The organism is Kribbella sp. NPDC051587 (assembly GCF_044453945.1).
Classification (GTDB): domain Bacteria; phylum Actinomycetota; class Actinomycetes; order Propionibacteriales; family Kribbellaceae; genus Kribbella.
This window is the reverse complement of sequence record NZ_JBITDE010000002.1, coordinates 1007672-1104413: the sequence shown is the minus strand read 5'-3', so window position 1 is coordinate 1104413 and position 96742 is coordinate 1007672. Positions and strand designations below refer to the sequence as shown.

Here is a 96742-nt window from a genome sequence, read left to right as displayed (position 1 = left end):
TCGCTTGTCATGAGGTGGGGCTGCGACGTTCCGGCCAGGAACGAGCTTGGGGGCTCGTCCACGTTCCTGGCGCCAGACGGAACTGGGAGGATTTCTGTGAAAGCCCGTACCTGGCTCGCCGGCCTTGCCGCCGGTGCAGTCGCCTTGACGTTGGCAGCGCCCAACGCCATCGGCGCCCCGACCGCGACCCCGGCCCCGAAGCCGTCGGTCCGCCAGCTCGACACCCCTGCGGGTGGCGGCGCCGGCATCGTCACCAAGCGCGACGCCATCGGCCGCGCCCACTCGCTGCGCCCGACCACGCCGCTCAAGGCACCCAAGTCGGTGAGCGCCAGGGCAGCCAAGGCTGCCACCAGCCGGCCCGACTCGGCCGCTGTCGCCAAGGCCCAGGTCGACGCGGTCGCGCCGTACTTCGGCGCCCGCCCCGCCGACCTGGTCGCGACCGGTACTTCGATGTCGGAGTACGGATCGCAGACCCGCTTCCAGCAGACCATCGACGGCGTTCAGGTGTACGGCGGCGAGATCGTCACCAACCTGGACAAGGCCGGCTCGCTGGAGTCCGCCAACGGTGAGGTCGCCCTCGCCACCTACGGCACCTTCCCGGCCGCCGACAAGGCCGACGCCGCGAAGGCCACCGCACTGCAGTCGGCCCTGGCCGCTGTCGCCAAGCAGGGCAAGCTCGACGCCTCGAAGTTGAAGGCGGAGCTGACCGGCCCGCGCTGGTTCGACATGGGCCTGGTGACCCGCCAGCCCGGCTCGGTCGCCATCCCGGTCTACCTGTACGAGGTGACCGGACCCAACGACGTCCGCTGGCAGGCCATGGTGCACGCCTCCGGCCAGGCGCTGCTCGCCTGGGACCTGAGCGAGAAGATCAACCGCGTCGTCTGCGACGCCAACCACGCGATCATCCAGACCGGCGGTGAGGACGTCCGCTGCGGCGACGGCCAGGCGTTCGCGCCGTCCCGCGTCGAGGGCGGCCCGGCCTCCGACGTCCAGGACGTCAACCAGGTCTTCGACTTCTTCGGAGACACCTCCGACACCTACAAGTCGCTCGGTACCGACCTGACCAGCCTGATCGGCGTCGACTACGGCGACGGCAAGGGCAAGGCGATCCGCGGCACCGTCCGGATCTGCGTCGACGGCGGCTGCCCCTACGCCAACGCGTTCTGGAACGGCGAGCAGATGGCCTTCGGTGAAGGCGTCAGCACCGACGACGTGACCGGCCACGAGCTGACCCACGGCGTCACCCAGCACACCTCGGGCCTGGCCTACCTGTGGGAGGCCGGCGCGATCAACGAGTCGCTGTCCGACATCATGGGCGAGTTCGTCGACCTGACGAACGGCTCGGCCGACGACACCGCCGAGAACCGCTGGCAGATCGGTGAGGGCTCGAGCCTCGGCGTGATCCGCAGCATGTCCGACCCGACCAAGTTCGGTGACCCGGACAAGCTGAGCAGCCCGAACTGGTTCGACGACGCGTTCTTCCAGGACAACGGTGGCGTGCACTTCAACTCCGGTGTCGGCAACAAGACGGCGTACCTGATCGCCGACGGCGGTGCCTTCAACGGCCAGAAGATGCTCGGCATCGGCCTGGCCCGCTCCGAGGTGCTGTGGCACGAGACCCAGAAGGTGCTCACCACCGGCGCCGACTACGGCGACCTCGCCGAGGGCCTGCGCGCGACCTGCGACAAGCTGGCCAAGAAGAAGAAGTCCGGCATGACCAAGAAGGACTGCGCCCAGGTCGAGCTGGCCATCAAGGCGACCGAGCTGGACGCCGAGCCGGCCGGCGGCCTGCCCGCCCAGGCTCCGGTCTGCGACACCGCCGGCGCGAAGGTCAAGAACCTGCTGAAGACCTCCTTCACGGAGTACCCGGACGGCAAGGTCGTCCGCGACCAGGGCTGGGTGCTCGGCAAGGCCGAGGGCGTCGACGGCTCACTCGTCGACACGTCGTACAGCAAGGACGGTGACGACTCCATGTTCGGCATGGTGACGGCCCCGGACCAGGCGATCGGCATCCAGACCGCCAACGGCACCAAGATCAAGAACCAGAAGACGTACCTGCGCTTCCAGCACGCGTACAACTTCTACAACGTGTTCATCATCTTCGGTGTCCGCAGCGGGACCGGAACGCTCGAGTACTCCGACAACGGCGGAGCGACCTGGCAGGACAGCTCCACGCTGACCGGCTGGACCAACGGCCCGACCGTCGACCCGAACTTCGAGGACGAGCCGGGCGCCTGGCACGGCAACTCGGGCGGCTGGGAGACCAGCCGGTTGGACGTGACCTCGTTCCAGGGCAAGCAGCTGAAGTTCCGCTGGACCCTGCACGGTAAGGATGCGGACCTGGTTCCGGCCAACTGGTGGCTGGACAACGCGAGCATCTACACCTGCTCCAAGTAACACCTGAGCGGTACCCGAGGGCCCGGTGGATCCGTCCACCGGGCCCTCGGCCGTTCCGATCCTTTTCACCACGGGGAAATCGATTGCCGAGAGATCGTTCCGGGGTTAGTGTGCTGACCAGGAGTTCCCACCGCCCCGGGAGACGACCATGGCCGATCAGCCCGAACTGTCCGCCTGTGACAACCCTGCGTGCGGAGGCTCGTGTCCTCGCGCCGGTGTCGCACGACGTACCTTCCTCTCGATCAGTGCGGCCGGTCTCGGCGCACTCGCGGCGCCCGGCGCCCTGCGCGCGGCCGCCGCTCCCCTGGTGCCGCGGGCTCCGGTGAGTGCGGCAGAAGCCGCGGCGCTGGCCGACCGCGGGGTGCCGACCGTGTACTCCGGTGCGGCGCTGGCCAAGATCGGCATGCCGGTCGGTGGTGGGTGTGCGGGGCAGGTGTACCTGTCCGGCGACGGCCGCATGTGGGGATGGGACGTCGCCAACGCGATGACCTATCCACTGGGCGGCGCTGACTTCGCCGGCACGCACTACACCGCGCCGCTGTCCGCGGATGCACCCGGAGCGACTCGCTTCCGGCAAGGGTTCGCGCTGCGGACCGGCACGATCGCCCGGTACGTCGATGCTCGCGGCTTCAGCGATGTGCGGTTCACCGGGCAGTATCCGATCGGCCGGGTCTCCTACAAGACCATCGCGAGTCCGGTCCAGGTCACGCTGGACGCGTTCTCGCCGTTCATCCCGCTGGAGACGCTCGATTCGACCTTGCCGGCCACGGTGTTCGCGTTCACGCTGCGCAACTCGTCGGCCGAGGCGGTCGATGCGACCTTGCTCGGGTACTCCGAGAACCCGGTCTGCCTGGACAGTCGAAAGAACCAGCCGACCACGCAGCGCGCGACCGCCTACGCGTCCGGGATCGAGTGGACCGCGGCCGACCCGACGACCTCGACGCGGGCGGACATCCTCTTCGAGGACTGGGAGCGCGAGACGTACGACGGCTGGACGGTGACCGGCACTGCCTTCGGCTCCGGGCCGGTCGTGGCGACCGCCGTACCGGAGTACATGAAGCGGTTCGGTGATCTGCACGTGCACGGAACGCGGTTCGTCACCTCGCACAACTACCGCGCCAATCCGAACGACATCGACGGCGCGGACGCCCACCTCGGCATCCTCACCAGCGCGCCGTTCGTAGTGAATCGTCGTTACGTAACAGCGTCTATCAGCGGTGGCTCCGGCCCTGGCACCTGCCTGCAGGTGGTTGTCGACGGGAATGTCGTGGCCACGGCCGTCGGCGGGGACACCGAGCCGATGAGCACCCGGGTCCTCGACGTCTCCAAGTACCAAGGCCGGACGGCCCAGGTCCGGCTGGTCGACAACGCGTCCGGCGCCTGGGCCCACCTCAACGTGGACCGGATTGTCTTCAGCGACCGGCCCGACGTGGTCTTCGAGACCTGGGGCAACGACTCGTACGGCGGCTGGACGACGACGGGCGACGCGTTCGGCAGTGGGCCGGTCAAGCCGGAGCAGACACCCGCACTCATGCAGCGGTACGGCGATCTGAACATCCACGGATCACGGTTCGTCACGTCGTACAACTTCCGGCTCACCGGCGATCCGGACAACCGGACCGGCACGCTGACCAGCCCGCCGTTCGAGATCTCCCGCCGGTACGTCGCGATCGCGGTCGGCGGCGGCAACCGGGGCGCCGTGAATGTGGTTGTCGATGGCAACGTTGTGGCCACCGCGACCGGCTCCAACAGCGAACCACTCGTCGGAAAACTGCTTGACGTCGGCAACTATGAGGGCCGCACCGCACGGATCCAGGTGGTCGACACCGTGACCGGCGCCTGGGCACACCTCAACATCGGGAGCGTCACGTTCACCGACCGGGCCGACATCGTCTTCGAAGACTGGGAACGCGCCAACTACTCAGGCTGGACAGTCACCGGTACGGCGTTCGGCGCCGGGCCGGTCACCGCCGCCGAGACCCCGACCAACTTCCGGCGGGCCTTCGGCAACCGCACCGAGCTGAACGTCTCGGGGAGTCGGTTCGTGACGTCGTACAACTTCCGCGACGGGTCGTTCGACGGCTCGCAAGGCACCTTGACGAGCCGGGCGTTCACCATCGACCGGCGCTACATCACCGTCTGGACCGGCGGCGGCAGCAATCCGGCGACGACCGCGGTCAACCTGATCGTCGACGGCGCCGTGGTCGCGACCGCCACCGGCGCGGACATCGAACCACTGGACGCGATCTGCTGGTCGGTCGGCCGCTGGGCCGGGAAGTCCGCGCAGCTCCAGATCGTCGACCGCTCGAGCGGCGGCTGGGGGCACGTCAACGTCGACCGGATCATCTTCAGCGACCGGCCGATCCGCCAGCAACCCGTTGCCGACCGCACCGATGCGGGCAGTTTCGCGTTGGCCTCGCTCGAGCCGGTCGCCGTCGTACGGCGGTCGATCGCGGCCTGGTCGACGCCGGCCGAACTGTTCGACGCAGCCGACGGCCCGGCCGAGGTGGACGGCTCGGACACCCAGGTCGGCACGGTCGCGGTCAGCGTCCGGCTGGCACCTGGTGAATCGAAGACGGTGCGCTTCGTCCAGAGCTGGTTCTACCCGACGCCCGAACGTCGCCAGTTCGGGCATCTCACCAACGGCTCGACGTTCCGCCGGCACTACGCGACCCGCTTCGGCTCGGCCCGCGCAGTGACCGAGCACGTCGGCGCCAACCTCCAGCGGCTGGAGTCCGGAACGCGCACCTGGGCGCAGACCTGGTACGACGATTCCACCTTGCCGCACTGGTTTCTCGAGCGGACCTTCGCCACGGCGTCGACCATCGCGACCGCGACGTGTTACCGCTGGAGCGACGGCCGCTTCTACGCTTTCGAAGGCGTCTACTGCTGCCACGGCACCTGCGAGCACGTGTGGAGTTACGCCCAGGCGATCGGCCGGCTGTTCCCCGACCTCGAACGCGACACCCGGGAGCGCGTCGACCTCGGCATCGCGTACCGAGCCAGCGGCGAGATCGCGAACCGGGGCGAGTCCGGCGACGCCGCCTCGTCGTTCGCCGACGGCCACTGCGGCACCATCCTGCGGATCTACCGCGAACACCAGATGGCTCCGGACGCCTCGTTCCTGACCCGGGTCTGGGCCCGGGTGAGGACCTCGGTGGAGTACGTGATCTCGGCCCGCGACGGCGCCGATCAGGACGGCATCTTCCGCGGTGGGCAGTGGAACACCTTGGACACCGAGTGGTTCGGCGAGATCCCGTGGCTGAGCGGCCTGTACGTCGCCGCGCTGCGGGCCGCCGCCGCGATGGCGACCGAGATGGGCGACACCGCGGCGGCCGCCCGGTACCGCACGATCGCCGATCGCGGATCGTCGTACCTGAACGGGTCCTTGTTCAACCCGATCTACGGCTACTACGTGCAGGAGGTCGACGCGGCGCATCCGGCGGCGAACACGAACCGCGGGGTGTTCGTCGACCAGATGTACGGGCAGACCTACGCCGCCCAGCTCGGGCTGCCCCGGGTCTTCGCGGCGGACAAGGCACGGACCGCGTTGACGAAGCTGTACCAGAACAACTTCCAGCCCAACCCCGCGGCGTACCGGCCGCCAGGCATTCCCGCCGGCCGCGTGTACACGGGCGCCAACGAACCCGGAACGATCATGGTGACCTGGCCGAACGGCGGCTCGACCGAGTCCGGCGGGCACCCGTACTTCAACGAGGTGTGGACCGGGCAGGAGTGGCAGTTCGCCGCGCACCTGTTCGCGGAGGGGATGACGGCCGAGGGACTCGCGGTGTCGCGGGCGATCTACGACCGGCATCGGGGCGAGAAACGCAATCCCTACAACGAGATCGAGGCCAGCGACCACTACGCGCGGGCGATGATGAGCTTCGGCGCCTACATCGCGGCGTGCGGGTACGAGTACCACGGACCGCGCGGCCATCTCGGGTTCGCACCACGACTCACGCCGGAGGAGTTCGCCTGCGCGTTCACGGCCGCCGAAGGCTGGGGCCGCTACCACCAGACCCGTACGGCGACCTCACAGGTGGCGACGGTCTCACTCCGGCACGGCCGAGCGCGGCTGTCCACACTCGCCTTCGAAACCGCCCGCCCGGCGACAGCGGTCTCCGTGACCCACGCCGGTACGACGGTGCCGGCCACGCTCGCGGTGACCGGGACCCGGGTCGTGGTCACGCTCGGCACGCCGGTCGTCGTGACCGACCAGGACCTGGTGATCACCCTTACGGCATAGGGACGCCTTCGCGCTCGTCGTCCCAGGCGGCGGCGCTGATCCGCCAGCCGGCCGCGGTCCGGACGAACTGAATCGTCTTCATTCCGCGGCCGGTGAAGGCCTTGCCCTCCTGACTGCCTTCCTTGGCGTAGGCGCCGTACCAGTGCGCGATGTCACCGAAGACGTCGAGGCGGCCGTCGAGCGCCCACTCGTGGAAGTCGCTGAGCGTGCCTCCGGTGAGGAGCGCGCGGCGGGGCGCGATGAACTCGTCGACCGTGTACGCCAGCGGCTCGCTGCCGCAGGTCCGGACGATCACGGCCTGTGGGATGAACAGCTCCGGCAGGGCGTCCAGGCGCTCCTCGCAGTCGGGGCCGGAGACGAACGCGTCGAAGAACCGGCGGATGAGCTCGTTCAGGGCGGTCTGATCCATGTTCACAACCTAATCGGATGGGTACCGGGCGTGACATCCGATCACGGGAGGCCGAGAGATGAGCACGCGTCCAGGCGTCGTACGGGAAGAGCCTGTTGGGGCGCTGGTGAGTGACCTGACCAGCGACATGAGCCGACTGGTTCGGGACGAGTTACAGCTGGCCAAGGCCGAACTGAAGGACAAGGGCAAGGAAGCCGGGGTCGGGATCGGACTGTTCGGTGGGGCCGGGACGTTCGCGCTGTACGGACTCGGTGCCTTGATCGCGGCGGCCATCTGTGGGCTCGCCGTCATAGTACCCGCGTGGCTGGCGGCACTGATCGTCGCCGTGGTGCTGTTCGCAGTGGCCGCGGTCGCCGCGCTGCTCGGTAAGCGTCATGTCAGTCATGCGACTCCGCCCATTCCGCAACGCGCCGTTGAGGGGGTCCACGAGGACCTCGAAGCGCTCAAGGGCCACCATCCGGAAGGGACTCTCACGTCATGAAACACCGCGAAGACCTCACCGAGACCGAGGCGCTGCGCCTCGAACTCGAGCAGACCCGCGCTCACCTCGCGGAGACCGTCCAGGCGCTCTCCGAGCGGGTGAACGTCCTGCGCCGCCTCAAGGAGTCGGCAGCGGAGGCAGGCGGCCGGATGAAAATGAACGCGGGCCTGGCCGGCAGCCGCATGAAGGCCAACGCGGGACTGGCCGGCAGCCGGATGAAGGACCCGGCGGGGATGGCCGGCCTGCGGGTCAAGGACACCGCCGGCCAGGTGCCCGCGATGACCAGGGAACACCCGAAGGCGACCGCCGCGGTCGGTGGCGCCCTCGTGCTCGGTGCCGGCGCGGCAGCCTGGCTGGTCAGCCGCCACAAGTAGCTCCGGCCACTTCAGGGGCTATCCCCTCGACTTGCCCCTTCTCCCCTCGAATATCGACGGGAGAAGGGGCACTTTCACGGGTTATCCCCTCAAGTTATCCCCTTGCGCAGGGGCCTGCGGGAAACGGGTTTTCCGCGGGGTGGCGGCATAAGGTGAGGGTTATCCCCTGCGTTGGGAGCGAGGGGATGCAGACAGCGAACAGGTTTGGCATTCTCCGTTCAGGTAGCGACAAGTAGTCCCCCGGTCGCTATTCGTATCCGCCGCCCATCGGAGTGAGGCCCGCCCATGTCATACCGTCATGCCCTGACAACCCTCGCCGTGCTCGCCACCGCGATCGCCGCCCCGGTCGCGTCCGCGTCCGCCGCACCGGCCCCGCAGGCCGCGCCGACCACCGTGTCGTCGTACGCCGGATCGCCGCAGGACCAGGCCGCCACCCAGGCGTTCTACGACGCGGTGATGAAGTCCGCGCTGGCCCAGCAGGCCAAGGCCGCCAAGTCCGGCCAGAAGCTCGCCGCGGTCACCGTCCGGTACCGGGTCAGCGCCCCGAGCTTCCGCTCGCAGATCAGCCGCAGCACGCAGATCTGGAACTCGTCGGTCAGCAACGTCCAGCTCGTCGAGTCCACCGGCAGCTACGACTTCTACTACACCGAGGGCAACGACTCCCGCGGTTCGTACGCGTCGACCAACGGCCACGGCCGCGGTTACATCTTCCTGGACTACCGCCAGGCGCAGCAGTACGACCCGACCCGGATCACCGCGCACGAGACGGGCCACGTCCTTGGCCTTCCGGACCACTACTCTGGCCCGTGTTCGGAGCTGATGTCCGGTGGTGGCCCCGGCCCGTCCTGCACCAACCCGAACCCGAACTCCACCGAGCGCAGCCGCGTGAACCAGCTGTGGGCCAACGGCAAGACCGGCCCGACCGCGATGTTCATCGCCAAGTAGTAGACGCCAGACCCCTCCCAGCCCGGGAGCCTCCGCTGCAAGGGGCTCCCGGGCTGGTTTTTACTTGAAGGTGCTCCAGAACGCGCAGTGATGGTCGGCCGGCTGGACCGCGACCGGAGCCAGTTGCTGGATGTTCGGCCAGTGGGCCCAACCAGGGTTGCCGGTCCGCGCGAAGTCGGTCCACGCCTTCCGCATCCGCACCGCCAGCTTCTGCTGCGCCGGAGTCAGCTGGTACGCCGGTCCGCCGGCCGCATCGAAGAGGTAGTTCAGCTCGGACCCATGGGATGCCCCGGTCGGGAATCCCGGCGGGAACGGCACATACCCGGGTGCTGCCGGATCGGCGAACTCATAGGCATAGGCGTCTCCCGTCCGCGCGAACGCCTTCGTGGTGGCCCGCTGCGTGCACGACCAGACCCGGTCGGTGTCCATCGCCGACCACGCGAGCGCCGCCGTACCGTAGGTCTTCGCTGGATAGACGGCCTCGACTTCGCGTGCTCGTGCACCGAACGCCTCCTGCAGGCGAGTCGGGTAGTTCGCGGCCGTCACCGGGTTGCTGAGCAGTTCGGCGATCGCGGCGATGGCCCGGGCCTCGTCCTTGGTGTGACCGGACAGGATCGGGATCCGCGGCACGAGCCCTGCTCGCAGGGCCTTGCCAGGTTCGAGCGGCAGCGTCGGGTTGCCATAGGCAACGGATCCGAAGAGCGCGGACTCGGCGAACACCTTCGAGGTGTCGAGCTTTCGCAGGCAGGACAACGTCTTGCACCCCAGCCGCGTGGCCGCCGCACGACCGTTCTGCTGGATCGTCGCCGTCGGCTGCCAGAAGGATCCGGCCGGTATGCCCATCCCCAGGCCGTTGGCCGGCCAGTCCAGCAGGCACGAGCCGCTCTGCATGATGGCGCGGTCGACCAGGCCGCGCGTACCGGGCGAGGTGAGCAGGCCGCAGGTTCCGATCCCGCCGCCGGACTCACCGAACAGCGTCACGCTGTGCGCATCCCCGCCGAACGCGCCGATGTTGTCGCGCACCCAGCGCAGCGCGGCCTGCTGGTCCTGCAGCCCGAACGTCCCCGACCCCGGCAGACCGGCGAGCCCGAAGTTGCCGAAGATCCCGATCCGGAAGTCGACGGTCACCACGATCACGTCGCCCTCGGTCACGAGGCTGGTCGGCACATGCTGGCTACCCGAGCCCGAGCTGAACCCGCCACCGTGCGACCAAACCATCACCGGCCGCGGCCCCTTGGGCTTCGCTTTGGGCACGGTGACATGCAGGTAGAGACAGTCTTCCGACGTGTTCGGCATCGGTTGACCGTCCCCGCCGGGTTGCGGACAGTACGGCGTGGGCTTGCCGGCATCACGAATCCCGGACCACGGCACGGGTCGACGCGGTGGCGTCCACCGCAGGTTGCCGACCGGCGGAGCGGCGTACGGGATGCCTTGGAACGTGATCGTCGACGTACCGGTCACGCCACGCAGTACGCCGTCCTGGAGCCGGACGACCGCAGGGTCGGCATCGGCCTGGCTTGCGGGCAACGGCAGCGTGGCGAGGACGATGCCGACCGCCGCCGGGAGGAACCTCAGTCTTCTGATCATGGCTCCACCCTCGGCGCGGGCGGTGGCTCGGCGGCAGTAGCCAGGTGGCCAGAACTCCGGCCGATGGTCGAGGATCCGGCCCGTTCCGCCCCCGATGCTCTTAGGCTCGCAGCATGGACGAACCTCCCTGGCCGCTGCGGCAGCGACTGGCCGATGTCGCGCTGATGCTCCTGGCGTACGTCGTCGCCGGCTTCACGCTCGCCGGTGAACTCACCGCGGACCAGCAACCCGGCCAAGCCTGGATCGTGCTGGACGTGGTCGCGCTCGTGACTGCCCCGCCACTGCTGCTGTTCCGGCGCCGGTGGCCGATCCAGGTGGCCGTCGTCCTGCTGATCATGACCGCCGGCACGACCACTGCCGGTGCGGCGGCGGCCATCTCTTCGGTGCTGGTACGACGGCGCTACCAGGAGGCGCTCGCGGTGGCCGGGTTCGCGCTGGCGATGGTCACGGTCAACCTGTACCTGCGGCAGGGCTTCGCGACGTACTGGCCGATCTTCGGAGTCTTGGTCCTGATCGGCGCGATCGAACTCGGGCTGTTCCTGCGGCTGCGACTGCGGCTGGCGCAGGAGGCGGAGCAACGGGCGCTACGATCGCGCGCCGAGGAGCGGACACGGATCGAGCACGCGCGCCGGTCCGAGCGATTGCGGATCGCACGGGACATGCACGACGTACTGGCTGACCGAATCTCCTTGCTCAGCGTGCATGCGGGAGCGCTGGCGTTCCGCCCGGATGCTCCTGCCGAGCAGGTCGCGGCGACAGCGGAGGTGATCCGGGGCGCATCCCACGACATCCTGACCGATCTGCAGCGGGTGATCGGGGTACTGCGGGACGACGAGCAGTTACCTGAGCCGGACCTGCGGACCCCTGGGCTGCGGCAGATCCGTGAGCTGGTGGACGACGCGATCCGATCAGGTCAACCGGTACGGGTCTCCGCGTTGCCGGAGGTTCCCGACGCGATCGGGCGAACGGCGTACCGGGTGGTGCAGGAAGGGCTGACGAACGCGCGCAAGCATGCGCCGGGTCGATCCGTGGAGGTTTCTCTCGAGATTGACGACGCCCTGGTCGTTGCGGTGAGCAACGAGATGAGCGCTGGTACGGCAGTCGTGCCGGGGACCGGGTTGGGGTTGCTGGGGTTACGTGAACGGCTTGATCTGCTGGGTGGGCGGCTCGAGTACGGTCCATCGGACGGGGTGTTCCGGCTCACCGCGTGGTTACCCTTGGCACCATGAGGGTGCTGCTGGTCGACGACGATCCGCTGGTCCGGATGGGTCTGCGGACGATGCTGGGCGGCGTTCCCGACCTGGAGGTCGTAGGCGAGGCGGACGACGGGTCCGCGGTCTGTGACCTGGTGACGTCGACGCGGCCGGACGTCGTACTGATGGATCTGAAGATGCCGGGCACCGACGGGATCACGGCCACCACCGCGGTGCGGGCACTGCCGGATCCACCAGTGGTGATCGTGCTGACGACGTACGACGCCGATGAACAGGTGCTGCGTGCACTCCGCGCGGGGGCCGCTGGGTTCGTGCTGAAACACACCCCACCCGCGGACATCGTCGAGGCGATCCGTCGCGCGGCCGCCGGTGAGCCCGTGCTGTCGCCCACCGTGCTCGCCGGCCTGATCGAGCGCGTGACCGCACCGGAGCAAGCCCGCGACCTGCTCGACGGACTCACCGACCGCGAGCGAGCCATTGCCCATGCCGTCGCGCGCGGGCTCACCAACCCGGAGATCGCCGCCGAGCTCTACCTGAGCCTCGCCACCGTCAAGGCGCACCTCACCCGCCTGATGGTCAAGCTGAACGTCACCAACCGGACCCAGGTCGCCGTCCTCTTGCACGAGGCCGACTAGCAGGCGGCGGCGCGCTCCAGGAGGAGGGTGCGTTCGCGTTCGTTGCGGGTGAGGCCGGCGGCGCGCTCGAACTCCTTGCGGGCTTCGTCGAGGCGGCCGAGTTTGAAGAGCAGGTCGCCGCGAACGCTGGGGAGCAGGTGATAGTCCTTCAGGGACGGCTCGTCGGCGAGGGCATCGACTGCTTCCAGACCCTGGTCAGGACCGAACGCCATGGAGATCGCGACGGCCCGGTTGAGCTCGATGACCGGTGATGGCACGAGCTGCGCCAGTACGGCGTACAGGCTGGCGATCTGGGTCCAGTCGGTGTCGTCGGGGTCGGCGGCGCGGGCATGGCAGGCGGCGATCGCGGCCTGGATGAGGTACGGCCCGGGCGGTTTGTCGAGGGCCCAGGCGCGCTCGAGGCCGGCCAGGCCACGGTTGATCAGCAGGCGGTCCCAGCGACGACGGTCCTGTTCGAGCAGGAGCACCGGCTCGCCATCGGGACCGACGCGTGCGTTCGCGCGCGACGACTGCAGCTCCATCAGAGCGAGCAGGCCGTGCACCTCGGGTTCGTCCGGCATCAGTCCGGCCAGCAACCGGCCGAGCCGCATCGCCTCGTTGCACAGCGCCGGGCGCATCCAGTCGTCGCCGGCCGTCGCGGAGTACCCCTCGTTGTAGATCAGGTACACAACCTCGAGCACGCTCCCCAGCCGGTCCAGTAACTCCGGCCCGGCCGGCACCTCGAAGCCGACCTCGGCCTTCGCGAGGTTGCGCTTGGCTCGCACGATGCGCTGCGCGATCGTCGCCTCCGGCGCCAGGAACGCGCGCGCGATCTCGTCGGTCTTCAACCCGCCGAGCAGCTTCAGCGTGAGCGTCACCCGCGCGTCCATCGTGATCACCGGGTGGCACGCCGTGAACACCAGCCGCAACAGGTCGTCTTCGATGGTGTCCTCGAGAATCGCCTCCACGTCGTCCTCGACGCTGTCCCCGTCGATCTCGAGCTCGTGCCCCATCTCGGCCAGCTTGCGCTGATACGTCTCCTTGCGCCGGATCAGGTCGATCGCCCGCCGCTTCGCGATCGCCATCAACCAGGCGCCCGGATTCTTCGGTACGCCGGACTCCGGCCACTGCTCGAGAGCCGCCACCAATGCGTCCCCCGCCAGCTCCTCGGCCAGCCCCACATCCCGCACGATCCGCGCCACACCGGCCACGATCCGCGCCGACTCGATCCGCCACACCGCATCGACAGCCTCAGCCGCCGCCCCGTCAACCGTCACTCCGCGATAAAACCCCACCCCACCCCAAACAGCAACCACCCATTTGCCTGGCTAGCCAGGCAACTTGGGGGTTCCGTACCGTGGTTAAGAGTGCCGAACCCCCCATTTCCCTGGCCAGCCAGGGAAATCGGCCCGGAGCGGTCGGTCAGGCGGGGTGGTACTCGCCGCCGGGGGCGAAGTCGGCTTCCTCGACGACGCGGCGGAGCTCGACCTCGTTGCCGAGGGCTTCGGCGAGGCGGGCGGCCCATTCGAGGGCCTCGTCGCGGGAGCGGACGTCGACGACGATGACGCCGCCGATCAGCTCCTTGGTCTCGGCGAAGGGACCGTCGGTGACGGTACGGCGGCCTGCCTCGACCTTTACGCGGGCACCGAGCGCGCTGCGGTGGACGCCCTCGGCGAACAGCAGCACGCCGGCCTTGGAGAGGTCGTCGACGAGTTGGCCAACGCCCTCGACCACCGACGGGGCCGGGAACTGACCGGCTTCACTGTCCGCGTCGGCTTTGTTGATGATCATGTAGCGCACGACTCACCCCTATCCATGAGTGTCGGTCTCTTACTCTCACGTCGTACGGCGGGAGAGCGGATCGACACTCGGTGCGGAAAGAATTCAGCTCGGCTGATCACCGTCGGGGTGGTAGGCGCAGGCGTCGGCCAGGTTCTGGGTCGGCGGCGGGGTGGTCTTGGTACCGCCGGACGGCGTCTTGGGGGTCTTCGGCGGGGTCTTGCTCGGCGGGGTGGCCGGTGGCGCCGGCTGCTCGAGCGCCTTCTCGATCGCCTCGCGCATCCCGTCGTAGTCCGGGTGCAGGTACTTCATCTTCAGCTTCGAGACATCCAGGTTGATGTTCGAGACCGTGCCCGCCTTGACCTTCACCGCGAGCTGCACGAGGGCCGGCAGGAGCTCCTGCGGGATGTCGGTGCGCAGCAGGTGCTGTCCGGCCTTGGCGATCGCCTTGTACTTGGTGATCAGGGTGGCCGGGTCGCCGGCCGCGACCATCGCGTTGATCGTGCAGCGCTGGCGGATCTGCCGCTGGTCGTCGTCGGCGCTGTACCGGCCGCGGGCGAACCAGAGCGCGTGCCGTCCGTCGAGGTGCTGCTTCGGACCGGGCTCGATCCACTCCTTCGGCGGGATGTGCGCGCTGCTGACCCCGCCCATCGCCACCCGCTCGTTGACGTTGACGGTGATCCCGCCGAGCGCGTTCACCAGCTCGGGGAATCCGGTCAGGCTCACCTGCAGGTAGTAGTCGAGCTTCAGCCCGGTCGCCTCACCCACGGACTGCTTGAGGACGTCGGCGCCCTCGTTGTCGGACGGACCGAGAATGCCGGGGTACTTGTCCGGGATGTTCTGGTACATCGCGGTCAGCATCCACTCCAGCCGGCCTTCGAGGCTGAGCCCTTCCTGACCGAACCCGTTCGGGTACTTCTTGTACAGCGGCGAGTCCTTCGGGAACGGCATGAACGTGAGCTGCCGCGGCATCGAGATCAGCGACGTGTTCCCGGTCTTCGTGTCGATACTCGCCACGATCACGGTGTCGGTCCGGATGCCCGGCCGGCCCGGGGCGTCGTCACCGCCGAGCAGCAGCAGGTTCAGCCGCGGCTTGTTCTCCCACGGGTCCTTGACGTTGACCGTCTTCGGCCGGGTCGCGCTCTTGCTCTCGCCCTGGGCGACGAACACGTCCTGCACCAGCGTCCGCTGCGCCAGCACAGTCTGTACGGCGAACGCCGTGGGCGCCGCGATCGCGAAGCAGAGGATGCCGACGAAGGTCGCGCCGATCGCCCGCCCACCGGCCCGACCTGTTGCCGGACGCAACGAACGGTGCGAGGCGACGATCACGATGATCCAGAGCAGCGCGAGGGCCGCGATCGTGACCGAGGTGACCAGCAGCCGGCTCGGGTCCACGGCCGCGGCCAGGACCTCGTCGCGCCGGGTCAGACCGACGTACAGGCCGAGACCGACCAGCCCGAGGGTGATGGTGAGGACGAACGCACCGACCTTGCGGCGCCCGCCGACGATCAGTCCGATTCCGGGCAGCAACGCACCCAGCAGGGTCAGGCCCAGTACCTTCGGTACCGAGCGTGGCCGAGTAACTGCCGTGTGCGAGTGTCTCCCCATCGACTCCCCTGTCGCCGTCCCCAGTCAGTGTGCATCGCTGCGGCACACTCCACATCTCCAGACGTGTTACAGAGGCATTCGGTTGTCAAACGGGGTAATGACCGCCGGAAAACCCATCGGTTTCGACCAGTGCCCGGACGACCCCGGCGATCTGTTCGGGTGCGGTCCAGCCGCTGGTGTCGGCGTTCGGCATCGCGGCGCGATTGGCGGCGGTGTCGATGGTCCCGGGCAGGATCGTGTTCACCCGGATGCCGTCCTTCGCGTACTCGGTGTGCAACGCGTCGGCGAAGGCGAGGATTGCGGCCTTGGCCGAGATGTACCCGGCGGCTCCCGAGAACGGTCGCTGCGCCGCGCGGCTCGACGTACAAACGATTGCTCCACCGCCGCCGGCGATCAGGTGCGGCAGCAGCCCCTGGGTGATCAGGTACGTCGGTCGCAGGTTGACCCGGAACTGCTCCTCGAACTCTTCGATCGGCGTCTCGTGCACCCGCGCCCCGGACGCGAACCCGCCCACCAGGTTCACCAGCGCGCGCACCGGCGCACCGACCTCCGACGTCGCCAGCGCCACCACATCAGCCACCCCGGCCGGATCGAACGGATCAGCCACGATCGGCGTCAACGCCGGGTCCGCCCCGAGCCGCTCCAGCGACTCCTCCGACCGCCCCGGCACCACCACGCGCCACCCGCTCGCCAGGAACCCCGCGACAACCGCACGGCCCAACCCACCGGTGCCCCCGGCAACAACCACAGTCCGCTCCATCATGCCCCCGAGCCTAGTGCTCACAGCTGACTAATCGGTCGCGGTGATCCGGCGACGGGACTAACGTCGCGGGGTGCGGATTCTGACTTTGGGTGGCAATGGGTTTGTGGGACGCGCGATCGTGGTGGACGCGCTGGCGCACGGGGCGGAGGTGACGTCGTTCAGTCGTGGGGTGAGTGGGCCCGAACTGCCGCCCGAGGTGGTGCAGGTGGTGGGCGATCGGGACGCCGGCGACTACGCCGGGCTCGCGACTGGTGAGTGGGACGCGGTGGTCGACCTGAGCGGGTACCAGAGCAAGCAGGTTGACGAAGCGATGGACGCGTTGGGCGACCGGGTCGGGCGCTACGTGTTCGTCTCGAGCCACGCGGTCTATGTGCGGACCCTGCCCGCCGGCGCGACCGAGGACGCACCCCGTCAGACACCGCTGCGCGCCGCCGACGTCCTCACGAACGAGACCTACGGCCGGTGCAAGGTCGCCTGCGAGGACGACGTCTGGGAACGGTACGGCGATCGCGCAACGATCGTCCGTCCGGGCCGGGTGACCGGTCCGGGTGACTCGTCCGTGACAGCCCTCTACTGGGTACGGCGGGGTGCGCGGGGCGGGCGGGTTGCGCTACCGACCACGCCTGAGCAGCCACTGCAGTTCATCGACAGCCGGGATCTCGCCCGTCTCACCGTGCAACTGATCACGGATGGGCGGTCTGGCGCCTTCAACGCCATCGGACCGGAGACCACGATCGGCGAGTTGATCACCACGGCGGCCGAGGTCAAGGGCAGCTCGGTGGAACTCGTCCAGGTCCCGGAGGACGCCGTACCGGCTCACTTCCCCCTGCTGGAGCCCGAGGAGGTATGGCCCGCCCGCCGCCGGGACCCGTCGAAGGCACGTGCAGCCGGTATGCCGGTCACACCCTTCCGCCAGACCGTCGCCGACCTACTCGCCTGGGATCGCGACCGCGGTGAACCCGCGCTCGACATCGGCCTGACCGACCAGGCCGAGGCGGAACTCCTTGCCCGGCCCGGCGGTTAGCTCTCCGGAAGGGCGAGGGTGCGGCCGGCGTCGCGGGCGGCGTTGATGGAGCGGGTGAAGGTGTCGCGGAGGGCGCTGGCCTCGTCGGCGAAGCCTTGGACCAGGGTGGTGTCGCCGACTGGTTCGGTGCGGGCGAGGAGTTCGATGTAGCGGTCGCCGTCGGCGAGGGCGGCCTCGGCACGGAGGGCTGCGTCGGCGGAACGGACGCGCTGGGCGTAGTTCTCGAGCAGGTCGACCTTGCGCTCGATCGCCGTCACCGACAACGCGAGCGCGCGCCGCTGCGGGCCGAGGACGGTATCGAGTTCAGCCGTCGCCATCCCCCGCGCGACGTCGCGCTGGCGAGCCCGGAGGACGGTCTGCTCGCGAAGCACTTGCGCGATGTCCCACAACTGCTCCGGAAGGACCAGTTCGTTCTGTACGTCGTCGAGCAGCCCGCGCTGGGTAACCGTTGCCTCTAGCACCGTTTTCACCGACCGCTGAGCCCGCTCCAGCAACCGCGTCGCCGGGTCGTCGAAGTCCACCGGCAGCAGGTACGACCCGTGCTGCAGCCGGACCGCCTTGTGCCCGCGATCCTCGACCATCGACTTCACCAGCACACCGCCGGTCGCCAGTACGGCGAGCCCTGCCAGCACCACCGAACTCCAGGTCGCGACGTCGGTCGGCAACGTCGCCGCCATGATGATCAGCGCGAGGATCCACCCACCGACACACACCGTCAGCCAGACCAGCAACTGCCCCAACGTGTTCGCCGGCGACACCGACCACCACGTCTGCCGCTTCGGCCGCGGCGCGTCCGCAGGAACGAACAGCTCCGACCGGTGCTTGACCAACCGCCGTACCGCTTCCGGCACACCAGGTGCGAACACCGGCTCCATCGCCACCTCCGCTGAGCTCGTCACCACTCAGCGTAGCGGCCCGACCTCCTTCGCCGACATTTCTCCGGGCACCGTCGGGACGCGTTGGTAGGTGTGGAGGGCTACGCCGGTGGTGTAGGTGGTGGATTCGGTGAGGTGGAGGCTCAGGCGTGGGGTGGAGTCGAAGAGGCGTTTGCCGGGGCCGAGCAGGATCGGGTAGACGAGGAGGACGAACTCGTCGACGAGGTCGGCGTGCAGGAGCTGGGAGATGACGGTTGTGCTTCCCCAGAGGCTGATCTCGCGATGGCGGGTCTTGAGGTCGCTGACGATCTCGGCGAGGTTGCCCTCGATGCGGGTGGAGTTGTTCCAGCGCAGATCGGTCAAGGTGGACGAGGCGACGTACTTGGGTTGCTCGTTCAGCCGGACGGTCCGCGGGTCGGCGGGGTCCGCGGTGGGCCAGAAGCTGGCGAAGATCTCATAGGTACGGCGGCCGAGCAGCAGCGCGTCGGCGGCGAGCACCGAGCGGGTGATCAGCCGGGTCACCGCGGGATCGGCGTACGCCTGCGTCCAGCCGCCGAACGTGAACCCGTTGTCCGGATCCTCCTCGGCCAGCCCCGGCGCCTGAACCACGCCGTCGATACTCATGAACGCGGTCACCACCAACCGGCCCATTCCCGCACCTCCCCCGTCGAAGCACCCCGTGTGTACGGCGGCACACCGGGTAACGACATCATCCGTGGCGTGGCGCCGACAACTGGATAAGTCCGTATCCGGTGTCTTGACGCTATCTCCAGGCGTGAACCCCGCCGCGACGCCGTCCGATTCCTGCCACCGGGTTCCAGACCGTGTCAGGATGACCTCATGCTGCGCGAACTGCACCTGACCGGGGATCCGGCCGCGGACAAGCTGCTCAACGACGACCCGTTCGCCTTGCTGGTCGGGATGCTGCTGGACCAGCAGTACCCGATGGAGCACGCGTTCGCGGGACCGCGGAAGATCGCGGACCGGATGGGCGGGTTCGATCTGCACAAGATCGCCGCCACGGAGGTGGAGACCTTCGTCGAGCTGTGTGTGACGCCGCCGGCCATCCATCGGTACGGCGGATCGATGGGGCGTCGCGTGCACGCGCTGGCGCAGCACATCATCGAGAACTACGACGGCAAGACCGAGAACCTGTGGACCGCTGGGCGCCCGAAGCCGGACGGTGCCGAGGTGCTGAAGCGGCTGAAGGCGTTGCCGGGGTTCGGTGAGCAGAAGGCGAAGATCTTCCTCGCCATGCTCGGCAAGCAGCGTGGGGTCGAGCCGAAGGGCTGGCGCGACGCGGCCGGCTCGTACGGCGACCGTGGCTCGCGCCGGTCGATCGCTGACGTCGTGGACGCCAAGTCGCTCGGTGAGGTGCGCGCCTTCAAGAAGGAAGCGAAGGCTGCGGCGAAGGCCGCGACAGCCTGACGGCCAGTCCGTCCAGCATCAGCTCGAGGCCGAACGCGAACAGCTGGTCAAGGTCGTAGTCGAGGTCGAAGCCGCCGGCGAACAGGTCGCGGAACGCGGTCAGATTCTGGGCCGCGATGATCGCGGCCAACTGCTCGCTGCCCTGCTGCGCGACCCAGTCGTCTCCGGTCAGGCCGGTGTCCTGCTCGGCCTGCACCTCGACCTCCATGGCCTGTCCGAGCCCCCGGACGTAGCCGAACAGGGTGATGACGGCGTACATGGACGGGGCTTTGCCGAGCGGCTTGAAGGCGGCCAGCAACGCGTCGGTGTGCGGCAGCATGCTCGGCAGCATCTGCGGCCGCCCCACCGTCACGGCACCGGCCAGCCACAGGTGCTGCTTGTACGCCGCCCACTGGGTCCGCGCGATCGCGGTCACCCGAGCGCGCCAATCGCCGGACAGGGCTGGGAGCGGGAACTCAGCGAAGGCGGCGTCGATCATCTGGTGAACGAGCGTGTCCTTGCCGCCGACATGGCGGTAGAGGGCCATCGTGGAGACGCCGAGCTCGGCTGCGATCCGCCGCATCGAGACGGCAGCCAGCCCCTCCGCGTCGGCGATCGCGAGCGCCATCCGCACCACCTGACCGCGGTCGAGAGCCAGCGGTTCACCCTCGACCGGCCCGTGCTCCACGCTTCCGCGGGCGCGCGGCGGACGTCGTACCGGGCGGGCCTTCGGCTGTGGGCCGACGACCGTGCCGACGCCAGGGCTCGCATGGACGAGCTGCTCCTGCTGGAGCGCGCGCAGCGCCTTGGTGGCGGTCGCCATCGCGACACCGAAGTCCCGCACCAGCGACCGGGTCGACGGCACCCGGTCACCAGGCTGCAACTCCCCGGTCTCGATCCGTCGCCGCAGCTCGGCGGCGATCACCAGGTACGGCGGCTCGTCCATCAGCTCCCCTAGTCGATCACCAGTGTGCCTGATGCGGGTTGTCCCTTGTGGTCTGGCCAAGTCGATGCCTAAACGGCGTACTGCGGCCTATGCTCGGCCAGGGCGGGCTTTGCTGAGGGAGGGAACGCGGATGGACGTCCGGGATCTGGATCGGCGGGCCGGCGCGGTACTGGGTGAAGTGGTCATGCAGGTCCGGCCGGAGCATCTGAGCCTGCCGACGCCCTGCCCCGACTGGACTGTGCGGGGTCTGCTCCGGCACATCGTCAGCGAGAACGAGGGTTTCGCGGCCGCGGCCCTCAACGGTTCGGCCCCGGTACAGACCTGGACCGGCGGCCGCCTCGGCGACAACCCCGCCGGCGCGTACCGACGGTCGAACGTTGCAGTGGCCGACGCCTTCGCCGACGGCGGCGCACTGGACCGGCTGATGGAGGTCCGCGAGTACGGGTCGTTCCCGCGCCGGATCGCGCTGACCTTCCATCACCTGGACTGCGTGGTGCACGCCTGGGACCTGTCCCGCGCCATCGGCCTGCCGTACTCCCCACCCTGCGACCTGGTCGAGGCCGCCCTCGACCTCGCCCGCCGGATCCCCGACACCGACTCGGCCCGCGGCCCCGGCGCCGCCTTCGAGCGCAGCCTCAAAGTCTCGGGTACGGCGTCGGAGTTCGAGCAGCTACTCGGCCTGCTCGGCCGCAACCCGGAGTGGTCGGCCCGCTGAGTAGTCGGGCAGCTCCAGCACGTCCGGCTTCGCCTTCAAGAGTCCGAGGAAGGGCTTCGACGTGATCACCCGCATCATCAAGTCGCGGTACCGGATGCCGGCCGTGGTCATCGGCATCGCCATCTTGATCCCACCGGGCGCCAGTTCCATCCGCTGATCGACGTACGCTTGCAGCCGACGCTGATACGCCGCGAAGGCGCGCGCGTGATCGCCGTCCGTCGCGAGTTCACCGGCCAGGACATACGCGCCGACGAGGGCGAGCGCCGTACCGTGGCCGGCCATCGGTGAGCCGCAGTATCCGGCGTCACCGACCAACGCGACCCGGCCCTGCGACCACTCCGGTACGGCGACGCGGCTGAGGCTGTCGAAGTAGAAGTCGTCCGCGGTGGTCAGCCCGGCGAGGAGGGGCTGCGTGTGCCAGCCGAGACCGCTGAACCGCTCCCGCAGCAGCGCCTTCTGCGCTTGGACGTCGCGGTAGTCGTAGGTGATGACCGGCGACCGAAAGCTCAGCAGGGCCTTGGCGAACCGCGGGTCGTGATCGGGACGCAGCGCGACCCACCGACCACCGGGGGCGGTGTAGATCTTCATCCAGTGCTTGAGGTCCTCGGGCGCCTCGACCGTGAAGTACGACGTGTAGCCGCCGAGGTGCTGCACGAAACGATCATGCGGTCCGAACGCCAGCCGCCGTACCCGGGAGTGCACGCCGTCCGCACCGACGACGAGGTCGAACCGCCGGCGGGTACCACTCGCGAAGGTGACATCCACGCCGGTCGCGTCCTGGTCGAGCTGAGCGATCGAGTCGCCGTACAGGTATTCGACCTCGCTGGTCGCGTCGGCGAGGATCCCGGCGAGATCACCGCGGAGGATCTCGATCTCGGCCACCGGCCCGGTGCCGTCGAGCATCTCGACCGGCATCGCGGCGGCCCGGCTCCCGTCGGCCCGGACGTACTCCATCCCGAGCTCGTGCAACTGCCGCTCCTTGATCGCAGCCAGCAGCCCCATCCGCTCGGCGACTGTGCGCGACACCCCCCGCAGATCCACCGTCTGCCCACCCGGCCGCGGTCCTGTCGCAAGCTCGACCACGGTCGGCTCGAACCCGGCCCGCCGCAACCAGAACGCCAGCGCCGGCCCGGCGATCCCGCCACCACTGATCAACACCGTCTTACCCATCACAACCACCCCTCGTAGCCCAGTGCGTGTACGCCGTACACACTGCACTACCCCACTGCACGCCCGCCATCGCGCACTAGCGCACCCCACCCAGGTGCACTAGGTGCACCACCCGCCCCTCTAGAGGGTGAGGGCCAGGCGGGTGGCTTGGTCGATGGCGCGTTTGGCGTCGAGTTCGACGGCTACGTCGGCGCCACCGATGACGTGGACGGGACGACCGGAGTCAGCCAGTACGGCGGCCAGGTCGCGGACCGACTCTTGACCGGCGCAGATGACGATGGTGTCGACGGCGAGGACGCGGGGCTTCTCGCGCTTCGGGCCGAACGTGAGGTGGAGGCCTTCGTCGTCGATGCGTTCGTAGTTGACGCCGCGGAGCTGCTCGACCTTCTTGTTCTTCAGGGCGGCGCGGTGCACCCAGCCGGTGGTTTTGCCGAGGCCTGCGCCGATGCGGCCGGGCTTGCGCTGCAGGAGGTAGACCTGTCGCGGCGAGGCTTCGGGATGCGGTACGCCGAGCGCTCCGGCCGTGACCGTCGGATCGGCGACACCCCATTCGGCCTTCCAGGCTTCGAGATCGAGGGTGGGCGACTCGGTGGTGGTGAGGAACTCGCTGACGTCCACGCCGATCCCGCCCGCGCCAATCACCGCGACGGAGCCACCGACCGGCTTCCCCTCGCGGACTACCTCGACGTACGAGAGGACCTTGGGGTGGTCGATGCCGGGGATCGCCGGGACGCGCGGGACGACGCCGGTCGCGAGGATGACCTCGTCGAAGCCGGCCAGGTCCTCAGCGCTCGCGCGGCGACCGAGGTGCACCTTGACACCGGTGATCTCGAGGCGCCGCTGGTAGTACCGGATCGTCTCGGCGAACTCCTCCTTGCCCGGGATCCGGCGGGCGATCCCGAACTGGCCGCCGAGCTCCTGGTCCGCCTCGAACAGCTCGACGCGATGACCGCGCTCGGCCGCGGTGACCGCGGCGGCCAGGCCGGCCGGACCGGCACCGACAACGGCAAGGTGCTTGACCTTGCGGGTCGGCAGCAACTGAAGCTCGGTCTCACGGGCCGCGCGCGGATTGACCATGCAGCTCGCCTTCTTCTTGGCGAAGACGTGATCCAGGCAGGCCTGGTTGCAGGCGATGCAGACGTTGATCTCGTCGGCCCGATCAGCCGTTGCCTTGCGCACCCAATCCGGATCGGCCAGGAACGGGCGGGCCATGCTGATCAGGTCGGCGTCACCGCGAGCCAGCACCTCTTCGGCGACCTGCGGCAGGTTGATCCGGTTCGACGTGACGACGGGGATGTTCACATGCGGCTTGAAAGCGGCCGTCACGCTGGTGAACGCGGCCCGCGGTACCGAGGTGACGATGGTCGGCACCCGCGCTTCGTGCCAGCCGATCCCGGTGTTGATGATCGAGGCGCCGGCGGCTTCGATCTCCTTGCCGAGAGCAACGACCTCGTCCCAGGTCTGACCGCCCTCGACCAGGTCGGCCATCGAGAGCCGGTAGATGATGATGAAGTTCGGCCCGACCCGTTCGCGGGTCCGGCGGACGATCTCGACGGCGATCCGGCGGCGGTTCTCCGGGCTGCCGCCCCACCGGTCGGTGCGCTTGTTGGTGCGCTCGGCGAGGAACTGGTTGATGAAGTACCCCTCCGAGCCCATGATCTCGACCCCGTCGTACCCGGCCTCCTGCGCCAGCGCGGCACAGTCGACGTACGCCGTGATCTGCTTGCGGACACCGCGATCGGTCAGCGCGCGCGGCTTGAACGGGTTGATCGGCGCCTTGAGCGCAGAGGCGGAGACGCTGAACGGCTGGTACGAATAGCGGCCGGCGTGCAGGATCTGCAGCGCAATCTTGCCGCCCTCGTTGTGCACGGCGTCGGTGAGCACGCGATGCTTGCGCGCCTGGCGTCGCGAGTTGAGGATCGAGCCGAACGGCGTCAGCCAGCCGGCCCGGTTCGGCGCGTAGCCGCCGGTCACCATCAGGCCGACGCCGCCGCGCGCCCGCTCGGCGAAGTACGCCGCGAGCTTGGGCAGATCGCTCAACCGGTCCTCGAGGCCGGTGTGCATCGAGCCCATGATCACCCGGTTCGGCAGCACCACATGACCGAGATCGAGCGGCTCCAGCAGGTTCGGGTACGACGTACTCATGGCCGGTCCTCCTGGAGGGCTTCGGTGACTTCGTCACACCAGGCCACGAAGGACTCCTCGGCGCGGATGCCGCCGCGGAGGACGAGGTACTGGTGCAGTTCGCGGCCGTGCAGCTTGGCCGGCTTGGGAAAGTCCTTCGTCTCGATCCCGCGGTAGACCTCGAGACGGGTGGCGTGCTCGGCCCGGTGCCGCGCGACCTCCCGCAGGACGGCGTCGACCCCGCCGATCGAGGCCGCCCGGAGCTTGACCCCGAGGGCGTCCCGCAGGATCGCGACATCACCGGGCTCGGCGATCCAGCGGCTCAGCTCGGCGCGGCCACCCTCGGAGATCCGGTAGACCTTCTTGTCCGGGCGGACTTCCTGGGCGACGTCGGTATGTGTGACCCAGCCGGCCTCGTCCATCCGGCGCAGCACCCGGTAGATCTGCTGGTGGGTGGCCGGCCAGAAATAGCCGATGGACCGGTCGAACCGCCGGGCCAGCTCGTACCCCGAGCCGGTCCGCTCGGTCAGCGACACGAGGATCGCATGCTCCAGCGCCATGAACCGACCATACCTATGCAACGAGGTGCAGTGCACCTGGTTGCAGCACAGGTCACAGTCGGCAGCGCCCCCAGGCTTGTCAGGACCTGCGATAATAGTTGCAGACGCCATCTATTTGGATAGGGAAGATCATGGACCAGCAGGCCCACCCGACCAAGACGACGTTGCCCGGGATCGGCATCCGGTACGACCTGGTCACCAGCGGCGGTAAACACGTGTCGATCGTGGTGCGCAACGACGGCCGCCGATTCCTCGGGTTCCACGATCCCGAGGACGACGACGCCTGCACGAACACCGTGCCGCTCGATCCCGGCGAGGCGATAGCGCTGGCGAACCTGCTGATCCCCGACCAGCTCGACCCGGTCCGGAACGAGATCGAGATCGACCTGGTCACCGAACACATCCCGGTCACGGCCAAGTCGCCGTACTCGGGCCGCACTCTCGGCGACACCCAGGCGCGCAGCCGGACCGGCGCGTCGATCGTCGCGGTCCTGCGCCGTACCGGTGCGACTCCGTCGCCGACACCGGACTTCCGGTTCGCGACCGGCGACAAGCTCGTTGTCGTGGGCACTCGTGAAGGCGTGGACGCTGTGGCCGATCTGATCGCGGGAGGGTGAGATAGATGCACGAAGACATCACCATGCTGTTGATCGAGCTCGGTGCGGTCATTCTTGCCCTGGGCATCCTTGGCCGGATCGCGAGCCGGTTCGGGTTCTCACCGATTCCGCTGTATCTGTTGGCTGGATTGGCCTTCGGGCACGGCGGATTGTTGCCGTTGGCAGCCAGTGAAGAGTTCGTTGCCACCGGCGCCGAGATCGGTGTCATCCTGCTGCTGCTCTTGCTCGGGCTGGAGTACACGGCCTCGGACCTGGTCACCACGTTGAAGACGCAGTACCTGTCGGGCGTGGTCGACTTCCTGCTGAACGCATTGCCCGGTGCGGCGGTCGCGCTGCTGCTGGGTTGGGGCCCGGTCGCCGCGGTCGCGCTGGCCGGTGTCACGTGGATCTCGTCGTCCGGCGTGATCGCGAAGGTGGTCGGCGATCTCGGCCGGCTGGGTAACCGCGAAACGCCTGTGGTGCTGGGGATTCTCGTCCTCGAAGACCTCTCGATGGCCGTCTATCTGCCGATCCTCACCGCCCTGCTCGCCGGCGTCGGACTGGCCGGCGGCAGCATCACGCTGCTCATCTCGCTGGGCACGGTCAGCATCGTGCTCTTCCTCGCGCTGCGGTACGGGCGGGTGATCAGTCGCGCGGTCTCCTCGGACAACCCCGAGATGCTGCTGCTCGTCGTACTCGGCCTGACGCTGTTGGTCGCGGGCATCGCGGCGCAACTGCAGGTCTCGGCGGCGGTCGGCGCGTTCCTGGTCGGCATCGCCCTGTCAGGTGAGGTCGCGCACGGCGCCCGCAACCTGCTCAGCCCGCTCCGCGATCTGTTCGCTGCCGTGTTCTTCGTCTTCTTCGGCCTGAGCACCGACCCGGCCGCGATCCCACCAGTCTTCGCCATCGCGTTGGGCCTCGCCGTCCTGACCGCTCTGACCAAGATCGCAACCGGCTGGTACGCCGCTCGCCGAGCGGGTGTGAAGCCGGCCGGTCGCTGGCGTGCCGGCGGAACCCTGGTCGCCCGCGGCGAGTTCTCCATCGTCATCGCCGGACTGGCCGTCGGCGTCGAACCCCGCCTGGGCCCGCTGGCAACGGCGTACGTGCTCATCCTGGTCATCCTCGGCCCGCTGGCCGCCCGCTACACCGAGCCCATCGCCAAGCGCCTCACCAAACGCAAGCCCCCACCCGCCGAAGCCCCAGCCCTAGAACACCTCGAAGACACCGCCAACACCACCACCTAACGTCCGAAAACACGCCGACCACACCCTCCGCCTCTTCGGACGCAACCGGGGTTAGATCGCTTGCGTCCGAAAAAACGCCGACGGCGCCCTGCGGCCCTTCGGACGCAACGGGGCTAGAACAGGGCGTCGCCGCGTTCGTGGTCCAGCAGGGCTTGTTTGCGGTGCAGGCCGCCGCCGTAACCGGTGAGGCTGCCGGTGGAACCGACGACGCGGTGGCAGGGGACGATGATGCTGACCGGGTTCTTCCCGTTCGCGAGACCGACGGCGCGGGAGGCACCCGGGACAAGACCGAGTTCGCGGGCGATTTCGCCGTACGTCGTGATCTCGCCGTACGGGATGGCTTTGAGTGCTGTCCAGACGCGTTGCTGGAAAGGGGTTCCGGCGAGGTGCAGCGGTACGTCGAAGGTGGTGCGGCCGTGCTCGAAGTACTCGGTCAGCTGCTCGACGACCGCCGGGAGCGCGTTGTCATCGCGGTTGCCGAAGGTTTCGACGGGTGGTTGATGACGGCGCTGCTCCATGTAGAGGCCGGCCAATTCACCGGCTTCGGTCGAGACCAGAGTGAGTGGGCCGACCGGGCTGTCCATCATGGCGTAGGTCATCGGCTGATCCGGTAGAGGACGTGCGGCCGCAGCGGGTGACCGTCGGGCAGCCGCGGGTGCTCGAAGTCGGCGGAGTGCACCATCCCGATGCGCTGCATCACGCGCTGGGACGGGACGTTGGTCGCAGTGGTGAACGAGATGATCTCGCTCAGGCCGGCCGGGCCGAAGCCGACATCGAGTACGGCGCGGGCCGCCTCGGTCGCATAACCATTGCCCCAGGCACCTTTTGCCAAGCGCCAGCCGATCTCGACGCCGGGCAGGAACTCCGCCTCGAAGGTCGGCACCGCCAGGCCGGTGAAGCCGATGAACTCACCCGTCTCCCGTACCTCGACCGCCCACAGGCCCCAGCCGCGGTCTGCGATCAACGCGGTCTCGCGGTCGATCAACGCGTCGCTCTCGTCGCGAGGCCGGACACTCGGGAAGTACCTCATCACCTCCGGGTCTGCGTTCAGCGCGGCGAACGGCTCCCGGTCGGAGTCGCGCCACTGCCGCAGCAGCAGACGGTCGGTGGTCAGGTCGGACATGCTCACTCCTGTTCCTGCGGAATCTTGTTGATGGCGTGGTCACCGGTCGCCCACAGATACTGGACGGCGTACGCCCGCCAGGGCCGCCACGCGCGAGCGTGTTCAGTCAGCGGTTTAGGGGCCTCAGGCAACTCTAGGTCGCGAGCGGCGTACCGGATGCCGAGGTCGCTGGCCACGAACGCATCCGGATCACCCAACGCCCGCATCGCGATCGACTCCACCGTCCACGGGCCGATCCCCGGCAGCGCGGCCAGCTGTTCGCGCGCGTGATCCCAGTCGGCGCCGGCGCCGAGGTCGATCTCGCCCGCGGCGAGCGTCGCGATCAGCGTCGTGAGCGTCGTACGGCGGGACTTCGGAAAGGCCAGCGTCTCCGGATCCAGCCCGGCCAACGCCTCCATCGTCGGGAACAGATGCGTGAGTCCGCCAGCCGGATCCTCGATCGGCTCACCATGTTGAAGAACCAGGCGATGCGCATGCGTCCGAGCAGCCGCCGTCGACACCTGCTGTCCAAGCACCGCCCGTACGGCGAACTCCTCGCCGTCGACCGTATGAGGGACCCGGCGACCCGGCGCCTTGGCCACCAACGGAGCGAGGACGGGGTCGGTGCTGAGCAACTCGTCGACCGCCTCCGGATCGGCATCCAGATCGAGCATCCGGCGGCACCGGCTGATCGCGATCGCGAGATCCCGCTGGTCGGTCAACGCCAGTTGGCACGCGATGTGATCCGGCATCGGCTTGAGCGCCACCACCCCATGACCGTGCGGCAGCCGCAGCGTGCGGCGGTAGTACCCGTCGCGCCACTCCTCCACCCCCGGTACGCCGGTCGCGATCAGATGACCGAAGAGGTTGTCGGGGTTGAGGGGTGCGCGGAACGGGAGTCGGAGCGAGATCGTGCCGGGCGCGACGGCCGCCGTACCGCGTCTTCCTCGAAGCTCTGTTGGAGACAGCGCGAAGACCTCTTGCACGGTCTCGTTGAAGGTCCGCACACTCGAGAAGCCCGCGGCGAAGGCCACGTCAGCCATCTGCAGGTCGCTGGTCTCGATGAGCAACCGCGCGGTCTGAGCACGCTGCGCCCGCGCGAGCGCGAGCGGTCCAGCACCCAACTCGGCCAGCAACTGCCGCTGCACCTGCCGCACGCTGTAGCCGAGCTGCGTCGCCAACCCCGGTACGCCGTCGCGGTCGACAACCCCATCGGCGATCAGCCGCATCGCCCTGGCGACAAGGTCGGCCCGGACGTTCCACTCCGGTGACCCTGGACTCGCGTCCGGCCGGCATCGCTTGCAGGCACGAAATCCAGCCTGCTGGGCGGCCGCGGCACTCGGATAGAACTCCATGTTCTTGACCTTGGGCGGCACCACCGGACAACTCGGCCGGCAGTAGATCCGCGTCGTCAGCACCGCCGTGAAGAACCACCCGTCGAACCGTGCGTCCTTCGACTGCACCGCCCGCACGCACCGCTCCCTGCATTCATACACAGGTCCAGCATCCCCGCTGCCACCGACAGTCTCTAGCGGTTTTACGACATCGAGGTGTGGCGAGAATGCGACGTGGGTTCCTGGCGTCGTATTCCCGCCGGAACGCAAGCGGCCGATCGCCTGAAGTAGAACCCATGAACGCATTGCTGAACAAGTTCGCTCTCGTCACCGGCGGCAGCCGCGGGATCGGTGCGGCGACCGTGATCGCCCTCGCCGAGGCCGGCGCCGATGTCGCCTTCACCTACAACAGTTCCCCGGACGCGGCGACCGCCGTACTGAAGGAGGTCGAGCGGCTCGGCCGGCGCGGCTTCGCCATCAAGGCCGAGGCAGCCGCCGTCGCGAACGCCGTACGGGAGGCTCATGGATCTCTTGGCGGACTCGACATCCTCGTCAACAACGCAGGGGTCGGCGCGATCGGCCCGATCGGTGGGTTCACGCTCGCCGATGTCGACCGGGCGCTTGCCGTCAACGTCCGCGCCGTGTACGCCGCCAGCCAGGCGGCAGCACCTCTGCTCTCCGACGGCGGTCGCCTGATCCACCTCGGCAGCTGCGCGGCCGCTCGGGTGACCGGGCCCGGCATGACGCTGTACGCCATGACCAAGGCCGCCCTCGTCGGCCTCAGCAAGGGCCTCGCGCGCGAGCTCGGCGACCGGCACATCACCTCGAACGTCGTCCAGCCCGGCCCGATCGACACCGACATGAACCCCGCCGACGGCCCCTACGCCGACCCGCAGATCGACCACCTGGCCCTCGACCGCTTCGGCACTCCCGCCGAGGTAGCGGCCGCCATCACCTACCTGGCCGGCCCGAACGCCGCGTACATCACCGGCACCGAACTAACCATCGACGGCGGCCACGCCGCCTAAAGCGGACGCCAGCCACTCACTAACCGCCCGGCGAGGTCGATTCCAGAGGACGGCTGAGCCTGGCCGCGCCTCGGCGTCGAAGGTTAGTGAGTGCTGGCGGTCCGCCCACTGTCGGTAGGGCCCGCTAGCGTCGGGTTCATGCGCTACTCGGTGACGGTGGGAGCGGTGGGGGCTGGGCGGGATCCGCGGGGGTTGGCGGAGTTGGCTCGGGTGGTGGAGGAGTCCGGGTGGGACGGGATGTTTCTTGAGGACTATCTCGTCTATCAGGGCGATGCTTCGGAGCCGACGTGGGATCCGTGGGTTTGTTTGGCGGCGATGGCGGTGGCTACGTCGCGGATCCGGATCGGTATGACGGTGACGCCGCTCCCCCGGCGGAGTCCGTGGACGGTGGCGGCGGAGGCGGTGGCGCTGGATCACTTGTCGGAGGGGCGGTTCGTGCTGGGGGTGGGGATTGGGGATCCCGGAGATCCGTTCATGCCGCGGCAGCCGCCGCGGGTGCTGGCGGAGATGCTGGATGAGGGGCTCGAGCTGATCGACCGGTTTTGGACCGGGGAGCCGGTGACGCATCGCGGGAAGCACTACCAGGTGGAGAACGTGCAGTTGACGGCTCGGCCGGTGCAGGAGCCGCGGATTCCGGTGTGGGTCGGCGGGGATTTGTTGGTGCCTGCGGTACGGCGGCGGATCCTGCGGTGGGACGGGAGTTGTGCGTACACCAGCGGGCGCGGCATCACACCTGACGACGTACGGCGGTTGTTGGCGGAGCGTGGCAGTGCCGACGGGTTCGAGGTCAAGGTGAGCGGCGGGGACCCAGTCGCATTCGCGGAAGCGGGGGCGACCTGGTGGGGTCGGTGGATTCCGCCGTTGCCGGTCGCGGAGACGGTGGCGATCGTGCGGGACGGGCCGCCGAGACGTTGACACCTGGGTGCGGTCAGAGGCAGACTGCTGCTGATTTTAACGTTCAAAACGTCCGCGGGAGGTTGCTGTGGCCACGCTGAAGCAGGTCGCCGCGCACGCGGAGGTCTCGGTCCAGACGGTGTCGAACGCGTTGAACGCTCCCCATCGGCTGCGGCCGGACACCCTCGCACGGGTCAGTCGGTCGATCGAGCTGCTCAACTACCGGCCCAATCGTAACGCCCGCAGCCTGCGCACCAGCGCGGTCGAGCTGATCGGGTACTGCGTTCCCAGCTGGCCGAGCCGGACGCATCTCGTGATGGACCAGTTCCTGCACGCCTTGTGCGCGGCCGCGGAGAGCACCGGCCGGCACATCCTGCTCTTCACCGCACCACCCGGCGTCGACGGCATGCCGACGTACGACGATCTGCACGCGCGGCGACTCGTGGACGGGTTCGTGCTGTCGCAGACCGAGACGCGGGACCCGCGGCACGGATGGCTGAAGGAGAAGAAGATCCCGTTCGTCTCGTTCGGCCGGGTCTGGAAGGAGACCACGCAGCCGGGGCCGTGGGTCGATGTCGACGGCGCGGCCGGTTCAGGGTTGGCGGTGCTGCACTTGCACGAGACCGGGCGGCGCCGGATCGCGTTCATCGGCTGGCCGAGGACTTCCGGTCTCGCCGAGGATCGCCTCGACGGCTGGCGAACCGCCTGCGCAGCCTTGGGACTGCCGACCACCGGGCTGGCCGTGCACTGCACCGAAGACACGCTCGACGAGGGCGCCCGCGCCGCGGCCGAGCTGTTGGACGGTCCCGAGCCGCCGGACGGAATCGTTGCCCTGAGCGACATTCTCGCGCTCGGTGTTCTCCGCGAGCTGACCCGCCGCGGCCTCACTCCGGGCGTCGACCTCGGCGTCACCGGCTTCGACGACTCCCCCTTGGCCGACGTGGTCTCCCCCGGCCTGACCAGCCTGCGCCAGCCGATGGACGACATCGCCGCCGAACTGATCACCATCCTCACCGACCCGCCCGCAGGCCCTACCGAACGCCTGCTGCTCCCCGAACTAGTGGTCAGAGGCAGCACAGCCCCTGGCTGATCCGGTGCCCGATGCGCCGGAGAAGGAGGAACCCGCCATGACTCCCCGACTACCTGGCCTGACGATGCTTGTGGTCACCGCGCTGCTGGCAGGCACAGCAACGGCCACCGCAGGCAAACCACCCCCACAGTCGAATCCCCACGAACTGTCCGAAAGCACCCGCCTTCCCGATCGGCGCTCGCTGGTCGTCGGTGATCGCGCTTACGCGATGGGCGACGAGTCCGGGCTCTACCCGGCAACGGGCTGGCACATTCGTGGCGAGATGGGTGGGTTCTGGACGCAACCCATCAAGCTGCTGGACGGGTTGTGGTTCGGGCTCGACGGGCAGTGGCTGGGCAAGGACACGGCCGCGGCCAAGTACACGAGCGGCCACGGATACAGCCGGATCGATTACAACGGTGCGGTGCAAGTACGCCGTACCGACTTCGTGCCGGACGGTTTGCGCGCAACGCTGGTCGGCCTGACGCTCACCTCGGCCACGGCGAAGACGGTCAGCCTCGACGTGGACGCGCACTCGGAGTTGATGTCGTCGTACCCGTGGGGCTGGACGACGCCGAGCGCGGCCGACGCCAACCTGCCCGACACCGGCAGCTACGGCAACGGCTCACTGCAGTTCCGTGAACAGAACACCAAGCACGACTACGCGGCGTACGTCGGATCGTCCCTGCGTCCGACGAACCACGCGCTCGGCGCGAACCACCGCGGTCCCCAAGACCCGGCCGTCATCTGCCCGGCCGACGGTACGACGCCCGCGCGGTGCGACGACTCGTTGGTGGGCAAGGGAACCGGTGGGCGGCTCACGTACGACGTCGCCCTGAAACCCGGTCGTGAACAGACCATCTGGTTCGCGGTCGCCGGATCCGATGCCGGCCCTTCCGCGGCACAGCGCGAGTATCAGCGTGCACTCAGCAATCCCGACAAGTTGCTGAAGGCAAAGACTTCTCAGCGACAGCAGATCGATCAGATGTCAGCAGTGGACCTGCCTGGTGACCGGCTACTGCAGCAGAGCGTCGAGTGGAGCAAGCAGAATCTGGCCGACTCCGTGCAGGAGGCGCGCAACCTGCAGGTCCGTGACGTGAACGAAGGCAAGAACTACCCGGCCCCGGTCGGTACCGTCGACACCGCGCGCTGGTTCGGCGCGGGATTCCCGGACTATCCGTGGCTCTTCGCGACCGACGGCGAGTACACGTCGTACGCCGCCGTCGCGGCCGGCCAGTTCGACACAGTCAAGGCGCACCTCAAGGCGCTACGGGACATCAGCGATCTGCTGAACGCACGCAGCGGCAAGGTCGCCCACGAGATCATCCCGACCGGCGACGTGTACTTCGGCTCCAACCAGAGCGCGGGCAACACCGACGAGACGGTCAAGTTCCCGAGTATTGTCGCGCTGCTGTGGCGATGGACGGGCGACGACCGGTTCCGCGACGACTTCTACGACTTCAGTGTGCGCAACCTGCAGTACGTCTATCGCGAACTCGACAAGGACAAGGACGGCTGGCCCGAAGGTCTCGCGAACGTCGAACGCTCCGGCATGGGCGCAGAGAAGCTCGATAGCACTGTCTACCTCGCGCGTGGCCTGCGCGATCTCGCCGACCTGGCCGCCTCACGCCACGACAGCAAGGTCGAGCAGTGGGCCACCGCTCGGGCCAAGGACATCGAGGCGCGGTTCGAGGCGCAGTGGTGGGTCCCGCAGGCCCTCGGGTACGCCGATTCGATCGACGACCCCGCGAACCCGGCCAACGACAACACGCCGATCTTCCAACGGCACTGGACAGGCGTCACGCCGATGGAGGCCGAACTGGTCCGCCCCGGCCAGCCGAAGTCGCCGCTCGCGTCGGCTGAGAATGCCGCCACGGCACTCACCCAACGCGAGAAGCCTTGCTACACAGGCGAGTTCGGCCTGTACCACACCGGCACCGGTCCAACCTCGGACCCAGCCGGCAACCCGGGTGCGTCGTGCGACCCGGTCGTCTCGCAGGTGAAGAGCGAGCGCAGCATCTTCTCGCTCAACACCTCCATCATGGCGGTTGCTGAAGGCAACTACGGTCGCCTCGGCCCGAACCAGCAGCAGGTCTACACGACCGGCAACGCACGCATCCAGCTCGACCCGAAGGTCTGGGAGACGCCAGGCGCGATGCCGGAGATCGCGCCGTCGCCGGACTCCGCGGCGAACATCGGCCGCCCGTTCTACGACCGGTCGATGACACTGCAGGCGTGGGGAACGTACGGCATCGTCTGGCCGGTGATCCACCAGCAGCTCGGCGTCGATCCGGACCTCGGTCACGGCCGGGTGTCCGTCGTACCGCAGATCCCGGCCGGTCAGCCGAAGGTGGCCGGAAGCAACATCCGGCTCGGCCGTGGGTCGATCGATGTCTCAGCACGCCTTACAGGTAAGGAGTTGCGGACCGATCTGATCGTTCACAAGGTCAAGGCGGCCTTCACGGTCGGCGCGGTGATCCCGGCCGGCGCGAAGGTTCACCAGGTCACGCTCAACGGCCGCGCAACGCCGTACCAGGTGGTCCGGACCGCTCGGGGCACCGAGGTGCACGTGACAGCTCGCGATTCCGCGGCCCTGCGCATCACGCTCGGCTGACATATCGAGACGGAGGGGTCTCACTGACAAAGTGGGGCCCCTCCGAGTATGAGTCGGAGGGGCCCAACAAGCTGAAGGAAGGTGACGTCTCCAGCCTCCCGAGCCAGATCCGTGGGACCAGCAGACCCCGTCACCGGTCTACCTCGGTGGGGATCCCCACCGCTTGGGTCCTCGGTTTCCGTTCGACCCGCCGCTCCTCGAGAGAACAGCGTGTCGACATTTCTACCGCCGCCGACGGCGGTCGCACAACCCTTTCCAGACAACAGTTCTCGTGATCTGGCGACTCTCTGCGTGTCGTCCACAGTGAGCACGCAACCATCCACAGAACGCAGCTGAGTTATGCACATGCCCTGTGCATAACTCAGCCCTTGGCGGGCTTGAGGGGCATCGGTTGCAGAACGCGATACCCGACGTACAGACCGAGTGCGGTGACCAGAGCGACGACCGGTACGGCGACCGCGAGCGACGGTCGTTGATAGCCCAGCTCGGACAACGGGCTGCCGAGCCACTGCGAGACCAGCAGGAACTCGGTCGCCGCAGCTGGGACCAACGACACCGGGGCCATCGCCAGCCCGCGCCAGAAACCGAACCGATAGAAGGTGACCCCGAGCAACCAGCCCGTTGCCTCGTGCGAGACGACGAGTAGCCCGAACTCCGCGAGGATCAGCCAGACCTGCGACGTACTGGTGAACAGGTGCCGGTTCTCCATCGTCTGCGCCCAGCCCTGCGAGTCGTAGACCACTCGCTCGATCTGGTAGCCGATCACCCAGATCACCGCGGTCATCAGCGCGGCCGTGGTCAGGAAGATGCTCGAGGCAACTGAGAACATCCGCCGGGTGACCCCTTGGGCGACCATCGCGTTCACGTACGTCGGGACCACGCTGATGCCGACCGCCAGGGAGAAGTACTTCGGTGACTGGGTTCCGTAGTCCCAGACACTGTGGCCGGTGCCGTCGGTGATGAACTGGACGATCAGACCGCCGGCCATGAAGGCGATCAGCATCACCGCCCAGTACACGAGCAGCATCGGCCGCGATCCGACCGTCATGGCGGCCAGCACCATGCGGAGACGTTGGCCGTTGGTGACCCCGCGCGGCAGGGTTGCAGTCGCTGTGCTCACGAGCGGGTTCCCTTCGATGCCGGGGCGGTGAGATGGACGAAGAGGTCCTGGAGGCCGACCGGTCCGACCTCGAGTCCGGCCGAGGCTGCTTGCGCGAGCAGCGCCGGGTCGAGGTCGCCGAGAACCGTGGTGGACTTGGTACCGCCGAGCTTCTCCTCGGACAGTACCGTCAACCCGCTGGTGAACTCATCGACAGTCCTGGCTGGGCCTACGACCGCAGCGCCGCGGCCGCGCAGCGCATCGACCGGCGACTGGGTGACGAGCCGGCCGTTGTCGAGGATGACGACATCCTCCAGCAGCGTGCTCACCTCGTTGACCAGGTGCGTGGACAGCACGATCGTCCGCGGCACCTCGGCGTAATCGGCGAGCAGGGCGTCGTAGAACGCCGTACGGGAGGGAACGTCCATGCCGAGGTAGGTCTCGTCGAAGATCGTCAGCGGTGCTCGGCTGGCCAGGCCGAGCACGGCGGCCAGCGCGGACTTCTTCCCTCGGGATAGCTTCTGCATCCGCTGGTTGGTCGGCACCTCGAAGCGGTCGAGGAGTTCGCCGGCCAGGTCGGCGTCCCAGTACGGGCGCAGGCTCGCGGCCAGCGCGAGCGCATGCCGGACCTGGAGGCTGCCGGCCACGTCACCGGATTCGCGGATCAGGCAGATCCGGCTGGTGACGACCGCGTTCTCGTACGGAGCGAGCGGCGTACCGATGCCGGCGCCTTCCATCACAACCTGGCCGTCGTCGGGCTGCCGGAAACCGGCCAGGACGGCGGCGAGGGTGCTCTTGCCGGAACCGTTGCGGCCCAGCAGGCCGTGGATCTTGCCGGGCGCCAGCCGCAGGTCCAGCCGGTCGAGTGCGGGCGTGCCGGAGAACCGGACCGACAGGTTCTCGGTGCGGACCGACAGGGCGGTGTCTGCCATCACGAGTCTCCGAACTGACGGATGTAGTGGATAACGTCCCGCAGCGGGACGCCGAGCGCCTTGGCCTCGCGGATCACCGGCTCCACTACGTCGCTGAAGAACACTTCCTTGCGGTCGGAGCGCAGCACCTCCCGCGCGTTCGGGCTGACGAACATCCCGATCCCGCGCTTCTTGTAGAGCACGCCCTCGTCGACGAGCTGCGCGAACCCCTTCGCCGCGGTGGCCGGGTTGATCCGGTAGAACGCGGCGTACTGGTTCGTGGACATCACCTGCTCGTCCTCGGCGAGGGCGCCGCTGACGATGTCGTTCTTGATCTGCTCCGCGATCTGCAGATAGATCGGGCTGCGTTCGTCGAACATCACGGCCTCCTCCCTGTGTTTTCTGGGGGGCGCAGGTTCTTAGGTTAATTACTTGACCAACGAACCATAGCACCATAACACCCCAGACCCCAGCACCCCAGCACCCCAGCCACGATCGGCGCTCAGGTCAATTGCGAGTGCGGTACGAGGGGCGGTCGGCGGCCCGCGCGGCCACTAGCGTCACTCCCATGAACGCTCACGAGAACGACCTGCAGGCGGCCAAGCTCTTCGCGGAGCAGGCGGCGACCACGGCAGCCAAGCTGAAGCCCGGAACCTATGACTCGGTCGCGGCCCTGGCGCTCACCTCGATCGCGCACAGCCTCAGCGTGCTGGCCGCCCGCTCGGCCACCCCGCAGGACTAGCCGGAACTGCTCGACTGGAACGACTTCTTCAGGGCCGGGACCACCGGGCCGACGCGAACCGTCAACTGGGCAAGGCGATCCTTGTGCCGCGTGCGCAGCTCCTTCGGGATCACCACGCGCAGGTCAGCTGTCGACGCCAGTACGGCGAGCGCCGCGTCCCGGAGGTCGATCCGGGTCACGAGGCGCGACGGCCGCAGTACGTCGGTCGTCCGTTGCAGCAGCTGACGTCGCACCAGCGGCTGGCGGATCGTGATGCGGTCGGCCGGGATCAGACCGAGGATCCGATGCGGTTCGACCCGGATCAGCTGGGCCCGGGCGAGGTCGTCGCGCACGTCCCGCACGATCGCGCGTTGCCGGCGGTCGATCCAGGTCCGCCATTTGCGCGATCCCGTCGTACCGATCTCGGTGAGGATGCCGGCCAGGATCTCGTCGGTGGGCGGTTTTGCTTTGGTGACCTGGGCCCGGCCGTTGTCATCGGCAAGGTTTCCGCGGAGCTGCAGGTCGATCAGCGCGGCGGCCCGCAAGGTCTTCCCCAGCTTCGAGCGGCCGGTCAGCCGACCCTTCGCGGGATCGTAAGCCAGTAAGAAGATCCGCGCCGCCAGGGCCTCCGGCGCCGCGGCGGGTCCGACCCGCGCGGGCCGCTTCGGTAACGCCCTACTCACCATCACTGTCGCCCTCCTTGGCCGGTCGGCCGGGCCGCCGGAGCTTGCCGACACCGGACGGGAGCCGACCGGCCTCGGCCAGCGCCCGCCGGAGCAGAAACTCGATCTGAGCGTTGGTACTGCGCAGGTCGTCGGCCGCCCAGCGGGCGAGCGCGTCGTGCACTGCGGGATCCAGCCGGAGCAGGATCTTCTTACGTTCGGCAGCCATGTCGGTCGCTCACTGGTAGAGCGAACCGGTGTTGACCACAGGCTGCGCGTCGCGGTCACCACACAGCACCACGAGCAGGTTGCTGACCATGGTCGCCTTCCGCTCCTCGTCGAGCTCGACCACATTGTGCTCGGACAGCTGATCCAGCGCGAGCTCGACCATGCCGACCGCACCCTCCACGATCCGCTGCCGGGCCGCGACGATCGCACCGGCCTGCTGACGACGCAGCATCGCCTGGGCGATCTCCGGCGCGTAGGCCAGGTGCGTGATCCGCGACTCGATGACATGCACGCCGGCTGCCTGGACCCGCGCCCCGATCTCGGTCGACAGGGTTTCGGTGATCTCGTCGGTGCTGTCCCGCAACGACAGTCCACCGTCATCGGTGTGCACGTCGTACGGGTAGCTGTTGGCGATGTGCCGGACCGCGGTCTCGGTCTGGATCGCCACGAACTCCACGAAGTCGTCCACCTCGAACATCGCCTGCGCGGTGTCCTGCACCTGCCACACCACCACGGCCGCGATCTCGATCGGGTTGCCGTCGGCATCGTTGACCTTGGCAACGGCCGTCTCGTGGTTCCGGATCCGGGTGGAGACCTCACGCCGGGTAGCGATCGGGTTCACCCACCGCAGTCCGTCGGTGCGGAGCGTCCCGGCGTACCGGCCAAGGATCTGCAACACCCGCGCCCGCCCCGGCTGCACCGGCGTCAACCCCGCGGCGAGGATCGCCCCGACCACGAACGCAGCCGCCCCGAGCACGACAACCGGAGTCGTCCCATTCCCGAGCCCCACCGAGAACAACACCAGCCCGCCGACCACCAGCACGAACGAGGCACCCGCGATCGGCCACCCGTTCAGCTCGGCCGCCACCCGCTCGCTCACCTTCGGCTTCGGCATCTCCACAACGCCCTCGACCTCAACCATCACCCACTCCTCTCGTCTATCTAGACAGTAGCAAAGTGATATCACATTTACAACCCATCACCTTGGCACGGCCCAACCACCTACCCGCCCCAAAAGTGGTTGGCGGGTGCCCCAAGTCCGCCCGTACGGACGTTGTGCACCGCCCAACCTCTACCCGCCCCAGCCGCCCCTTCGACCTTGAGCACGGTTCAACCCTTTCGGCGGGCGTCACGTGGTTGAGGAGTGCTCAAGGTGCCTCGCCCAGGACGGTCGATCGCGCTATGGGTGAGTTTTTCGTCGCCTGGACCCGAAAAACTCACCGCTAGCGCAAGCTCCGCGCATCACCCACCCCAGCCACAGCCCATCAGCCCCAGGCAACGTGTACCTCGGTCACCGACCTCGCCCTCCCCCTCAGCCATCTGCTTGGCGCGCGCGAAGCTTTCAGTCGACCGCCGGAGGCGGTCGGGTCGCGCGGCGGGCCAGGCGAGCGACTCGGCCGGCACGTCGCGCTGTGGCTGAGGTTGGTTGCGGCCGATCAAAAGAGGGGGCCGGGCAATGCGGTGGCTAAGGGGGATGGGTTCGTTCGGCGACCGAGGTACACGTTGCCTGGGGCTGACGGGCTTTGGTTGCTGTGCGGGAACGCCCGATGGGCACCCGACACCTCGAAAGCGACTGCCGAGTGCCCGAAGTGCACCCAGTACGACGTTGAGCGCCGCCCAACCATCTTCCCGCCCTCAACGTGGTCGAGCGGTACTCAAGGTGCGCCGGCCTTTCGACCTTGAGCACCGCTCAACCACATCCGCGGCCGTCACGTGGTTGACGGATGCCCAACGTGCGCCGGGTCGCTTTGCGGATGATCACGGCCGCTCTGTGGCAGTGGGACTCCGCTGATCCTCATCCGCAGCAGGCCGGGCGGCGTCTCGGCCGATCCCGCAGCATTTGGTGGGTGCACCCACGGGATTGTGGGTGGGCCAGTCGCCGCGGTGGGTAGACCACACCCACCAAATGGGGTCCGACGGTCAGAGAGGGCGCGCGAGGGCGGTGAGGTGGGACTGCCAGTCGTCGGCCGGTGTGTTGGGGAGGGGGTCTATCGGGGAGTCGTTCCAGGCGTGGATGGGGCGGATGCCGTGGAGGGCGTTCAGGAGCCAGGTCTCCGTCGACTCGAGGTCGGCGGGGGTGCGCGCGTGTTCGGCGACCGGGACGCCTTGGGTGGCGGCGATTTGGCGGAGGAGAGCGGCCGTGACCGAGGGGAGGAGGGGGCGGTCAGTGGGTGGGAAGCAGAGGGTTTCGCCTTCCCACCAAGCGATTGCGGAGTACGCCGCTTCGAGGACGGTACCGTCGGAGTCGAGGAGGATGATCTCGTCGGCTCGGTGTGGGGCTGCCTCTTTGAGCTTGCCCAGGAGTTCGAGATCAGGGCCTTTGACGCGTGGCGCGGTTCGGGGGTCGGGGCCTTCGTGGACGGCGACGCGGACTCGGCCTCCGGTGGTGGGGGCGGGGCGGCGTTGGACGGCGAGTTCACCGTCGTCGTGGAGTTCGAAGCGCGGGAACCAGCGGCCGAAGCCGGGCAGGCGTCGTACCTGCTGGTCCCAGAAGGGCGCCGCGTCGACGCCGGCCGCCGCGCACGAGCCGACGAAACGCGCGCGGTGCAGGTCGATCCCCCGCACTGCACCGTCGGTTACCAGGAACGAATCCGCCACCTGCAATCCCATGTCCACCCCTTAGTTGGCCCCGATCGTGGCCGTTGCCTTGAGCACCATTTCGTCGTACTCCGCGACCGGGTCGGAGTCGAGCACGATCGCTCCCCCGGCACCGATCACCGTCCCGTCCGGCGTCAGCACCGCGGTCCGGATGACCACACTGAGGTCCGCGCGACCGTCCACCGTGAGGTAGCCGAGGGCTCCGGCGTAGACACCGCGAGCACTCGGCTCGAGTTCGTCGAGCAGTTCCATCGTGCGGATCTTCGGCGCCCCGGTCATCGACCCGGGCGGGAAACAGGCCCGTACGGCGTCAACCGCACTCACGTCGGACCGGAGTTTGCCGCGGACCGTGGTGACCAACTGGTGCACGGTGCGGTAGCTCTCGACCTGCATCAACTGCGGTACCTGCACGGATCCAGGTTCACTCACCCGGCCGAGGTCGTTGCGGATCAGGTCGACGATCATCAGGTTCTCGGCGCGCGTCTTCTCGTCCTCGGCCAAGGACTTCGCCGCCACCTGGTCCTGGAACGGGTCCAGGTCGCGTGGGGCCGTCCCCTTGATCGGGCGGCACTCGGCCCAGCCGTCCGCGTCGACGGTCAGGAAGCGCTCCGGAGACGAGCTGGCGACGGCCAGTTCGCCGTACCGGAGGAAGGCGGCGTACGGCGCCGGGTTGGTGGCGCGTTGCCAGCAGAAGAAGGCGAACGGATCGGGTACGGCGGGGAGCCGGACGCGGTTGGTCAGGCAGACCTCGTAGGTTTCGCCGGCTTCGAGGGCGGTCATGCAGCGGGTGATCGCGGCCAGGTACGCCGGTCGGTCGAGCTCCAGGTGGGCTTCGAGATCCAGGTCGGCGATCGCGGGGCGCGTCACCCCGGTCATCGACCAGTCGGCGATGACGCGCTCGGCGCGGTCGAGCCAGTCCTCTCCGGGGCCGACGGCAACCAACAGGGTGAGATCGCGGTCGTGGTCGATGACGATGAAGCGGTCGGCCCAGATCCACAACGCATCCGGAGTCGTCGCTCGGTGGTTCGCCGTACCGCCAGTGAGGGATTTGAGTTCGTAGCCGAAGTAGCCGACGTACCCGCCGTTGAAGTAGCCGTCGAGAACCGCCGGCGGTTCGCCGGTGCGGGCGGCGAGCAGAGTCTGCAGTTCGGCGAACACATCGCCGTCGGCCGCGTCCCGGACCAGGACGTCGGAGCCCGTTCCGAGGACCGAGATCCGGCGTACGGCGCGATCGGTCAGGCTGCCGTCGAGCCAGAACGCGACCGGCTCACCGGCCAGCAGCTCGCGGTAGACCGTCTCACCGTCGAGCGCCCGGTCCACGGTCCGCACGGACCAGCTCAGCGCAGCACCCACAGGCACACGCTACTTCCCCGCGGCGCCTGATTCATCAGGCGGTCAACCGGTGAGAGCGACCTTCCCCCGCATCGCCGTGATCCGGCGGATCGGGATCGCGACCTCGAGCCCGTCCTTGGACTCGGCCCGGTCCGCGAGCCAGTCGCTGGCGGTGTCGCGGCGGGCGTCCGGCGTACCGGGCAGGTAGAGCGCGTTCACCAGCCGGCGGGCGTCGTCGGCGCTGTGGATCGTGTACACGTACCGCTCGCGCTGGCTCTCCATCACGTCGAAGCCGGCATGCCGCAGCTTGTCCTTCAGCTCGGTGATCTCCCCACCGGCCGGGAACTGCGGGGTCGACCGCAGCCGCGTGGTCAGCCCGCTCAGCGTCCGGATGTCGCCACGCCTGAGCGGGCGCACGGCCGGGACGATCGCTGCCAGCACGCCGCCGCGGCGCAGTACACGCGCAGCCTCAGCCAGTACGTCGGGCAGCGGCTGCAGGACCATCAGGCCCATCGAGCACGTGACGACGTCGAAGACCTCGTTCGCGAACGGCAGATGCAGGGCGTCGGCCTGCACCTTCGGACCGGGTGCGCCGGCGAGCTGCGCGGCATTGTTGTCGACCCCGACCACCCACCGCCCGTACAACTCACGGGCGACCGGGCCGTTGCCACAAGCCAGATCGAGGATGCGCCGGGACTCACCGGAGACGGCACGGACCAGCCATCGGTACGGCGTATGGTCGCCGGCGGTGGCGCGGGACAACAGGGCTTCGGTGCTGCCCGGGGCCGCGGTGTGGAACTCCCGCAGGTACTCCGGCCAGTCGATGACGTTTTCGGACATTTCAGCGAGACGGTACCCGCTGAGCACTCGTCGTACCGCATCGAGTGCTCAGCGTTAACATTCCCTTGACCCTGCTGAGCCCTCAGACCAGGCTGACGAAGATGTGGCCGGCGGTCTCGTCGCTGATCACGCCACCCGCCTCACGACTCCCGACCAGCACACCCTCGGCATCCAGCGCGGAGTCGACCTCGCGGCCGGGCAGCGCACCCGCCTTACGAAGCACCGCCATCGCACTGTCATCGGTCTGCACCGGCTCGGCGATCCGCCGGACCAGCACGCGGACCGATTGACCGGTCGCCTGGTCGAGCACCTTGTCCAGCGGCTCGACACCGATCCGGAAGTCCTCGATCCCACTGGCCTGACCGTCGCTGAGCAGCTCCTCCAGGCCCGGAATCGGGTTCCCGTACGGCGACTCGGTCGGGTTGTCGAGGATCTTCAGCAGCCGCAGCTCCACCGCGTCACTCATCACGTGCTCCCACCGGCAAGCCTCGGCGTGCACGTCCTCCCACTCCAGCCCGATCACATCGACCAGCAACCGCTCGGCCAACCGGTGCTTCCGCATCACCCGAACAGCCTGCTTGCGGCCGACCTCGGTGAGCTCGAGATGCCGGTCCCCCTCCACCGTCACCAGCCCGTCGCGCTCCATCCGCGCCACCGTCTGACTGACCGTCGGCCCGGATTGGTGCAACCGTTCGGCGATCCGCGCGCGCAGCGGCAGGATGCCCTCTTCTTCCAGCTCGTAGACGGTCCGCAGGTACATCTCCGTGGTATCGATCAGCTCGCTCACGACAACCATTCTCACCTATGGAGGCAACCCTTACCCAATCCCGACACCACCACCGCTGGCGGGGTTGAGTTCGATCCTGTACAAGCCCCCGACGAGCCCCCTCGCTCCGGGCACGCGCGCTCCTTCGTCGCGTGCTCCACCCGCGCCTTTTGCGCGGCTGCCGCCGCTTCCTGTCGAGGGCAGTTCCGACGGACCGTTCGTCCGTAGTCAGCCGCCGCTTAGCCCGCTCCTGCGTCGCGTGCACGCCGCTAGCTGAAGTGGGGTTGAGGGGTGGGTGCGCGCGGGAGCCCGAGGCCTGCGTCCGCATCGGGGTGGTCGATTGGAGCGGGGAGCCCGACATGTGCCGACCCGACCGCATCGATCACGTGGTCGCCCGGGGTGCGTCCCGGTCAGACGGTGACGCTTGGTGATCAACTGCACCGGGTGGGCGTGCTCAGGCGTGGTGATCGCCTGGCGAGGGCGGTGATCAGTGCTTGCGGTGCGTCTGCACACTGGCGATTCCGCCGACACCTGCCCTGGGCTGCGGTTCGCCGACACATTCCCGGGCTGGCGGCCCGGCGACACATTCGTCGGGCCAACGATCCGTCGGCAACATCCCCCGGGTAGGGCCGCCTCGCCCGAGGGCCGGGCCCGTCGGCACGCTCGTCGAGCTGACGATTCGCCGGCACATCCACCGCGCAGGCCGCCCCACCCTCGAGCTGGACGCGTCGGCGGCCAGGCCCACCTTTGCGGATGATTGCTGCCGCTATAGGGCAGCAGCACTCCGCTAAGCGGCACAACCAGCATCACGCCACCACATCACCACGCTCAAACCAACCACCCGCGCGGGCCACCCCACCCAATACGAGTCCAGCTAGCCGCGTGCACGCGACGCAGGAGCGGGCTAAGCGGCGGCGATATCGGATGACCAGCTCGCCGGGATCGCCCTCGAAAGGAAGCGGCGGCAGCCGCGCAAAGGGCGCGGGTGGGGCGCACGGGCGAAGCACGCGACGAAGGAGCGCGCGTGCCCGCAGCGGGGGGCATACCCACCAGCTCCTCCACCACCCGCGCGATCCACCCACCCAACACGAGTCCAGCAAGCGGCGTGCACGCGACGAAGGAGCGGGCTAAGCGGCGGCGACACCCGATGAACAGCCCGCCGGGACTGCTGTTTGAAGGAAGCGCGGCAGCCGCGCAAAAAGGGGCGGGTGGGGCGCACGGGCGAAGCACGCGACGAAGGAGCGCGCGTGCCCGCAGCGGGGGCATACCCACCAGCTCCTCCACCACCCGCGCGATCCACACCACCCGACACGAGTCCAGCTAGCCGCGTGCACGCGACACAGGAGCGGGCTAAGCGGCGGCGATCCCGGATGAACAGCCCGCCGGGATCGCCCTCGAAAGGAAGCGGCGGTAGCCGCGCAAAGGGGGCGAACGGGCGAAGCACGCGACGAAGGAGCGCGCGTGCCCGCAGCCGGGGGAAGAACTAGTTGGTGCCGTACCAGAAGTACCAGCCGGTGCCGGCGCTGTAGGTGGCCCAGTGACACGACTGAACGCCGTACCCCTTACGCACCATGTCGTTGCGCATCATGTTGCATTGGGACTGGTACCGGTGGGGCCCTTTCAGGCAGACGTGTTTCCAGGGGTTGCCGCTGGGTTCGTAGTGGCAGTTGTCGGCGGCTGAGGCGGTTTCGGGGCCGGTGGCGGCCAGGACGGCGGTCAGTCCGCCGGCGGCCAGCGTTGCGGCGGCGAGGGCGCCCAGCAGTTTCTTGGTCATGGCAACTATCAAACGACTGACTTCTTTCACTTTGCTTTCAGCAGCGAGCCAGTTTGCTTTCGGCCGGGCGGGCAACAGGATGGGACGATGAGCACAGCGGTGATGTGGTTCCGGCGGGACCTGCGACTGAGTGACAACCCGGCGCTTCTGGATGCGGTGAGCGCCGGCGACGGGAAGGTGCTCGGCGTTTTCGTCGTGGATCCCCTGTTGTGGAAGCGATCCGGCGACCCGCGCCGCGAGCACCTCGCCACCTCACTGCGCGCGCTCTCGAAAAGCATGGGTGGTCGGCTCGTGATCCGCTCCGGCGATCCGGCGACCGTGATCCCCAAGCTCGCCGACGACATCGGCGCCGCCAGCGTCCACATCAGCGCGGACTACGCGCCGTACGGGCAGACCCGCGACGACGCAGTTGAAGCCGCGTTGAAGTGCCCGCTGATCAAGACCGGTTCGCCCTATGCGATCGCTCCGGGACGCATCTTCACTCAGCAGGATCGGCCGTACCAGGTGTTCACCCCCTACTTCCGCGCCTGGCTCGAGCACGGCTGGCGGCAGCCTGTCGATGCCCCGAGCAACGTCCAGTGGGCCAAGGCCGACAGCGAAGACCTCCCCAGCGGCACCACGGAAGGCGCTGGCGAAGATGCCGCGCGCAAGCACTGGCAGACCTACCTCGACGATGTCGCCGAGTACGACGACGTCCGCGACCGGCCTGATCTCGACAGCACCTCACGGATGTCGATCCCGTTGAAGTACGGCGAGATCCACCCGCGCACCATGCTCGCCGACCTCGCCCGCAAGCGCAGCCAAGGCGCGGACTCCTACCGGCGCGAGCTGGCTTGGCGTGAGTTCTGCGCCGATCTCCTCGCGCGCTATCCGCAGGCTGCTTGGAAGCCGCTCCGACCGGAGTTCGACAAGATGCAGTACGACGAACCTGGCGACCAATTGACCGCTTGGCAGCAAGGCCGGACCGGCTACCCGATCGTCGACGCCGGCATGCGGCAACTCGCGGCCGAGGGGTTCATGCACAACCGCGTCCGGATGGTCGTCGCGTCGTTCCTGGTGAAGGACCTTCATGTGCACTGGAAGTACGGCGCGCGCTGGTTCATGCAATCCCTGTACGACGGCGACCTCGCCTCGAACTCACTCAACTGGCAATGGGTGGCCGGCTGCGGGGCGGACGCGTCGCCGTACTTCCGGATCTTCAATCCGACCACCCAAGGCCTGAAGTTCGACCCGCAGGGTGAGTACGTCCGCCGGTGGATCCCCGAGCTCCGCCACCTCGACGGCAAGAAGGCACACGACGGTGGCGCCGACGGCTATCCCGAGCCGATCGTCGACCACGCCGAGGCCCGCCGCGAGGCGCTCAGACGGTACGACGCGATCAAGGCTTGACGCTGATCAGATCCACACCCCTATAGTACTAGGTAACTAGATGAATGGGGTTGGAGATGATCGAGTTCCATCTGGACGGCCGGTCGGGGGTGTCGCCGTACCAGCAGATCGTGCAGCAGGTGCGGAACGCGCTCCGGCTCGGCCTCCTGCGGGAGGGTGACCAACTGCCGACCGTGAAGGACGTGGTCGCCGCACTGGCGATCAACCCGAACACGGTCCTCAAGGCGTACCGCGAGCTGGAGCATGAGGGCCTGGTGCAGGCTCGGCCCGGCCGCGGAACGTTTGTGACCAAGACACTCACCGACAACACACTCGCCGCCCACGGGCCGCTCCGGATGGACCTGCAGCGCTGGCTCGCCAAAGCGCGTAAGGCCGGTCTGGACGACGAGAGCATCGAGGCGTTGTTCCTCACCACCTTTCGGGCCGCCGCTCACGAGGACATCGCGTGACCGCGGCGCTGAAGGCTCACGGGTTGGGCAAGAAGTACGGCCGCCGGTGGGCACTGACTGACTGTGAACTCGAGGTCCCGTCCGGACATGTCGTCGGACTGGTCGGGCCGAACGGCGCGGGCAAGAGCACGTTCCTCAACCTGTCGGTGGGGATGCTCACGCCGACGACCGGATCGGTCGAGGTTCTCGGCGCACCGGCGGGCACGCAGCAGGCGAAGGTGGGGTATGTCGCTCAGGACACACCGACCTACAGCCGGCTCAGCGTCGCCGACCACCTCAAGCTCGGCGCCCGCCTCAACCCCGGTTGGGACGAAAGCCTTGCCCAGCAACGGATCCAGCGGCTCAGGCTGGATCCGAAGCAGCGGGCCGGCAAACTGTCCGGTGGGCAGCGCGCCCAGCTGGCGCTCACGCTCGGGCTGGCCAAGCGACCTGACCTACTCATCCTGGACGAGCCGGTAGCAGCGCTGGATCCCTTGGCACGCAGGGAGTTCCTGCAAGACCTGATGGAGGCCGTGGCCGAACAGGAGCTCAGCGTCGTGCTCTCCTCGCACCTCGTCTCCGATGTCGAGCGATCCTGCGACTACCTGGTCGTGCTGGTCGATTCGCGCGTCCAGGTCAGTGGTGAGATCGACAGCCTGCTGGCGACTCATCACCGGCTCACCGGACCCCGCCGTACGGCGAAGGAACTCCCCAGCGATCAGTACGTCGTGACCGAGAGCCACACCGATCGCCAGTCGACCTTCCTGGTCCGCACCGATCGGCCGATCCTCGATCCCGCCTGGTCCGTCACCCAGCTCACGCTCGAGGATCTGGTGCTGGCCTACATGGGCCGTGAGGTCCAGTCCGAGCGTCCCGTTCTGGAGGTGCAGCGATGATCTGGCTGACCTGGCGGCAGTTCCGCATCCAGTTCCTCGTCATCGCCGCGGTCGTGTTCGCGGCAGCCGTCGTACTGGCTGCGACCGGGCCCAGCCTGGCCGACGACTACCGGACCCTCGCGGACAACTTCATCAGGAACCTAGCGTTCGCCCGGCTCAACCCGGTGCTCTATCAAGTCGGCCTGGCCCTCCTGTACGCCGTACCTCCGGTGATCGGTGCTTTCTGGGGCGCACCGTTGATCGCGCGGGAGCTTGAGACCGGCACCCATCGGCTGGTGTGGAGCCAGAGCATCTCGCGGTCGCGCTGGCTGGCCACGAAGATCGGCGTCGGCGCGCTGGGCACGATCGCTGTCACCGGAGTGCTCAGCCTGGCCGTCACCTGGTGGTCGAGTCCGATCGACAAGGCGATCAATGCGGGCCAGGAGTCGAACCGCTTCCTGCCGCGGATGTTCCCGGTGACGTTCTCCGGCCGCGGCCTGGTCCCGATCGGGTACGCCGTCTTCGCCTTCGCGCTCGGGGTCGCCATCGGTCTCGTCATCCGGCGGACCCTGGTCGCGCTGGCGATCACACTGGCCGTGGTGATCCTGATCGAGGTACTCGCACCGAGCCTGATCCGGCCGCACCTGATGGCACCGACCGATCAGACCGTCCTGGCGACCGCGGAGAACGTGCGCGGCTTCGAGCTCAGCGGCGACAACGGACCGGATCCACAGCTCAAACGGATCGAGGTCGCGATGAACGCGGTCGGTGGGTGGAAGCTGACCGACCAGACCGTCGACAAGGCAGGCAAGGCCGTCAGCATGATGCCGGCCTGGGCGGTGAAGTGTGCACCGGTGCCGCCCATGACCGCAGCAGCCGGCGCCGCCCCCAACCCGGCCGCCGATCGGGCCGCGTGCTTCCAGCGCCTGACCAACGAGGGCTACCGCCAGCACCTCCGCTATTTCACCGCCGACAAGTTCTGGCCTCTGCAGTGGCGTGAGTTCGGACTGTTCTTGCTGCTGGCGTTCGCCCTTGTCGGCTTCAGCTTCTGGCGGATTCGCCGCGACCTTTCCTGAGCTTTCGGACCAGGAGAGCCAAGCCCAGCAGTACGGCGGCCGCAGCGGCTGAGCGCCAGGGCAAGGTGACCGCGAGCACGACACAACCCAGCAGGCCGACCACGTTGAGGGCCCGAGGCCAGCGACGCTGGTCGGCCGGTTGGGTGAACGCCGAGATGTTGGCGATCGCGTAGTACAGCAGGACACCGAACGACGAGAAGCCGATCGCGCCGCGGAGATCGGTGCTGAGAACCAGGATGCCGACCACCGCGGCGAGCACGACCTCGGCGCGATGCGGGACCTGGTACCGCGGATGCACGGCCGCCAGCCACCCCGGCAGATCGTGGTTGCGCGCCATCGCCAACGACGTCCGTCCGATGCCCGCGATCAGCGCCAGGAGCGCACCCAGGCTGGCGAGCACCGCACCGGCGCGGACCACCGGGACCGCCCAGGCCGATCCGGCCGCAGCAACCGCTGCGGCCAAGGGCGCCGTACTGCCGGCTGGATCGATGACACGCAGCAGGGCCACGCCGACGAGCAGGTAGACGACGACGGCGATGGCCAACGCGATGATGATCGCGCGCGGGATCGTGCGCGCCGGGTCGCGAACCTCCTCGCCCATGGTCGCGATCCGCGCATACCCGGCGAACGCGAAGAACAACAGTCCCGCAGCCTGCAGCACCCCGTGCACCGAGACGTCAGCAAGGACCGGTACGGCGCGGGCCGGGCCGCTGGTGCCGAGCAGAACCACGACGAGCGCCAGCACGGCCAACGTGCACGTGACGAGGATCTTGGTCAGCTTGGCGGTCCTGGTCACGCCGCGGTAGTTGACCGCCGCGAGACCAGCGACTGCGAGCAACGCGACCAACCGCCGGGCCCACCCGCCCGCTGGAACCGCATACGTGGCGAACGTCAGCGCCATCGCCGCGCATGACGCTGTCTTGCCGATGACGAAGCACCAGCCGGCGGCGAACCCCCACCACTCCCCCAGGCGTTCCCTGCCGTAGACATACGTGCCGCCCGCGACCGGATAGACCGCCGCGAGCTGCGCCGAGGACGCGGCATTGCAGTAAGCGACGACCGCAGCAATCGCCAGCCCGATCAGCAGGCCGGACCCAGCCGCCTCCGCGGCCGGCTGCCACACCGCGAACACCCCGGCTCCGACCATCGAGCCGACCCCGATCGCGACGGCATCGCTCAGCCCAAGGCGGCGCGCGAGACCCGGCTGCGCCTGGCTGGTGGACATCTCAGTCGCCCGCCGCCATCGCCGCGGCGATCTTCCGCTCGGCATCGGCCACGACCTCCTCAGGTGCCGCGGGCAAGAGATCCGCCCACAACGGCAGCATCTCCCGCCGGGCCTCCAGCATGCCGAGTGGACGGGGATAGAACCACACGTGGAAGTGTGCCGATCCATCTCCCCAGCGGTAGACGTGCACCCGGGCGATGTCGCCGAGCGCGAGGATCGCACGCTCGACCCGGGCGACCACTGGACCGTAGCTCATGGCGAGCCGATCCGGCAGGTCGGCGAACGAGTCGTGGTGCGCACGACTGGTCAGCCAGACGATGCCAGGGATGGTGATGCCGGTGGCGCGAATCAGCGCCCAGTCGTCGTTCACCCACAGCGGGGGCCGGTGGTCCGACTGCTCGTAGTTCGCCAGCCAGTCGCACAGGCCGCAGGGATCACCACCGGGCTCGCCGACGCGCGGCGGCTCCGGGATGACGCGCGGCTGGGGCTCCAGGCGGACCAGCGGTTCGGCGTACGGAAGGGTCATGGCGGTACCTCCAGGACAGGGGTTTCCGCCAGTGAAACACGGCCGTTGCAGGAAATGCAACGGTCATGTTGCATCAGACCTGGACCAGTCCGCGCAGCACCAGGTCGAGGGTGAGCCGGCGGACCCGGGCCCGGGACCAGTGATGCCGGCCCCGCATGTGCACGTAGGTGAAGGCCGCCGAGACCATCAACACCTCCGCGACGTCGCTGATCCGGCCGTGCGGGTGCAGGGTCCCGTCGGCCTCACCCTCGCGGAGGAACCGCTCGAAGGGATCGAGGAACGACACCGGGCCGTTGCGGGCCTGCTCCTGATGGAAGACCAGGTCCGACGAGAGCATCAGCGGCAGATGGCGGTCGATCACGTCGAACAAGGCTTCCAGCGTCCGGATCAGCCCTTCCCGGCCGGTGCCGAACCCGGCCAGCACCGGCCACATGGTGTCCCGGTAGTCCTCGGCCAGGGCGTCCAGCAACGAGTCCAGCAACAGCTCGACGGTGAGGCCCTGGCGCCAGAGCGTGACCCGCGACCGGCCAACCTTCTCGGCGACCCGTTCCAGCGTCACACCGGCCCATCCATGCTCGGCCAGTACGTCGATGGTCGCGGCTCGCAGCGTCTCGTCCACCGTCACGGACATCCGACCCGGCTCCTCGCCTGCGACTGTTGTGCAACACGGTCGTTGCACGGCACCATGACTGTACCAAGCCGACGAGGAGTTGCCGTGACCAGCAGAACCGACCTCACCCTGCGGCTGACCGAGCAGGAGCGGACCGGCCTGACCGCCCTCGCGGCCGGCCTACGGTCCGTGGCCGAGACCGACCTGTCCGAGGAGGACGCGATGATCGCCGCGCTCGAGCTCGCCCTCACCCGGCTGATCGAGGACTTCGAGGTTCCCGACACCAAGGCCCGCGACGAGGTCCAACGCGCCCGCGACAACCTGCGCGCGCACTGGGTGCGCGGCAGCGCGACGCTCTAGCTAAGCCTTCAGGAGGCCGAGGAGGCGGGTGACCTCGGTGGCGACCGCGTCTCGGGCAGGGCCCAGGTATTTGCGGGTGTCGACCAGCGTCGGGTTGTCGGTGAGGGTTTGGCGGACCGACGCGGTGAAGACATTGTTGAGGTGGGTCGCGATGTTGACCTTGGTCATGCCCGCCTCAACCGCGCGGGTCAGGTCAGGGTCAGCGACACCGGACGAACCATGCAGGACGAGCGGTACGGCGACCGCCGCGTGCAGCTCGGCGATCAGGGCGAAGTCGAGGGAGGCGGTGCGCTCGGTCATCGCGTGGGACGAGCCTACGGCGACGGCGAGGGCGTCGACGCCGGTGGCCTCGGCGAAGGCGACTGCCTCGTCGGGGCGGGTCCGGGCGCCGGGGGCGTGGACGCCGTCCTTGCCGCCGACCTCACCGATCTCGGCCTCGACGAAGACGCCGTGGTCGTGGCAGAACTTGGTCACCTCGGTGGTCGAGGCGACATTCTCGGCGTACTCGAGTTTCGAGGCGTCGTACATCACCGAGGTGAAGCCCAGCTGGACCGCCTCGGTGACGAGGTCGCGGTCCATCGCGTGGTCGAGGTGGACCACCACCGGGACCGACGCAGCAGCGGCTGCGGCCAGTGTGGCAACGCCGATCGGCTTGAGCGCGCCGTGGTACTTCACCGCGTTCTCGCTGATCTGCAGGACGACCGGCGTACCGGCTTGTTCCGCACCCGCGATCAGCGCGGTCGCGTGCTCCAGCTGGATGACGTTGAACGCGCCAACCCCGCGACCGGCCTTGGCGGCGGCCAGCACAACCTCAGCTCCGGAAACCAACGGCATGAAGTTCTCCTATTCAACAGAAACTAGAGGTTGCCAACGGCGGTACGCATCGAGATCGATGTCTCCGGCAACGGGTGTGAGCACCGCTGCGGCCGACGCCGCGACAGCAGATTTCAGTACGACGGACCAGTCGGGCTCGGGTGATTCCGCGACGGCGGCCGCGACGACCGCCGTACAGGCATCGCCCGCTCCCGTTGGGTTTCCGCTCACGCGTTCGACCGGGAGCGCACGCCAGACACCCTTGTTGCTGGCAGCAACCATTCCGCGGGCCCCATCGGTGATCACGGCTGCGGTCGCACCCAGGGCGACCAACTGGGACGCACCGTCCTCGACCGTGGCGTCACCAACGGCTTCACGCAGCTCGGCCGCATTCGAGCGAACCACCGCACCGGCCTTCGCTGCCGCGAGCAACGCCTCACCGCCGGCGTCAATGACAGTCAGTACGTCGTGATGCCGCGCCCGGACCGCGATTTCGGCGTACGCGTCGGCCGGCAGGCCGGGCGGGATGCTGCCCGAACAAGCCAGCACACCAAGGCGTCCCCATGGCATCCGCTCACCGAACGCGCGCCACTCATCGGCGGAGATCGACGGGCCGGCCTCGTTGAAGATCGTCGCGTCGCCGTCGATACCGTTGACGATGGCAACGGTTCGCCGGGTATCCCCCGCGATCGGCGTCAGCAGGGCGGTCAGGCCGGCGTCGAACAGTTCGGCGGCGACTGCTTCACCGGTGACACCGCCGACGAAGCCGAGCACGAGCACCTGGTGCCCGAGCGTCGCTGCGACCCGCGCGACATTCACACCCTTGCCACCGGCCCGTTCTCGAATCGCGGCGACCCGATGGCTGCCGCCGACAACCAACTCGTCGACGTTGTACGTAACGTCTAAAGCCAGGTTGAGAGTGACCGTGCCGATCAATCCAGCCATGCGCCGGCCCGCATCACCTTCTGGACGGTGTATTCGTCGTCCAGCAAGAGCAGGTCGGCCCGGCGACCGGTCTCGATCGCACCGACGTCGTACCAGCCGAAGGCTTGCGCGGGAGTGGTCGAGGCCATCCGGGCCGCGTCGACCAACGACGTACCGGCCTTGACGGCGTTGCGGAAGGCAACGTCCATCGTGAGCGTGCTGCCGGCGATCGAGTGCGGCGGTTTGGACAGGGTCGCGAGACCGTCCTTGACGTCGACCTCGAGGTTGCCGATCTTGTAGCTCCCGTTGCCCATCCCGGTCGCCTCCATGGCGTCGGTGATGAGCGCGATCCGGTGGACGCCGGCCGCGGCCAGCGCGACCCGGACAACCTGCGGGTCCAGGTGCATACCGTCGTTGATCACCTCGAGCAGCAGTCGCTCGTCGTTGATCGCGGCACCCACCGGGCCGGGGTCGCGGTGATGGAACGGCCGCATCCCGTTGAACAGGTGCGTCGCGACCGTGGCGCCCGCGTCGGCACCGGCGATCATCTGCTCGTACGTCGCATCCGTGTGGCCGAGCGCGGCCACCGCACCGGCGTCGACCACCTGACGGATCGCGTCCAGACCGTGTTCCAGCTCCGGTGCGATCGTCACCATCCGTACGACGTCGCTGAGCACCTTGGCCACGTCATCCGCGACCGGGTCCCGCAGCAGGGCCGGGTCGTGCGCACCACAGCGAGCCGCGGACAGGAACGGCCCCTCAAGATGCACACCGGCGATCACACCGTCGGTGACCAGGTCAGCCAGGCAGGCGGTCTGCGACGCCAGCAGGTCGAGCGGCCCGGTCACCAGGCTGGCCATGGTGGTCGTCGTACCGTGCTTGGCGTGGAAGGCCGCGACCTTGCGCGCCTCCTCGGGGTCAGTCGTCGAGTACGACGATCCGCCGCCGCCGTGGGTGTGGATGTCGACGAACCCCGGGACCACCGTCACGTCGCCGAGATCCTCGGGGCGCTTGCCGTCGGCCGGCATCCCCTCGGACCGGCGGCCGTAGGCCAGGATGTCGGAGTCGACGACCTGGATCCAGGCGCCCTCCAGCACATCATCCGGCGTGACAAGGCGTCCCACCTTGTAGGTCGTCATCTACGACTGCTCCCCACTCTCGTCAGCTTTGACCCGGTCCCAGGCGTACAGCGCGGCGCCGAGGCAGCCGGCTTCCTCCCCCAGCACGGCGGCCACGATCTCCGGCTCGCGCTGGAACGTCAGGCGTGCGTGCACCCCGTCGCGCAGCGGCTGCAGCAGCGTCTCGCCGGCGCCGACCAGGCCGCCGCCGATCGCGATCCGGGTCGGCGCGACCAGGGTGGTGTAGAGGACGAGCGCGTCGACCAGCACGGTCAGTGCGTCGTGCCAGACCGTCGCAGCGACCTCGTCACCGGCGGCGAGCAGCTCCAGCACCTCACGAGACCCGTCCACGACCCGACCGGCACGAGCGGCGTACCGGCGGGCCAGCGCGGCGGCGGAGGCGACCGTCTCGAGGCAGCCCCACTGACCGCAGGCGCAGAGCTCAGCCGCGTCGCCGTGGATGAAGCGGGTGTGGCCGAGCTCACCGGCGTACCCGTCACCGCTGACGAGCCGACCGTCGATCACCATCGCGGCGGCGATCCCGGTCCCGAGCGGCAGGAAGAGCGAGTTGGTGGTCCCGGCCAGCGCGCCTTGGCGGAGCTCCGCGTACCCGCCCGCACGGACGTCATGCGCGAGCACTACCGGTACGTCGTCGCCGACAGCGGCGATCAGCTCCGCGCGGACCGGCATCCCGGCCCAGGCGAGATTCTCGGCCACGACCGTACCGGTGACGGCGTCGATGATGCCGGGCACCACCACACCGATCGCACGCACGCGGTGACCGTCGGCAGTGGCCTTCTGCCCAAGCTCAACGACGGTCTCCAGCAGTGCGTCGAGCACAGCGCGACCCCCGGCGGCCCGGGGAGTCGGCCTGGTCTCGCGGTGCAGCACGGCACCGTCGGCGGCGACCAGGCCGCACTTCATCCGGGTTCCACCGAGATCGACGGCAACCACGACTTCACTGGGGTCCACGGAGCGCCATTATGCAGCGTTACCCGGTAGTCCGAACATCCATGAACATTCTCCGGACAAAGATCACTCCCCGTGGCGACCAGATTTCACAACGTCCGAAGACTCGCTGACCACGCACTGCGACTCTTCGGACGCTACGAGTCAGGCGCGCAGGCCGCGGTCGAACGCCGCCACCAGGAACGCGATGAGGTTCTCCGCGAGCTTGCCTGGGTCCTCCAGTTCGGCTCCCCCGGGTGCCGGCGTGAGGGCTTGCGACTGGTGCAGGGCCAGTAGACCGAGCATGTTCACGTACCCGAAGGCGACCGCTTCGGGCGCCGAGTGCGGCAGCGCAATCCGCAGCGCCGCCAGGTACCGCGCCTCGATCGGTTCCGACTCCGCGACATACAACTCGCGGATGCGCTGGCTCGGATCGAACGCGATCCGTCCGATGAATCGCGCCACCACCGCTCCCCGCTCACCACGGCGCAGAACCAGGTCCAGACCGGGCTCGACGAACGCCCGGATCAGCTGCTCGGCCGACGGCGTACCAGCAGCCTCCAACTGGTCCAGCCGACGCCGGCGCTCGGTGTTGACCGGCGCCATCGCCCGCCCCACCGCGGCACGCAGCAACGCTTCCTTGGAGCCGAAGTGATAGTTGACCGCCGCGATGTTCGCCGCGGCCGCGACCGTGATCGCGCGCAGCGAGGTTCCTTCGTATCCCCCTTCGCCGAACCGCTGCTCGGCGACGTTGAGCAATCGTTCCCTGGTCGATTCGACCGGTGTCTCCACAGAGTTCTCCTTCCCCCCGACTACCGCTCGCGCAGGCACCCCACCTGCTCACGGGCCGTAGCCTGCAGTCAGCATAGTTCAAACGGTCGTTTGAATCAGAGGCCTCAGCTCATCATTTTCCGAGAAATGCTCAGATTTCCCTGAAATCCGTTTCCTTCCCACGGTTCCCATGCCTCACACCTGCTTCCCCCCACGGACTACGGAGTCTCGAGAACCCGCTTCAAATACCTGTTGGACCCAACTCGTTCCCCCACCTTGAGCACGATTCGGTCACCAGAGCCCACGGGTTGTGGCCGAGGGGTGCTCGAAGTGGGGTGGGGTTAGGGTCGGTGGCCATGACTTCGGTGCGGATTGGGCGACGGTTCCAGGGACCGGCTAGGTCGGGGAACGGCGGGTACGTCGCGGGATTGGTCGGTACGGCGTTGGCCGCGGAACTGGGGGACGGGGTAGTACCGCAGGTGACGTTGCGGGTGCCACCGCCGATGGAGGTCGACCTCGAACTCGTGGCGACGGCCGACGGCGGTCAGCTGCTGGACGGCACGTCTCCGATCGCCACTGCGGTTCCGGTCGAGACCAGCTTCCTGGTCGACGCGACGGTCGAGCCGGTGGCGGCTGACGACGCGCGGGCGGCGGAGGCGTCGTACAAGGGTCTGAGCGGGCACCCGTTCCCGTCGTGCTTCGTGTGCGGACCGGAGAACGCCGAGGGACTGCAGCTGAGGCCAGGTCCGATCGGCGACGGGCGGGTGGCGTGTACGTGGGCGCCGGGCGCCGGGCTGACGGACGCGGTCTTCCTGTGGGCGGCGTTGGACTGCCCGGGTGGTTGGGCGATCGACCTGGAGGGGCGGCCGTCAGTGCTGGGGCAGCTCACGGCGTGCGTGGACGCGCAGCCTCAGGTGGGCGAGGAGTGCGTGGCGGTCGGGCGGGTGCTGGGCGAGGAGGGGCGAAAGACGTTCACCGCGAGCACGCTCTACGACTCTGACGGACGCGTACTGGCGCGCGCCCGGCACACCTGGATCATGGCCGACCCAGCAGCCTTCAACTAGCGAGTGCGGGCGGCGTGAGCCCGGACCTTGGCGCGGTTGCCGCAGGTAGCCATTGAGCACCAGCGGCGGCGGCCTCTGGCGTCGAGGAAGAGCCAGCCGCAGCCGGGGCACGTGCGGACGTGAGCTCGCTCTGTGCCTGTGAGCAGGTCAGCAGCGAGCAGAGCCAGCTGGTCGAGCGGCCGCGCCAAGTCCTCCGGCAGCTCCCAGGTGGCGCTCTCATCCTCGGCGCGGACGAACTGCCGTCGCCCGGACGCCCGCTCGATCACCCGGGCGACCGCCTCGAACGGTCCGTCGGTCTCATCCGGGCGGCTGGTGAGTACGTCGTACAGGTCGATCCGGAAGTCGAGCGTCGCGGTCAGCCGGCGGGCCGCCTCAGTGGGGCGACCGCCGGCCTGTTCGATCAGGCGGAAGACCGCCGCCGGCGACAGCAGGCCGACGGCGGAGTTCCAGATCAGGAAGGCCTCGTACGACGTCAGCCACTCGGTCCGGGCCGGGCCACGGGTGGTCCAGTCGGACCGGGTGTTGACGAAGTCGAGAACCGGGTGCGCGCCGACCGGCTTGGGCAGCACAACGCCCTGCACGAGCTCCAGGTGCGACGGCAGCGCGCTCATACGTCAGTTGCCGGCCGGAGCCTGCGGAAGGGTCGCCGCACCCGGCGGGATGGCGACGTTGGTGCCCTGCGGAATGACCATGAACTGGATCTTGCCCGATTCGATCGCGGTCTTCAGCAGGTAGCCCTGCGGGCCGAGCAGCTTGACTTGCTCACGCACCGACTGCAGTTCGACGTTCACGCGCTGGTTGGTCTGCTCCTGGGTCGCCTTGGCCAGCTCGGCGCGCTGCTTGGCCTCGAGGCCGTCGATGATGCCCTTGTCCAGCGGGGTCGGCTTCTGCACCGTGAACGACAGCTCGCCACAGTTGTTGGTGCCGTTGTAGGCCGGGCCACAGAAGTAGTCGCCACCGACCGCGGCCGGCAGCAGCCGGGTGAACTCCTTGGACGCGGCGGTCTGGAACTCGGCCTTCTTCGCCTCGTTGTTGTACAGCTCGGCCCAGTTGTAGTTGGTCGCGACCGCGGACAGCGCCCGGTCGATCTGCGGCCGGAAGTAGGACTGCAGCATGTCGTTCCAGCCACGCTCGGTGTAGGCGTCGGTCTTCAGGCCGATCCGCTCGTGGAAGGACGCGATCACGTTCTTGTCGCGGTTCAGCGTGAAGTACACCTGGACCCGGACGCCGAGCCGGACGTTGTCCTTGCTGACCACGGTGACCTCGTCGGCGCTGTCGGTGTCCGCGCCGGCGCCGCCGATGATGTACGAGCGCTGGTCGATCGGGTAGTCGTAGACCGTGTCGCCAGGGCCGATCAGCTTGTTGGTCGAGCCGGGCGGGATGATCGACTTGAACTTCTTGTCCTCGATCACGCCGCCGCCGTAGTGCAGGCCGATCCGGTTCGCGTCGGTGCTCGCGAAGTTGAAGATGTTGAACAGCACGATCAGCAGCAGGACGACGACGATGCCGCCGCCGATCACCTTCGCCTTCGCACTACCTCCGGACTTGACCGCGGTGGTCCCCAGCTTTGCCATCAGTCTTCGAGCTCCTTGTTGCGTTCCACCAGTCGCCGGACGTCGGCGAGGGTCAGGTCGGCGGTGACCGCGACGTCGCGCGGTACCGACGGATGCGAGCTGAGCGTACGCAAACCCTGCTCGGCAGCCGCGACCGCCCGCTCGAGCGACCTGACCTCGTGCAGCAACGCCCGATGTTCGGCGTTCACCTCGGCCAGGGCCTGCTCTGCCTGGGCAGCCCGGCGGTACGACGCCCAGGCGAACCAGCCGGTTCCGACCAGCAACACGATGACGGGCAGACCCAGTCTGAAGACCATGCCGGAGATTCTCGTTCATCTGTGGGCGAAAAGCAGTTGAACCGGGTCGGCGGGCGACGTAGATTTTCGGTACACGCGAAGGGAGGTGGTCCTAAGAATGAATTCTTACCGGACTCGTGAGGTGGCGGCGGGCTGACCGCCAACCACTAGCTTTTGGGCAAGTGGTCGGCCAATCCAACGCCGCCACCGGACCCGTGGGCAGCCAGGTAGTCCGCCTGGCCCTGGACTGTTGCCATCCGGCATCAGCCTGGAAGCGCCCACGGGTTTCTTTATGCCGTCATTCGGGTGCAGGGCAGTCGAGCCCCATCGCCAAGCCGATCTCGTAGAGCTGGGCCTCGAAGTAGGCGCCGGCCTCGGGCAGCACCCAGTGCAGCTGACCGAAGACCTCCATGCAGATCAGGCCGTAGAGCCGCGTCCAGTAGGTCAGCCCCAGGTAGATCGCGCCCGGCGGCATGCCGTGGAAGTGTTCCGACTCGGCCGTGAGCTGCTCGATCAGCTTGCTGCCGAGGACCTCGTCCGACGGGTACGGGAACGGCTTCTCATGCCAGATCGCCGCGACCAGGTCCTTGAAAAGCCCGCCGAATCGCATCGCGGCTTGGTGGCCAGGGGTGTCGTTGTGATCATCGGCGTCGGGGCTCGGCACCGTCGTACCGAAGAGCAGGCCGAACTCGGCCGGGTGTGCGCGCGCCCAGTCCCGCAGTCCGTTGGCCAGCAGGTAGAGCTGCGCGCCGAGATCGCCCTCGCCCTCGCAGCCCAGTTCCATCAGCGCGGTCGTGAGTTCGTCGTACAGGTCGGTGACCAGCGCGCTGAGCAGGGCCTCGTGGCTCGGGAAGTAGCGGTAGAGCGCGGGGGCGGTCAGGTTCACCTCGCGGGCGACGGCGCGCAGGCCGATCGCCGCGACGCCACCGCTGACGAGCAGGCGGCGCGCGGCCGCCTTGATCTCGGCCAGCGTCGCGGCCCGCTGCTCGTCACGCCGGTTCATCACCACACTCCTTGACACGGTCGAGTCTTGAGTGAACACTGTTAACAGTTAACGCTGTTCACTCAATCTTTCCGCCTGACTTTACGCCCTTCGGGAGTGCTTCGTGTTCGAGACGCTCGGCCACTTCAGCTATCGGCGGCGCCGCCTGGCGCTTGCCCTGACCGCCGTCTTCGTCGCCCTCGGGGTGGCCTGGGGCACCGGCGTCTTCGGCTCGCTGTCCAACGGCGGTTTCGACGCGCCGGACACCGAGGCCGCGCATGCCGTCGCGACCATCGAGCAGAACGTCGGCCGGACCGGGACCGACGTGATCGTGCTCTACCGCAGCGCCGATCAGACAGTCGCCGATCCGGGCTTCCGGTCGGCCGTCGAGCAGGATCTCGCCACGTTGCCCGGGACCGACGTGCTGCAGAAGACGACGTACTGGAGCAGCAAGTCGCCCGTGTTCGTGTCGAAGGACCAGCACAGCACGTACGCCGTACTGACGCTGGCCGGCGCTACCCCGGAAGAGCGACTGGAGACGTTCCACCGGATCGCCGATCAGGTGCGGAGCGGGCCGGCCGGGCTGGACACCAAGGTGGGTGGCGAGGTCGCGGTCTTCGACGAGGTGAACACGCAGACCGAGCATGACATCGTGAAGGCCGAGTCGATCTCGACGCCGATCGTGCTGGTGCTGCTCGTGCTGGTCTTCGGTGGTCTGGTCGCGGCGGCACTGCCGTTGTTCGTTGGTGCGCTGGCGATTCTCGGTGCCTTCGTGTTGCTGCGTGGGTTGTCCGCGGTGACTGATGTGTCGATCTTCTCGATCAACATCGTCACGATGATCGGGCTCGGACTGGCGATCGACTACGCGTTGTTCATCGTGACGCGGTTCCGGGAAGAGCTTGCTAAGGGCAATGATGTTGAGACGGCCCTGACCGCGACGATGGCGACGGCCGGGCGGACGGTCGCGTTCTCCGGAGTGACCGTCGGGGTGGCGATCAGCAGCTTGGCGTTGTTCCCGGTGATGTTCCTACGTTCGATGGCGTACGGCGGAGTCGCGGCGGTCGTGGTCGCGATGGTGGCGGCGCTGACCGCGCTGCCCGCGTTGCTGGCGGTATTGGGGCATCGGGTGAACAACCTGCAGGTGCCGTTCCTGCGGCGTCGGTCCACGGCGGCGGATCACCATGGCGCGTGGTACCGGTTGGCGCAGAGCGTGATGCGGCGGCCGGTGCGATATGTGCTGGTGCTCGTGCCGCTGTTGCTCGTGCTCGGAATCCCTTTCCTGCAAGCACAATTGGGTGGAGTTGACCATCGGGCACTCCCGGCCGGGGCGACCTCGCGGACGGTGACGGAGACGCTCCAGCGCGACTTCGCTGGGGCCGGTGGGTCAGACGTGTTCGTCGCGGTCCGGTTCGATCAGGCGCCGACGGATCCGGCAACAGCGCTCGCGCCGTACGTGGGGCGGTTGAAGCAGATCGCGGACGTCGATGACGTTCGGATCGGTGGGTTCAAGAACGGTGTCGCCGAGGTGGTTGTCCACACGCACTTCACGGGACAGGAGTTGCCGGCGCGGGATGTCGTTCATGCGGTCCGGGCTGTTGCTCCGCCAACTGGGATGACGACGCAGGTTGGTGGCGAGACAGCCGGGGTGGTCGACCTTCTCCACGTGCTGGCGGAGCGAGCGCCGTACATGGCCGGCTTTATCGTCCTGGTGACGTTCCTGCTGCTGTTCCTTGCCTTCGGCTCCTTTGTGCTGCCGCTCAAGGCGCTGGTGATGAACGTACTGTCGCTATCGGCGGCGTTCGGGGCGATGGTGTGGATCTTCCAGGACGGGCATCTGTCCGGACTGCTCGACTTCACGCCGGCCGGGTTCCTGGATGCGACCAACCCGGTGCTGTTGTTCGCGGTGCTGTTCGGGTTGTCGATGGACTACGAGGTGTTCCTGCTCAGCCGGATCCGGGAGGAGTACGACCGGACCGGCGACAACACGCAGGCGGTCGCGCTCGGGCTGCAGCGCACCGGCGGGATCATCACCAGCGCCGCGTTGCTGCTGGTGATCGTGGTCGCGGCGTTCTCGACCTCGGGGATCGTGTTCGTGAAGATGATCGGCGTCGGGCTGGTGATCGCGATCGCCCTGGACGCCACGATCGTCCGGGCGCTGCTGGTACCGGCCACGATGCGGCTGCTCGGCCGGGCGAACTGGTGGGCTCCGGCGCCGCTGGTCCGGTGGTGGGACAAGTACGGGATCCGGGAATCGCCGTCGGATCAGGGCTGGAGCCGGACGAGCTCCCAGGACCCCGAGCTGGTACGGCGGTAGGCCAGGCGGTCGTGGAGACGGCCGACCCGGCCCTGCCAGAACTCGAACACCTGCGGCTCGATCCGGTAGCCACCCCAGAAGTACGGCGTCGCGATCTCGGTCCCCTCGGGCCACTGCCGCTCATAGGACGCGTACTGCAGATCCAGCTCGTCGCGTGAGTCGACGGGCTGGCTCTGCTGCGACGCCCACGCGCCCAGCTGGGACTCACGCGGGCGAGCGGCGAAGTACGCGTCCACCTCGTCGGTGGGCAGCTTGCTGACCGTGCCCTCGACCCGCACCTGCCGCTGCATCGCATGCCACGGGAACACGAGCGCGCAGTGTGGGTTGGCTGCAAGGTCGTCTGCCTTGCGGGACTGCTGGTTGGTGTAGAAGACGAACCCACGCTCGTCCAGCCCCTTCAGCAGGACCGTCCGTGCCGACGGACGACCATCGGCGTCCGCGGTCGCCAACACCATCGCGTTCGGCTCGACAATCCCAGCCTCGGTCGCCTGCGCCAGCCAAGTGCCGAACTGCTTGACCGGGTCCGCATCCAGCTGGTCCTCGAGCAACTCACCAAGCCCGTACGTCTGCCGCATCCCACTGAGATCCACGCCCCCGAGATTACTGCGCCCAGTCGTTCACCCGGACGACGCGCGGGCCAAGGGATCGACGCGGCCCCCTCCCCCCGATCCATTTGAACGGATATCCCCTCAAGGTGACCCTTCTCCCCTGAAATTTCGAGTGGAGAACGGACTATTTCAGGGGATGTCCCCTGAAATGGTCGGTGTCGGACAGGGCGAGGGGGCGGATGCGGGTCGGGGATGTAGGGAGACGAGGGGTGTTGGCCTTGGGAGTGGTTGTTCGGGGAGTGGCGGACGTGCGCCACTCACTAACCTCGTGGGCGGGACCGGGTCCACGCTCAGGTGACGCCGGGACTGGTCGTGGTGGAGAGGTTAGTCAGTGGGGGCGGTCCGCTTTGCGGCGGTATGGCGGCGGGCGAAGGCTTTTGTCAGGCGGTTGCGGTGGGGGCGCGGGGTGGGTTGTGGGCCGTTGGTTGGGCGGGGTGGGGGTGCTAGGGGGCGGATCTGCTCTGGGAGGTGGTTGTTGACCTCGGTGAGGTGGAGGTCGAAGGTTGCGCGCCAGAGTGCCTGGCGCAGGGTTGCCTCGGCGGCGGACGAGCTTGCGCCGGCGACGGAGGCGGCCCAGAGGGTGCTGAGGGCGCGCTCGTCGAAGCCTTCGACCGCGAGGAGCAGTGACTCGATCCGGTCGCGGTCGGGGGCGTCGGCTACGCGGCGGGGGCGGGGCAGGCGCTTGAGCGGCTGGGTGTGTTGTTCGGCCGGTACGGCGTTCGCGAAGGCGGCGCGGACGTAGTGGGGCAGCAACTGCAGCGACACGGCACCCGCCATCGAGCCGCGGCGGATGCGCTCCACCAGGTAGAAGTAGTCGAGCATCTTCGCGTCCTCGATCCCCCCGCGGACCGCGTCCCGAAGTACTTGCTCGATCTGGATCGCCACGGCCGCGCGGGCCGCCTCGGACGGGCCGGTCGCCGGGACGAGCGCAGTCTCCAGATGCCGGCCGAAGACCTCCAGTTTCGCGTGCAGGGGCAGGGCTTCGACGGTGAGCAGGTCAGCCGGGTAGTAGGTGCCATAGGCAACGGTGACCTCGCGACCCTCGGTGGGGACCGGTGCGTACAGGTCGTGAGCCAGGCCTTCGGACTGCCGATGCCAGGCCAGCGCGTGGTCGATCAGGTCCGGGAGCGGTGGTGTGGCCGGCTCCGGAGGTGTAGGCCCCGCCGGTGACAGACGGCGTACTGAGTCAGTCAGGTCCGGCAGGGGTTCGTCGAGAGTGTCGGTGAGCCAGAGGGTGCTGGGCTCGATGCGAGTGGTGGTCTGGCGGCGGAGCTTGCCATCGGCCACGACGTGGGTCGCTCCGGGAACCGCCAGCACCCCTTCGTACGGCGTACTGTCGCCCATGAACCAGCCGCACGCCGCAGCGAACGCCCAGCCCCGCGGTGAGGCTGCGGCCGGGACTCCGGCGAAGAGGAGTGCTGCGACCGGGCGGTTGCTCCACACCCAGCCGTCCGGCAGGCGCACCTGGAACAGCCGGCCCACACCGGCAGAGTCGGTGAACAACTCCAGGCGGTCGTCGTCCAGCACCGCCATGGTGAACGGCGGAGCCAGCTCAAGGAAGGCCTCCGGGGTACGACGTACCGCCTCCGCCAGCGGCCCAGGGGCGTCGGCCGGGGCGATGTCGCCGACCACGCGCTCATAGCCGACCGGTGTGTGCACGCTGGCGACCCGGACGTTGCCGGTCTGCTGCCAGGCCGGCCACAGCGTGTCAGCACTCCCCCACAAGTGCAGGCCATGGGTGCTGCCGTCGTGACCCCCGAGCTTGGGGATGCCTGCGTAATAGGCCTCGACCCGGGCCGCACCCTCGGCCGCGCGGACCGCGGAGTCGGGCCGGTGAAAGGCGTAGGCAACCAGTGTTTCCACGTTCTCCACGATGCGATTCCGGCCACGAAAGTTGTCCACCGGAGTCTCGGGAGAACTATGCTGCCTGGGCGCCGCCGACCAGGACGAGGGAGTGGTATGTCAGATCCGAAGACCGAGGTACAGCACGGGCTGGAAGGCGTGATCGCGTTCGACACGCAGATCGCCGAGCCGGACAAGGAGGGGTCGGCGCTGCGGTACCGCGGCGTGGACATCGAGGACCTGGTCGGCCGGGTGCCGTTCGAGAACGTCTGGGGCCTGCTGGTCGACGGAGCGTTCACCCCGGGCCTGCCGCCTGCGGAACCGTTCCCGCTGCCGGTGCACACCGGTGACGTGCGGGTCGACGTCCAGTCGGCGCTGGCCATGCTCGCCCCCGCCTGGGGACTGCGCCCGCTGTACGACATCGACGACGTACAGGCTCGTGAGGACCTGTCCCGCGCCGCGGTGATGGCGCTGTCCTACGTGGCGCAGGCCGCACGGGGTACCGGGCAGCCGATGGTGCCGCAGCGTGAGGTGGACAAGGCGCAGACCATCACCGAGCGGTTCATGATCCGCTGGCGTGGTGAGCCCGACCCCAAGCATGTGAAGGCGGTCGACGCCTACTGGACGTCCGCGGCCGAGCACGGCATGAACGCCTCCACGTTCACCGCCCGGGTGATCGCTTCTACCGGCGCCGACGTCGCGGCTGCCCTGTCCGGTGCTGTGGGTGCGATGTCCGGCCCACTCCATGGTGGTGCACCGGCCCGGGTACTGACGATGATCGAAGGGGTCGAGCGGTCTGGTGACGCGCGCTCCTACGTGAAGGGTCTGCTGGACGCCGGTGAGCGGCTGATGGGCTTCGGTCACCGCGTGTACCGGGCCGAGGACCCGCGGGCGCGCGTGCTGCGTCGTACGGCGCGTGAGCTGGACGCACCGCGCTACGAGGTGGCCGAGGCGCTGGAGCAGGCCGCACTGGCCGAGCTGCGCGAGCGGCGGCCGGACCGGGTGCTGGAGACCAACGTGGAGTTCTGGGCAGCCATCGTGCTGGACTTCGCCGAGGTACCGCCGCCCATGTTCACGTCGATGTTCACCTGTGCACGGACTGCCGGCTGGAGCGCCCACGTGCTGGAGCAGAAGCGCACCGGACGGCTGATCCGTCCGTCGGCGATCTACTCCGGCCCGGGCACGCGTCCGGCCGACTCCATCGAGGGCTGGGACCCCAACTGGGCCTAGTGCTCCTGACTGGGATTGCGGCCAGTGCGTTGCTTGTACTGGCGGCTGAAGTAGGGGACGTCGGTGTAGCCGAGAGCGGTGGCGGTCTGAGTGACCGTCATACCGCTCTCGGTCAGGAGCTGGTGGGCGCGGTCGATGCGCGCCTGGATCAGGTACTGCGCCGGTGACATCCCGAACTGCTTGACGAACCGCCTGCTGAACTGCGCCCGGGACAGTGCGGCGTGGTCGGCCATCTCGGCCACGCTCCAGTCCCGGCCAGGGTCCTGACGGAGCTGCCTCGCCACCTCGTCGATCACCGTGTCCGTCGCAGCCCGAGTGGGGTGCTGCACGGCGTCCCAGATCAGTCCGATCATTTGCTCCAGGCACAGCTCGGCTTGCCTGCGCCCCAGTGCGTCACCACGCCGGTACGACGAATCGCTCGTCCGCGCGAGCGCGTTGAGCAGCTCACGATCCATGACGTCGCCCCAGCGCGGTTGCGGGACCACGCCGTACCGGCTGGTCTCGAAGTGCATGCCGAACACGAGGAGCCGTCTGCGTGGGTCGTGGGTCGCTCGTGGCGCGTCACCTGGCTGGAAGACCGCGCACACCCCCGGCCTGAGGTCCTGCTGGCTGCCGCCCAACTCCAGCTGGCCACGGCCGTCCAGCACGCACCAGAGCAGGTGGTCCGACAGTTTGGGCGACACCCAGGACCAGTTCGGCTCGCAGCGCCAGAAGGTCGGCGGCGACAGCCGGGTCAGCGGTAGTGGATGCAACAAAAGTCCAACTCCTCGCATGGATCTTCCGTGGCTCACCCCCATTCTGGCCTGAAGAATTGAGTCATGATGAGTGATTCGTTCAAGCAGGAGTTCGAGCGGGACGGCTACACGCTGGTGCGCGGGCTGTTCGGGGCCGATGAGGCGGAGCGGCTGCGCGAGCACTACATGGTGCTGCGGCACCGCGGGTCGTACGAGGGTGACGACGCCGGTGTGCAGACCGGCGGCCGTGATCCACTGCGGCGGTACCCGCGGATGGGTCAGATGCACCGGTGGGACGACGCCTCGTTGCAGTGGCTAACCGACCCGCGCATCGACCAGGTGATGACCGGGCTGCTGGACAGGTCGCCGTACGCGGTGCAGACGATGATCTACTTCAAGCCACCGGGCTCACGCGGGCAGGCGCTGCACCAGGACAACTTCTATCTCAAGGCCGAGCCGGGGACCTGTGTGGCGGCCTGGATGGCGCTGGACCGGGTCGACGAGGCGAACGGCTGTCTGCAGGTCGTACCGGGTAGCCACCGCTGGCCGATCCTGTGCACGGAGAAGGCGGACACCAAGGTCAGCTTCACTGACGTGACGGTGCCTCTGCCAGCGCCGGATGCCGCCGTACCGGTCGTGATGGAGCCGGGCGACGTGCTGTTCTTCCACGGCGCGCTGGTGCACGGGAGTGCACCGAACGTGACCGCTGACCGGTTCCGGCGGGCGCTGATCGGCCACTACATCCAGGGTGAGGCTGAGAAGGTCGCCTCCTACTACCACCCGGCGCTGCGGATGGACGGGACTCCGCTGACGCTGGACGTGGCCGAAGGCGGCGGGGCGTGCGGTGTGTGGGAAGACGGCCCGGACGGTCCGGTCGCCGTACTGACCGGGACTCAGACGATCAACCGCAAGCACGAGTGAGACCCGGGGTGGACCCGGTCGGGTGATGTGGGAAGATGTGGATGCTGACAGCGTCGTCGGCCTAGGTACTGCCAGACGACGAAGGGAACCGCTGGTGACCAGCGACATCGTTCTTCCTGCTGAGCTCAAGCCCGTCGACGGCCGCTTCGGCGCCGGACCGTCCAAGGTCCGCCCGGAGGCTGTCGCCGCTCTCGCGACCGAGGGCGCCAAGCTGCTCGGCACCTCGCACCGCCAGGCCCCGGTGAAGAACCTGGTGGCCCGCGTGCAGCAGGGTGTGTCGGACCTGTTCCAGCTGCCGGACGGGTACCAGGTGGTGCTCGGCAACGGCGGCTCGACCGCGTTCTGGGACATCGCCACGTTCGCGCTGATCCGGGAGAAGAGCCAGCACCTGAGCTTCGGTGAGTTCTCCTCGAAGTTCGCCAAGGCCGCGCAGCTCGCCCCGCACCTGGGCGACCCGACCGTCGTCAAGGCCGACCCGGGCACCCGCCCGGTCGCGGTGGCCGAGGCCGGCGTCGACCTGTACGCCTGGCCGCACAATGAGACCTCCACCGGCGTGATGGCCCCGATCAAGCGGGTCGCGGGGGCCGACGAGGGCGCACTGGTCGCCATCGACGCCACGTCGGGCGCCGGCGGCCTGCCGGTCGACATCGCCGAGACGGACGCCTACTACTTCGCCCCGCAGAAGTGCTTCGCCTCGGACGGCGGTCTGTGGATCGCGATCCTGTCCCCCGCGGCGCTCGCCCGGGTCGAGGAGATCACCGCCTCCGGCCGCTGGATCCCGGCGTTCCTGGACCTCGCCACGGCGATCGACAACTCCAGCAAGAACCAGACCTACAACACGCCGTCGCTGGCCACGCTGTTCCTGATGGCCGAGCAGACCGACTGGATCAACAGCCAGGGCGGCCTGGAGTGGAGCGTCGCCCGCACCACCGACTCCAGCAACCGGCTCTACACCTGGGCCGAGAAGTCGGACTACGCGACGCCGTACGTCACCGACGCCGACGCCCGCTCGCTGGTCATCGGCACCATCGACCTCGACGACTCCATCGACGCCGCCGCGGTCGCCAAGACGCTGCGCGCCAACGGCATCGTCGACACCGAGCCCTACCGCAAGCTCGGCCGCAACCAGCTCCGCGTCGCCATGTTCCCGGCGGTCGACCCGGACGACGTCGAGAAGCTCACCCAGTCGATCGACTACATCGTCGACAAACTGCGCTGATCGTTGCTTTCGACAACCGCCGGCAGTTTTTATCGGCGGTTGTCCTAGTGGTCCGTGCCTGGGCGCCGCATACGTCAAGGAACTTTGGACACGGACCACTAGCATGGCCGCATGCACTGGGGCGAGGAGATCGCGGTTCGCGGGGCTCGGGTTCACAACCTGAAGGACGTCTCCGTCGACATACCGCTGCGACAGCTGGTCGGGTTGACGGGGGTCTCCGGTTCCGGCAAGTCGTCGCTCGCGCTGGGTGTTCTGTACGCCGAGGGCTCCCGCCGGTACCTGGAGGCCTTGTCGACGTACACGCGTCGTCGGCTGTCGCAGGCCGCTCGCGCTGACGTCGACGCCGTGGATGGGGTGCCGGCGGCGATCGCCCTGCACCAACGGCCGGCGGTGCCGGGCGTGCGCAGTACTTTCGGTACGGCGACTGAGCTGCTGAACTCGCTGCGGTTGATGTACTCGCGGCTGGGTTCTCACCTGTGTCCACAGGGGCACCGCGTCGCGGCGACGATCGAGATCGCGTCCACGGGACAGCTGACGTGCGCGGTCGACGGCCAGCGGTTCGCCGTACAGGGGGCTGAGGATCTTGCCTTCAACGGCGATGGCGCCTGCGAGACCTGCGGTGGGACGGGCGAGAGTCGGCAGATCGATCAGCGCACACTGGTGCCGGACGAGTCGCTGTCGATCGCGGATGGGGCGGTGGCCGCGTGGGGTTCGTTCGGTGCGGGGCTGTTGCCGCAGGTGGTTGCGCAGTTGGGGGTGCGGACCGACGTAGCGTTCCAGGAGCTGACCGCGGCTGAGCGGGAGACGATCCTTCACGGCGACGAGACGAAGCGCACAGTGATCGTCACGAGCAAGAAGGGCAACGCCTTCGAGCTCAACGCGACGTACCGGAACGCCAATCGGGTGGTTCAGGACGCACTCGACAACGCGCAGAGCGAGAAGACGGTCGCGCGACTCGACCGGTTCGTGCGGGTGGCGTCGTGCCCGACGTGCGGTGGTTCGCGGCTGAGTGCTCGGGCGCGGTCGGTGCTGCTGAACGACGTACCGCTTGATGTTCTGTCGTCGTGGAGTCTTGTTCGGGTGGCGGACTTTGTGCGTTCGCTCGAGGTGCCGACCGAACTCGCGTCGATGGCTCGGCAGATCGCCGGCGCGTTCCTGCCGACCGCTGAACATCTGTTGGGGCTTGGGCTCGGGTATCTGTCGCTCGATCGCGCGTCGCGCACTTTGTCGACTGGTGAACTGCAGCGGGTGCAGCTCGCGCGGACTCTGCGCAGTAGTGCGACGGGATTGCTCTATGTGCTGGATGAGCCATCCGTCGGGCTGCATCCGAGCAACATCGACGCGCTGATCGACGTCGTACGGCGGTTGGTCGCGACCGGGAACTCCGTGGTGCTCGTGGATCACGACGTCCGGGTACTGCGGCATGCGGACTGGCTGGTGGAGATCGGTCCGGGCGCTGGTTCGCACGGTGGCGAGGTCGTTGCTGCAGGCACCGTTTCTGCGTTGGAGGCTGCTGATACTTCGCTGATCGGGGGGTTTCTGAGTGGGGCCGAGCCGGTGGTGGTTCGGCCACGAGTGCCTGCTGCGGAGACGTTTGCGCATGGGCGTGTTCGGCTGGAGACTTCGCCGTACTTCACGTTGCAGGAGCTGGTGGCCGAGTTTCCACTGCGTCGCCTGACGGCGGTGACGGGCGTATCCGGCTCTGGCAAGACCACGCTGGTCCTCGACAGTCTCGCTCCTGCCTTGCTTGGCTCAGAGCCCGCGCATGTACGGCGGTTGGACAGCGGGGGCATCGAACGCACGGTCGTGGTCGACGCAGCACCGATCGGACGTAACGTGCGCTCGACAGTAGCGACGTACAGCGGAATCCTTGATGACCTGCGGCGCGCCTACGCGGCAGCATCACCCGATCTCACGGCAGCGGATTTCTCCTACAACACCGGCAGTCTGCGGTGCCCGCAGTGTGAGGGGACGGGGCAGATCTCGCTCGACGTCCAGTTCCTGCCCGATGTCGACATCCCGTGTCCGCTGTGCGGCGGCACTCGCTACAGCCCTGCCGCCGATGCGGTGGAGATCGACGGTCTCACCCTCCCCCAGGCTCTCGCGCTCACTATCGTCGAGGCCCGCGCTGTCTTCCCACGCCTCCGGAAACTCCAGGCCCGGCTGCGCACGCTCGACGAGATCGGCCTCGGCTATCTGATCCTCGGCGAAGCCACCCCGGCCCTGTCCGGCGGCGAGGCCCAACGCCTCAAGCTCGTCGCCGACCTCGAGAAGCCCCAGTCCAACACCCTCTTCATCTTCGACGAGCCCAGCGTCGGCCTCCACCCGGCCGACATCCGAGTCCTGCTTGGCGTTCTGGACCGCCTCATCGACTCCGGCGCCACCGTCATCGTCATCGAACACGACCTCGACCTGATCGCCAACGCCGACCACGTCATCGACCTGGGCCCCGGCGCCGGCACTGATGGCGGCCGCATCGTCGCCGCCACCACCCCCGACAACCCGCCATCGCACCCCGACAGCATCACCGGCCGCTACCTGACGCCCTAGCTCCCGAGCCCTGACGTCCGAAGACACGCGGACGGTGGTCTGCGTGTCTTCGGACGTTGGCGATCGCCGTGCACAAGGTCGCCCGGCCGGTGCACTTGAGCCCGTCGAACAGCGTCTGGTCGGGTGGGTGGCTGACCGGGTGTTGGGGGGTGCACCCTCTGCGGTGGGCTTGAACAAGTTACGACCTGTGCACGCCCCCGGTTTCTTGTTCACGGCCCCAACTGGTGGGGGGTGAGGGTCGGGTCAGGCGGAGTGGCGGCGGCGGGTGGGGGTGGCGGATTGGCCGGTGAGGCGGGCGTTTTCGGCCATGCGGTCGAGGCGTTCGCGGCGGCCTGGGGGGAAGGTGAGGACGGTGATGACGAGGGCGAAGAGGGCGGCGCCGATGATGATCCAGCGGAGGTTGTGGTTCTTGTCGGCGGCGCCGGCTCCGGCGTCGGCGGTGGTGGAGCCCTTGGGGGGTGCTGAGGAGGCGGGTGGGGAGGCCGCGGCCTTCTTCGCGGGGACCTGGACCTGGTAGACGGCCGAACTGGAGTTGCCGCCACCGACGAGGACGGCGTTGTCGGCGGAGGCTTCGGCGACGGATTCGCCGTCGGCGGCGGGGAGCGGGGCGCGGGCTGCGAGGGTGGGGGTGTCGCCCCACGCGACGGTGGCGACCTCGGTGGAGGTACGGAGGACCGCGCGCTGGCCGTCGGGGAGGAAGGTGCCGTCGGTGAAGATGCCGGTGGGGGCGGGGGCGAGTTTGGTGAGTTTGTTGGTGCCTTCGCGCGACGGGGTGGCCGGGGTGGCGTAGATGGCTGCGCCCTTGGCGGCCTTGGTGACGATGAAGAGCTGGTTGGTCTCGGGCTGGACCAACAGCGTCTCGGCGTCGTGCGCACCGTCGGGGTAGGTGAAGTCGTACCGGTGGTAGCGGACGTTCTCGGCGTCCTCTAGGGCGCCTGGTTCGGGGATCGTGTAGATCTCGATCATGTCCCGGGACTTGGTGTTGTCGCCGATGTCGGCGATGTAGATCGTGCCCTCGCGGTCGACCGCGACCGCCTCGACGTCGCGGACGTCGGCTTTGAAGCGAAGGGTGACCTTGATGTCGCCTTCGGTGTCGACGCCGTAGACCCGAGCGGTCTCACCGGCGTCGCTCACCGTCCAGTAAAGGCGTTCGTACTTCTGGCTCTTCGCGAGCCCGGACGAACCCTTCAGCCGGCTGTCGCTCATCGTGAAGAGCTTCTTCGGCGCGGCCGGCGTCGGGTCCGCGGCGACGGCGGGCAGCGCGGCGGCGGCCAGCGTGAAGCAGGACGCGGCGACCAGGGCGAGCGCCGTACGGAGGAGCTTCACGCACCCACCTCCGGCGCCGACTGCCCAGCGACGGCAGGTGGCGGCAGGAGCAGCTCGGCCAGTCGCGGTGTGACCTGCCACTCGGCGATCAGCGACGCGTAGTCGGACTCGAGGTGGGGGGTGACCGCGGCGTTCGTCCGGGCGGCTCGGAGCAGCAGGTTGCGGGGCGTGTGCTGGCTGTCCACGAACTGCACGACCTCCACTCGGTACCCCACCTGTCGAAGGACCGCCGCCCGGAGTGAATCTGTCAGGACGTCGGCGAACCGCTCACGAACGATGCCATACCTCGTCATCAGAGAATAAGGCGCCGGTGGTGTGACGCTCTTCAGCTGCTTTTGGATGTCGTGATGACAGCACGGAGCTGCGAGCACCAGCGGAGCCTCCCACTGGACCGCCCGCGCGAGCGCGTCGTCGGTGGCGGTGTCGCAGGCGTGCAGGGCCAGTACGACGTCGGGCCGGATGTCGAGCTCCGCCGCCTGGATGGTGGCATCCACGAACCGCAGGTGGTCCTGCCAGCCCAGCGCCGTCACCACCCGCGTGTTCCGCTTCCGCGCCGACGGGTTGTGGTCCACACCGGTCGTCCGAACATCGTGCCCGGCCGCGGTCAGGAGGTGATGGGCCGCCAGCGTGAGGTAGGCGTTGCCGCAGCCGAGGTCGACCACCTGGAGTGGTCGGCCGGTCGCGATCCGGCCGGCCGAGATCGCCTCGTCGAGGGCCGGCGCGAGCAGCTTGCAGAACTCTTCGATCTGCTTGTACTTCGCCTGCCGGGACGGCTTCACCCGGCCCTGGTGGTCGCTGATCCCGAGCTCGATCAGGAACGGCGCCGCCGGGTCGAGCACCCGTTGCTTCACCCGGTCGTGGCCGGTCGTCTGCTCCCGGCTCTCCGCCTGCCGGTGCAGCAGCTCCTTGCCCTTCTTGGTGTAGCGCAGCCGCAGCGTCTCGGTCGTCGTCTCGACATGCCACGTGCCGTAGGGCAGGGCCAGCAGCTTGTCGACCGCCTCCAGCACCTCCGGACCGACGAAGTTCCGGGTGTGCGCCTGACGCTCGTCGAACTCGGTCAGCTGGAGGTGACGCTGCCCCTTGAGGTCGACGTAGCGCAGCTCCAGCCGCTGGTACGGCGGTTGGTCCAGCCCACGGCGCCGGCCGGACGCGACCGCGCGCACCAGGCCGGTCCGGTCCAGGACGGCAGCGCGGATCGCCTCCCACGCCCCCATCTCGCCGACCGCATCCACGGTCGACGCATCGGGGGTTCCGGCCGAATCCACCTCTGCCTGCATCGCGCCATTGTGTCCGACGCCTCCGGCTGATCACAAAAGGGTCTCGTCGGCAGCGGGTGACGACCGCTCTGCTCACAGCAGCTTCTGGTCTTCCAACAGCAGTCCGAGACCCCGCAGCCGGGTCGCGATCCCGCCTTCCTTCCGGCCCAACGCGTCGATCAGCTCACGCTTGCCGGCACCGTCTCGGAACATCTCGGTCAGCAACTGCTCGTCCTCGGCGGTCCACGGCCGGAACGCGTTCGGATGGTTGCGGCGGGCCTCCTTGATCTTGCGGGTCATCGAGCGGCTGTCCAGCAACTCCAGGGATCGGATCCGCGACTGGCGGTGCCGGCCGACCTCCTCGCCGTCGCGCCAGAACACGACGGCTCCGTCGTCGAAGGTCATCAGGTCGGCCGGGACGTCGCAGTAGTCGGCGTCCTCGAGCATCACTCGCAGCATGGTTGGTCTCTCCGTGTCGTGGGCGGCGGTCTGCCGCCGTCGGCTGTGTCACCAGAGAAGATGCAGCGATTCCGACCCCGCCCGGCCACCGAATCCGAACCTGTGGACAACCGTTCGCAGAATCAGTTTGCAAAAACTCTTTGCAAACTGTCTTTGCAGTCCTAAGCTCGTCTCCATGAGCGACGAGAGCAACACCCCCGACGACCAGGTCGTGCGGCTGGACCGGAGCCTGGTGCGGGCGCTCGCGCACCCGATGCGGAGCCGCGCGCTCGGCCTCCTGCGCGTCTACGGACCGCAGACGGCCACCACGCTGGCCAATCGGCTCGGGGTGAACACGGGCGCCACCAGCTACCACCTTCGCCAGCTGGCCGAGGCGGGTCTGGTGCTCGAGGACGACAGTCGCGGCAATGCCCGGGACCGCTGGTGGAAGGCCGCACACCAGTCAACGTCGGTCGACGTACCGCAACTGCTGGAGGAGGAGCCCGAGCTGACCATGGGCTTCCTGCACGGCGTCGGCCAGGCCTACGCGGAGAACATGTTCGCGTTCATCGACTCCCTGCAGACGATGCCGCCGGAGTGGAAGGAAGCCAGCCTGCTGTCCGACTACACCTGCCATCTGCGCGCCGACCAGCTCGAGGACCTGAAGGGCGAGCTGCTCGCTGTGCTGCGCAAGTACACCGTCACCGACCTCACCGCGCCCCTCGCGGACGGCGAGGAGCAGGTCACCGTCCAGATCCAGGCCTACCCGCGGGAGACACGATGAGTACCACGACGAGTACGCCGTACCGGGCGCCGCTGGTCGCCTATCTGATCGCCAACGTGGTGTCGATCTGCGGGACCCGAGTGAGTGCGATCGCGATCCCCTGGTTCGTGCTGATCAGCACCGGATCGCCCGTCAAGACCGGTGTGGTCGCGCTGGCCGAGGCAGCCCCGCTGGTGATCTCCAAGGTCGTCGGGGGTCCGTGGATCGACAGGCTCGGCGCTCGCCAGGTCAGCATCCTGGCTGATGTGGCGAGCACCGGTGTGGTGGCACTCATCCCGCTGCTGCACACCCTGCACCTGTTGTCGTTCCCGGTCCTGCTGGCGCTGGTCGCGGTCGCCGGAGCGCTGCGCGGCCCAGGCGATTCGGCGAAGGGGACCATGGTCCCCGAGATCGCCAGCGCGGCGAAGGTGCCGCTGGAGCGGGTCACCGGCCTGTCCAGTACGACGGAACGCCTCGCCACGTTCATCGCCGTCGCGGTCGCGGGTGCTCTGATCACGCTGGTCGGTGAGGTCAACGCGCTCTGGGTCGATGCCGCGTCGTTCGGTGTCTGCGCAGCACTCGTCTACCGGTGGCTCCCCCGCCGGCGGATCCAGACCGAGAAGGCGACGACGGACGAGCCGAGCTACGGCCAGCGTCTGCTGGACGGCTGGCGGTTCCTGCGCGGCGACAGGCTGATGATGCCGCTGGTGCTGATGATCGGCGTGACGAATCTGCTGGACGCTGCCGTCGGTGCGGTCTTCCTGCCGGTCTGGATCAAGAACCATGGTCTCGGCCCTGGACACACGAGCCTGGTGCTCACCGCGTTCGGTGTGACCGCCACTGTGTGCGCCTTGCTCGCGTCGGCGATCGGACACCGGATGCCGCGGAAGGCCGTATTCATCTGGGCGTTCCTGATCTGCGGTGCACCGCGCTTCATCGTGATGGCACTCGACGGGCCGCTGTGGACCCTGGTGGCCATCTACGCCGTCTGCGGTATCGGGGCCGGCTTCATCAACCCTGTCCTGAGCGCACTGTTCATCGAGCGCATCCCGCCGCACCTGTTCGGCCGCGTCAACTCGTTGTCCTCCGCAGTCGCCTGGGCCGGCGTGCCGCTCGGCGGCCTGTTCGCCGGAGCAGCGATCGCTGTGATCGGTATGGCGCCCGCACTGCTACTGGCTGGAGCCCTGTTCTTCACCGCGACCATGTCACCGGTGCTGTTCGGCCGTAACGAGAAGTGGCGGATCACGCCGGATCTGCCGGGTCCTCAGGAAACCGCGGTGCCGACGGATCGGGTGGCAGTCCCAGCGGCGTAGTCGCTGTCGGCACGATCCCGGTCGGGTTCTGCTTCGCCAGCTCCTCCTCACGCTGCATGCGGTCGCGCTCGGCACGCAGGAGCCCCAGCATCACCAGGTCCAGCAACATCCCACCGGCCGCCGCGAACTGCGTCAGAGCGAACTGGAAGACCTGAGTCATCAGCAGCGACACCAGCACCGCCAGCTCGAACAGCCGGACCGCCCGGGCCCGGTTGCCCTTCCGCAACTGCCGACCGCCCCGCACCGTGAACGTTGCCGACAGCAAGCTGCCGGCGGTCACCCCGAGCACCGACAGCTGACCGAGTCCGCGACCGGCCACGATGGCGATCGTGATCGCACCGACCGCCTGGATAGCCAGTACGACGACGGCAACCGTGGCAGCCTTCGGATGTGTGGCCAGCCGCTCGAAGCCGCGCTGCAACGCCCGCCACCCCGCATCGACCGGTGCCGCCAGCTCGACCTCGTCAGCCGGGCAGGCGTCGAGCAGGGCCTCGGTCTCCCGGCGGCCCTGTACGTCGGACCCGACCTCGTGGAGCAGCTCCGAGGCCTGCGCCCGCCGCTGCCGCGACAGTCCGCCCGCGACTCCCTCGACCGCGTGGTCGATGACGTTGGCCAGCTCCTCGCGCGGGTCGATCGGCCGCCGCGTCGAGAGGAAGCGGCTCCCCAGCACGATCAGCACGAAGGCGACGTACACGATGGCCGCGGTCGGCTTGTAGAAGTAGTTGTTGTCCGAGGTGACGAACTTCCCGACCTCGTCGATGAACAGCCCGAACCCGACCCCGCCGACCAGCGCGGCGGCCGGCCGGACGACCGGACCGACGTACCCGAGCAGGAGCGAGATCGCGATCAGCATCAGCACCCCGCCCGGCAGCACGTGCGCGATGTGCAGCCCCTTGCCGCCGATCTGCGGGTAGCCGCTCAGGCTGAGGAACAGCCGCGTGATGAGCACCGTGGCCACACCGGAGACCACGAAGGTGGTCAGATGCTCACCCGACCGGACATTGCGGACCAGGCCCGCCCGCATCAGGTACGACGACCGCGTGGTGGTGGGGGTCATGCGTCGGAAGGTTAGTTCACTTCACGAGGGCTGCGACGATCACCATGGCGACGAGTGCCACCAGAACGAGCGTTACCACCATGCGGCGTGTGCGGGGATCCACCGGCCCAGGCTAATGGACCCCCACTCGGTGCCTAGCAGGGCAGGGGGTAGTTGCCGGTCAGAGTGCCCACCGGATCGACCCGCTGCTTGATCTCGCGCAGCCGCGCCAGGTCCGGCTCGGTGAAGCAGTCCTGTAGCGATCCCTGCGTGGACAGACCGGACGGCGGCAGGTCACCCGCGTGCCACGCAGACACTGCTTCTTTCAGCGCACCCAGTGCCTGCTCGGCTGAGCCCACCAGCTCTGGCACCGGCAGGATCGAGGCAGCCAGCAGCATGTACTGCGCCGCCGGGTCGGCCGCTGCGATGCCGGGGTGGATGACGTCGTCGCTCGCCCGCAGATGCCGCAGCTGCACCTGAAAGATGAGCGACGGCTGACCGGCGTACTCGAGCAAGGTGTCGATCAGCTCCGGTGTGACCTCATCGAACGTGCTGGTCATCAGAGCGATCGCCGCCGGAGTGACCGGTTCCTGTGTGATCCGCACAACCCCGCTGGCCTCCAGCGGACCCATCGTGTCGACCAGCACTGTCCCGGCAGCCCGGATCGGCTCCAGCGCTGTCGCGAGCGCCTCTGGGTCGTACGGCGCTGCTCCGTCGATCATGCAGAACGACTTGCCCCGGACGGTCTCCGGCAGATGCATCGCCGGCGGGTAGTGAGTCAGATAGGCCCACAGCGTCACGTGCTCCGGCGCCTCCAGCGTGGCCTTCCCGTACGCCGCCAGTACGGCGGGCGCCTGGTCGACCGGGAACATCAACCGCCCACCCACGATCGCCGGTGCCGGATGCAGCTCCACCTCGACCGACGTGACCACGGCGAAGTTGCCGCCCCCACCACGCAGTGCCCACATCAGGTCCGGGTCAGTGGAGTCGTCGATCCATCGGCGGGCCCCAGCCCCGTCGACGATCTCAGCAGCCCGCAGACTGCCCGCTCCGGACCCGTACGGGCGGGCGAACCAGGACAACCCGCCGCCGGTGCAGTACCCGACGACGGAGATGTCCCCGTTCGACCCCGGCAGACCGGTCAGCCCCGTCCCGTCCAGAGCGGTCTGCAGCGTCCCCCACCGAACTCCGGCCCCCACCCGAGCGATCCGGGCATGCGAATCCACCCACACGTCGTCGAGCGCGTTGGTGCGGACGACGATCGTGTTGTCGAGCGCACGGGTTGCGCCGTGTCCCCCTGCCTGCGCAGCGACCTTCAGGCCGTGCGCCGCGGCGAATGCCACAGTGTGCTCGACATCGCCCGGCCCGGCGGCCTCAACGACGGCCAGCGGCTGCTGGTCGACGGTCAGGTTCCAGGCCGGCCGCACCGTCCCCCAGTCCGGGTCGGCCGGTGTCACCAGCCGCCCGGTCAGTACCTCTCGGAGTTCCTCGATCATGGGTAGAAGCCTCGGACAGCGGCTCTCTGGGCGGTATCCCAGTTTTCTGGGTTGTTCACAGCGTTCGGTACGCACCGGCGGTCACGGCGGCCGGGCAGCTCGGATTCCTCATGGCTCCACGGTGGCCCGATCGGGCAGACTCCGGTATCCCACAAGCCTGGGATGTTTCGGTCCCAGCTTTCTGGGATGCCAAGGGGTCCCTGCGGGAGTCACACTCGATTTTGTGCAGACCTACCACGCGGAGTCGGCCAGAGCCGGGCTGCAAGCGGCTGCTGGGGCTGGGTTGTGTTGGGAGGACTTCTGTCTGACTGCGGCGGAGCTGCTGGAGCGGGCCGTTCCCAACGACGGCATCTGTCTGGGGCCGGCGGATCCGGCGACGAGTCTGTTGGTGGGGCGGGTGAAGACCCGGATGTCGGATGTCGACGAGCTCGGGTTCCTGGCGCACGAGTACGGCGTCGATGACATCAACCGCTTCTCGGACCTGGCGCGCCGGGAGGTCGGAGTGAGCGTCCTGTACGAGGCGACGCAGGGCCGGCCGGAGCTCAGTACGCGGCACCGGCTGATGCTGGCCGGGTCGGGCCTGGAGCATGAGATGCGGGGGACGCTGCGGTCCGACGCCCGGATGTGGGGCTTCTACACGATCTACCGGCATTCCGGCCGCACCGGTTTCTCTCCGGCGGAGGCCGAGTTCATGCATCGCCTCGAGCCGGTCATGGCGACAGGCCTGCGGCGTGGGCTGATCAGCGCGGACGTCGACCGGCAGCAGCGCTCGCAGGGCGCGGCCGTGGTGATCGTCAACGCGGCGGACCAGGTCGTCTTCGCGACCGACGCCGCTGAGGAGCGGGTTGCCGAACTGGGTGGCGCGATCTGGTCGCGGCTACCGGTGTCGGTCAAGGTTGTGGTCACTGCCGCCCGCGGGATTCCCGGTCAGGCGCCGCAACTGCCGCAGGTCCGGCTGCGCACCCGGTCCGGTCAGTGGGTGTCGGTGCATGCTGCCCCCGTCCGCGGGCCGGACGGTGTGACCTCCGACATCGCAGTGACGATCGAGAACGCCGGTGCGGCGGCGATCATCCCGCTGGTCGTGGCGGCGTACGGTCTGACCGAGCGGGAGCGCAGTGTCGTCCAGCAGGTGCTCGCCGGCGCCAGTACGACGGAGATCGCGCGGCGGCTGGTGATGTCGCCGTACACGGTGCAGGACCACCTCAAAGCGGTCTTCGACAAGACCGGTGTCTCCAGTCGGCGTGAGCTGCAGTCCCGGATCTTCTTCGAGCACTATGCCGGCCGCATGGAGAACGAGATCGACGTCAACGGCTGGCTGGCCGAATGAAGACGTACCGGGCTGAGGCGGCGTACGCGGGGCTTGAGTCGGCGGCTGATGCCGGGCTGCGGTGGGACGACTTCTGCCGGGCCGCTACCGAGCTGTTGGCGCAGGCGATTCCGTTCGACTCGATGTGCATGGGTACGTCGGACCCGGCGACCAATCTGTTGTGTGGGGCGGTGATGCACGATCTGGACGAGCTGACGACGGATGAGTTCGTCGGGGCCGAGTACGGCGACCCTGACTACAACCACTTCGTGGACCTGGCGCGGCGGCCGGTCGGGGTGAGCATTCTGGCCGAGGCTACTGAGGGACAGCCGCAGCTGAGCCGCAGGTATCGGGAGTTCCTCACCAGGGTCGACATCCCGCATGAGATGCGCAGTCCGCTGCGGTCCAGCGGTCGCATGTGGGGTGTGGTGACGCTGTACCGCAACACTGGGCGCAGTGGGTTCTCGCCAGGTGAGGCGGCGTTCATGCATCGGGTGGAGCCGTTGCTGGCGCGTGGATTGCGGCGTGGGCTGATCGTCGGGGACCTGCAGCGCGCGGAGCGGTCGGCGACTGCTGCGGTGGTGATTCTGAATGCCGCGGATCAGGTGGTCTCAGCGACCGATGCTGCCGAGCAGCGGTTCCGGGAGCTCGCTGGTGATCTGTGGTCGCAGCTCCCGGTTGCGGTGCGGAGTGTGGTGGCTGCGGCTCGAGGTGTTGCTGGGCAGTGGGTTCCTGAGATGCAGGTCCGTAGTCAGGTGGGCGAATGGCTGACTGTGCATGCTGCCGGGGTTCGTGGTCCGGAGGGGTTGACCACGGACATCGCGGTGACGATCTCACCAGCGGGGCCGGCTGAGATCATCCCGCTGGTGGTGGCGGCGTACGGGCTGACCGAGCGGGAGCAGGACGTCGTACAGCAGGTGCTCGCTGGAGCCAGTACGGCGGAGATCGCGCGGCGGCTGCATCTGTCGCGTACACGGTCCAGGATCATCTGAAGGTGGTGTTCGAGAAGGTCGGGGTCTCCAGCCGGCGCGAGCTGACGTCGCGGGTGTTCTTCGACCACTACGTCGGGCGGTTCGGTCAGGCGCCTACTGCCACGGGCTGGTTCGGGGAGGGATGAGCGGCTCCGGGCGGTGGACACCGCGGGGGCGGTAGCCGAGGGCGTCGGCGTGGCCTAGGTAGTCAGCGAGGAGCCAGACGACCGACAGCCACATCTCGGTGCCTTGCAGGCCTGGGATCGCGCGGTCGTCGGTGCCGTTCGGGGCGAAGGCGAAACCCTCGTTGTCGACCCAGCGGTCGAGGATGCGGGTCAGTTGCTGCTCGGCCCACTGGCGCGCGTCCTGTTCGCCGTACGACGTTTGCTTGCGCGCCAGCCAGAGTGGGTGGATCACGTCGAGGACGTTGCAGGCATTGTCGTTGTCGCCGGTGAACATGCGTCGGTCGTTGCTGTGGGCAAGGAGTGTTGTGACGGCTTGTTCGGGATATGGGAGCGGGAGGCCGAACTGGGCGTAGGTGCCGCGGGTGAGGCGGTAGAAACCGTTCACCACTTGGAGCCAGCCGTCGTCGGGGTGCGGACTCCCCCACATGCCGCTGGTGGGGTCGGCGTTGATGGTGAGCCAGCCGATGAGCTTCTCGAGGTTGGTATCCGCAGCGTGGTCGTGGACGTTGCGGGCGATCGCGGTGCCGAGGGCATCGATCGCGGCACCGGACGACCAGGCATTTCTTGCCCAGGGCAAGTTGTCGAGCTCGGCGGTGGTGAAGGTGGTGTCGATGGGGCACTCGAAGGAGCTGCCGAGGACCTGGAGGGCATAGCCGACGCACAGCACGTGGTACGGCGCTTCGCCTTGCAGGACTGAGAGTTTGGCATCTGACGGCACTTCGAGGCCGGCGTCGGAGAGGTCTCCTGGTGCGACCAGTCCGGTCTTTGGGTCCTGGCGTGCGCGGAGTCGGTGCACCAGGTCATCACGTGAGTGGCCGGCCGGAGTACGTCGTACCAGGAGGTCGGCGATCTCGACTGCGTCGCACCAGGGACGGACGGCGGGCGCGTGGTCGACGCCGGGGCGGTCGACGAACCGCTCGCCGTCCCACGACCGAGCCAGTACGGCGTCCACCTGGTCGCGGGCGCGCGCCGCGAAAGACGTGAGACGAGAAGGCAGTCCGCCAGCAGAGGTCGCGACGGGAGTGGGGGCCGCAGAGGTGGGGGCGGCGGGAGTGGACGCGGAGGTGGAGGTGGCTTCGCCGGGAGTAGGGGTGAGGGCGGCATCGGCGGGGAGGCGGGAGCGGAGGACTCGGGCGGGGTTGCCGGCGGCGATCGAGTTGGCCGGGACATCCTTGGTGACGATGGCGCCGGCGCCGATGATGGTGTGGGCGCCGATAGTGACACCGTCCAGGATGGTGACGCCGGAGCCGATCCAGACGTCGTCGGCGATGGTGATGCCGAGGCTGGTGTGCGGCTGGCGGAAGATCGGTTCGCCGGGGACGGTGCCGTGGTTGAAGGCCAGGATCGAGGTGTGGGCGCCGATCCGGACGCCGTCGCCGATCGTGACGTTGCCGCGAACCGTGGTGAAGGGGTTGATCGTGGTGTCGGAGCCCAACGAGATGTGGCCGGTGACGTAGGCGTGGGCGGCGATGTAGGACCGCTCGCCCATCCGGAGCTCGTCACAGTAGACGGCGGCCGACTCGGCGACGTACACATCCGGGGCCAACACCACCTCACCAGTCAGCCCGGCCTGGCGTGAGGTCTGGCGGGATCGCTCGGCGGGCGAGGCGGTCCGGGCGTACTCCCACGGCAGGAAATCCAGTCGCAACGGCTCGGCAGAGGTCATGGGATAACGCTATCCAACACTCAGGATTCCCGCGTGGCCGATTCCGGCGCTGCTACTCTCCCGTCCATGCGGGGTGGGAATGCATGACGACCGGATCCTTGGCTGACGGCGACGCCGACGGTCCGGCCGACGCTGCGCGGCGTGGGCATCGCGTCACCATCAGCGACCTCGCGCGCCAGTTGCAGATCTCGAAGGCCTCGGTCTCCTACGCGCTGAACGGCCGCGCCGGGGTCAGCGAGGAGACGCGGCAGCGGGTGCTCGATCTGGCCGAGCAGCTCGGCTTCCACCCGAACTCGGCCGCCGTCGCGCTGTCGGCCAGCCGGACCCGCACGATCGGCATCGTGATCGCCCGCGATCCCACGCTGATCTCGACCGAGGCGTTCTACATGCGCACCCTGGTCGGCATCGAGCAGTACCTGAACGAGGTCGACTCGTCGCTCCTGCTGCGCCTCACCGGCGAGAACGGCGAGGACCTCGACGTACTGCGGCGCTGGTCGCGGCAGGGCCGGGTCGACGGGTTCGTACTGTTCGACGAACACGAGAACGACCCGCGGATCCCGTTGCTGCGGGAGCTCGGCGTGCCGTGCGTGGTGGTCAGTTCGAACGCTCCGGACGACGGCGTCGGCCGGCTGATCAGCCGCCCGGACGAGACGGTGACCCTGCTGCTCGACCACCTCGCCGAGCTCGGGCACCGCGACATCGCCCACGTCAGCGGCCCGTTCCACTTCGTCCACGAACAGCTCCGCGTCCAGCTCCTGCGCCAGTACGCCGAACGCCGGGGTATCGCGGTTCGTCATGTCGAGGGCAATTACCGCTACGAGGACGGCGCCGAGCACACCCGGCGACTGCTCACCGGGCCGGACCGTCCGACCGCCGTCGTACTGGGCAACGACCTGATGGCGGTGGCCGCTCTCCGGGTGACGGCGGAGCTCGGCATCGACGTACCGGGTGAGGTTTCGATTCTCGCGTGGGACGACTCGCCGCTGTGCGAGCTGGCCGGCCCCGGCATCACCGCCGTCGACCAGCAGACGATGGAGCGCGGCCGAGCGGCCGCCGACCTGCTCCTGCGCCTGGCGGCCGGTCAGCAGCAGCTTCACCTCGAGGCGCCACCCGGCCTGCTCCGGGTGCGTACTTCCTCGGGTCCTGCGCTCAGCTGATTACTCTGGGCAAGTGCACTCTTGCCGTCAGTGGCGGTCACGTCACGAGGCAGTAACGAAGATCACCCAACTGAACCGGTTAGGGTTCCGGAACTTAACCGGTTAGGCCACTATGGGCCCACATCATCACCGCACGAGGACGAGGAGTCCGACGTGAGACTGCGTTCGCTTGTAGCCGCGGTAGCGGCGACCACTCTGGGAGTCAGCCTGGCCGCCTGCGGAGGCGGCGATTCCGGCTCCGACGGAGGTTCGGGTGGAGACCAGACGCTGACCTACTGGGCCAGCAACCAGGGCACCAGCCTGGACAACGACAAGCAGGTCCTGACCCCTGTCCTGGAGCAGTTCACCAAGGACACCGGGATCAAGGTCAACCTCGAGGTGATCGGCTGGAACGACCTGCAGACGCGGATCCAGACCGCGATCACCTCCGGCCAGGCGCCGGACGTCGTCAACATCGGCAACACCTGGGCGGCGTCGCTGCAGGCGACCAAGGCGTTCCTGCCGTTCGACAACGACGCGATGACCGCGATCGGGGGCAAGGACAAGTTCGTGCCGACGGCTCTGGCGACCGGCGGCAAGGCAGGCGAGGACGTCACCTCGGTCCCGCTCTACGGTCTGGCCTACGGCCTGTACTACAACAAGGCGATGTTCGCGGCCGCCAAGATCCAGCCGCCGAAGACCTGGGAAGAGATGGTCACCGCCGCGCAGAAGCTGACCAACCCCGCGAAGAACCAGTGGGGCATGGCGCTCGCGGCCGGCAGCTACACCGAGAACGTGCACTTCGCGTTCATCAACGCCGCGCAGAACAAGGCCGACTGGTTCGACGCCGACGGCAAGCCGACCTTCACCGGTGACGGCAACGTCCAGGGCGTGCTCCGGTACCTCGACCTGATGCAGAAGGACAAGGTCGCGAACCCGTCCAACGCGCAGTACGACAACGGCACCAAGTCGGTGAACGACTTCGCGAACAAGAAGGTCGCGATGGTCATCAACCAGAACAACGCCGACTCCTCGATCGTTGCCAACGGCATGAAGGCCGGCGAGTACGGCGTCGTACCGTTCCCCGCGCCGGCCAGCGGCGAGCAGGTGGCCAGCCACGTGGCCGGGATCAACCTGTCGGTGTTCAAGAACACCAAGCACAAGGACGCGGCGCTGAAGTTCGTCAAGTACATGACGGACGCGCAGACCCAGACCACGCTGGGCAAGCCGTTCTCGTCGCTGCCCGTGCTGAAGGACGCCAAGCCCGTGTTCACCACCGACACGACCGAGGCCGCGACGTTCTCCGACATCTACAACACCAAGTCCAAGCCGCTGCCGCTGGTACCGGCCGAGGACCAGTTCGAGAGCACGGTCGGTAAGGCGATGAACAGCCTGTTCGCCAAGATCGCCACCGGCGGGACGGTCAGCGCCGACGAGGTGAAGGCCGCGCTCAAGACCGCCGAGGACCAAGTGGCCGCAGGCAACTGATGTCGGTCGCCACCCACGAAGCGAAGCCGGCGGCGGTCACGCCGCCGGCTCGCAAGTCCGCGCCCGAACACCGTCCCGGCCTGAAGCGCTGGCTGCCCTACGCGCTGGTGGCGCCGGCGGTCGTGATGGAGCTGATCATCCACATCCTGCCGATGGTGGTCGGGATCTGGATGAGCTTCGTCAAGCTGACCAAGTTCTTCATCGCGAACTGGTCGGCCGCGCCGAGTGCCGGGCTGAACAACTACAAGGTCGCGCTCGACTTCGACAACGCGGTCGGTGAAGGCCTGCTGAAGTCGTTCGGCGTCACGCTGGTCTTCTCGCTCGTCACGCTCGGGCTGTCCTGGGCGCTCGGGATGGCGGCCGCGGTCGCGCTGCAGCCGACGTTCCGCGGCCGGGCGCTGATCCGCACGCTGTTCCTGGTCCCCTACGCGCTTCCGGCGTACGCCGGGATCCTCACCTGGAACTTCATGCTCCAGCGCGACACCGGCGCCGTGAACCACGTGCTGACGCAGTTGCACCTGACCGACGGCAAGCCGTTCTGGCTGATCGGCGGCAACGCCCTGATCTCACTGATCACGGTGGCCACCTGGAAGCTGTGGACGTTCGCCTTCCTGACCTTGATGGCCGGGCTGCAGAGCATTCCGCGCGATCAGTACGAAGCGGCCGCGGTGGACGGTGCGGGCAACCTCCGGCAGTGGCGCAACATCACGCTGCCCGCGTTGCGCCCGGTCAACCTGGTGCTGGTGCTCGTGTTGTTCCTGTGGACGTTCAGCGACTTCAACACGCCGTACGTGCTGTTCGGTACGGCGCAGCCGCCGGCCGGTGACCTGATCACCTTCCACATCTACAACGCGTCGTTCCTGACCTGGAACTTCGGCTCCGGTGCTGCGATGTCCGTGCTGCTGCTGATCTTCCTGATGATTGTCACCGGCATCTATCTCCTCGTCACGGGAAGGAAGACGCGCCGTGCTTGAGACCAAAGGCTTCAAGGCGTACCGGGCCGTCGTACTGGTGGTGCTCGGGCTGTTCGTGACGGTGCCGCTCTACGTGATGGTCACGTCGTCGCTGAAACCGCTGAAGGACGTCCAGGGCGCCTTCACCTGGTGGCCGTCGAACCTCACCATCGCGCCGTTCATCGACATGTGGAAAACGGTGCCGCTGGCAAGGTACTTCGTGAACTCCACGATCGTCTCGGTGGTCGCGACGGCGCTCTCGGTGGCGCTCGCGATCCTGGCCGCGTTCGCGGTGTCGCGGTTCAAGTTCCGCGGCCGGACGGTCTTCACCACCACGGTGCTGTCGACGCAGATGTTCCCCGGCGTGCTGTTCCTGCTGCCGTTGTTCCTGATCTTCGTGAACATCAACAACCAGTTCGGCCTGCAGCTGGTCGGGACCCGGCTCGGTCTGATCATCACCTACCTGACCTTCAGCCTGCCGTTCTCGATCTGGATGCTGGCCGGGTACTTCGACAGCATCCCGCGCGAGCTCGACGAGGCGGCCCTCGTGGACGGCTGCGGCCCGATGGGAGCGCTGTGGCGGGTCGTCCTGCCGGCGGCGCGTCCGGGCGTGATCGCGGTCGCGATCTACTCGTTCATGACCGCGTGGGGTGAGGTCCTGTTCGCCTCGGTGATGACGACGGAGGCGAACCGAACGCTCTCGGTCGGTCTGCGTCAGTACTCGACCCAGACCAACATCTACTGGAACCAGATCATGGCGGCGGCCCTCGTCGTGAGCATCCCGGTCGTGATCGGCTTTTTGCTTGCCCAGCGCCACTTTGTCGCAGGTGTGACGGCAGGCGCAGTCAAATAGTTGTTTGATCAGTATCTTGGAGGTATGTACTTCGAGGACTACGTGGCGGGGACCCGGACCGAGCACCCGGGCCGGGTCGTGGTCGGCCAGGGGGAGATCGTCGAGTTCGCTCGGCGATTCGACCCCCAGTTCTTCCACGTGGACCCGGCCGCCGCGGCGGACGGGCCGTACCACGGCCTGATCGCCAGCGGCTGGCACACCGCCGGGCTGATGATGCGCCTGTACGCCGATCAGTACCTGTCCAAGGTGGCCAGCCTCGGCGGCCCGGGTGTCGACGAACTGCGCTGGCACCTACCGGTCCGCCCCGGTGACATCCTGCGCCTCACCACCGAGGTCCTCGAGGCCAACCGCTCCCGCTCCAAGCCTGACCGCGGCCTGGTCCGGACCCGCACCGAGCTCTACAACCAGGACAACACCCTGGTCTTCTCCTGCATCATCCTCAACCTGATCGGCGCCCGCACCCAGCCGGCCCGGCCCTAGGCGAAGAGCTTCTCGCCCCAGTACGAGCCAGGTGTGACACCACCGGGACACGCGAAGATGCCGGAGCCGACGTGGTGGATGTACTCGTTCATGGTGTCCGAGCGCGCGAGTTGCTTCTGGATCGGGATGAACTGCTTGCGCGGATCGCGCTGGTAGGCAAGGAAGAACAGTCCGGCGTCCAGCCGGCCCAGCCCGTCCGAGCCGTCGACGAAGTTGTACCCGCGCCGCAGCAGCTCGGCGCCGTTGTTGAACTGCGGGTGTGCGAGCCGCACATGCGAGTCCACCGGCACCTTCGGCTCACCGTCGGAACCCTTGGCGGCGAAGTCGATCGCGTCGAACTCCTCGGCCTTGCCGAGCGGCGCGCCGGTGCCCTTGCCGCGGCCGATGATCGTCTCCTGCTCACCGAGTGACGTCCGGTCCCAGATCTCGATGTTCATCCGGATCCGCCGCGACACCAGGTAGGAGCCGCCGTTCATCCAGTCCGCGCCGTCGCCGGGCTGGACCCAGACGTGCTGCTCGAGCTTGGCCGGGTCCTCGGACTTCAGGTTGTTCGTGCCGTCCTTGAACCCGAACAGGTTCCGCGGGGTCGTCTGCGCGCGCGACGTCGACGACGTCCGGCCGAAGCCCAGCTGGGAGTAGCGGATGGCGACCCGGCCGAACCCGATCCGGGCCAGGTTGCGGATCGCGTGCACCGCCACCTGCGGATCGTCCGAACAAGCCTGTACGGCGATGTCGCCGCCCGACCGCTCAAGTTCGAGATCGTCACCGATGAAGTGCGGCAGGTCGACCAACGCCGCAGGACGCTTGCCGGCCAGGCCGAACCGCTTGTCGAACAGCGACGGCCCGAACCCGATCGTCAACGTCAACCGGGCCGGCGGCAGACCGACCGCCTCGCCAGTGTCCTCAGGCGGAGCCTCACCCGGTCCGTTCACTGCGCCGTACTGGCCGATGTCACGACCGGCTGTCAGCAGCGCGGCCGCGGCCGTCCACTCCTTCAGCAACGCGATCAGGTCCTCGCGCTTGGTCGTGGTCACATCGAACGCAGCGAAGTGCAACCGATCCTGTACGGCGGTCGTGATGCCCGCCTGGTGCGGTCCGTGGAACTGGACCGGGCCGTTGGTGTCGGCCGCCTGCGACTCCTCACCGGACAGCACCGAATGAGCGGCGTACCCGGCGACTCCGGTCGCGACGGCGGCTCCCGCCGCGCCGAACAGGCCACGGCGCGAGATGCCCTTGCGCTGCGTCTCGTCTGTCATTTCTTCGCAATCACTCCGGCGACCTTGGAGACCGGCTCGGCGAGGCCGTCGACGACCCGGCCGAGCTCCTTCTTCTCCGCCTCGGTCACGTTGTAGGACTTGAAGCCGTCACCCTCGCGGTACTTGTCGACCGCCGCGAAGACAGCCTTGAAGTTGGTGTCCAGCGCGGTGACGAGGGCCGCATCCCTTGCCTGCAAGGCCGGGCGGAGCGCCTGGATCGCGGCCTGTGAACCCTCTACGTTGGCCTGGAAGTCCCACAGGTCGGTGTGCGAGTAGCGGTCCTCCTCACCGGTGATCTTGCCGGTGGCAACTTCGTCGAGCAGCTCCTTGGCGCCGTTCGCGAGCTGCAGCGGGTTCAGCTTGACGGTTTTCGCCTTGGCGACAACGGTCTTCACGTCGACGAGCAGCTGGTCGGCGTACTTGGCCATCCCGGCCGTGGTGTTCTTCTCCCACAGCGCCTGCTCGATCCGGTGGTACCCGGTCCACTCGGTACCCGGCTCGACATCGTTGACCCGGGCATCGATCTTCGGGTCGAGGTCGCCGAACGACTCCGCGACCGGCTCGATCCGCTCCCAGTAGGTACGGGAGACCGGGAACAGCTCCTTGGCCTTCGCCACGTCGCCGGCCTTGACCGTGGCCACGAACTCGGTGGTCTTCTGCTCGAGGGCAACGGCTTGTGAGTTCACGTAGCGCTGATAGCTCTCGCCGGCCTGCTTGAGCAGGGTGTCCTCGTCCACCTGCGCAGGCGCGTCGCCGGCCACGTTCAGGTCGCCACGGATGCCGTCGCCGACCATGCCCGGCTTGCACACCGCCTGGTACTTGCCGGTCGGGAGCTCGACGATCAGGTCGCGCTTCAGGCCCGGCCCGATGTTCTCGACCTCACCCATCACGCGGTCGCCATCGGCGTACACGTAGAACTCGGTGACCTTGCTGCCACCGTTGGAGACGGAGAAGGTGCTGGTCCCGGACTTCACGTCCCGGCGGCTCAGGTCACAGCCCGAGTCGGTCGCCTTGACGGTGACCGGGCCGGTGCCGTCGTCGGACGCGGCCGGCGTTTCCTTAGCGCATCCGGTGAGCGCGGCGAGCCCCAGTACTGCGCCGGTGGCGACGGCCTTACGAGCCTTGGACGGGAACATGCTTCTCCTGAACAGGTGATGAGGAAACCGGACGGAAGTAGAGCACCAGCACGGGTACCAGGTAGGCCAGCCAGGCGATCGCCTCGAGCACGGTCGGCGCCGGGTTGAAGTTGAAGATGCCCTTGAGGAGTACGCCGTACCAGCTGTCCGGCGGGATGACGTGCGAGATGTCGAACGCCAGGTGGTGCAGGCCGGGCAGCAGGTTCGCCTCCTGCAGGTCGTGGAACCCGTAGGCGAAGATCCCGGCCGCGACCAGGACCAGGACCGCGCCGGTCCACTTGAAGAAGACCGCCAGGTTGATCTTCACCGCACCGCGGTAGATCAGCACGCCCAGCACGACGGCCGTCGCCAGCCCGAGCAGGACGCCGACGAACGGTACGGCGGTGGTCGCGGTGGCGGCCGACGCGTACACGATGAAGGCGGTCTCGATGCTTTCGCGGAAGACCGCGAGGAAGGCTAGGATGACGACCGCCCGGGAACCGATCGCGAGCGCGGTGTCCATCCGCTCGCGAAGCTCCCGGGCGATACTGCGCGACGCCTTGCGCATCCAGAAGATCATCCAGGTGACGAAACCGACCGCGAGGATCGACATCACCCCGCCGACGGTCTCCTGGGTGGTGAAGGACCGGGCGGTCAGCGCGGTCACGAACTGCAGCAACCCCCACGCGGCGGCGGCCACGGCCAGCGCCGCACCGACTCCGATCCAGACCAGTTTCAGCCGGTCGCGACGTCCTGACTTGACCAGGAAGGTGGCGAGGATGCTGACGACCAGCGACGCCTCGAGGCCCTCACGCAGGCCGATCAGATAATTCGCGAGCATGGCGAAGTTCTTTCCCTACGTTAGGGGTGGCTAACCTTCCTGAGGTTAACCTAAGAACTCCCATTCGCCCACTGTGGCGTACGCCGCAGAACCTGTCCCAAGATGAGACTCGATCAGCTGCAGGCGCCCCGCCGTCCATTCGGGGCCACTGTAGGTATCGAACACCCGCACCCAGCGTGTTATGTCGATCGGCCGACGCAACCGCGCCAGCGTCAGATGCGGCACGAACTTCCGCCCGTCGACCTCGATCCCGGCCTTGTTCGCCGCCGCCCGCGTCGTCTTCGACAACTGCTTCAGCGCGTCGGTCTCGTCCCGGACGCCGGTATACAGAACCCGGGCCTCCGGTACGCCGGGGAACGCGCCGGCGCCTCTGAGGGTCAGTGGGAACGGCTTCTGCCGCTTGGCGACAGCCTCCAGCCGCTCGCTCAACTCATCGGTCTTCCAGTCCGGCACCTCGCCCAGGAACGCCAGGGTGATGTGCCAGTGCTCGCCCGCGGACCATCGGATGTTGTCATCCGGATGTTCCCGCCGCGGTGCGACGAACTCGTTCAGGTCCTCCACAACTTCGATGGGTGGCACGACGGCCACGAACAATCGCATCCGGCCAGCCTAACGGTGGTGGAAACTGGGTTTCATGGAGCGAAGGTTGCCGTCGCCGTGTGTGGTGATCCTGGTCGGCCCGGGGGCGGCGGGGAAGTCGACGTGGGCGGCTGAGCGGTTCGCGCCGGATCTGGTGGTGTCGAGTGATCGGCTGCGGGCGCTGGTCGGGGCCGGGGAGGACGACCTGGCGGCGAGTGCGGATGCGTTCGCGCTGCTGGAGACCGTCGTCGAGCAGCGGATCGGGCGGCGGCTGACGACGGTGATCGACACGCTCGGGATGGATCGCTCGCGTCGGCTGCACTGGCTGGAGTTGGCGCGGGCGGCCGGGATGCCTTGTGTGGCTGTGGGTTTCGACACTCCGGCGGACGAGTGCCGGCGGCGGAATCGCCAGCGTGTGAAGCGGATTCCGGCCGATGTGCTGACCGGTCAGCTTCGAGCTTGGGGTACGGCGAAGAAGGAGCTGCCGGACGAGGGGTACGACGACATCCTTCAGCCGGCCGTCGTGCGCGTCGTACCGGAGGCCTTTGCTTCGGTGGATGCTGCGGTGGAGCGGCAGGCCTCGGCTCCGGCGGGATTGCGGTTCGGGTTGCAGCTGAGCAGTTACCCGGGTGGGCGGGCTGGGTTGGGCGCGTGGGTTCGCGAGGTGGCTGAGCGGGCGGAGGCGGTGGGGTTCGACGCGATCTACGTGATGGACCACTTCCGGCAGATTCCGCAGGTGGGGCGGGCGTGGGACGACTTCCTGGAGAGTTGGACGACGCTCGGCTATCTCGCCGCCTGTACGACGCGAGTCCGGCTCGGGACGTTGGTTTCGGGGATCACGTATCGGAACGTGGGTCACCTGGGGAAGATCGCCGCGACTCTCGACGTACTGAGTGGTGGCCGTGCTGTGTGTGGTGTCGGGCTCGCGTGGTTCGAGGCCGAGCACAAAGCCTACGGGTGGTCGTTTCCGTCGGTGGGTGATCGGTATGCGTTGCTGGAGGATGCATTGCAGTTGTTGCCGGTGATGTGGGGACCAGGCAACAAACCATTCCACGGCCGGGTGCTCGACGTACCGGACACGACATGCTATCCGCGGCCGCTGCAGGAGCGATTGCCTTTGCTGGTTGGCGGAAGTGGTCGTCGAACGTTGCGGCTGGCATCTAAGTACGCGGACGCGGTGAACCTGTTCGGAGACGTGGCGGCGGTTCGCGAGCGGGTGAAGTACTTGCGGTCGCTGACGGATCGGCCGGTCGAGGTGACGCACCTGTCGACGACCTTGGTGGGTGCGGATGCGGATGCGCTGGTCGAGCGGCTACGCCCGCGCAACCAGAACCCGGCCCGCTACGCGGCCGCGGTGAACGCAGGCACCGTCGACGACCAGATCGGCCGCTTCCGCGAACTCGCCGAGGCCGGCGTGACCGAAGTGATGATCAGCCTCCCCGACCTCGACACCCTGGACGACGTCGGCAAGGTGATCGCCGCCTTCCGCGTGTAGCGGACCGACGGACTGGTAGTACGTCACATTCCGCCGCCTGCGCTGGCGCCCCCACGCCTGAACCTTGTGCTGCCTCGCCTCCCACTACCAGCCCGTCGGTACGGCGAGGGTCCGCCCGATGCGGCCCGGCGCCATTTGAACGGAGATCCCCTCACCTTGTCCCTTCTCCCCTCGAAAATTCAGGGGAGAACCGGCAACCTCGGTGGAGATCCCCTCATCTTGCCCCGGGAGCACGCGACAGCGAACCGGAGTGACCCGGCGGCGGGACGGCGGCGGCGGGGCGGGTGGAGCTAGCGTTTGAGGGGGAGGTTGAGGAGGGCGTTCTCGATGAGTTCGGGCATGGCCGGGTGGATCCAGTACTGGCCGCGCGCCATCTCGTAGGCGTCGAGGCCGAAGCTCATCGCCTGGATGAGGGGCTGGATGACGGTCGAGGCCTGCGGGCCCATGATGTGGGCGCCGATCAGCTGGCCGGTCGTCGGGTCGGCGAGGAGTTTGGCGAAGCCGGTGGTGTCTTCCATGGCCCAGCCGTAGGCGATGTCGGCGTACTTCTGGCGACTGACGACGTACTCGATCCCCTGCGCGACAGCCTCTGCCTCGGTGAGGCCGACCGACGCGATCTGGGGCGAGCTGAAGACGGCGTGCGGGACGAAGCGGTGGTCGGACTTGATCCGGTTGTCCGGCTCGAGCAGGTTGTGTTTGACGACGCGGGCCTCGTGGTTGGCGACGTGCTTGAGCTGGTGCGGGGAGGTCAGGTCGCCGAGGGCGTAGATGCCGTCGACCGCGGTCTGCTGGTACTCGTCGACGACCACGCGGCCGTCGCGGTCGACCTCGACGCCGGTGGCCTCAGGGTTCAGCAGGTCGGCGTTCGGGGTGCGGCCGACGGCGACCAGGAGCTCGTCGACCTCAAGCTCCTCCTTGCCGTCGGGGCAGAGCATCCAGAGCCGGATCGAGCCGTCCGGACGCCGGGACGCACGGACGGTTTCGTGCTGCAGGAGTACGTCGTACTTGCCGCGCGCGATCTCGGTGAAGTGCTCGGCGAGCTCGGCGTCCTCACCGCGGAGCAGGACCTTGGAACGGGCGATCAGCGTGACCTCGACCCCGAACGACGAGAAGACGTGCGCGAACTCGGCCGCGACGAAGCCACTACCGAGGATGGCCATCCGGCGGGGCAGTTCCTCGAGCCGCATGATCGTGTCGGAGGTGTGGTAGCCGGTCTCCTCGAGGCCCACGATCGGAGGGACGACCGGGCGGCTGCCGGCGGCGAGCACGAAGCGGTCGGCGGTGACGACGCTGGTGGCGCCGTCATTGCCCTCGACGGTCAGCTCCTTGACGCCGGTGAAGCGGCCGGTGCCGTCGTACACGGTGACGTTGGCGTTCTCCGGGTTGTGGTGCCGGTACTCCGAACCGGCCGCGGCGATCGGGTCGATCCGGCCGAAGATGCGGTCCCGGACGTCCGGCCAGCGGACGCCGGTCAGTTCTTCGTCGATGCCGTACCGGGCGCTACCGGCCGGGGTCGCGGCCACATCCGCGGTGTGCACGAACATCTTGGTCGGGATGCAGCCCTTGTTCAGGCAGGTGCCGCCGAAGACGCCGCGCTCGACGATCGCCACCTTCCAGTCCGCGAACCGGTGGTTCACGATCGAGTTGCCGGAACCGGTGCCGATGACGACGAGATCGTAATGAGTCACACCCCATTATGTGTCTGACCCTCAAAACCGACAGGATGGTCGCTCGTGGAAGGGCTGAGCGGCGACGAACTGCGCGGGCGGAACGCGACCATGGTCTGGGACGGACTGGGCACGATCCAGCTGACCTACGACGGCGCGTGGATCAAGCAGAAGAGCACACTGACCCACATGGTGCTGAAGCGGCTCGGACGCCGCCTGGTTCCGGTCGAGGCGCTGGCGGGGGTGGACCTGGTGATGCCGGGCGGCACCGAGAACCCGACGATCCGGCTGGTGCTGCGGGACCGCGCCGACCCGCTGCTGACGGTTGCCGGCGGACACCTGGAGGAGCTGCTGGATCCGTACCGGCTCGACTTCGGCGCCGGCCAGTGGCTGCTGGCGGACTACTACGCGCAGGAGATCCGGACGTCGATCGCCCTGCACCAGGCTCCGGCGGGGCCGGCCGATCGCTGGCTGCTCGAGCCGCCACCGGCTCCCGACGTCCTGAAGTGCCACAACGCGAAGATGTGGATCGAGGGCGACACGCTCGTCGTCGACTACGGGTTCGCCAACTACCCCGAGAAGCGTGCGTACGGCGATCCGTACCGGCTGCCGCTGGCCGAGATCAAGGCGGTGGAGTGGGCCGCCGCCAAGGGCATCACCTCCGGTTACCTGCGGCTCACCAGCACCCGGACGC

Annotated in this window: 92 protein-coding genes (1 of these 92 only partly in view); 40 read left to right on the top strand and 52 right to left on the bottom strand. The window is 68.2% G+C overall.

What is annotated here, in order from left to right; translation table 11 throughout:
- The first annotated feature begins 96 nt into the window (after positions 1-96).
- A complete protein-coding gene (locus tag ACIA49_RS11660; protein WP_396377060.1) occupies positions 97-2397 on the top strand; it encodes a M4 family metallopeptidase in 2301 nt (766 codons plus the stop codon).
- A 148-nt stretch (positions 2398-2545) separates the two neighbouring features.
- Entirely contained in the window at positions 2546-6646 is a 4101-nt protein-coding gene (locus ACIA49_RS11655) for a GH116 family glycosyl hydrolase (protein ID WP_396377059.1), read from the top strand.
- Here ACIA49_RS11655 and ACIA49_RS11650 read toward each other — a convergent pair.
- The gene (locus ACIA49_RS11650) at positions 6636-7055 is read right to left on the bottom strand and encodes a DUF4440 domain-containing protein (RefSeq protein ID WP_396377058.1); all 420 of its coding nucleotides are present in this window, start codon (positions 7053-7055) and stop codon (positions 6636-6638) included. The genes ACIA49_RS11655 and ACIA49_RS11650 overlap by 11 nt on opposite strands.
- Before the next feature lie 58 nt (positions 7056-7113).
- On the opposite strand from ACIA49_RS11650, the gene ACIA49_RS11645 reads away from it, so the two are divergent.
- The 3 genes from ACIA49_RS11645 to snpA all read left to right on the top strand — a co-directional run bounded on the left by ACIA49_RS11645 (position 7114) and on the right by snpA (position 8855).
- A complete protein-coding gene (locus ACIA49_RS11645) occupies positions 7114-7536 on the top strand; it encodes a phage holin family protein (RefSeq protein WP_396377057.1) in 423 nt (140 codons plus the stop codon).
- The gene (locus ACIA49_RS11640; protein WP_396377056.1) at positions 7533-7910 is read left to right on the top strand and encodes a DUF3618 domain-containing protein; all 378 of its coding nucleotides are present in this window, start codon (positions 7533-7535) and stop codon (positions 7908-7910) included. Before ACIA49_RS11645 ends, ACIA49_RS11640 begins: the two co-directional genes overlap by 4 nt.
- A gap of 285 nt (positions 7911-8195) precedes the next feature.
- Positions 8196-8855: a snapalysin gene (gene snpA / locus ACIA49_RS11635; protein WP_396377055.1), complete on the top strand. Its 660-nt coding sequence runs from the start codon at positions 8196-8198 to the stop codon at positions 8853-8855.
- 60 nt (positions 8856-8915) lie between these two features.
- On the opposite strand, the gene ACIA49_RS11630 is transcribed toward snpA, so the two are convergent.
- On the bottom strand, positions 8916-10442 hold the full coding sequence (locus ACIA49_RS11630) for a carboxylesterase/lipase family protein (protein ID WP_396377054.1): 1527 nt from the start codon (positions 10440-10442) through the stop codon (positions 8916-8918).
- 113 nt (positions 10443-10555) lie between these two features.
- On the opposite strand from ACIA49_RS11630, the gene ACIA49_RS11625 reads away from it, so the two are divergent.
- Both ACIA49_RS11625 and ACIA49_RS11620 read left to right on the top strand, forming a co-directional pair.
- The gene (locus tag ACIA49_RS11625) at positions 10556-11671 is read left to right on the top strand and encodes a sensor histidine kinase (RefSeq protein WP_396377053.1); all 1116 of its coding nucleotides are present in this window, start codon (positions 10556-10558) and stop codon (positions 11669-11671) included.
- Entirely contained in the window at positions 11668-12291 is a 624-nt protein-coding gene (locus tag ACIA49_RS11620; protein ID WP_396377052.1) for a response regulator, read from the top strand. Before ACIA49_RS11625 ends, ACIA49_RS11620 begins: the two co-directional genes overlap by 4 nt.
- Here the strand turns inward: ACIA49_RS11620 and ACIA49_RS11615 are convergent.
- The 4 genes from ACIA49_RS11615 to ACIA49_RS11600 form a co-directional block, all read right to left on the bottom strand.
- Positions 12288-13547, bottom strand: a complete 1260-nt coding sequence (locus ACIA49_RS11615; RefSeq protein ID WP_396377051.1) for an RNA polymerase sigma factor — start codon at positions 13545-13547, stop codon at positions 12288-12290. The two genes, ACIA49_RS11620 and ACIA49_RS11615, sit on opposite strands and share 4 nt — an antisense overlap.
- Positions 13548-13692: 145 nt before the next feature.
- Positions 13693-14061 carry a YciI family protein gene (locus tag ACIA49_RS11610; RefSeq protein ID WP_396377050.1) on the bottom strand — a complete coding sequence of 123 codons (369 nt, stop codon included), beginning with the start codon at positions 14059-14061 and terminating at the stop codon, positions 13693-13695.
- A 93-nt stretch (positions 14062-14154) separates the two neighbouring features.
- Complete coding sequence (locus ACIA49_RS11605) at positions 14155-15657, bottom strand: LCP family protein (RefSeq protein WP_396377049.1); 1503 nt, start codon at positions 15655-15657, stop codon at positions 14155-14157.
- A gap of 85 nt (positions 15658-15742) precedes the next feature.
- Positions 15743-16420 carry an SDR family NAD(P)-dependent oxidoreductase gene (locus ACIA49_RS11600; protein WP_396377048.1) on the bottom strand — a complete coding sequence of 226 codons (678 nt, stop codon included), beginning with the start codon at positions 16418-16420 and terminating at the stop codon, positions 15743-15745.
- Positions 16421-16490: 70 nt separating this feature from the next.
- Between ACIA49_RS11600 and ACIA49_RS11595 the strand changes: the two genes are divergently transcribed.
- Complete coding sequence (locus tag ACIA49_RS11595; protein ID WP_396377047.1) at positions 16491-17444, top strand: NAD-dependent epimerase/dehydratase family protein; 954 nt, start codon at positions 16491-16493, stop codon at positions 17442-17444.
- Here ACIA49_RS11595 and ACIA49_RS11590 read toward each other — a convergent pair.
- Both ACIA49_RS11590 and ACIA49_RS11585 read right to left on the bottom strand, forming a co-directional pair.
- Positions 17441-18343, bottom strand: coding sequence for a hypothetical protein (locus ACIA49_RS11590; protein ID WP_396377046.1), 903 nt, complete (start codon positions 18341-18343; stop codon positions 17441-17443). The two genes, ACIA49_RS11595 and ACIA49_RS11590, sit on opposite strands and share 4 nt — an antisense overlap.
- A 3-nt stretch (positions 18344-18346) precedes the next feature.
- Positions 18347-18970 (bottom strand): dihydrofolate reductase family protein, encoded by a 624-nt coding sequence (locus ACIA49_RS11585; RefSeq protein WP_396377045.1) that lies wholly within the window; start codon positions 18968-18970, stop codon positions 18347-18349.
- 189 nt (positions 18971-19159) lie between these two features.
- Here ACIA49_RS11585 and ACIA49_RS11580 point away from each other — a divergent pair, with 189 nt between their 5' ends.
- Entirely contained in the window at positions 19160-19747 is a 588-nt protein-coding gene (locus tag ACIA49_RS11580; RefSeq protein ID WP_396377044.1) for an HhH-GPD-type base excision DNA repair protein, read from the top strand.
- On the opposite strand, the gene ACIA49_RS11575 is transcribed toward ACIA49_RS11580, so the two are convergent.
- A complete protein-coding gene (locus ACIA49_RS11575) occupies positions 19704-20672 on the bottom strand; it encodes a GntR family transcriptional regulator (protein ID WP_396377043.1) in 969 nt (322 codons plus the stop codon). The two genes, ACIA49_RS11580 and ACIA49_RS11575, sit on opposite strands and share 44 nt — an antisense overlap.
- A 130-nt stretch (positions 20673-20802) precedes the next feature.
- On the opposite strand from ACIA49_RS11575, the gene ACIA49_RS11570 reads away from it, so the two are divergent.
- A complete protein-coding gene (locus tag ACIA49_RS11570) occupies positions 20803-21387 on the top strand; it encodes a TIGR03086 family metal-binding protein (protein ID WP_396377042.1) in 585 nt (194 codons plus the stop codon).
- Here ACIA49_RS11570 and ACIA49_RS11565 read toward each other — a convergent pair.
- The 3 genes from ACIA49_RS11565 to ACIA49_RS11555 all read right to left on the bottom strand — a co-directional run bounded on the left by ACIA49_RS11565 (position 21343) and on the right by ACIA49_RS11555 (position 25241).
- Positions 21343-22557, bottom strand: a complete 1215-nt coding sequence (locus ACIA49_RS11565; RefSeq protein WP_396377041.1) for an FAD-dependent monooxygenase — start codon at positions 22555-22557, stop codon at positions 21343-21345. The genes ACIA49_RS11570 and ACIA49_RS11565 overlap by 45 nt on opposite strands.
- Positions 22558-22677: 120 nt before the next feature.
- Positions 22678-24702 (bottom strand): FAD-dependent oxidoreductase, encoded by a 2025-nt coding sequence (locus ACIA49_RS11560; RefSeq protein WP_396377040.1) that lies wholly within the window; start codon positions 24700-24702, stop codon positions 22678-22680.
- On the bottom strand, positions 24699-25241 hold the full coding sequence (locus ACIA49_RS11555; protein WP_396377039.1) for a PadR family transcriptional regulator: 543 nt from the start codon (positions 25239-25241) through the stop codon (positions 24699-24701). The genes ACIA49_RS11560 and ACIA49_RS11555 overlap by 4 nt, the downstream gene beginning before the upstream one ends.
- Positions 25242-25372: 131 nt before the next feature.
- On the opposite strand from ACIA49_RS11555, the gene ACIA49_RS11550 reads away from it, so the two are divergent.
- Both ACIA49_RS11550 and ACIA49_RS11545 read left to right on the top strand, forming a co-directional pair.
- Positions 25373-25858 (top strand): cation:proton antiporter regulatory subunit, encoded by a 486-nt coding sequence (locus ACIA49_RS11550; RefSeq protein ID WP_396377038.1) that lies wholly within the window; start codon positions 25373-25375, stop codon positions 25856-25858.
- A gap of 5 nt (positions 25859-25863) precedes the next feature.
- Positions 25864-27081, top strand: coding sequence for a cation:proton antiporter (locus tag ACIA49_RS11545; protein ID WP_396377037.1), 1218 nt, complete (start codon positions 25864-25866; stop codon positions 27079-27081).
- Between the two features lie 113 nt (positions 27082-27194).
- Here the strand turns inward: ACIA49_RS11545 and ACIA49_RS11540 are convergent, their stop codons facing one another.
- From ACIA49_RS11540 to ACIA49_RS11530, 3 genes are read right to left on the bottom strand one after another with little or no spacing between them, the layout of a single operon-like run.
- Positions 27195-27680 carry a methylated-DNA--[protein]-cysteine S-methyltransferase gene (locus tag ACIA49_RS11540; protein ID WP_396377036.1) on the bottom strand — a complete coding sequence of 162 codons (486 nt, stop codon included), beginning with the start codon at positions 27678-27680 and terminating at the stop codon, positions 27195-27197.
- Positions 27677-28204 (bottom strand): GNAT family N-acetyltransferase, encoded by a 528-nt coding sequence (locus ACIA49_RS11535; protein ID WP_396377035.1) that lies wholly within the window; start codon positions 28202-28204, stop codon positions 27677-27679. The genes ACIA49_RS11540 and ACIA49_RS11535 overlap by 4 nt, the downstream gene beginning before the upstream one ends.
- A gap of 2 nt (positions 28205-28206) precedes the next feature.
- Positions 28207-29655 carry an AlkA N-terminal domain-containing protein gene (locus ACIA49_RS11530; RefSeq protein WP_396377034.1) on the bottom strand — a complete coding sequence of 483 codons (1449 nt, stop codon included), beginning with the start codon at positions 29653-29655 and terminating at the stop codon, positions 28207-28209.
- A 158-nt stretch (positions 29656-29813) separates the two neighbouring features.
- On the opposite strand from ACIA49_RS11530, the gene ACIA49_RS11525 reads away from it, so the two are divergent.
- From ACIA49_RS11525 to ACIA49_RS11510, 4 genes are all read left to right on the top strand, one after another.
- A complete protein-coding gene (locus ACIA49_RS11525; protein ID WP_396377033.1) occupies positions 29814-30545 on the top strand; it encodes an SDR family NAD(P)-dependent oxidoreductase in 732 nt (243 codons plus the stop codon).
- A gap of 138 nt (positions 30546-30683) precedes the next feature.
- Positions 30684-31460 carry an LLM class flavin-dependent oxidoreductase gene (locus ACIA49_RS11520; RefSeq protein ID WP_396377032.1) on the top strand — a complete coding sequence of 259 codons (777 nt, stop codon included), beginning with the start codon at positions 30684-30686 and terminating at the stop codon, positions 31458-31460.
- A gap of 67 nt (positions 31461-31527) precedes the next feature.
- The gene (locus tag ACIA49_RS11515; RefSeq protein WP_396377031.1) at positions 31528-32529 is read left to right on the top strand and encodes a LacI family DNA-binding transcriptional regulator; all 1002 of its coding nucleotides are present in this window, start codon (positions 31528-31530) and stop codon (positions 32527-32529) included.
- A gap of 37 nt (positions 32530-32566) precedes the next feature.
- Positions 32567-35122: a glycogen debranching protein gene (locus ACIA49_RS11510; protein WP_396377030.1), complete on the top strand. Its 2556-nt coding sequence runs from the start codon at positions 32567-32569 to the stop codon at positions 35120-35122.
- 361 nt (positions 35123-35483) lie between these two features.
- Here the strand turns inward: ACIA49_RS11510 and ACIA49_RS11505 are convergent, their stop codons facing one another.
- The 3 genes from ACIA49_RS11505 to ACIA49_RS11495 are packed head-to-tail and all read right to left on the bottom strand — an operon-like array spanning position 35484 to position 37512.
- A complete protein-coding gene (locus ACIA49_RS11505; RefSeq protein WP_396377029.1) occupies positions 35484-36242 on the bottom strand; it encodes a hypothetical protein in 759 nt (252 codons plus the stop codon).
- Positions 36239-37153, bottom strand: a complete 915-nt coding sequence (locus tag ACIA49_RS11500; protein WP_396377028.1) for an ATP-binding cassette domain-containing protein — start codon at positions 37151-37153, stop codon at positions 36239-36241. The genes ACIA49_RS11505 and ACIA49_RS11500 overlap by 4 nt, the downstream gene beginning before the upstream one ends.
- The gene (locus ACIA49_RS11495) at positions 37153-37512 is read right to left on the bottom strand and encodes a GntR family transcriptional regulator (protein ID WP_396377027.1); all 360 of its coding nucleotides are present in this window, start codon (positions 37510-37512) and stop codon (positions 37153-37155) included. Before ACIA49_RS11495 ends, ACIA49_RS11500 begins: the two co-directional genes overlap by 1 nt.
- 188 nt (positions 37513-37700) lie before the next feature.
- Here ACIA49_RS11495 and ACIA49_RS11490 point away from each other — a divergent pair, with 188 nt between their 5' ends.
- Positions 37701-37874: a hypothetical protein gene (locus ACIA49_RS11490; RefSeq protein WP_396377026.1), complete on the top strand. Its 174-nt coding sequence runs from the start codon at positions 37701-37703 to the stop codon at positions 37872-37874.
- Here the strand turns inward: ACIA49_RS11490 and ACIA49_RS11485 are convergent.
- The 8 genes from ACIA49_RS11485 to ACIA49_RS11450 all read right to left on the bottom strand — a co-directional run bounded on the left by ACIA49_RS11485 (position 37871) and on the right by ACIA49_RS11450 (position 46053).
- A complete protein-coding gene (locus tag ACIA49_RS11485; protein WP_396377187.1) occupies positions 37871-38539 on the bottom strand; it encodes a GPP34 family phosphoprotein in 669 nt (222 codons plus the stop codon). The genes ACIA49_RS11490 and ACIA49_RS11485 overlap by 4 nt on opposite strands.
- Positions 38529-38744: a hypothetical protein gene (locus ACIA49_RS11480; protein WP_396377025.1), complete on the bottom strand. Its 216-nt coding sequence runs from the start codon at positions 38742-38744 to the stop codon at positions 38529-38531. Before ACIA49_RS11480 ends, ACIA49_RS11485 begins: the two co-directional genes overlap by 11 nt.
- Before the next feature lie 9 nt (positions 38745-38753).
- Entirely contained in the window at positions 38754-39665 is a 912-nt protein-coding gene (locus ACIA49_RS11475) for an SPFH domain-containing protein (RefSeq protein ID WP_396377024.1), read from the bottom strand.
- Between the two features lie 998 nt (positions 39666-40663).
- Positions 40664-41353: an aminotransferase class IV gene (locus tag ACIA49_RS11470; RefSeq protein ID WP_396377023.1), complete on the bottom strand. Its 690-nt coding sequence runs from the start codon at positions 41351-41353 to the stop codon at positions 40664-40666.
- A gap of 9 nt (positions 41354-41362) precedes the next feature.
- Entirely contained in the window at positions 41363-42694 is a 1332-nt protein-coding gene (pabB, locus tag ACIA49_RS11465) for an aminodeoxychorismate synthase component I (protein ID WP_396377022.1), read from the bottom strand.
- Between the two features lie 42 nt (positions 42695-42736).
- Complete coding sequence (locus ACIA49_RS11460; protein ID WP_396377021.1) at positions 42737-43513, bottom strand: class I SAM-dependent methyltransferase; 777 nt, start codon at positions 43511-43513, stop codon at positions 42737-42739.
- Between the two features lie 82 nt (positions 43514-43595).
- The gene (locus ACIA49_RS11455) at positions 43596-44300 is read right to left on the bottom strand and encodes a metal-dependent transcriptional regulator (protein WP_396377020.1); all 705 of its coding nucleotides are present in this window, start codon (positions 44298-44300) and stop codon (positions 43596-43598) included.
- A gap of 1462 nt (positions 44301-45762) precedes the next feature.
- Positions 45763-46053 carry a hypothetical protein gene (locus ACIA49_RS11450; protein WP_396377019.1) on the bottom strand — a complete coding sequence of 97 codons (291 nt, stop codon included), beginning with the start codon at positions 46051-46053 and terminating at the stop codon, positions 45763-45765.
- 87 nt (positions 46054-46140) lie between these two features.
- Here ACIA49_RS11450 and ACIA49_RS11445 point away from each other — a divergent pair, with 87 nt between their 5' ends.
- Genes ACIA49_RS11445 through ACIA49_RS11430 form a run of 4 tightly spaced genes read left to right on the top strand, consistent with a single transcriptional unit; the run spans position 46141 to position 49821 of the window.
- On the top strand, positions 46141-47442 hold the full coding sequence (locus tag ACIA49_RS11445; RefSeq protein ID WP_396377018.1) for a cryptochrome/photolyase family protein: 1302 nt from the start codon (positions 46141-46143) through the stop codon (positions 47440-47442).
- A gap of 56 nt (positions 47443-47498) precedes the next feature.
- Positions 47499-47891, top strand: coding sequence for a GntR family transcriptional regulator (locus tag ACIA49_RS11440; RefSeq protein WP_396377017.1), 393 nt, complete (start codon positions 47499-47501; stop codon positions 47889-47891).
- A complete protein-coding gene (locus ACIA49_RS11435) occupies positions 47888-48766 on the top strand; it encodes an ABC transporter ATP-binding protein (protein WP_396377016.1) in 879 nt (292 codons plus the stop codon). The genes ACIA49_RS11440 and ACIA49_RS11435 overlap by 4 nt, the downstream gene beginning before the upstream one ends.
- Positions 48763-49821, top strand: a complete 1059-nt coding sequence (locus ACIA49_RS11430; protein ID WP_396377015.1) for an ABC transporter permease — start codon at positions 48763-48765, stop codon at positions 49819-49821. The genes ACIA49_RS11435 and ACIA49_RS11430 overlap by 4 nt, the downstream gene beginning before the upstream one ends.
- Here the strand turns inward: ACIA49_RS11430 and ACIA49_RS11425 are convergent.
- From ACIA49_RS11425 to ACIA49_RS11415, 3 genes are all read right to left on the bottom strand, one after another.
- Positions 49787-51046, bottom strand: a complete 1260-nt coding sequence (locus ACIA49_RS11425; protein WP_396377014.1) for an APC family permease — start codon at positions 51044-51046, stop codon at positions 49787-49789. The genes ACIA49_RS11430 and ACIA49_RS11425 overlap by 35 nt on opposite strands.
- 1 nt (position 51047) lies before the next feature.
- Positions 51048-51572 (bottom strand): hypothetical protein, encoded by a 525-nt coding sequence (locus tag ACIA49_RS11420; protein WP_396377013.1) that lies wholly within the window; start codon positions 51570-51572, stop codon positions 51048-51050.
- 73 nt (positions 51573-51645) lie between these two features.
- On the bottom strand, positions 51646-52203 hold the full coding sequence (locus tag ACIA49_RS11415) for a TetR/AcrR family transcriptional regulator (protein ID WP_396377012.1): 558 nt from the start codon (positions 52201-52203) through the stop codon (positions 51646-51648).
- Positions 52204-52287: 84 nt separating this feature from the next.
- Between ACIA49_RS11415 and ACIA49_RS11410 the strand changes: the two genes are divergently transcribed.
- Positions 52288-52542 (top strand): hypothetical protein, encoded by a 255-nt coding sequence (locus ACIA49_RS11410; protein WP_396377011.1) that lies wholly within the window; start codon positions 52288-52290, stop codon positions 52540-52542.
- On the opposite strand, the gene ACIA49_RS11405 is transcribed toward ACIA49_RS11410, so the two are convergent.
- The 5 genes from ACIA49_RS11405 to ACIA49_RS11385 all read right to left on the bottom strand — a co-directional run bounded on the left by ACIA49_RS11405 (position 52543) and on the right by ACIA49_RS11385 (position 57137).
- A complete protein-coding gene (locus ACIA49_RS11405; RefSeq protein ID WP_396377010.1) occupies positions 52543-53376 on the bottom strand; it encodes a ketose-bisphosphate aldolase in 834 nt (277 codons plus the stop codon).
- A 9-nt stretch (positions 53377-53385) separates the two neighbouring features.
- A complete protein-coding gene (locus tag ACIA49_RS11400; RefSeq protein WP_396377009.1) occupies positions 53386-54300 on the bottom strand; it encodes a 1-phosphofructokinase family hexose kinase in 915 nt (304 codons plus the stop codon).
- The gene (nagA, locus tag ACIA49_RS11395) at positions 54288-55418 is read right to left on the bottom strand and encodes an N-acetylglucosamine-6-phosphate deacetylase (RefSeq protein WP_396377008.1); all 1131 of its coding nucleotides are present in this window, start codon (positions 55416-55418) and stop codon (positions 54288-54290) included. Before nagA ends, ACIA49_RS11400 begins: the two co-directional genes overlap by 13 nt.
- Positions 55419-56369, bottom strand: coding sequence for an ROK family protein (locus tag ACIA49_RS11390; RefSeq protein WP_396377007.1), 951 nt, complete (start codon positions 56367-56369; stop codon positions 55419-55421).
- Between the two features lie 141 nt (positions 56370-56510).
- Positions 56511-57137 (bottom strand): TetR/AcrR family transcriptional regulator, encoded by a 627-nt coding sequence (locus ACIA49_RS11385; RefSeq protein WP_396377006.1) that lies wholly within the window; start codon positions 57135-57137, stop codon positions 56511-56513.
- A gap of 335 nt (positions 57138-57472) precedes the next feature.
- Between ACIA49_RS11385 and ACIA49_RS11380 the strand changes: the two genes are divergently transcribed.
- Positions 57473-58180 carry a PaaI family thioesterase gene (locus ACIA49_RS11380; RefSeq protein WP_396377005.1) on the top strand — a complete coding sequence of 236 codons (708 nt, stop codon included), beginning with the start codon at positions 57473-57475 and terminating at the stop codon, positions 58178-58180.
- Here the strand turns inward: ACIA49_RS11380 and ACIA49_RS11375 are convergent.
- The 4 genes from ACIA49_RS11375 to ACIA49_RS11360 all read right to left on the bottom strand — a co-directional run bounded on the left by ACIA49_RS11375 (position 58177) and on the right by ACIA49_RS11360 (position 61032).
- Positions 58177-58791, bottom strand: a complete 615-nt coding sequence (locus ACIA49_RS11375) for a CGNR zinc finger domain-containing protein (RefSeq protein ID WP_396377004.1) — start codon at positions 58789-58791, stop codon at positions 58177-58179. The two genes, ACIA49_RS11380 and ACIA49_RS11375, sit on opposite strands and share 4 nt — an antisense overlap.
- Positions 58792-58794: 3 nt before the next feature.
- Positions 58795-59754, bottom strand: coding sequence for an SPFH domain-containing protein (locus ACIA49_RS11370; RefSeq protein ID WP_396377003.1), 960 nt, complete (start codon positions 59752-59754; stop codon positions 58795-58797).
- On the bottom strand, positions 59754-60050 hold the full coding sequence (locus ACIA49_RS11365) for a hypothetical protein (protein WP_396377002.1): 297 nt from the start codon (positions 60048-60050) through the stop codon (positions 59754-59756). Before ACIA49_RS11365 ends, ACIA49_RS11370 begins: the two co-directional genes overlap by 1 nt.
- A 277-nt stretch (positions 60051-60327) precedes the next feature.
- Entirely contained in the window at positions 60328-61032 is a 705-nt protein-coding gene (locus ACIA49_RS11360) for a TetR/AcrR family transcriptional regulator (RefSeq protein ID WP_396377001.1), read from the bottom strand.
- Positions 61033-61135: 103 nt separating this feature from the next.
- Between ACIA49_RS11360 and ACIA49_RS11355 the strand changes: the two genes are divergently transcribed.
- Positions 61136-63325: an MMPL family transporter gene (locus tag ACIA49_RS11355; protein ID WP_396377000.1), complete on the top strand. Its 2190-nt coding sequence runs from the start codon at positions 61136-61138 to the stop codon at positions 63323-63325.
- Here ACIA49_RS11355 and pdxH read toward each other — a convergent pair.
- Positions 63274-63915: a pyridoxamine 5'-phosphate oxidase gene (gene pdxH / locus ACIA49_RS11350; protein ID WP_396376999.1), complete on the bottom strand. Its 642-nt coding sequence runs from the start codon at positions 63913-63915 to the stop codon at positions 63274-63276. The genes ACIA49_RS11355 and pdxH overlap by 52 nt on opposite strands.
- A gap of 342 nt (positions 63916-64257) precedes the next feature.
- Entirely contained in the window at positions 64258-65796 is a 1539-nt protein-coding gene (locus ACIA49_RS11345; protein ID WP_396376998.1) for a hypothetical protein, read from the bottom strand.
- A 96-nt stretch (positions 65797-65892) separates the two neighbouring features.
- Here ACIA49_RS11345 and ACIA49_RS11340 point away from each other — a divergent pair, with 96 nt between their 5' ends.
- Entirely contained in the window at positions 65893-67005 is a 1113-nt protein-coding gene (locus ACIA49_RS11340; RefSeq protein WP_391546946.1) for a citrate synthase 2, read from the top strand.
- On the opposite strand, the gene ACIA49_RS11335 is transcribed toward ACIA49_RS11340, so the two are convergent.
- Positions 67002-67778: a helix-turn-helix domain-containing protein gene (locus tag ACIA49_RS11335; protein WP_396376997.1), complete on the bottom strand. Its 777-nt coding sequence runs from the start codon at positions 67776-67778 to the stop codon at positions 67002-67004. The genes ACIA49_RS11340 and ACIA49_RS11335 overlap by 4 nt on opposite strands.
- Positions 67779-67823: 45 nt before the next feature.
- Between ACIA49_RS11335 and ACIA49_RS11330 the strand changes: the two genes are divergently transcribed.
- The 3 genes from ACIA49_RS11330 to ACIA49_RS11320 all read left to right on the top strand — a co-directional run bounded on the left by ACIA49_RS11330 (position 67824) and on the right by ACIA49_RS11320 (position 72429).
- Positions 67824-68660 carry a phytanoyl-CoA dioxygenase family protein gene (locus ACIA49_RS11330; RefSeq protein ID WP_396376996.1) on the top strand — a complete coding sequence of 279 codons (837 nt, stop codon included), beginning with the start codon at positions 67824-67826 and terminating at the stop codon, positions 68658-68660.
- A 91-nt stretch (positions 68661-68751) separates the two neighbouring features.
- Entirely contained in the window at positions 68752-69879 is a 1128-nt protein-coding gene (serC, locus tag ACIA49_RS11325) for a phosphoserine transaminase (protein ID WP_396377186.1), read from the top strand.
- A gap of 111 nt (positions 69880-69990) precedes the next feature.
- Positions 69991-72429, top strand: a complete 2439-nt coding sequence (locus tag ACIA49_RS11320; RefSeq protein WP_396376995.1) for an excinuclease ABC subunit UvrA — start codon at positions 69991-69993, stop codon at positions 72427-72429.
- Between the two features lie 243 nt (positions 72430-72672).
- Here ACIA49_RS11320 and ACIA49_RS11315 read toward each other — a convergent pair whose 3' ends face one another.
- The 3 genes from ACIA49_RS11315 to ACIA49_RS11305 all read right to left on the bottom strand — a co-directional run bounded on the left by ACIA49_RS11315 (position 72673) and on the right by ACIA49_RS11305 (position 75470).
- Positions 72673-73755 (bottom strand): hypothetical protein, encoded by a 1083-nt coding sequence (locus tag ACIA49_RS11315; RefSeq protein ID WP_396376994.1) that lies wholly within the window; start codon positions 73753-73755, stop codon positions 72673-72675.
- Entirely contained in the window at positions 73752-75032 is a 1281-nt protein-coding gene (locus tag ACIA49_RS11310; RefSeq protein WP_396376993.1) for a class I SAM-dependent methyltransferase, read from the bottom strand. Before ACIA49_RS11310 ends, ACIA49_RS11315 begins: the two co-directional genes overlap by 4 nt.
- A gap of 72 nt (positions 75033-75104) precedes the next feature.
- A complete protein-coding gene (locus ACIA49_RS11305) occupies positions 75105-75470 on the bottom strand; it encodes a hypothetical protein (protein WP_396376992.1) in 366 nt (121 codons plus the stop codon).
- Positions 75471-75645: 175 nt separating this feature from the next.
- Between ACIA49_RS11305 and ACIA49_RS11300 the strand changes: the two genes are divergently transcribed.
- Complete coding sequence (locus ACIA49_RS11300; RefSeq protein WP_396376991.1) at positions 75646-76233, top strand: helix-turn-helix domain-containing protein; 588 nt, start codon at positions 75646-75648, stop codon at positions 76231-76233.
- Positions 76230-77525 carry an MFS transporter gene (locus tag ACIA49_RS11295; protein ID WP_396376990.1) on the top strand — a complete coding sequence of 432 codons (1296 nt, stop codon included), beginning with the start codon at positions 76230-76232 and terminating at the stop codon, positions 77523-77525. The genes ACIA49_RS11300 and ACIA49_RS11295 overlap by 4 nt, the downstream gene beginning before the upstream one ends.
- Here the strand turns inward: ACIA49_RS11295 and ACIA49_RS11290 are convergent.
- Positions 77455-78582: a hypothetical protein gene (locus ACIA49_RS11290; protein WP_396376989.1), complete on the bottom strand. Its 1128-nt coding sequence runs from the start codon at positions 78580-78582 to the stop codon at positions 77455-77457. The genes ACIA49_RS11295 and ACIA49_RS11290 overlap by 71 nt on opposite strands.
- Positions 78583-78716: 134 nt before the next feature.
- Positions 78717-80057 (bottom strand): FAD-binding oxidoreductase, encoded by a 1341-nt coding sequence (locus ACIA49_RS11285; protein WP_396376988.1) that lies wholly within the window; start codon positions 80055-80057, stop codon positions 78717-78719.
- Between the two features lie 223 nt (positions 80058-80280).
- Here ACIA49_RS11285 and ACIA49_RS11280 point away from each other — a divergent pair, with 223 nt between their 5' ends.
- From ACIA49_RS11280 to ACIA49_RS11270, 3 genes are read left to right on the top strand one after another with little or no spacing between them, the layout of a single operon-like run.
- Complete coding sequence (locus ACIA49_RS11280) at positions 80281-81384, top strand: LuxR C-terminal-related transcriptional regulator (protein WP_396376987.1); 1104 nt, start codon at positions 80281-80283, stop codon at positions 81382-81384.
- The gene (locus ACIA49_RS11275; protein WP_396376986.1) at positions 81381-82355 is read left to right on the top strand and encodes a LuxR C-terminal-related transcriptional regulator; all 975 of its coding nucleotides are present in this window, start codon (positions 81381-81383) and stop codon (positions 82353-82355) included. Before ACIA49_RS11280 ends, ACIA49_RS11275 begins: the two co-directional genes overlap by 4 nt.
- Positions 82356-82357: 2 nt before the next feature.
- Positions 82358-82480: a hypothetical protein gene (locus tag ACIA49_RS11270; RefSeq protein ID WP_396376985.1), complete on the top strand. Its 123-nt coding sequence runs from the start codon at positions 82358-82360 to the stop codon at positions 82478-82480.
- On the opposite strand, the gene ACIA49_RS11265 is transcribed toward ACIA49_RS11270, so the two are convergent.
- A complete protein-coding gene (locus ACIA49_RS11265; RefSeq protein WP_396376984.1) occupies positions 82449-84185 on the bottom strand; it encodes an acyltransferase in 1737 nt (578 codons plus the stop codon). The two genes, ACIA49_RS11270 and ACIA49_RS11265, sit on opposite strands and share 32 nt — an antisense overlap.
- Positions 84186-84268: 83 nt before the next feature.
- Here ACIA49_RS11265 and ACIA49_RS11260 point away from each other — a divergent pair, with 83 nt between their 5' ends.
- From ACIA49_RS11260 to ACIA49_RS11240, 5 genes are all read left to right on the top strand, one after another.
- Positions 84269-85342, top strand: coding sequence for a LacI family DNA-binding transcriptional regulator (locus ACIA49_RS11260; RefSeq protein ID WP_396376983.1), 1074 nt, complete (start codon positions 84269-84271; stop codon positions 85340-85342).
- 153 nt (positions 85343-85495) lie between these two features.
- Complete coding sequence (locus ACIA49_RS11255; RefSeq protein ID WP_396376982.1) at positions 85496-86809, top strand: ABC transporter substrate-binding protein; 1314 nt, start codon at positions 85496-85498, stop codon at positions 86807-86809.
- Complete coding sequence (locus ACIA49_RS11250) at positions 86809-87783, top strand: carbohydrate ABC transporter permease (protein ID WP_396376981.1); 975 nt, start codon at positions 86809-86811, stop codon at positions 87781-87783. The genes ACIA49_RS11255 and ACIA49_RS11250 overlap by 1 nt, the downstream gene beginning before the upstream one ends.
- Positions 87776-88615 (top strand): carbohydrate ABC transporter permease, encoded by an 840-nt coding sequence (locus ACIA49_RS11245; RefSeq protein ID WP_391546965.1) that lies wholly within the window; start codon positions 87776-87778, stop codon positions 88613-88615. Before ACIA49_RS11250 ends, ACIA49_RS11245 begins: the two co-directional genes overlap by 8 nt.
- A gap of 24 nt (positions 88616-88639) precedes the next feature.
- Positions 88640-89095: a MaoC family dehydratase gene (locus tag ACIA49_RS11240; protein ID WP_396376980.1), complete on the top strand. Its 456-nt coding sequence runs from the start codon at positions 88640-88642 to the stop codon at positions 89093-89095.
- On the opposite strand, the gene efeB is transcribed toward ACIA49_RS11240, so the two are convergent.
- Genes efeB through thpR form a run of 4 tightly spaced genes read right to left on the bottom strand, consistent with a single transcriptional unit; the run spans position 89092 to position 92907 of the window.
- On the bottom strand, positions 89092-90351 hold the full coding sequence (gene efeB, locus ACIA49_RS11235; protein ID WP_396376979.1) for an iron uptake transporter deferrochelatase/peroxidase subunit: 1260 nt from the start codon (positions 90349-90351) through the stop codon (positions 89092-89094). The genes ACIA49_RS11240 and efeB overlap by 4 nt on opposite strands.
- Entirely contained in the window at positions 90348-91487 is a 1140-nt protein-coding gene (efeO, locus tag ACIA49_RS11230) for an iron uptake system protein EfeO (RefSeq protein WP_396376978.1), read from the bottom strand. Before efeO ends, efeB begins: the two co-directional genes overlap by 4 nt.
- The gene (gene efeU, locus ACIA49_RS11225; RefSeq protein WP_396376977.1) at positions 91465-92307 is read right to left on the bottom strand and encodes an iron uptake transporter permease EfeU; all 843 of its coding nucleotides are present in this window, start codon (positions 92305-92307) and stop codon (positions 91465-91467) included. Before efeU ends, efeO begins: the two co-directional genes overlap by 23 nt.
- 45 nt (positions 92308-92352) lie before the next feature.
- On the bottom strand, positions 92353-92907 hold the full coding sequence (thpR, locus tag ACIA49_RS11220) for an RNA 2',3'-cyclic phosphodiesterase (protein WP_396376976.1): 555 nt from the start codon (positions 92905-92907) through the stop codon (positions 92353-92355).
- A 34-nt stretch (positions 92908-92941) separates the two neighbouring features.
- On the opposite strand from thpR, the gene ACIA49_RS11215 reads away from it, so the two are divergent.
- Positions 92942-94381, top strand: coding sequence for an LLM class flavin-dependent oxidoreductase (locus ACIA49_RS11215; RefSeq protein WP_396376975.1), 1440 nt, complete (start codon positions 92942-92944; stop codon positions 94379-94381).
- A 290-nt stretch (positions 94382-94671) separates the two neighbouring features.
- Here ACIA49_RS11215 and ACIA49_RS11210 read toward each other — a convergent pair whose 3' ends face one another.
- The gene (locus ACIA49_RS11210) at positions 94672-96069 is read right to left on the bottom strand and encodes a mycothione reductase (protein WP_396376974.1); all 1398 of its coding nucleotides are present in this window, start codon (positions 96067-96069) and stop codon (positions 94672-94674) included.
- 45 nt (positions 96070-96114) lie between these two features.
- Here ACIA49_RS11210 and ACIA49_RS11205 point away from each other — a divergent pair, with 45 nt between their 5' ends.
- Positions 96115-96742: the 5' portion of a DUF4429 domain-containing protein gene (locus ACIA49_RS11205; RefSeq protein ID WP_396376973.1), read on the top strand. Its footprint extends 116 nt past the window's final position; only the first 628 of its 744 coding nucleotides appear in the window; it begins with the start codon at positions 96115-96117; its stop codon lies beyond the right edge, outside the window.

Excerpts from the sequence above, each read along its gene's own strand:
- ACIA49_RS11585 (WP_396377045.1), bottom strand. The coding sequence starts at position 18,970 with ATGGGCCGGTTGGTGGTGACCGCGTTCATGAGTATCGACGGCGTGGTT.
- ACIA49_RS11490 (WP_396377026.1), top strand. The coding sequence starts at position 37,701 with ATGAACGCTCACGAGAACGACCTGCAGGCGGCCAAGCTCTTCGCGGAG.
- ACIA49_RS11450 (WP_396377019.1), bottom strand. The coding sequence starts at position 46,053 with ATGACCAAGAAACTGCTGGGCGCCCTCGCCGCCGCAACGCTGGCCGCC.
- ACIA49_RS11650 (WP_396377058.1), bottom strand. The coding sequence starts at position 7,055 with ATGGATCAGACCGCCCTGAACGAGCTCATCCGCCGGTTCTTCGACGCG.
- efeB (WP_396376979.1), bottom strand. The coding sequence starts at position 90,351 with ATGACAGACGAGACGCAGCGCAAGGGCATCTCGCGCCGTGGCCTGTTC.
- nagA (WP_396377008.1), bottom strand. The coding sequence starts at position 55,418 with ATGACGACCTACAAGGTGGGACGCCTTGTCACGCCGGATGATGTGCTG.
- ACIA49_RS11375 (WP_396377004.1), bottom strand. The coding sequence starts at position 58,791 with ATGAGCGCGCTGCCGTCGCACCTGGAGCTCGTGCAGGGCGTTGTGCTG.
- ACIA49_RS11265 (WP_396376984.1), bottom strand. The coding sequence starts at position 84,185 with ATGACCTCTGCCGAGCCGTTGCGACTGGATTTCCTGCCGTGGGAGTAC.
- ACIA49_RS11575 (WP_396377043.1), bottom strand. The coding sequence starts at position 20,672 with ATGGACGAGCCGCCGTACCTGGTGATCGCCGCCGAGCTGCGGCGACGG.
- ACIA49_RS11300 (WP_396376991.1), top strand. The coding sequence starts at position 75,646 with ATGAGCGACGAGAGCAACACCCCCGACGACCAGGTCGTGCGGCTGGAC.
- ACIA49_RS11550 (WP_396377038.1), top strand. The coding sequence starts at position 25,373 with ATGGACCAGCAGGCCCACCCGACCAAGACGACGTTGCCCGGGATCGGC.
- ACIA49_RS11600 (WP_396377048.1), bottom strand. The coding sequence starts at position 16,420 with ATGATGGAGCGGACTGTGGTTGTTGCCGGGGGCACCGGTGGGTTGGGC.
- ACIA49_RS11560 (WP_396377040.1), bottom strand. The coding sequence starts at position 24,702 with ATGAGTACGTCGTACCCGAACCTGCTGGAGCCGCTCGATCTCGGTCAT.
- ACIA49_RS11360 (WP_396377001.1), bottom strand. The coding sequence starts at position 61,032 with ATGAACCGGCGTGACGAGCAGCGGGCCGCGACGCTGGCCGAGATCAAG.
- ACIA49_RS11440 (WP_396377017.1), top strand. The coding sequence starts at position 47,499 with ATGATCGAGTTCCATCTGGACGGCCGGTCGGGGGTGTCGCCGTACCAG.
- ACIA49_RS11500 (WP_396377028.1), bottom strand. The coding sequence starts at position 37,153 with ATGGCAGACACCGCCCTGTCGGTCCGCACCGAGAACCTGTCGGTCCGG.
- ACIA49_RS11480 (WP_396377025.1), bottom strand. The coding sequence starts at position 38,744 with ATGGCTGCCGAACGTAAGAAGATCCTGCTCCGGCTGGATCCCGCAGTG.
- ACIA49_RS11310 (WP_396376993.1), bottom strand. The coding sequence starts at position 75,032 with ATGCAGGCAGAGGTGGATTCGGCCGGAACCCCCGATGCGTCGACCGTG.
- ACIA49_RS11380 (WP_396377005.1), top strand. The coding sequence starts at position 57,473 with ATGACTTCGGTGCGGATTGGGCGACGGTTCCAGGGACCGGCTAGGTCG.
- ACIA49_RS11460 (WP_396377021.1), bottom strand. The coding sequence starts at position 43,513 with ATGTCCGAAAACGTCATCGACTGGCCGGAGTACCTGCGGGAGTTCCAC.
- ACIA49_RS11470 (WP_396377023.1), bottom strand. The coding sequence starts at position 41,353 with ATGGGATTGCAGGTGGCGGATTCGTTCCTGGTAACCGACGGTGCAGTG.
- ACIA49_RS11260 (WP_396376983.1), top strand. The coding sequence starts at position 84,269 with ATGACGACCGGATCCTTGGCTGACGGCGACGCCGACGGTCCGGCCGAC.
- efeU (WP_396376977.1), bottom strand. The coding sequence starts at position 92,307 with ATGCTCGCGAATTATCTGATCGGCCTGCGTGAGGGCCTCGAGGCGTCG.
- ACIA49_RS11555 (WP_396377039.1), bottom strand. The coding sequence starts at position 25,241 with ATGGCGCTGGAGCATGCGATCCTCGTGTCGCTGACCGAGCGGACCGGC.
- ACIA49_RS11340 (WP_391546946.1), top strand. The coding sequence starts at position 65,893 with ATGTCAGATCCGAAGACCGAGGTACAGCACGGGCTGGAAGGCGTGATC.
- ACIA49_RS11535 (WP_396377035.1), bottom strand. The coding sequence starts at position 28,204 with ATGTCCGACCTGACCACCGACCGTCTGCTGCTGCGGCAGTGGCGCGAC.
- ACIA49_RS11620 (WP_396377052.1), top strand. The coding sequence starts at position 11,668 with ATGAGGGTGCTGCTGGTCGACGACGATCCGCTGGTCCGGATGGGTCTG.
- ACIA49_RS11425 (WP_396377014.1), bottom strand. The coding sequence starts at position 51,046 with ATGTCCACCAGCCAGGCGCAGCCGGGTCTCGCGCGCCGCCTTGGGCTG.
- ACIA49_RS11275 (WP_396376986.1), top strand. The coding sequence starts at position 81,381 with ATGAAGACGTACCGGGCTGAGGCGGCGTACGCGGGGCTTGAGTCGGCG.
- ACIA49_RS11630 (WP_396377054.1), bottom strand. The coding sequence starts at position 10,442 with ATGATCAGAAGACTGAGGTTCCTCCCGGCGGCGGTCGGCATCGTCCTC.
- ACIA49_RS11510 (WP_396377030.1), top strand. The coding sequence starts at position 32,567 with ATGACTCCCCGACTACCTGGCCTGACGATGCTTGTGGTCACCGCGCTG.
- snpA (WP_396377055.1), top strand. The coding sequence starts at position 8,196 with ATGTCATACCGTCATGCCCTGACAACCCTCGCCGTGCTCGCCACCGCG.
- ACIA49_RS11415 (WP_396377012.1), bottom strand. The coding sequence starts at position 52,203 with ATGTCCGTGACGGTGGACGAGACGCTGCGAGCCGCGACCATCGACGTA.
- ACIA49_RS11370 (WP_396377003.1), bottom strand. The coding sequence starts at position 59,754 with ATGGCAAAGCTGGGGACCACCGCGGTCAAGTCCGGAGGTAGTGCGAAG.
- ACIA49_RS11420 (WP_396377013.1), bottom strand. The coding sequence starts at position 51,572 with ATGACCCTTCCGTACGCCGAACCGCTGGTCCGCCTGGAGCCCCAGCCG.
- ACIA49_RS11645 (WP_396377057.1), top strand. The coding sequence starts at position 7,114 with ATGAGCACGCGTCCAGGCGTCGTACGGGAAGAGCCTGTTGGGGCGCTG.
- ACIA49_RS11655 (WP_396377059.1), top strand. The coding sequence starts at position 2,546 with ATGGCCGATCAGCCCGAACTGTCCGCCTGTGACAACCCTGCGTGCGGA.
- ACIA49_RS11250 (WP_396376981.1), top strand. The coding sequence starts at position 86,809 with ATGTCGGTCGCCACCCACGAAGCGAAGCCGGCGGCGGTCACGCCGCCG.
- ACIA49_RS11520 (WP_396377032.1), top strand. The coding sequence starts at position 30,684 with ATGCGCTACTCGGTGACGGTGGGAGCGGTGGGGGCTGGGCGGGATCCG.
- ACIA49_RS11580 (WP_396377044.1), top strand. The coding sequence starts at position 19,160 with ATGCTGCGCGAACTGCACCTGACCGGGGATCCGGCCGCGGACAAGCTG.
- ACIA49_RS11320 (WP_396376995.1), top strand. The coding sequence starts at position 69,991 with ATGCACTGGGGCGAGGAGATCGCGGTTCGCGGGGCTCGGGTTCACAAC.
- thpR (WP_396376976.1), bottom strand. The coding sequence starts at position 92,907 with ATGCGATTGTTCGTGGCCGTCGTGCCACCCATCGAAGTTGTGGAGGAC.
- ACIA49_RS11605 (WP_396377049.1), bottom strand. The coding sequence starts at position 15,657 with ATGGGGAGACACTCGCACACGGCAGTTACTCGGCCACGCTCGGTACCG.
- ACIA49_RS11640 (WP_396377056.1), top strand. The coding sequence starts at position 7,533 with ATGAAACACCGCGAAGACCTCACCGAGACCGAGGCGCTGCGCCTCGAA.
- ACIA49_RS11285 (WP_396376988.1), bottom strand. The coding sequence starts at position 80,057 with ATGATCGAGGAACTCCGAGAGGTACTGACCGGGCGGCTGGTGACACCG.
- ACIA49_RS11400 (WP_396377009.1), bottom strand. The coding sequence starts at position 54,300 with ATGGCTGGATTGATCGGCACGGTCACTCTCAACCTGGCTTTAGACGTT.
- ACIA49_RS11525 (WP_396377033.1), top strand. The coding sequence starts at position 29,814 with ATGAACGCATTGCTGAACAAGTTCGCTCTCGTCACCGGCGGCAGCCGC.
- ACIA49_RS11545 (WP_396377037.1), top strand. The coding sequence starts at position 25,864 with ATGCACGAAGACATCACCATGCTGTTGATCGAGCTCGGTGCGGTCATT.
- ACIA49_RS11240 (WP_396376980.1), top strand. The coding sequence starts at position 88,640 with ATGTACTTCGAGGACTACGTGGCGGGGACCCGGACCGAGCACCCGGGC.
- ACIA49_RS11610 (WP_396377050.1), bottom strand. The coding sequence starts at position 14,061 with ATGATCATCAACAAAGCCGACGCGGACAGTGAAGCCGGTCAGTTCCCG.
- ACIA49_RS11330 (WP_396376996.1), top strand. The coding sequence starts at position 67,824 with ATGATGAGTGATTCGTTCAAGCAGGAGTTCGAGCGGGACGGCTACACG.
- ACIA49_RS11215 (WP_396376975.1), top strand. The coding sequence starts at position 92,942 with ATGGAGCGAAGGTTGCCGTCGCCGTGTGTGGTGATCCTGGTCGGCCCG.
- ACIA49_RS11495 (WP_396377027.1), bottom strand. The coding sequence starts at position 37,512 with ATGTTCGACGAACGCAGCCCGATCTATCTGCAGATCGCGGAGCAGATC.
- ACIA49_RS11405 (WP_396377010.1), bottom strand. The coding sequence starts at position 53,376 with ATGCCGTTGGTTTCCGGAGCTGAGGTTGTGCTGGCCGCCGCCAAGGCC.
- efeO (WP_396376978.1), bottom strand. The coding sequence starts at position 91,487 with ATGTTCCCGTCCAAGGCTCGTAAGGCCGTCGCCACCGGCGCAGTACTG.
- ACIA49_RS11335 (WP_396376997.1), bottom strand. The coding sequence starts at position 67,778 with ATGCGAGGAGTTGGACTTTTGTTGCATCCACTACCGCTGACCCGGCTG.
- ACIA49_RS11570 (WP_396377042.1), top strand. The coding sequence starts at position 20,803 with ATGGACGTCCGGGATCTGGATCGGCGGGCCGGCGCGGTACTGGGTGAA.
- ACIA49_RS11445 (WP_396377018.1), top strand. The coding sequence starts at position 46,141 with ATGAGCACAGCGGTGATGTGGTTCCGGCGGGACCTGCGACTGAGTGAC.
- ACIA49_RS11295 (WP_396376990.1), top strand. The coding sequence starts at position 76,230 with ATGAGTACCACGACGAGTACGCCGTACCGGGCGCCGCTGGTCGCCTAT.
- ACIA49_RS11565 (WP_396377041.1), bottom strand. The coding sequence starts at position 22,557 with ATGGGTAAGACGGTGTTGATCAGTGGTGGCGGGATCGCCGGGCCGGCG.
- ACIA49_RS11485 (WP_396377187.1), bottom strand. The coding sequence starts at position 38,539 with ATGGTGAGTAGGGCGTTACCGAAGCGGCCCGCGCGGGTCGGACCCGCC.
- ACIA49_RS11290 (WP_396376989.1), bottom strand. The coding sequence starts at position 78,582 with ATGACCCCCACCACCACGCGGTCGTCGTACCTGATGCGGGCGGGCCTG.
- ACIA49_RS11540 (WP_396377036.1), bottom strand. The coding sequence starts at position 27,680 with ATGACCTACGCCATGATGGACAGCCCGGTCGGCCCACTCACTCTGGTC.
- ACIA49_RS11625 (WP_396377053.1), top strand. The coding sequence starts at position 10,556 with ATGGACGAACCTCCCTGGCCGCTGCGGCAGCGACTGGCCGATGTCGCG.
- ACIA49_RS11475 (WP_396377024.1), bottom strand. The coding sequence starts at position 39,665 with ATGGTTGAGGTCGAGGGCGTTGTGGAGATGCCGAAGCCGAAGGTGAGC.
- ACIA49_RS11365 (WP_396377002.1), bottom strand. The coding sequence starts at position 60,050 with ATGGTCTTCAGACTGGGTCTGCCCGTCATCGTGTTGCTGGTCGGAACC.
- ACIA49_RS11305 (WP_396376992.1), bottom strand. The coding sequence starts at position 75,470 with ATGCTGCGAGTGATGCTCGAGGACGCCGACTACTGCGACGTCCCGGCC.
- ACIA49_RS11430 (WP_396377015.1), top strand. The coding sequence starts at position 48,763 with ATGATCTGGCTGACCTGGCGGCAGTTCCGCATCCAGTTCCTCGTCATC.